This is a genomic window from Rhizobium sp. R634, from assembly GCF_002211305.1.
Classification (GTDB): domain Bacteria; phylum Pseudomonadota; class Alphaproteobacteria; order Rhizobiales; family Rhizobiaceae; genus Rhizobium.
This window is the reverse complement of the sequence record NZ_LOKW01000024.1, coordinates 224734-339686: the sequence shown is the minus strand read 5'-3', so window position 1 is coordinate 339686 and position 114953 is coordinate 224734. Positions and strand designations below refer to the sequence as shown.

General features: G+C 60.3%; 103 protein-coding genes and 1 tRNA gene (1 of these 104 running past the window's edge). 64 read left to right on the top strand and 40 right to left on the bottom strand.

Translation table 11 applies throughout. From position 1 onward, the window contains the following. On the bottom strand, positions 1–178 hold the start of the coding sequence (locus ATY77_RS22115; protein ID WP_088688855.1) for a glycosyl transferase. It extends 1739 nt beyond the left edge of the window; 178 of the gene's 1917 nt are visible here — the first part of the coding sequence; it begins with the start codon at positions 176–178; its stop codon lies off the left edge, out of view. 489 nt (positions 179–667) lie between these two features. On the opposite strand from ATY77_RS22115, the gene ATY77_RS22110 reads away from it, so the two are divergent. The 26 genes from ATY77_RS22110 to folD all read left to right on the top strand — a co-directional run bounded on the left by ATY77_RS22110 (position 668) and on the right by folD (position 26076). Next, on the top strand, positions 668–1573 hold the full coding sequence (locus ATY77_RS22110; RefSeq protein WP_088688854.1) for a flagellin: 906 nt from the start codon (positions 668–670) through the stop codon (positions 1571–1573). Between the two features lie 282 nt (positions 1574–1855). After that, complete coding sequence (locus ATY77_RS22105; RefSeq protein WP_088688853.1) at positions 1856–2764, top strand: flagellin; 909 nt, start codon at positions 1856–1858, stop codon at positions 2762–2764. A 246-nt stretch (positions 2765–3010) separates the two neighbouring features. Continuing rightward, entirely contained in the window at positions 3011–3922 is a 912-nt protein-coding gene (locus tag ATY77_RS22100) for a flagellin (protein WP_088688852.1), read from the top strand. A gap of 299 nt (positions 3923–4221) precedes the next feature. Continuing rightward, positions 4222–5184 (top strand): flagellin, encoded by a 963-nt coding sequence (locus tag ATY77_RS22095; protein WP_088688851.1) that lies wholly within the window; start codon positions 4222–4224, stop codon positions 5182–5184. 202 nt (positions 5185–5386) lie between these two features. Continuing rightward, positions 5387–6016, top strand: coding sequence for a hypothetical protein (locus ATY77_RS22090; RefSeq protein ID WP_088688850.1), 630 nt, complete (start codon positions 5387–5389; stop codon positions 6014–6016). After that, a complete protein-coding gene (locus ATY77_RS22085) occupies positions 6013–7329 on the top strand; it encodes a MotB family protein (protein WP_088688849.1) in 1317 nt (438 codons plus the stop codon). The genes ATY77_RS22090 and ATY77_RS22085 overlap by 4 nt, the downstream gene beginning before the upstream one ends. A gap of 10 nt (positions 7330–7339) precedes the next feature. Beyond that, the gene (gene motC, locus ATY77_RS22080) at positions 7340–8629 is read left to right on the top strand and encodes a chemotaxis protein MotC (RefSeq protein WP_088688848.1); all 1290 of its coding nucleotides are present in this window, start codon (positions 7340–7342) and stop codon (positions 8627–8629) included. A 1-nt stretch (position 8630) separates the two neighbouring features. Beyond that, a complete protein-coding gene (locus ATY77_RS22075) occupies positions 8631–10091 on the top strand; it encodes a flagellar hook-length control protein FliK (protein ID WP_088688847.1) in 1461 nt (486 codons plus the stop codon). Further along, positions 10012–10596 carry a lytic transglycosylase domain-containing protein gene (locus ATY77_RS22070; protein ID WP_088688846.1) on the top strand — a complete coding sequence of 195 codons (585 nt, stop codon included), beginning with the start codon at positions 10012–10014 and terminating at the stop codon, positions 10594–10596. Before ATY77_RS22075 ends, ATY77_RS22070 begins: the two co-directional genes overlap by 80 nt. Positions 10597–10876: 280 nt before the next feature. Then, positions 10877–11548 carry a winged helix-turn-helix domain-containing protein gene (locus tag ATY77_RS22065; protein WP_088688845.1) on the top strand — a complete coding sequence of 224 codons (672 nt, stop codon included), beginning with the start codon at positions 10877–10879 and terminating at the stop codon, positions 11546–11548. A gap of 125 nt (positions 11549–11673) precedes the next feature. Continuing rightward, the gene (locus ATY77_RS22060) at positions 11674–12984 is read left to right on the top strand and encodes a flagellar hook protein FlgE (RefSeq protein ID WP_088688844.1); all 1311 of its coding nucleotides are present in this window, start codon (positions 11674–11676) and stop codon (positions 12982–12984) included. Positions 12985–13002: 18 nt separating this feature from the next. Continuing rightward, on the top strand, positions 13003–14490 hold the full coding sequence (gene flgK, locus ATY77_RS22055) for a flagellar hook-associated protein FlgK (protein ID WP_088688843.1): 1488 nt from the start codon (positions 13003–13005) through the stop codon (positions 14488–14490). A gap of 3 nt (positions 14491–14493) precedes the next feature. Beyond that, positions 14494–15540, top strand: a complete 1047-nt coding sequence (locus tag ATY77_RS22050) for a flagellar hook-associated family protein (RefSeq protein ID WP_088688842.1) — start codon at positions 14494–14496, stop codon at positions 15538–15540. A 36-nt stretch (positions 15541–15576) separates the two neighbouring features. After that, a complete protein-coding gene (flaF, locus tag ATY77_RS22045) occupies positions 15577–15924 on the top strand; it encodes a flagellar biosynthesis regulator FlaF (protein WP_088676866.1) in 348 nt (115 codons plus the stop codon). Beyond that, positions 15921–16370, top strand: a complete 450-nt coding sequence (flbT, locus tag ATY77_RS22040) for a flagellar biosynthesis repressor FlbT (RefSeq protein ID WP_012482697.1) — start codon at positions 15921–15923, stop codon at positions 16368–16370. The genes flaF and flbT overlap by 4 nt, the downstream gene beginning before the upstream one ends. Next, the gene (flgD, locus tag ATY77_RS22035) at positions 16361–16792 is read left to right on the top strand and encodes a flagellar hook assembly protein FlgD (protein WP_088688841.1); all 432 of its coding nucleotides are present in this window, start codon (positions 16361–16363) and stop codon (positions 16790–16792) included. Before flbT ends, flgD begins: the two co-directional genes overlap by 10 nt. 79 nt (positions 16793–16871) lie before the next feature. Then, positions 16872–17138, top strand: coding sequence for a flagellar biosynthesis protein FliQ (gene fliQ, locus ATY77_RS22030; protein ID WP_009992823.1), 267 nt, complete (start codon positions 16872–16874; stop codon positions 17136–17138). Between the two features lie 90 nt (positions 17139–17228). After that, positions 17229–19316, top strand: a complete 2088-nt coding sequence (gene flhA / locus ATY77_RS22025) for a flagellar biosynthesis protein FlhA (RefSeq protein ID WP_088676868.1) — start codon at positions 17229–17231, stop codon at positions 19314–19316. Next, positions 19313–20065, top strand: coding sequence for a flagellar biosynthetic protein FliR (gene fliR / locus ATY77_RS22020; protein WP_088676869.1), 753 nt, complete (start codon positions 19313–19315; stop codon positions 20063–20065). The genes flhA and fliR overlap by 4 nt, the downstream gene beginning before the upstream one ends. A gap of 7 nt (positions 20066–20072) precedes the next feature. Next, on the top strand, positions 20073–20486 hold the full coding sequence (locus ATY77_RS22015; protein WP_088688840.1) for a hypothetical protein: 414 nt from the start codon (positions 20073–20075) through the stop codon (positions 20484–20486). A gap of 31 nt (positions 20487–20517) precedes the next feature. Then, entirely contained in the window at positions 20518–21081 is a 564-nt protein-coding gene (locus ATY77_RS22010; protein WP_088688839.1) for a rod-binding protein, read from the top strand. A gap of 11 nt (positions 21082–21092) precedes the next feature. After that, positions 21093–21458 carry a hypothetical protein gene (locus ATY77_RS22005; protein WP_003570277.1) on the top strand — a complete coding sequence of 122 codons (366 nt, stop codon included), beginning with the start codon at positions 21093–21095 and terminating at the stop codon, positions 21456–21458. Continuing rightward, positions 21458–21997 (top strand): hypothetical protein, encoded by a 540-nt coding sequence (locus ATY77_RS22000; protein WP_088688838.1) that lies wholly within the window; start codon positions 21458–21460, stop codon positions 21995–21997. The genes ATY77_RS22005 and ATY77_RS22000 overlap by 1 nt, the downstream gene beginning before the upstream one ends. Positions 21998–22290: 293 nt before the next feature. Continuing rightward, positions 22291–23136: a WecB/TagA/CpsF family glycosyltransferase gene (locus tag ATY77_RS21995; protein ID WP_088688837.1), complete on the top strand. Its 846-nt coding sequence runs from the start codon at positions 22291–22293 to the stop codon at positions 23134–23136. Between the two features lie 171 nt (positions 23137–23307). Further along, on the top strand, positions 23308–25056 hold the full coding sequence (locus ATY77_RS21990) for a succinoglycan biosynthesis protein exop (RefSeq protein WP_088688836.1): 1749 nt from the start codon (positions 23308–23310) through the stop codon (positions 25054–25056). 120 nt (positions 25057–25176) lie between these two features. After that, positions 25177–26076 carry a bifunctional methylenetetrahydrofolate dehydrogenase/methenyltetrahydrofolate cyclohydrolase FolD gene (gene folD, locus ATY77_RS21985; protein WP_088688835.1) on the top strand — a complete coding sequence of 300 codons (900 nt, stop codon included), beginning with the start codon at positions 25177–25179 and terminating at the stop codon, positions 26074–26076. Positions 26077–26206: 130 nt separating this feature from the next. On the opposite strand, the gene ATY77_RS21980 is transcribed toward folD, so the two are convergent. Then, positions 26207–27235 (bottom strand): substrate-binding domain-containing protein, encoded by a 1029-nt coding sequence (locus ATY77_RS21980; protein ID WP_088688834.1) that lies wholly within the window; start codon positions 27233–27235, stop codon positions 26207–26209. Between the two features lie 295 nt (positions 27236–27530). On the opposite strand from ATY77_RS21980, the gene ATY77_RS21975 reads away from it, so the two are divergent. The 6 genes from ATY77_RS21975 (at position 27531) to ATY77_RS21950 (ending at position 34580) form a co-directional block, all read left to right on the top strand. Further along, entirely contained in the window at positions 27531–28892 is a 1362-nt protein-coding gene (locus ATY77_RS21975; RefSeq protein ID WP_088688833.1) for an ABC transporter substrate-binding protein, read from the top strand. A gap of 182 nt (positions 28893–29074) precedes the next feature. Beyond that, positions 29075–30088 (top strand): sugar ABC transporter permease, encoded by a 1014-nt coding sequence (locus ATY77_RS21970; RefSeq protein ID WP_088688832.1) that lies wholly within the window; start codon positions 29075–29077, stop codon positions 30086–30088. 1 nt (position 30089) lies between these two features. Further along, complete coding sequence (locus tag ATY77_RS21965) at positions 30090–31253, top strand: carbohydrate ABC transporter permease (RefSeq protein WP_088688831.1); 1164 nt, start codon at positions 30090–30092, stop codon at positions 31251–31253. Positions 31254–31287: 34 nt separating this feature from the next. Then, positions 31288–32940 carry an alpha-glucosidase gene (locus tag ATY77_RS21960; protein WP_088688830.1) on the top strand — a complete coding sequence of 551 codons (1653 nt, stop codon included), beginning with the start codon at positions 31288–31290 and terminating at the stop codon, positions 32938–32940. A gap of 21 nt (positions 32941–32961) precedes the next feature. Then, on the top strand, positions 32962–34050 hold the full coding sequence (gene ugpC, locus ATY77_RS21955; protein ID WP_088688829.1) for a sn-glycerol-3-phosphate ABC transporter ATP-binding protein UgpC: 1089 nt from the start codon (positions 32962–32964) through the stop codon (positions 34048–34050). 176 nt (positions 34051–34226) lie between these two features. After that, a complete protein-coding gene (locus ATY77_RS21950) occupies positions 34227–34580 on the top strand; it encodes a hypothetical protein (protein WP_020920408.1) in 354 nt (117 codons plus the stop codon). An 81-nt stretch (positions 34581–34661) separates the two neighbouring features. On the opposite strand, the gene edd is transcribed toward ATY77_RS21950, so the two are convergent. The 5 genes from edd to ATY77_RS21925 all read right to left on the bottom strand — a co-directional run bounded on the left by edd (position 34662) and on the right by ATY77_RS21925 (position 41612). Beyond that, positions 34662–36482, bottom strand: coding sequence for a phosphogluconate dehydratase (gene edd, locus ATY77_RS21945; protein WP_088688828.1), 1821 nt, complete (start codon positions 36480–36482; stop codon positions 34662–34664). A 68-nt stretch (positions 36483–36550) separates the two neighbouring features. Beyond that, positions 36551–37249, bottom strand: a complete 699-nt coding sequence (pgl, locus tag ATY77_RS21940; protein ID WP_088688827.1) for a 6-phosphogluconolactonase — start codon at positions 37247–37249, stop codon at positions 36551–36553. A 10-nt stretch (positions 37250–37259) separates the two neighbouring features. Next, positions 37260–38735, bottom strand: a complete 1476-nt coding sequence (gene zwf / locus ATY77_RS21935) for a glucose-6-phosphate dehydrogenase (protein ID WP_088688826.1) — start codon at positions 38733–38735, stop codon at positions 37260–37262. Positions 38736–38869: 134 nt separating this feature from the next. Then, positions 38870–40165 (bottom strand): FAD-binding oxidoreductase, encoded by a 1296-nt coding sequence (locus ATY77_RS21930; RefSeq protein WP_088688825.1) that lies wholly within the window; start codon positions 40163–40165, stop codon positions 38870–38872. 10 nt (positions 40166–40175) lie between these two features. After that, positions 40176–41612 carry a glutamine synthetase family protein gene (locus ATY77_RS21925; protein ID WP_088688824.1) on the bottom strand — a complete coding sequence of 479 codons (1437 nt, stop codon included), beginning with the start codon at positions 41610–41612 and terminating at the stop codon, positions 40176–40178. Between the two features lie 109 nt (positions 41613–41721). Between ATY77_RS21925 and ATY77_RS21920 the strand changes: the two genes are divergently transcribed. The 4 genes from ATY77_RS21920 (at position 41722) to ATY77_RS21910 (ending at position 48058) form a co-directional block, all read left to right on the top strand. Then, complete coding sequence (locus ATY77_RS21920; RefSeq protein ID WP_088688823.1) at positions 41722–42921, top strand: NAD(P)/FAD-dependent oxidoreductase; 1200 nt, start codon at positions 41722–41724, stop codon at positions 42919–42921. Between the two features lie 177 nt (positions 42922–43098). Then, entirely contained in the window at positions 43099–43230 is a 132-nt protein-coding gene (locus tag ATY77_RS33400) for a hypothetical protein (RefSeq protein ID WP_280950758.1), read from the top strand. Between the two features lie 309 nt (positions 43231–43539). Then, complete coding sequence (locus ATY77_RS21915) at positions 43540–46071, top strand: methyl-accepting chemotaxis protein (RefSeq protein WP_088688822.1); 2532 nt, start codon at positions 43540–43542, stop codon at positions 46069–46071. Positions 46072–46210: 139 nt separating this feature from the next. Then, positions 46211–48058, top strand: coding sequence for a methyl-accepting chemotaxis protein (locus ATY77_RS21910; RefSeq protein WP_088688984.1), 1848 nt, complete (start codon positions 46211–46213; stop codon positions 48056–48058). Here the strand turns inward: ATY77_RS21910 and ATY77_RS21905 are convergent. Next, positions 48031–48258 carry a hypothetical protein gene (locus tag ATY77_RS21905; RefSeq protein WP_088688821.1) on the bottom strand — a complete coding sequence of 76 codons (228 nt, stop codon included), beginning with the start codon at positions 48256–48258 and terminating at the stop codon, positions 48031–48033. The two genes, ATY77_RS21910 and ATY77_RS21905, sit on opposite strands and share 28 nt — an antisense overlap. A gap of 89 nt (positions 48259–48347) precedes the next feature. Here ATY77_RS21905 and ATY77_RS21900 point away from each other — a divergent pair, with 89 nt between their 5' ends. Next, a complete protein-coding gene (locus ATY77_RS21900) occupies positions 48348–49217 on the top strand; it encodes a LysR family transcriptional regulator (RefSeq protein ID WP_088688820.1) in 870 nt (289 codons plus the stop codon). 81 nt (positions 49218–49298) lie between these two features. On the opposite strand, the gene ATY77_RS21895 is transcribed toward ATY77_RS21900, so the two are convergent. Both ATY77_RS21895 and aceA read right to left on the bottom strand, forming a co-directional pair. Then, positions 49299–49535, bottom strand: coding sequence for a hypothetical protein (locus ATY77_RS21895; protein WP_088688819.1), 237 nt, complete (start codon positions 49533–49535; stop codon positions 49299–49301). Positions 49536–49556: 21 nt separating this feature from the next. Next, positions 49557–50846, bottom strand: coding sequence for an isocitrate lyase (gene aceA, locus ATY77_RS21890; protein WP_088688818.1), 1290 nt, complete (start codon positions 50844–50846; stop codon positions 49557–49559). A gap of 189 nt (positions 50847–51035) precedes the next feature. Here aceA and ATY77_RS21885 point away from each other — a divergent pair, with 189 nt between their 5' ends. The 5 genes from ATY77_RS21885 (at position 51036) to ATY77_RS21865 (ending at position 56637) form a co-directional block, all read left to right on the top strand. Beyond that, positions 51036–52445, top strand: a complete 1410-nt coding sequence (locus tag ATY77_RS21885) for an XRE family transcriptional regulator (RefSeq protein WP_088688817.1) — start codon at positions 51036–51038, stop codon at positions 52443–52445. A gap of 126 nt (positions 52446–52571) precedes the next feature. Next, positions 52572–53669 (top strand): polyamine ABC transporter substrate-binding protein, encoded by a 1098-nt coding sequence (locus ATY77_RS21880; protein WP_088688816.1) that lies wholly within the window; start codon positions 52572–52574, stop codon positions 53667–53669. Between the two features lie 87 nt (positions 53670–53756). Beyond that, a complete protein-coding gene (locus ATY77_RS21875) occupies positions 53757–54899 on the top strand; it encodes an ABC transporter ATP-binding protein (RefSeq protein ID WP_088688983.1) in 1143 nt (380 codons plus the stop codon). A gap of 4 nt (positions 54900–54903) precedes the next feature. Continuing rightward, positions 54904–55815 (top strand): ABC transporter permease subunit, encoded by a 912-nt coding sequence (locus ATY77_RS21870; RefSeq protein ID WP_088688815.1) that lies wholly within the window; start codon positions 54904–54906, stop codon positions 55813–55815. A gap of 3 nt (positions 55816–55818) precedes the next feature. Beyond that, positions 55819–56637, top strand: coding sequence for an ABC transporter permease (locus ATY77_RS21865; RefSeq protein WP_088688814.1), 819 nt, complete (start codon positions 55819–55821; stop codon positions 56635–56637). A 27-nt stretch (positions 56638–56664) separates the two neighbouring features. On the opposite strand, the gene ATY77_RS21860 is transcribed toward ATY77_RS21865, so the two are convergent. Next, complete coding sequence (locus tag ATY77_RS21860) at positions 56665–58557, bottom strand: AsmA-like C-terminal region-containing protein (protein ID WP_088688813.1); 1893 nt, start codon at positions 58555–58557, stop codon at positions 56665–56667. A gap of 218 nt (positions 58558–58775) precedes the next feature. Here ATY77_RS21860 and ATY77_RS21855 point away from each other — a divergent pair, with 218 nt between their 5' ends. Further along, positions 58776–60728, top strand: coding sequence for an acetoacetate--CoA ligase (locus ATY77_RS21855; protein WP_088688812.1), 1953 nt, complete (start codon positions 58776–58778; stop codon positions 60726–60728). 313 nt (positions 60729–61041) lie between these two features. On the opposite strand, the gene ATY77_RS21850 is transcribed toward ATY77_RS21855, so the two are convergent. Further along, positions 61042–64842, bottom strand: coding sequence for a PAS domain-containing sensor histidine kinase (locus ATY77_RS21850; RefSeq protein ID WP_088688811.1), 3801 nt, complete (start codon positions 64840–64842; stop codon positions 61042–61044). A 210-nt stretch (positions 64843–65052) separates the two neighbouring features. Between ATY77_RS21850 and ATY77_RS21845 the strand changes: the two genes are divergently transcribed. From ATY77_RS21845 to ATY77_RS32955, 5 genes are all read left to right on the top strand, one after another. After that, positions 65053–65502, top strand: coding sequence for a phasin family protein (locus tag ATY77_RS21845; protein WP_088688810.1), 450 nt, complete (start codon positions 65053–65055; stop codon positions 65500–65502). 130 nt (positions 65503–65632) lie between these two features. Continuing rightward, positions 65633–65709, top strand: a tRNA-His gene (locus ATY77_RS21840). A gap of 696 nt (positions 65710–66405) precedes the next feature. Continuing rightward, positions 66406–72501, top strand: a complete 6096-nt coding sequence (locus ATY77_RS33395; RefSeq protein WP_088688809.1) for a M10 family metallopeptidase C-terminal domain-containing protein — start codon at positions 66406–66408, stop codon at positions 72499–72501. A 213-nt stretch (positions 72502–72714) separates the two neighbouring features. Then, positions 72715–73152: a DUF4174 domain-containing protein gene (locus tag ATY77_RS21830; protein ID WP_088688808.1), complete on the top strand. Its 438-nt coding sequence runs from the start codon at positions 72715–72717 to the stop codon at positions 73150–73152. Positions 73153–73200: 48 nt separating this feature from the next. Continuing rightward, complete coding sequence (locus ATY77_RS32955) at positions 73201–73368, top strand: hypothetical protein (RefSeq protein WP_088676904.1); 168 nt, start codon at positions 73201–73203, stop codon at positions 73366–73368. Here the strand turns inward: ATY77_RS32955 and ATY77_RS21820 are convergent. Both ATY77_RS21820 and ATY77_RS21815 read right to left on the bottom strand, forming a co-directional pair. Then, positions 73365–74246, bottom strand: a complete 882-nt coding sequence (locus ATY77_RS21820; protein WP_088676905.1) for a LysR family transcriptional regulator — start codon at positions 74244–74246, stop codon at positions 73365–73367. The genes ATY77_RS32955 and ATY77_RS21820 overlap by 4 nt on opposite strands. Further along, on the bottom strand, positions 74243–74557 hold the full coding sequence (locus ATY77_RS21815) for a putative quinol monooxygenase (protein ID WP_088688807.1): 315 nt from the start codon (positions 74555–74557) through the stop codon (positions 74243–74245). The genes ATY77_RS21820 and ATY77_RS21815 overlap by 4 nt, the downstream gene beginning before the upstream one ends. Positions 74558–74724: 167 nt before the next feature. Between ATY77_RS21815 and ATY77_RS21810 the strand changes: the two genes are divergently transcribed. The 8 genes from ATY77_RS21810 to ATY77_RS21775 all read left to right on the top strand — a co-directional run bounded on the left by ATY77_RS21810 (position 74725) and on the right by ATY77_RS21775 (position 83436). Next, positions 74725–76221 carry a CoA-acylating methylmalonate-semialdehyde dehydrogenase gene (locus ATY77_RS21810; RefSeq protein ID WP_088688806.1) on the top strand — a complete coding sequence of 499 codons (1497 nt, stop codon included), beginning with the start codon at positions 74725–74727 and terminating at the stop codon, positions 76219–76221. Between the two features lie 273 nt (positions 76222–76494). Beyond that, positions 76495–76977 (top strand): iron-responsive transcriptional regulator RirA, encoded by a 483-nt coding sequence (gene rirA / locus ATY77_RS21805; protein WP_088676908.1) that lies wholly within the window; start codon positions 76495–76497, stop codon positions 76975–76977. A gap of 338 nt (positions 76978–77315) precedes the next feature. Next, a complete protein-coding gene (locus ATY77_RS21800; RefSeq protein ID WP_088688805.1) occupies positions 77316–78911 on the top strand; it encodes an ABC transporter substrate-binding protein in 1596 nt (531 codons plus the stop codon). 87 nt (positions 78912–78998) lie between these two features. Continuing rightward, positions 78999–80003: an ABC transporter permease subunit gene (locus tag ATY77_RS21795; RefSeq protein ID WP_088676910.1), complete on the top strand. Its 1005-nt coding sequence runs from the start codon at positions 78999–79001 to the stop codon at positions 80001–80003. A 9-nt stretch (positions 80004–80012) separates the two neighbouring features. Further along, positions 80013–80903, top strand: a complete 891-nt coding sequence (locus ATY77_RS21790) for an ABC transporter permease subunit (RefSeq protein WP_088688804.1) — start codon at positions 80013–80015, stop codon at positions 80901–80903. Then, entirely contained in the window at positions 80903–81919 is a 1017-nt protein-coding gene (locus ATY77_RS21785) for an ABC transporter ATP-binding protein (RefSeq protein ID WP_088676912.1), read from the top strand. Before ATY77_RS21790 ends, ATY77_RS21785 begins: the two co-directional genes overlap by 1 nt. Then, positions 81916–82869: a peptide ABC transporter ATP-binding protein gene (locus ATY77_RS21780; protein WP_088688803.1), complete on the top strand. Its 954-nt coding sequence runs from the start codon at positions 81916–81918 to the stop codon at positions 82867–82869. The genes ATY77_RS21785 and ATY77_RS21780 overlap by 4 nt, the downstream gene beginning before the upstream one ends. Before the next feature lie 27 nt (positions 82870–82896). Further along, positions 82897–83436: a gluconokinase gene (locus tag ATY77_RS21775; RefSeq protein WP_088688802.1), complete on the top strand. Its 540-nt coding sequence runs from the start codon at positions 82897–82899 to the stop codon at positions 83434–83436. Here ATY77_RS21775 and ATY77_RS21770 read toward each other — a convergent pair. From ATY77_RS21770 to ATY77_RS21760, 3 genes are all read right to left on the bottom strand, one after another. Continuing rightward, on the bottom strand, positions 83426–84673 hold the full coding sequence (locus ATY77_RS21770; protein ID WP_088688801.1) for an FAD-binding oxidoreductase: 1248 nt from the start codon (positions 84671–84673) through the stop codon (positions 83426–83428). The genes ATY77_RS21775 and ATY77_RS21770 overlap by 11 nt on opposite strands. A 73-nt stretch (positions 84674–84746) precedes the next feature. Then, positions 84747–85250 (bottom strand): isoprenylcysteine carboxylmethyltransferase family protein, encoded by a 504-nt coding sequence (locus ATY77_RS21765; RefSeq protein WP_088688800.1) that lies wholly within the window; start codon positions 85248–85250, stop codon positions 84747–84749. Further along, entirely contained in the window at positions 85247–86299 is a 1053-nt protein-coding gene (locus tag ATY77_RS21760; protein WP_088688799.1) for a 3-oxoacyl-[acyl-carrier-protein] synthase III C-terminal domain-containing protein, read from the bottom strand. The genes ATY77_RS21765 and ATY77_RS21760 overlap by 4 nt, the downstream gene beginning before the upstream one ends. A 173-nt stretch (positions 86300–86472) precedes the next feature. On the opposite strand from ATY77_RS21760, the gene ATY77_RS21755 reads away from it, so the two are divergent. The 3 genes from ATY77_RS21755 to ATY77_RS21745 are packed head-to-tail and all read left to right on the top strand — an operon-like array spanning position 86473 to position 88458. Further along, positions 86473–87009, top strand: a complete 537-nt coding sequence (locus tag ATY77_RS21755; protein ID WP_088688798.1) for a tetratricopeptide repeat protein — start codon at positions 86473–86475, stop codon at positions 87007–87009. A gap of 43 nt (positions 87010–87052) precedes the next feature. Beyond that, on the top strand, positions 87053–87658 hold the full coding sequence (locus tag ATY77_RS21750) for an RNA polymerase sigma factor (RefSeq protein ID WP_088688797.1): 606 nt from the start codon (positions 87053–87055) through the stop codon (positions 87656–87658). Then, complete coding sequence (locus tag ATY77_RS21745; protein WP_088688796.1) at positions 87655–88458, top strand: Fis family transcriptional regulator; 804 nt, start codon at positions 87655–87657, stop codon at positions 88456–88458. The genes ATY77_RS21750 and ATY77_RS21745 overlap by 4 nt, the downstream gene beginning before the upstream one ends. A 42-nt stretch (positions 88459–88500) precedes the next feature. Here ATY77_RS21745 and ATY77_RS21740 read toward each other — a convergent pair whose 3' ends face one another. The 21 genes from ATY77_RS21740 to ATY77_RS21640 all read right to left on the bottom strand — a co-directional run bounded on the left by ATY77_RS21740 (position 88501) and on the right by ATY77_RS21640 (position 107993). After that, positions 88501–89289: a glycosyltransferase family 2 protein gene (locus ATY77_RS21740; protein ID WP_088688795.1), complete on the bottom strand. Its 789-nt coding sequence runs from the start codon at positions 89287–89289 to the stop codon at positions 88501–88503. 258 nt (positions 89290–89547) lie between these two features. Beyond that, positions 89548–90573, bottom strand: a complete 1026-nt coding sequence (locus tag ATY77_RS21735; protein WP_088688794.1) for a class I SAM-dependent methyltransferase — start codon at positions 90571–90573, stop codon at positions 89548–89550. After that, complete coding sequence (locus ATY77_RS21730; RefSeq protein ID WP_088688793.1) at positions 90570–91427, bottom strand: glycosyltransferase family 2 protein; 858 nt, start codon at positions 91425–91427, stop codon at positions 90570–90572. Before ATY77_RS21730 ends, ATY77_RS21735 begins: the two co-directional genes overlap by 4 nt. A 121-nt stretch (positions 91428–91548) precedes the next feature. Continuing rightward, positions 91549–92415, bottom strand: coding sequence for a hypothetical protein (locus ATY77_RS21725; RefSeq protein WP_088688792.1), 867 nt, complete (start codon positions 92413–92415; stop codon positions 91549–91551). Further along, on the bottom strand, positions 92400–93032 hold the full coding sequence (locus tag ATY77_RS21720; protein WP_037143502.1) for a PIG-L deacetylase family protein: 633 nt from the start codon (positions 93030–93032) through the stop codon (positions 92400–92402). The genes ATY77_RS21725 and ATY77_RS21720 overlap by 16 nt, the downstream gene beginning before the upstream one ends. Beyond that, on the bottom strand, positions 93029–93730 hold the full coding sequence (locus ATY77_RS21715; protein WP_088688791.1) for a WbqC family protein: 702 nt from the start codon (positions 93728–93730) through the stop codon (positions 93029–93031). Before ATY77_RS21715 ends, ATY77_RS21720 begins: the two co-directional genes overlap by 4 nt. Next, positions 93727–94692: a glycosyl transferase gene (locus tag ATY77_RS21710; RefSeq protein ID WP_088688790.1), complete on the bottom strand. Its 966-nt coding sequence runs from the start codon at positions 94690–94692 to the stop codon at positions 93727–93729. Before ATY77_RS21710 ends, ATY77_RS21715 begins: the two co-directional genes overlap by 4 nt. Next, on the bottom strand, positions 94674–95351 hold the full coding sequence (locus ATY77_RS21705; protein ID WP_088688789.1) for a glycosyltransferase family protein: 678 nt from the start codon (positions 95349–95351) through the stop codon (positions 94674–94676). Before ATY77_RS21705 ends, ATY77_RS21710 begins: the two co-directional genes overlap by 19 nt. Then, the gene (locus ATY77_RS21700) at positions 95348–96364 is read right to left on the bottom strand and encodes an N-acetylneuraminate synthase family protein (protein WP_088688788.1); all 1017 of its coding nucleotides are present in this window, start codon (positions 96362–96364) and stop codon (positions 95348–95350) included. Before ATY77_RS21700 ends, ATY77_RS21705 begins: the two co-directional genes overlap by 4 nt. A 74-nt stretch (positions 96365–96438) precedes the next feature. Beyond that, positions 96439–97509, bottom strand: coding sequence for a radical SAM protein (locus ATY77_RS21695; protein WP_088688787.1), 1071 nt, complete (start codon positions 97507–97509; stop codon positions 96439–96441). A 1-nt stretch (position 97510) separates the two neighbouring features. Beyond that, on the bottom strand, positions 97511–98356 hold the full coding sequence (locus ATY77_RS21690) for an NAD(P)-dependent oxidoreductase (RefSeq protein WP_088688786.1): 846 nt from the start codon (positions 98354–98356) through the stop codon (positions 97511–97513). Next, complete coding sequence (locus tag ATY77_RS21685; RefSeq protein WP_088688785.1) at positions 98349–99062, bottom strand: nucleotidyltransferase family protein; 714 nt, start codon at positions 99060–99062, stop codon at positions 98349–98351. Before ATY77_RS21685 ends, ATY77_RS21690 begins: the two co-directional genes overlap by 8 nt. After that, on the bottom strand, positions 99055–100035 hold the full coding sequence (locus ATY77_RS21680; protein WP_088688784.1) for an NAD-dependent 4,6-dehydratase LegB: 981 nt from the start codon (positions 100033–100035) through the stop codon (positions 99055–99057). The genes ATY77_RS21685 and ATY77_RS21680 overlap by 8 nt, the downstream gene beginning before the upstream one ends. Then, positions 100032–101351, bottom strand: coding sequence for an ABC transporter ATP-binding protein (locus ATY77_RS21675; protein ID WP_088688783.1), 1320 nt, complete (start codon positions 101349–101351; stop codon positions 100032–100034). Before ATY77_RS21675 ends, ATY77_RS21680 begins: the two co-directional genes overlap by 4 nt. Next, positions 101351–102229: an ABC transporter permease gene (locus ATY77_RS21670; protein ID WP_088688782.1), complete on the bottom strand. Its 879-nt coding sequence runs from the start codon at positions 102227–102229 to the stop codon at positions 101351–101353. The genes ATY77_RS21675 and ATY77_RS21670 overlap by 1 nt, the downstream gene beginning before the upstream one ends. A 78-nt stretch (positions 102230–102307) precedes the next feature. Continuing rightward, positions 102308–103519: a glycosyltransferase family 1 protein gene (locus ATY77_RS21665; protein WP_245314385.1), complete on the bottom strand. Its 1212-nt coding sequence runs from the start codon at positions 103517–103519 to the stop codon at positions 102308–102310. Between the two features lie 3 nt (positions 103520–103522). Next, complete coding sequence (locus ATY77_RS21660; protein ID WP_088688780.1) at positions 103523–104293, bottom strand: class I SAM-dependent methyltransferase; 771 nt, start codon at positions 104291–104293, stop codon at positions 103523–103525. After that, positions 104290–105399 carry a DegT/DnrJ/EryC1/StrS family aminotransferase gene (locus ATY77_RS21655; protein WP_088688779.1) on the bottom strand — a complete coding sequence of 370 codons (1110 nt, stop codon included), beginning with the start codon at positions 105397–105399 and terminating at the stop codon, positions 104290–104292. Before ATY77_RS21655 ends, ATY77_RS21660 begins: the two co-directional genes overlap by 4 nt. After that, the gene (locus tag ATY77_RS21650; RefSeq protein WP_088688778.1) at positions 105396–105830 is read right to left on the bottom strand and encodes a hypothetical protein; all 435 of its coding nucleotides are present in this window, start codon (positions 105828–105830) and stop codon (positions 105396–105398) included. The genes ATY77_RS21655 and ATY77_RS21650 overlap by 4 nt, the downstream gene beginning before the upstream one ends. A 28-nt stretch (positions 105831–105858) precedes the next feature. After that, positions 105859–106794 carry a glycosyltransferase gene (locus ATY77_RS21645; protein ID WP_088688777.1) on the bottom strand — a complete coding sequence of 312 codons (936 nt, stop codon included), beginning with the start codon at positions 106792–106794 and terminating at the stop codon, positions 105859–105861. 2 nt (positions 106795–106796) lie between these two features. Beyond that, entirely contained in the window at positions 106797–107993 is a 1197-nt protein-coding gene (locus ATY77_RS21640) for a glycosyltransferase (RefSeq protein ID WP_088688776.1), read from the bottom strand. A 494-nt stretch (positions 107994–108487) separates the two neighbouring features. On the opposite strand from ATY77_RS21640, the gene gmd reads away from it, so the two are divergent. Together gmd and ATY77_RS21630 are read left to right on the top strand one after the other, a co-directional pair. Continuing rightward, positions 108488–109549 (top strand): GDP-mannose 4,6-dehydratase, encoded by a 1062-nt coding sequence (gene gmd / locus ATY77_RS21635; protein ID WP_088688775.1) that lies wholly within the window; start codon positions 108488–108490, stop codon positions 109547–109549. After that, positions 109550–110503: a GDP-L-fucose synthase gene (locus tag ATY77_RS21630; RefSeq protein ID WP_088688774.1), complete on the top strand. Its 954-nt coding sequence runs from the start codon at positions 109550–109552 to the stop codon at positions 110501–110503. Between the two features lie 66 nt (positions 110504–110569). On the opposite strand, the gene ATY77_RS21625 is transcribed toward ATY77_RS21630, so the two are convergent. After that, positions 110570–110866, bottom strand: a complete 297-nt coding sequence (locus ATY77_RS21625) for a hypothetical protein (RefSeq protein ID WP_088688773.1) — start codon at positions 110864–110866, stop codon at positions 110570–110572. Between the two features lie 178 nt (positions 110867–111044). Next, positions 111045–111935 carry a GntR family transcriptional regulator gene (locus ATY77_RS21620; RefSeq protein ID WP_245314384.1) on the bottom strand — a complete coding sequence of 297 codons (891 nt, stop codon included), beginning with the start codon at positions 111933–111935 and terminating at the stop codon, positions 111045–111047. Between the two features lie 239 nt (positions 111936–112174). On the opposite strand from ATY77_RS21620, the gene ATY77_RS21615 reads away from it, so the two are divergent. The 3 genes from ATY77_RS21615 (at position 112175) to ATY77_RS21605 (ending at position 114897) form a co-directional block, all read left to right on the top strand. Further along, on the top strand, positions 112175–113266 hold the full coding sequence (locus tag ATY77_RS21615) for an isocitrate/isopropylmalate dehydrogenase family protein (protein WP_088688771.1): 1092 nt from the start codon (positions 112175–112177) through the stop codon (positions 113264–113266). A 119-nt stretch (positions 113267–113385) separates the two neighbouring features. After that, positions 113386–114369, top strand: coding sequence for a tripartite tricarboxylate transporter substrate-binding protein (locus ATY77_RS21610; protein WP_088688770.1), 984 nt, complete (start codon positions 113386–113388; stop codon positions 114367–114369). 30 nt (positions 114370–114399) lie between these two features. Further along, on the top strand, positions 114400–114897 hold the full coding sequence (locus ATY77_RS21605) for a tripartite tricarboxylate transporter TctB family protein (RefSeq protein ID WP_088688769.1): 498 nt from the start codon (positions 114400–114402) through the stop codon (positions 114895–114897). Positions 114898–114953 lie beyond the last annotated feature (56 nt).

Here is a 114953-nt window from a genome sequence, read left to right as displayed (position 1 = left end):
CATAGGCTTTCGCGGCATCGGCCTTGAAGCCGAGCTGCACGAGGTTCTTCGCCAGCAGCGCATAGGTCTTGGCGTCCTGCTGAGTATCGATGAGCTGGTTGAGCGCCGCCAAGGACTTTGTGTAGCGGCCTGCCTGGTAATCTTTGGATGCCGCAGAGAACGAAACTTTGCTGTTCAAAACCCAACTCCGTGAAGGAAATATTCTGGCGTGGCTGCCGATTGCGGACGCGCACGCGGGCCGTCCTCCCCGGTAAACGAGGGATCGGTCCGATGATGCTATCCCGGCATCTCACACACTGACATTCGAAGCTTGCTTGAAACCGGTGGCGCGATGGACCTGCGTCGTCCGCAAATCCTCACCTGTCTCAGAAAGAGCCCATTTTTGCCGGTAAAATTCGCTTTTGCTGCTCGAAATTCGAATGCCAAAACTATCTTCAGCAGCCATTAACTAAGCGTTGTGAGGAGGCATTAACTATGCGGTGTGAGGGGCCAAGCGGGACCCGGTATTTTTAAGAAGTTGGCAAGCATTGGCTGCGAGATTGCCCTGGACATGACGGGTTTGGGCCATAACAAGCAGGCGCCGAGTAGCATGAAGCTGGTCCGTCATCGCCGGTATTACAGTCCGGTATGTCCTCCTTTTTGTATCTAGTTTCCAGGGGACAGATTTATGACAAGCATTAACACGAATTCTTCCGCAATGGCCGCTCTCCAGACGCTGCGCAGCGTCAACCAGAGCCTCAACAGCACGCAGAACCACGTTTCTTCGGGTTACCGCGTTGAAAAGGCTTCCGACAACGCTGCCTATTGGTCGATCGCAACGACCATGCGTTCGGACAACAAGGCGCTTTCGGCTGTTTCCGACGCTCTCGGCGTAGGTGCAGCGAAGGTCGATACCGCTTACACCGCCATGGACAGCGCCATCGACGTCGTCGGTGAGATCAAGGCCAAGCTCGTTGCCGCGACTGAAAACGGCGTCGACAAGGCCAAGGTCCAGGAAGAAATCGGTCAGCTGCAGCAGCAGCTGCTGAGCATCGCTCAGTCGGCTTCCTTCAACGGTGAAAACTGGGTTGCCGGCGCTGCTGGCACCAAGAGCGTCGTTTCCTCCTTCGTCCGCGACGGCTCCAACGCCGTATCGATCACCACGACCGACTACGTTCTCGACAGCGGCTCCGCCGGCAACGTTCTGTTCGGCATGAGCGGCGGCTCGGTTGAAACCTCCACGGGTATTCTCGGCACATCGACGGGCGCGACGGGTTCGATCTACTCGATGGACATCACCAACTTCACCGCCGGTCAGATCCAGTCGGCTCTGACGAACGTTGAATCGGCTCTGAAGGCCATGACCAGCGCCGGCGCTGCTCTTGGCTCGCTCTCCAGCCGCATCGACAGCCAGGACGACTTCGTCTCGGCTCTCAGCGACTCGATCGACTCCGGTATCGGCCGCCTCGTCGACGCCGACATGGAAGAAGAATCGTCGAGGCTCAGCGCTCTTCAGACCCAGCAGCAGCTGGCGATCCAGTCGCTGTCGATCGCGAACTCCTCTTCGCAGAACATCCTGTCGCTCTTCCGCTAAGAGCGGTCGGCACAAGGCTTCCAAGTTTCGCGGCCGGGTCATCCCCGGCCGCGAAATGTTTTAACATAAGGTTAATGAAAATTCTTCTAAGTGTCAGATATTTTTACGCTATTTCCATTTTGAATTTAGCTTTCTTTAACCATCTTGCTGTTTTCTAGGCCCATCGAAACGGCGAGTTAACCCTAACAGAGATGGTTAACAGGCATGATGCTGATCGCTGTGGGCCGGCCGAAAATCCGGAATGTCCCTTTCTAAAATCTGCCAACAAGGGGCAAGCAAACTATGACGAGCATCAACACCAATAACGCTGCAATGGCAGCCCTCCAGACTCTCCGCGGCATCAACCAGGGTCTCCAGGAAACCCAGGCTCACGTTTCCTCCGGCTATCGCGTCGGCAAGGCTTCCGACAACGCTGCCTACTGGTCGATCGCGACGACCATGCGTTCGGACAACAAGGCTCTTTCGGCCGTTTCCGACGCTCTCGGTCTCGGCGCCGCTAAGGTCGACACCGCTTACTCCGCCATGGACAGCGCCATCGATGTTGTCGGTGAGATCAAGGCCAAGCTCGTTGCCGCCACGGAAAGCGGCGTCGACAAGGCCAAAGTCCAGGAAGAAATCAGCCAGCTGCAGCAGCAACTCCTGAGCATCGCTCAGTCGGCTTCCTTCTCGGGTGAAAACTGGGTTGCAGGCGCTGACGGCACCAAGAATGTCGTTGCCTCCTTCGTCCGCGACGGCTCCAACGCCGTATCGGTCGTAATGACCGACTACGTTCTCGACGACGGCTCTGCCGGTAACGTTCTGTTCGGCATGAGCGCCGGCGCGGTCGAAACCTCCACGGGTATCCTCGGCACGTCGAATGGTGCGACCGGTTCCGTCTACGCGATGGACATCACCAACTTCACCCTCGGCGAGATCCAGACCGCTCTGACGAACGTCGAATCTGCTCTGAAGGCCATGACCAGCGCCGGCGCTGCTCTTGGCTCGATCTCCAAGCGTATCGAACTTCAGGAAAACTTCGTCAACGCGCTCAGCGACTCGATCGACTCCGGTATCGGCCGCCTCGTCGATGCCGACATGGAAGAAGAGTCCTCCAAACTCAGCGCCCTGCAGACCCAGCAGCAGCTGGCCGTCCAGTCGCTGTCGATCGCGAACTCCTCTTCGCAGACCATCCTGTCGCTCTTCCGCGGCTAATAACCCGCAGAAAACATCGGTCCGCCGGCCTCGGCGGACCCCAGAGATTCGAGCCGCGCTTCGATGGAGCGCGGCTTTTTAATTTCTGTTAACGGTTGATTAACCATAATGCTGTTTTCTCAGGTCAACGAGACGGCGGGTTAACCGATACTAACAACCGGTTAACAGGCATGATGCTGATCCCCGCTCCCGGTAACATTCCGGAATGTCCCTTTTTTCCACCTGCCGACAAGGGGCAATCATTTCATGACCAGCATTTTGACGAATGTCGCGGCGATGGCCGCCCTTCAGACCCTCCGCGGTATCAACGACAACCTCGAAGATACGCAGAACCGCGTCTCGTCGGGTTATCGTGTCGAAAAGGCGTCCGACAACGCTGCCTATTGGTCGATCGCGACGACCATGCGTTCGGACAACAAGGCACTTTCGGCCGTTTCCGACGCTCTCGGTCTCGGCGCCGCTAAGGTCGATACCGCTTATTCCGCCATGGACAGTGCAATCGACGTCATCAGTGAGATCAAGGCCAAGATCGTCGCCGCGACCGAAAAGGGCGTCGACAAGACCAAGGTCCAGGAAGAAATCGGCCAGTTGCAGCAGCAACTGCTCAGCATCGCGCAGTCGGCTTCCTTCTCCGGTGAAAACTGGGTTGCCGGCGCTGACGGCACCAAGAGCGTCGTATCGACCTTCGTCCGTGACGGCAACGGCAACGTCTCGGTCAAGACGACGGACTACGTTCTGGACACGAGCTCCACAGGCAACGTTCTCTTCGGCATGACTGCGACCGGCACGATTGAGACGACCTCGGGCATTATCGGCACCTCATACGGCACGATCGGTTCGATCTATTCGATGGACATCAGCACCTTCGGTTCGGCTGAGATCTCCATGGCCCTGACCTCGATCGAGGCCGGCTTGGAAGCGATGACCAAGGCTGCATCGCAGCTCGGTTCGATTTCCACCCGTATCGAACTCCAGGAAAATTTCGTAGGAGCGCTGAGCGATTCGATCGACTCAGGCGTCGGACGCCTCGTTGACGCCGACATGGAAGAGGAATCGAGCAAGCTGACGGCCTTGCAAACCCAGCAGCAGCTGGCGATCCAGTCGCTGTCGATCGCCAATTCCAGCGCTCAGAACATCCTCACCCTGTTCCGCAGCTAACGCTCGGCTGAAGCTGGACCGAATCTTGCGCCGCCGTCCGTCGGCAAGCAGAAAACCTCACGAACCGCGCCCGAAACGGCGCGGTTTTTTATTTTATATCAATAGGTTGATTGGTGCGAAGTTCCGCTGTTTGCGCGCGTGGGCCGCGCCCTTGCCCAACAGCTTGGTATCGAGTTAACCTCGCCTTGAGTTGATTTGTTTTTGCGAGACGCCGACGGAACCCCCGTCGGAGGCATGACGCCACGTCAGTCGCCGCCGGCAATCCGGCCTGCCCTTTCACTTTATCCGAGACCCTGTCGATGACCGTTAAGATTACCAGCGCGGCCGCGGTGAATGCGCTTGCGGTGCTGCGCAGCATCAATAAAGAAGCCAGCCAGACCCAGCAGCAAGTTTCCTCGGGATATCGTATCGAGACGGCCGCCGATGATGCGTCCTATTGGTCCATCGCGACCGTCATGCGCTCTGACAGCACCAATCTCGGTACGATCGGAGATGCGCTCGGCCTTGGTGCCGCGAAAGTGGATGCGACCTATACGGCGATGAATTCGGCGATCGATCTCATCACTCAGATCCGTACCAAGCTGGTTGCGGCAAGAGAGCCGGGCACAGACAAGGACAAGATCAACGCCGAGATCAGCGAATATAAGCAGCAGCTGCAGACGGTCGTCGAATCGACGTCGTTCGCAGGCGAGAACTGGCTGCTGAACGGCGATTCTGCTGCCCCCCCGACATGGTCGGTCATCTCGGGCTTCGTGCGCGCCTCGACCGGCGAGTATCAGGCCCAGAGCATCGATTTTCCATCGTCGCAGACCATTCTCATCGATAAGAACAATGCCAGCGGCGGCCTGTTGACCAAATCGGTCGATGCGCAGGCAATCAACAACAGCGGGACCGGCCCCCGCAACTACTACCTGCTGAACGCGAGCTCGACGACGCCGGCGACCGGCACGGAAATCGCGATCGGCAAGAACACGACCGACGCGCAGCTCGTCGATATGCTCGATGTCACCGATTCCTTGCTCTCCACGTTGACGACAACGGCCGCTTCGATCGGCGTGATGAAAGCGCGCATCGACGATCAGATCGATTACACCGCCAACCTGTCCGATTCGATCGACAAGAGTGTGGGCGCGCTGGTCGATACCGACATGGACGAGGCGTCGATCCGTCAGAAGGCGATCGAGACGCAGAAGCAGATGGCCGTCGAAGCGATCTCGATCCTCAACACGGCGGCAAGCAAGATCCTCATTCTGCTGGAGTAAAGGTAGGCGCGAACACGGACGTTGGGAGTGCCATTCATCCTCGCGCAAGTTTGACTTCCTAGTTTCCGGCATGAAGGCATCGTCCGAATTCGTGCCGACGCAAGGCCAAGCCCTTGCCCGTTTCGAAACGGCATGCCGGCGCACAAGGTCATTTTGAGCGGGGTGGGCATGCGGCATGCCTCGCCAATGCTGGATGGGTTTTATGAGCATTTCGCTTTCCCGGTATTTGAAGGATTTCGGTGAACCGGAATCGCCAGCGCCGATCATCGACGTAGATGATTTCGCCGGCGCCGGTTTTCCTGAGATGCCGAGCGAGCCTGTCATCGACGTCGAGGCGGAGCGCCGCGAGGCCTATGCTGAAGGCCATGCCGCAGCGACCGCGGAATTGACGGAAAAGTACGAGCTCGAGGCGCGGGCGCTGGCCGAGGCCCACGCCCGCGAACTCGAGGAACTGAAGCTCCGCTACGAAGTCGAGGCGGCGGCGGTGATTGCATCCCGTATCCGCGATATCGCCGAGGAAGTCGCCGAACTGGTGAGCGCCGGTGCCGCGGCGGCAATCGCGCCCGTGATGACCGACGCGCTCGCCGTCAAGGCTGCGGAGAACCTCGCCGCACTGCTGCGCGATGCGATCCTGGAAGGCGCGGCCGGACCGATCGTCGTCAGAGGGCCGACACCGCTTTTCGATTGGTTGAAGGCCGAGCTCGGCGAACACGCCACGGCGGTTCGCCACGTTGAGACCGACGATATCGATCTTGCCGTGGAAATCGGCGAATCCGTCATCGTCACCCGTATGTCCGCCTGGGCGGCCAGCTTGAAGAAAGTTCTCGAATGAGTGAAGGCGAAAACCACCACCACGGCAAGAACGAGATCATCATCGTCAAGAGACATGGCGGCGGCGATCACGATGGCGCCCATGGCGGTGCGTGGAAAATTGCCTATGCCGATTTCATGACGGCGATGATGGCGTTCTTCCTGGTCATGTGGCTGGTCAATGCCGCCAACGAGGAGACCAAGGCTGCGGTCGCGACCTATTTCAACCCGATCAAGCTTGCCGACGAAAAGCCGACCGAGAAGGGCCTGAAGAAGCCCGTCAAAAATGACGAGGGCGAGGAGAAGCAGGAAAAGTCGAAGCAGAAGGAAGAAAATCCGACCGAGGGCAAGTCAGCCGCGGACGGTGACGACCAGACATCGACCTCAGGCGACCACACCAATTATTCGGAAGCCGACTTCTTCGAAAACCCCTATTCGGTTCTCGCCGAGATCGCGCAGGAAGTCGGCCAGCAGGCCAATGTCAGCGCCAAGGGCGATGGCGGCGCGGCTGATTCCGGCCCGGCGACCGGCGCTGATGGCGGCGAGGCCTATCGCGATCCCTTCGATCCGGATTTCTGGACGAAGCAGGTCGAGGTTACGACGGCAGGCAAGTCGCAGCCTCCCGGCAAGAGTGAGGAACAGGCGAGCGAAAGCGAACCGACCGAAATTGCCAAGGCCGAGAATGTGACGCCCCAGGATCTGAAGCCGGTGCCGGTGCCGGAACAGAAACCGTCCCAGGACGCGAAGGGCGAGGTGCAGGCCCAGGATGGCAAGGGGGACGGCAAAACGCCCGACGAAAAGAAGACCGACGCGCAAAAGGACGCCGACCACCAGAAGGAGGCGGACAAGAGCGCGGCCGAAACCGAAGAGCAGCAAAAGGAAGAGGCAAGGCAGCTCCAGGAGCAGATCGCCCAGCAGATCGGCGGAGTTGCCGGCAAACTCGCAGAAGGCTTGACGGTGACGGCAGCCGAAGGCGGGCTTCTGGTGAGTATCTCCGACCAGACCGACGACTCGATGTTCAATATCGGCTCCGCGGTTCCGCGCCAGGAGATGGTGCTCGCCATGAGCAAGATCGGCGAGATCCTGAAGGAGAGGGGTGGCGCGGTGGCTATCCGCGGCCACACGGACGGGCGACAATATAAAGGTACCCAGAACGAGAACTGGCGGCTTTCAATGGACCGTGCCCAGAGCGCCTATTACATGTTGGTGCGCGGCGGGCTCGACGAAAAGCGCATATCTCAGGTCTCCGGTTTCGCCGACCGCCGGCTGAAGGTGCCGGCTGACCCGTTCGATGCGGCCAACCGCCGGATCGAGATTCTGGTGCAGGCGGATTAAGGAAAACAGGATGGCGCGCCGTCAGCATCGCACCTTCGGATTTGTGGCCCTCGGCCTGGCGATACTCTCGCCAGCCGTAAGCAATGCCGAGGATCCGGACGATCTTGCGCCGTACAAGATGCTGCGGTCGCTGCAGTTCGTGCAGGATTCCGTCGCTGCCGGCGATCATTCGGCCGGCGAAATGCAGCGTTTCATGCTGGGTACGATCGATCAGCGGCTGCGCACTGTCGATCCCTCGATCTTCGACGACGACCGCAATGTAGACGCCGCATTGATCTACGCGATGAGCGGCGGCAATCCGCAGACGCTCGAATATCTGATCGCCCACGACGTCAATGGCTATTTCGACAATCGTGTCACCGATGTTCTGCGCAAATATCTGAGCGGCAAGGGGCTCCTCGTTGCGAAGACGCTGGAGGAGACGTCCAGGGAATATCGCGACAAGAAGATCGGCCCTTATCTTGCGCTGATCGGCGGCAATGTGCTGATCGCGACAAAGCCGACGGAAGCGCTGGATCTTTACGATCAGGCGCGTCTCGCGGCGCCGGGCACGATCGTCGAGGAGGCAGCGTTGCGCCGCTCCGTCGCCATCTGCCTCGATAAGGGAATGGTCGACAGGGGAATGGCCTATTCGCAGCGTTATATCAGGCGCTTCCTGCATTCGCCCTATGCCGGTCAGTTCGCCGATCTCTTCGTCAAGCTCGTCGTCGGTCATGATCACGATGTGAAGCCGCAGGATGTTATCGACATTCTGTCGTTCATGGATGCTCCGCGCCAGCGCGAGGTTTATCTGCGCATTGCCCGCGCCGCGGCAATATCGGGCAAGCCGGAGTTGGCGCGTATGGCGGTGGAACGCGTGCAATCGCTTGGTGCGGGAACCGACAATGCTTTCGGCCCGCTCGCCGATTTCTATGGCGGCATGGCCGGCTTGCCGACGGACGATATCGACCGGGCGGCGAAAAATGTCAGCGGCATCGATGGCAATGCGCTCTCGCCCCGGGATCAGGCGCTGCAGGAGGCGGCGAGATCCGTCGCGGAGCAGATCCTGCGCGCGCCAGATCCGGCAAGCCTGACGCAAGCATCCGCCTCTAACGATGAGCATCAAGAAATCACTTCTGAAAAGGCTGCGGCTCTAGCTACGCAACCGGGGGCGCCAAGCGCGCATCCCGAGCCTATTCCAGGAGGTGTGGCATCGACTGGCCAAAGCCAGGATACCGACCCCTCATTCAACGCATTTGTGACGACCAGTCGATCCAGGCTCGACGAGATCGACAGTCTTCTGGCGCAGGAAGGCAATTAACATGATGGATATGAGCGTTTCGGGCGGAGCCCCTGGTACGGAGACGGCCGCGGCCGCGAAATCCGCGCGCCAGGGCGGAAAGGCTGATGCCGCCGACCAGAAAAACGGGTTCTTCGATGCGCTTGCCAAGGCGAGCGGCGGCGCGGCCAACAGCGAGTCTGATGAGGCGCAGTCGGACGAGGGCGCGGTTGCCGAAGGTGCGGCGGAAAAGACGGCGCGGGCTATCCGCAGCCGCGGCGCAAAGCCGTTGATCGATCTCAGCGATGCCGCGCTGAAGGCGCAGGCGGAAGTGGAGCCGGGGAAAATCACCGATCTCGCCAATGCTGGAAAGGTCGCGGCAAAGCCTGCAAAGAACCAGGCAAAAATGTCGGCCGATCTCGCTTTCGGCACGCTCGATCCGAAAGACGCCGCTGCAGCCGATGTCGCCCAGGCAGCCAAAGGCGCCAAGCACGTGAAGGCCGAAGCATCGGAAACGGATGCGGATAAGGAGAGCAGCGGTGACGACGACGGCGGTATTTCCGATGTCCTAGGCCTGTTGAAGCAGGAGCCTTCCGAAGGTGCTGCGGCTTTGCCGGCGGCAGTCGTTGCGCATCAGGCGTCGGCCAAGGCTGATGAGGCGGCTGCATCAGACAGGAAAATCGACGGTATCAACGCCAAGGCCGACGGCCACGCGACCGATGCACTGGCGGCCGTCAGCAGCGTCGAGAGCGGCAAGGCGGACGACGCCATGCTTCCGGGAACGGAGAATGCCGACGCGGCCGATGGCAGGACGTTCAGGATCAGCCGCGCCGATGGCCGCGGCGTATCGATGGATATGCATATCGGCGCGGACCAAGCAGGACCGAAGGACGGGTCCAAAAAGGCCGATCTCGAAAATGTTTCGGTCCTCGAATCACGCCGCTATATCGGCCTGGCGCAGAATTCGAATTCTGCCGCCGTCACGGCCGCTCTCTCCGGCGACTCCGAATGGGCGCGAGCCATGCAGCCGAGCTCGGCCCTGTCCAACGCGGCGGAGTGGACGAGCACCGGCAAGGTGGTTAATACGCTGAAGATCCAGATGAACCCGATCGATCTCGGCCTGGTGACGGCGACCATGCGCCTGTCCGGCGACGCGCTGAACGTCGATCTCAAGGTCGAGACGGGCGCGGCTTACCGCCAACTGAAGGAAGATCACGGCAAGATTCTCGAAGCGTTGCGCAGCCAGGGTTACACGATCGAGAACGTGACGGTCAGCATGGCGCCCGTCGAGCGTGCCGATGCGGGCAACCAGGCAGGCAGCCAGGGCCAGGCCTCCCAGCAGCAGTCGCTTGCCCAGCAGGGGCAGGGCGGCGCGGCGCGAGAGCGCCAGAATCAGACGGCGCAGCGGACGGATGGAGGCTTCAATGGCGCAGGCGAGACCGGTATCGAAGACGTTTATGCTGGCCGGCCTGGCAGCAGCGGCGCTGGTGGCGTTTACCTCTGAGGTATCAGCCTCCACCGGCGCCTGCGAACGCGAAATCCAGTCGGCGGCTGCCAAATACGGCATCCCGGAAGGCATTCTCTATTCGGTCGGCCTGACGGAAACCGGCCGCAAGGGGTCGCTCTATCCCTACGCCATGAATGTCGAGGGCAAGGCAATCTTTCCGCCCTCCGAGCAGGATGCGATGAAGCAGTTCGATGTCGCCCGAAGGAGCGGCGCAAAGCTCATCGACATCGGCTGCATGCAGATCAACCACTACTATCATGGTGAGAATTTCGGCTCCGCCGAGGATATGTTCGACCCGCATCGCAACGTGGAGTATGCGGCGAAATTCCTCCGCAACCTCCATGATCGGCACGAAACCTGGACGATGGCGGTAGCCAGATACCATGCCGGCCCCAACAACGACCCCGCCCAGAAGCGATATGTCTGTCGCGTCATCACCAATCTGGTCGCCACGGGGTATGGCAAGTGGACTCCCAATGCGAGTAGCTTCTGCCGAAACTAATTCAATCAAAAATTGAAGCGGCCCATTGTGACGAAACTGTGTCATAATACGGCAGGAATCCGGCAGGAATCCTGTGCGCAAGTCATAATTAAGGGAGCGTTAACTTTTCCACGAAATTTTTGTGTGCATAAACAGGCGCTCCTACTAGATATAGATCAAATCGCCACCGAGATCTTAATCAATTATTAATTTCTGCCATTAACTTTAACGAGTTGTCGCCGATTCGTGCGATTCGTACCCATAGATCATCGAAGTGCCACACTGATTCGGAGGCGGACGAATGATCGTAGTGGTTGATGAGCGTGAGCTCGTAAAAGATGGATACACATCTCTGTTTGGCCGTGAGGGCATTCCCTCGACCGGCTTTGATCCAGCGGAATTCGGCGAGTGGGTACAGACCGCTGCGGATTCCGACATTGCGGCCGTCGAGGCTTTCCTCATAGGCCAGGGCCAGCGCAGTCTGGAGCTGCCCCGGGCAATCCGGGATCGGTCGATGGCGCCGGTGATCGCGGTCAGCGATCAGCCGTCGCTCGAAAATACCCTTGCGCTTTTCGATTGCGGCGTCGACGACGTGGTGCGCAAGCCGGTTCACCCCCGTGAGATCCTCGCGAGGGCGGCGGCCATCCGGCGCCGGCTGAAGGCGATTGCCAACCATACCGATATCGGCGCGATCCGCGTCTTTTCGGATGGCCGTGATCCCGAGATCAACGGCGAGGTCTTCGCGCTTCCCCGGCGCGAGCGGCGCATCCTCGAATATTTGATCGCCAACCGAGGTCGCCGGGTCACCAAGACCCAGATCTTCAACGCCATCTACGGCATCTTCGACGAAGAGGTCGAGGAGAATGTCGTCGAAAGCCACATCTCGAAGCTGCGCAAGAAGCTGCGCAAGAAGCTCGGCGTCGATCCGGTCGATTCCAAGCGCTTCCTTGGTTACTGCATTGATTGGGCTTGATTTTTCAGCCGGACGGAAACGCCCGGCTGAAGTTGAATATTTGGCCTCGCTGTCCGCATAACAGACAGCTTCACGCAAGGCCCGCCAAATACTCTTGAGCTTAACAGGTAAAACGAGGTTTTCAGATGAGCATTTTCGGCAGCATGAAGACGGCAGTATCGGGGATGAACGCGCAGGCGAACCGCCTCAGCACCGTCGCCGACAACATCGCCAACGTAAACACCACCGGCTACAAGGCCGTGTCGACGAGCTTCTCGACGCTGGTTTTGCCCTCCTCGGGCGGCAACTACAATTCCGGCGGTGTTCAGACGTCCGTCCGCCAGGCCGTCTCCGACCAGGGCGATATCTCGTACACCACCTCCACCACTGACCTCGCGATCTCAGGTGATGGCTTCTTCATCGTTCAGGGTGCCGACGGCACGCCCGTTCTGACCCGCGCCGGCGACTTCCAGAAGGATGATGAAGGCAACCTCGTCAATGCCGCCGGCTTCCAGCTGATGGGTTACTCCTACGATGCCGGCTCTCCTGCTGTCGTCGTCAACGGTTTCGACGGCCTCGTACCTGTCAATGTCAACCAAGAGGGGCTGACGGCCATCGCCTCGACATCAGGGATCTTCAAGGGCAACCTCGATTCCGGCGCTAATATTGCTCCGGTCGCTCCTGCGACGCTTCCGAGCGACAACGGCGCTACTGGTACTACGACAACCGACACCAAGAAGTTCTCGATGGTCGCCTACGACTCTCTCGGCAACAAGGTGATGTACGACTTCTACTTCACGAAGACCTCGGTCGCGGCGACGCCACCGCCGGCACCTCCCGCCGTTAACAGCAGCTGGGAGGTTGCGATCTTCCGCAACGCTGATGCGGCCGCCGGCGGAACGACCTCCTTCCCCTACACCAGCGCCGCAGTCGCTACGACCCAGCTCGACTTCGATTCCACCGGCAAGATTACCAACTCTACGGGTTCCGCAACTATCGTCGATCCGGTGACCGGCCTATCGATCGACATGGATCTTTCGGGCTTCACCCAGCTTGGCGCGGCCTTTTCGGGCACCGGCACGCCGAACGGCCAGGCCGCGAGCCCGGTCAAGGACGTCACCATCGATGGCGACGGCATTGTCTATGCCAAGTATGAGGACGGCAGCACAAAGCCGCTCTATCGCATCCCGCTCGCCAACGTCGCCAGCCCCGACAAGCTGACGCTGATGAGCGGCAACGTTTACAGCGCCAACGGCCAGTCGGGCGTCACCGTCACCGGCTTCCCGCAGACCAACGGTCTCGGCACGATCAAATCGGGCGCCCTCGAAGGTTCGAACGTCGACCTCGCCGGCGAACTGACCGAAATGATCGAATCGCAGCGCAGCTATACCGCCAATTCCAAGGTGTTCCAGACGGGTTCCGACATCATGGACGTACTCGTCAACCTCAAGAGATAAGTAGGGTACTGGTAAGCCATGTCGCTCACGTCAGCACTTAACACCGCGCAGAGCATATTCAACAATACTGGCACTCAGAGCAGTGTCGTATCGAACAATATCTCGAATGCCGGCAACAAAGATTACGTGCGCCGGCAGGCGATGCTTACCACGTCCTTGAATGGCGCGCAGGTCGTCCAGATCAACCGTGCACAGGAAGATGCCCTGCTGCGCCAATATCTGAAGACCTCTTCTCAGGACAGCGCCCAGCAGACCCTGCTGGGTGGTCTCGAGGACTTGAAATCGATCATGGGCGGCAACGACTACGAAACGTCGCCGTCCACCTATCTCGGTGTTTTCCAGCAGAAGCTTCAGGCTTTCAGGACCTCGCCGGGCAGCACCGTCGCGGCTCAGGGCGCCATCACCGCTGCCCAGGACGTCGCCAACTCGCTGAACAACGCGTCGAAAGCCGTGCAGGACGTTCGCGCCACGGCCGATAAGCAGATCGGCACTGCGGTCGATACGCTGAACACGCTTCTCAGCCAGTTCGAGAAGGCCAACAATGCGGTGAAGACCGCCACGGCTTCCGGTGCGGATGCATCCGGCGCGCTTGACGAGCGCGAGAAGGTCCTCAAGCAGATTTCGCAGATCGTCGGCGTCAGCGCGACGACGCGCGACAATAACGACATGGTGCTGAGCACCCCTGACGGGACGATCCTCTTCGAGACCATCCCGCGCAAGGTGACGTTCAAATCCCAGGATGTCTATACCGCCACGACCGTCGGCAACTCCATCTATATCGACGGCGTCGCGCTGCCGCTCGGCAAGGGCTCGACGACGACGGGGCAGGGGAGCCTGCAGTCGCTCCTGCAGATCCGCGACGAGATCGCTCCCAATTTCCAGAAGCAGCTCGACGAAGTCGCCCGCGGCCTTGTTTCGCTCTTCAAGGAGCAGAACACGGCAGCGCCCCCGGCCTATGTGCCAGGACTTTTCACCTGGAGCGGCGGCACGGTTGATACCGGCGGCACGGCCGTCGCCGGCATGGCGGCGACCATCACAGTCAGCGCCCGTGTGATTACCTCGCAGGGCGGCGATCCGATGCGCCTGCGCGACGGCGGCGTCAACGCCACGGGCCTGGTCACGAACCCCACCCACGTCAGCGGCTACACAACTGAACTTGATCGCCTATATACCGCGATGAGCTCCGACATCGATTTCGATCCAGCAGCGGGAACGCCGGTCGGCTTCGATGCCACGACGGGCATCGATTCGAACGTCAGCATCATGGAATACGCCACGAATTCGCTGGGCTGGCTCGAGCAGTACCGCAGCAACGCCACGACGGCGGCGGAGAATACCTCGGCGGCGTTGTCGCGCTCTGATGAAGCTTATTCCAACGAGACCGGCGTCAATCTCGACGAAGAACTGACGCTGCTTCTCGACATCGAGCAGTCCTACAAGGCGGCGACGAAGATCCTGAACGCCGTCGACGAGATGTTGAAGTCATTGCTGGATATTGCGAGTTAAGCCATGAAGAGCTCATTTATTTCAAGTTCGGCCATTCAGAATGCGATGCGGTTGACGATCCGTCAGGCGCAGAATCAGATGACCAAGGCGACGATGGAAGCAACGACGGGAGTCTATGCGGATATCGGTGTCTCGCTCGGCGGCAATGCCGCCAGGAGCGTGGACTTCAGCCGCGAGGTCGACAGGATAGACTCGATCAAATCAAGCAATTCGCTTGTCACGGCGCGTATGGAATCCTCGCAGCTCGGTCTGTCGAAGATGAAGGACGTCGGCGATGGCCTCGTTTCCAAGCTGACGGCGCTCCAGGGCAGCCGCGATCCCGGCAGCATCACCGTCGCCATCCAGTCGGCGACCAGCGCTCTCTCGACCATGATGGATACGTCCAACACCATGGTGAACGGCGAATATCTGTTCTCCGGCATCAATACGGATGTGCAGCCGCTGACCGACAAGACGACGGCGACGAGCGCGGAAATCGTTACGAGGTTGAACGCCTATGCGGCAAGCCTGACGAAACCGGTCAACGAGCTGACCGGCGCCGAGATGGAAACCTTCATCACGACTCAGGTCGAGACGATGTTCACGGAGACCGCTTGGACCGATCCGACGACGGGCTGGTCGCAGGCGTCGAGCCAAAACATGACGAGCCGCATCAGCAACTCGGAAGTGATCGAATCCTCGACCAACGCCAATTCCGAAGGCATGCGCTACTTCGCGCTCGCCTCGGTCATGACTTCGGCGCTGCTTAGCCAGAACCTCAGCACCGATGCGATGAGCACGGTTTCAAAGCAGGCGATCAGCTACACGACGAAGGCGACCACAGGCCTCGTGACCCAGGCAAGTCAGCTCGGCCTTTCCCAGGAGCGCGTCAAGAAGTCCAACGATGCGCTCGATGCACAGTCGAACATCATCAAGAACAAGCTCGTGGATCTGCAGGGCGTTGATCCCTACGAAGCCTCGACCCTGGTCAAGACTTTGGAAACCCAGCTTGAAACCGCCTACACGATCGTCTCGAAGATACAGCAGTTGAGTCTAGTAAACTACCTTTGATGAGCAAAGGCGCGCAATATAAAGAAGGATGCATGAATGTATCAGTTCTCATATGCCGAAGTCATGCAAGACTCGGTGGCCGACGCGAAAGAGCGGGAATGGCAGGTTCTTGACCGGTCCATAGAACTGCTGTCGTTGGCGCGCGACAAGGAAAAATACGGGCGGGAAGCCATTGAAGCCCTGTTTTATACGCGACGCGTATGGATCAGCTTCATCGAGGATCTGAAACATCCCGACAACCAGCTGGAGATCGAGCTCAGGGCCAACCTCATCTCGATTGCGATCTGGATCTTGAAGGAATGCGACAGGATCAGAAAACGTCTGACTAATAACTACCAGGGCATCATCGACGTTACCACCATCATCAGGGATGGACTTAAATGAAAAGCACACTTCGCATTTCTCTGAAAGCCGGAGAAAGAATCTTCATCAACGGCGCCGTCCTGCGTGTCGACCGCAAGGTCGCGCTGGAATTCCTGAATGATGTGACGTTCCTTCTCGAAAACCACGTCCTGCAGCCGGAAGGCGCAACGACGCCGCTGCGCCAGCTCTACTTCATCGCGCAGATGATCCTCATCAATCCCGAGGGCAAGGACCACTCGACGGCGATGTTCCGCAAGTCGATCACCATGCTGCTCACCTGCTTCAAGAACGAGGAAATCCTCGCCGAATTGAAGCGCATCGACGCACTCGTCTCGACTGGCCGCGCTTTCGACGCGTTGAAGGCGATCCGCGGTCTCTACGCCATCGAAGACAATATCCTCAACAACCACGAACTGCCGCCGACGATGGTCGAGCAGATCCGCAGGGAGATCGCACCATGGCGGTAGATGCAACATCGAACGTGAACAACACGAGTTCGACGACGAATACCACGAGTTCGGCTCAGAAAAAGGCGACGCTGAACTACGACAACTTCCTTCAGCTGCTTATCGCGCAGATGAAGAACCAGGATCCGACCGATCCGATGGATGCCAGCGAGCAGATGTCACAGCTTGCAAGCTTCTCGCAGGTCGAGCAGACGATCCAGACCAACAGCAAGCTGGACACGCTTCTGGCGAGCTCGAGCCTCACCCAGGCGAGCAGCTATGTCGGCAAGTACATGGAAAGCGCCGATGGCACCGTCAAGGGCGTCATCGATTCCGTGAAGGTTTATTCCGACGGCATCATTGCGACGACCACCAATGGCGGTAAGATACTCGTGCAGGCGGGAATCACCATTGCCGACGAGGCGCCGAGCAGCAGCTCGTGATGCGACGCGCCTGTTGATGCCAACCAACGCGGCCCGGCAATGGCGGGGCCGTTTCAAGGCGATATGAGGTTGCCTTCCGATGAATGAAGCTGATGCATTGGATCTGTTTCAGGCCGCGATCTGGACCGTCCTGATCGCCGCTGGTCCCGCGGTCATCGCTGCGATGGTGGTGGGTCTCGTCATTGCGTTGATCCAGGCGCTGACCCAGGTGCAGGAAGCGACGCTGACCTTCGTGCCGAAGATCGTCGCCGTGCTCATCACCGTCGGCGTTACCGCCCCTTTCGTCGGCTCGCAGATCTCGATTTTCACCAATCTCGTCTTCTCGCGCATTCAATCGGGTTTCTGAGCCACTTTCGCGCAAGCTTCGCCATTTAATTCTCGATCCGAATTGGGCGAACTTCATGTTCGCCTCCTCTCATGAAGAGACGGAATCGTCATGGCGCAACCACCCGCACTCCCCCTTCCGAAAGTCGCCCCGAGCCTGCGCGATGTCGGTTTTGCCCTCGGCATCATCGTCATCATCTGCATTCTCTTCCTGCCGATCCCGCCGTTCCTGATCGATATGGGACTGGCCTTCTCGATCGCCTTTTCGGTGCTGATCCTGATGGTGGCGCTGTGGATCCAGAAGCCGCTCGATTTCTCGTCCTTTCCGACCATTCTGCTGATCGCGACGATGACCCGGCTGGCGCTGAACATCGCCACGACACGCGTCATCCTGTCCCACGGCAACGAGGGCCACGATGCGGCGGGTGGCGTCATCGCCGGTTTTGCAAGCCTTGTCATGTCCGGCGACTTCGTCATCGGTCTGATCGTCTTCCTGATTCTCATCACCATCAACTTCATCGTCATCACCAAGGGCGCCACGCGTATCGCCGAAGTCGGCGCGCGCTTCACTCTCGATGCCATTCCTGGCAAGCAGATGTCGATCGACGCCGATCTCTCGGCCGGCATCATCGACGAGAAGGAAGCCCAGCGCCGGCGCAGGGAGCTCGAAGAGGAAAGCTCCTTCTTCGGTGCGATGGACGGTGCGTCGAAGTTCGTACGCGGCGATGCCGTCGCAGGTCTCATCATCACCGCCATCAACGTTTTCGGCGGCATCATCATCGGCTATTTCCGCCACGGCATGCCGATCGGCGAAGCTGCCGACGTTTTCGTCAAGCTCTCCGTCGGCGACGGCCTCGTCTCGCAGATGCCGGCCCTCATCGTCTCGCTCGCAGCCGGCCTTCTCGTTTCCCGCGGCGGCACCACCGGCTCCACCGACCAGGCGGTCGTCAACCAGTTGAGCGGCTATCCGCGCGCGCTCTCGGTTTCGGCCGTGCTGATGTTCGTTCTGGCCCTGATGCCGGGCCTGCCGTTCGTCCCCTTCGTCGTTCTCGGCAGTCTCCTCGCCTTCGGCGCCTGGTTCATCCCGCGCCAGGTCGAGGCTGAAAACAAGCTGCGCCGCGAACAGGAGGAGAAAAAGGTCGTACAGAGCAAGGAGCTGGAAAAGGACTCGGTCAAATCGGTGCTGCGCACCTCCGAGATCGAACTCGCGCTCGGCAAGATGGTCTCGACCCGCCTGCTCGGCGCCCATCAGGAACTCGCCTTCCGTGTCGGCAAGATGCGCAAGAAGTTCGCCACGCAATACGGCTTCGTCGTGCCCGAGATCAAGGTCACCGACGACATCGGCATCGCCGAGAAGTCCTACCAGATCCGCATTCACGGCACGACGGTGGCCTCGAACCTGCTGCGCGTCGGCGAAGTTCTCGTTGTCACAGGCGCGGGCCGCCGGCCGAGCATTCCGGGCGACGAAATTCGCGAACCCGCTTTCGGCATGCCTGCCGTCTCGATCCTCGAAAACTTCGCCGACGATCTGAAACGCGAAGGCTTCCAGCCGATCGACAACGTTTCTGTCGTGCTGACGCATATGAGCGAGGTCATCCGCAACAACCTGCCGCAGCTCCTGTCCTATAAGGACGTCAAGGTGCTGATCGATCGCCTCGATCCCGAATACAAGAAGCTCGCCGACGAAATCTGCTCGTCGCACATGTCTTATTCCGGCCTGCAGGCGGTGCTGAAGCTGCTGCTTGCCGAACGGGTCTCGATCCGCAACCTGCATCTCATTCTCGAAGCGGTGGCCGAGCTCGCCCCGCATGTCAGGAAGACCGAGCAGATCGTCGAGCACGTCCGTATCCGCATGGCCCAGCAGCTTTGCGGCGATCTCGCCGACAACGGCGTGTTGCGCGTGCTGAGGCTCGGCAGCAAGTGGGATCTCGCTTTCCATCAGGCGCTGAAGCGCGACGCCAAGGGCGAGGTGATCGAATTCGACATCGATCCCCGCAGCCTGGAAGAGTTCAGCGAGCAGGCCACCAAAGTTATCCGTGAGTTCATGGATCGAGGCCTGCCATTCGCACTTGTCACGTCGCCCGAAACACGCTCCTATGTGCGCATGATCATCGAACGGCTGTTCGCTACGCTGCCGGTCCTGTCGCATGTCGAGCTGGCCAAGGGCATCGAGATAAAGATTTTGGGCTCTATTTCATGATAACAGACCCGCAAGGGACCGTTCTCGCGCTGTTTCTGGTTTTCTGCCGGATCGGCGGCTGTGTCCTGGCTCTTCCGGGTTTTTCCTCGGCGCGCGTGCCCGAACAGCTGCGCGTCTTCATTGCGGGCGCTCTCTCGATCGCCGTCATGCCGTTGCTCTGGGACACGGTCTACCCGGCAATCCACACGGGGGCGGGGACCTATATCGGCCTGATCTTCAGCGAGACGCTGATCGGCGTGATGTACGGCATGCTGGCGAGGATCTACACGCTCGGCATGCAGTTTGCCGCCTCCATCATCGCCATGATGGTCGGCTATACCCAGCCGGGTTCCGCCGACATCATCGAAGACACGCCGGAGACCAGCCTTTCGGCCTTCATCACCTTTGCCGGCATCATGATTCTCTTCATCATGGATTTTCATCACATCGTCTTCCGCGCGTTGATCGATTCCTACACGACCATGCCGTTCGGCGGCCTGATGCAGATGCGCGCGACGTTGATCTCCTTCACCGACACGTTGGAACAGACGACCTACATCATGCTGCGGCTGTCGAGCCCCTTCCTGATCTACGGCCTGATCTTCAACGTCTCGATCGGCTTCATCAACAAGCTGGCGCCGCAGATCCCGGTCTATTTCATTTCCACGCCCTATTTGTTGATGGGCGGGCTCTTCCTGTTTTATGTCTCGGTCGCGGCGCTGGTCAGCCAGTTCGGCCAGGCCTTTGATTCGATCTATATCGGGCGATGAGGCTGATATGATCGAGAAGAGCCGCTCCCAAAAACTCAAGCGTCTGTTGTCGGTACAGCGGCATATCGAGAGGATGGCGGAGAACGACCTGGCCGAAACCAGCCGCCAGCGCGTCGAGGTCAATGCCGCGATGGACGATGTCATCGTCGCTCTCGGTTCGATGGACCCGGTCCACCACGCCTTCTCGCAGAATTATGCCGACCGATTCGGCAGGCTCACCATCAAGGATCAGCAGCTGACCGGCATGCAGCAGGTCCATGAGATGCGGCTGACCCGCGAGCGCGCCAAGGGCGATCGTCTGGAAGAAGGCATGAAAGAGGCGCTGGAGGTCGAGCGCCGCGAGGCCGACGACAATGCCGTCTATGATGTGATCGATCAGCAATTCGCAACGCCAGCCTCCAGCAAGCTTCAAAAACCATAGTCGTTACGATCTTAATTTAGAGGATTGTAACGTGGCTATTTCGCCCCCCAGTGATCTGGTCCTGGACGTTGTCAAAGCTGCCGACCCCATGGAGGTTCAGGTGGCCCAGGAAAAATTGAAGGCAAACCGCGCGGCCTTTGCCGCCACGAGCCTGGCCGAGAATGGCAAGGGCTTCTCCAATACGGTCGACGTTCTCGACCATATCGGCCAGAAGAGCGGTCTCTCCAACATCCAGAATCGCATCAAGACCGAGGAGGTTCCGGAAAGCTACCGGAAGTTCGAGGCCATGGTTCTGCAGAATTTCGTCAAGTCCATGCTGCCGAGCGAAAGCGAAGACGTCTATGGCAAGGGCGCGACCGGCGACATCTGGAAGGGCATGATGGCCGAACAGCTCGGCAACACCATGGCCAAGGGTGACGGCATCGGCATCGCCAAGCAGATGTACGGCGAGCTCTTGCGCCGGCAGGAGGGCAAGATCGTCAATGCCTCGACCGATAATGACGACCGCAACACCGCGCTCGGCATGATCGACGACTTCCAGCGCAAGACCTTTGGCACGCCGACCGCCGAAGCCAAGAACGCAAGCGACGCATAACCGAGGGTACAATGGAAATAGTTTCGAACGAATACAGGATCAAATCCGTTCTCGGACGCCTCGAAATGATCATCGACAATGAGAACACTCGGATCGGCAGCGACCCGCAGTTCGATCTCAAGGTCTCCAACGCGCACAAGAGCCGCTGCCTCTATGAGCTGTCGATGCTTTTCCGCGACACCGATCCGGCCGAGCTCGCCGCCGCCCATCTCGATCAGCTGCACGGCCTGAAGAAGAAGCTGGTTCTCAATGCCCGCCGTGTCGAGGCGCATCTCGAAGCGGTTCGCGCCGTGGCCGACCTTCTGAAGAATGCGGTTCAGGATGCCGATGCTGACGGCACCTATTCCCAGGAACAATTCGCCGCGCGTGGAAACTGATGATCAAGCTCGTCCTCACCGGTGTCTGGGTCTGCGCCATTACCTTGGCTTCCGTTTATTTTTCGGTGTACCTGGCGACCGCGCCGGCGCCTGTGGCAACGGATTCCAAGCAGAGCGCGCTCGAGCTGGTCAAGGGTGAAACGATCACGGTTCCGATCATCGGCGACGGTGCTGTCACCGGTTACTTCCTCGGCCGCGTTTCCTTCATGATGAACAAGGAAATGCTGAAAGGCGTGACGCTGCCTTTGACCGAGATGACGACGGACGAGCTTTTCAGCCTGCTCGTCGGCAACAAGATGGTCGATATCGCCCACGTCAAATCCTTCGACCCGCAGGCCTTCCGCGAGGCGGTCAAGAAGGGCATGAACGAGCGCCTCGGTGGCGAATATGTCGCCGAAGTGATGCTTGAGCAGCTCGACTACCTCTCCAAGGAGGACGTCAAGCAGGGTGCCGCCGGCAAGCCGTCGAAGGTCGGCAGTCCCGTCAAGATCGTCGAGGCCGCGCCGGCCGCGGAAGCGCCGGCAGCAGCCGCGCATTGAGACCTCATCGATCATCGATGAAAAGGCGGCGCCGAAGGGCGCCGTTTTGCGTTGGCGCGCGTGGTTAACAAACCACTTATGCGAGCATGGAAATCCGAAGAATTTTCCTAAGGGTTGTTTGAAACCGTCCTGTTATACCAAGCATCACAGCTTGGTCTGCGCTGCCTTCCCGTGATCGGGGGCGACGCCCTCCCGGCGTAACGCGACCGGTCCTTTCGAGACCTCCGGTGCGGAAGTATGGGCTTGTTTTCCGGGATATCGGGCGCATGACGCACCCTCGGCAGGAGGTTGGAATGAATCTGATTGCAAACTTCGCGGTGCTCGCATCGCGGCGGACGATTTTCGATCTGCCGGTATGCGATCTCGGCTGGGATGATGCCCTCGTTTTCATCAACGAGTTGGCTTCCATTCCGGTCGGCCAGACCGTGGTTTGCTTCGTCAACGCCCACAATATGCTGACGGCGCTGCGCGACGACGAATATTATCGGATCATGTCGCACAATCTGGTCCTGCCTGACGGCATCGGCCTCAACATCGCGTCGCAGATCGCCCATGGCGGGCCGTTTCCCGCCAATCTGAACGGCACCGATTTCGTGCCGGCCTTCCTCACCTTCATGGAGGCTCCGCGCCGTATCGGTCTCATCGGCGGCACGCGTTCGGTCGTCGAGGCGGCAGCAGAAAACTTCCGCAAGCACACGCCCTGGCACGAGTTCGTCGTCGTTTCCGACGGCTATTTCGACAAGGTCAATTCCGGCCCGGTCATCGAGGAGATCGAGCGCCAGAAGCTCGATATCCTGATCGTCGGCATGGGAACGCCGCTGCAGGAGAAATGGGTTCACGACAATATCCGCGCCGATCATGCGCGCCTGGTGCTGACGGTGGGCGCGCTCTTCGACTTCGTCTCCGGCGCTGTTCCGCGCGCCCCGAAGACGGTGCGGATGATGCGCATGGAATGGGCCTATCGCCTGATACAGGAACCGGCGCGCCTCTGGCGCCGCTACATCATCGGCATCCCGGTCTTCCTCTTCCACGTGCTGCGATACCGCTTCCGCCGGCGCGAGAGAATTCTCAGCTATCCGGAAGAGCAGACCAGCGCACCGCAGCAGCAGCCGCGGCTGGATCACAAGAAGGCGAGCTGATTGTCATCAATTGCCGCGGTTTCCTTCCGTGCCTCGAAAAGATGCGCGGCGCTATCGTTTCTTGCCGCTGCGGTTAACCATTTCTTTGCCATGAATATTTAGAGTAGCTTAATCATCTGCATGTCGTGCGGATGAGCGAACTCGGCCATCATGTGCATGAGATGTGGCGCAATGTACGATATCAGGGCGAGAAGCAGCTTCCACGATCGCGCCGCCGCGGGCCGGCGCGCCGCCGACGATCTTTATCGATCGCCCGGATCGAACGGGCCGGCTGTCGCGCCGCCTGAGGCGGAATTGCTGCGCGCCATCGGCCGCGCCCTCGAGGAGCAACGCGCAAGGGCAGCGCGCACGGCGCCGCTGGTCGACCGCATCGAAACCATTCTCGGCAATCGCCTGCGTGCCGCCAACGATGTCGGCCATCATCTTCCGTCGGGGCCTGCGCGCCATGACGCGCTGGCCGGCGAGCCGATGATCTCAATCGAACCGCCTGCTGAAATTTATCAAGAACCGGCCGAACTGCGCGCCACAGCGCCGCAACGCCGCGGGGGACGCTTTGGTCTGGCGGTGATGCTCGCCGCCGCAACGGCTCTCGGTGCAGGCCTGCCGGCGCTGATGCCGGCTCCCCCGGCGCTCTACCGTGCCGAGACGACGCTTGCGATAAAGACGGATGCCGCAAGCCGCGCCGCCTTCACCGAGGCTGCCGCAAAGGGGCTGCTGTCGGCACGGACGGTTTCTTCGACGGTCGCCGCCCTGAAGCTCGATCACGATCCCGAGTTTGCCGGCTCCAGCGCCAATGCGCTCGGCGTCGCACTCGATCTCCTGTCGGCCACGGGCGCTGCCGCCGATCCTGCCTCCCGGGCCGAGGCCGCGCTGAAGCACGCGGTCGAGATCCTGCCCGATGCGGCGGCCGGCACGATCCTCGTGAGGGTGACGACCGGCGACGGCGGCAAATCCACGCGCATCGCCGCAAGGCTTGCCGAAGCCGCCGGCGGCGACGGGCGAAGCGGCAACGCGGAGACCGATGCCGCCTTGCGCAAGGCCTATGACGATGCCAAGGCCGAGCTTGCCACCTTCACGGCAAAAAGCGGCGAAGGCAATGTCAAGGTGGCGATCGACCTCCGCCGTCAGATCGACGGGCTCGATGCCGATCTGAAAGAGGCTGAGCAGAACATCCTGACAGCGAAGGCGCAGGCCGATCGGCTGAAGGCCGCAAAGCTTGCCGAAGTGCTCGCCGGTTCGTTGCCCTCCGATATGCTTTCGCCGGCGCTGCAGGACTTGCGCGACAAATATGCCGTGGCCAAGACGACGCTGGCGCAGCTTTCCGCCGAGCTTGGCCCGCGCCATCCGCGCCTGCTGCAGCAGCAGACCGAAGCCGATGGTCTGAAGGAGAATATGAGCAAGGAGCTCACCCGTCTTGCCCAGGCCGCCAACACGGCCGCCAAGGCCGCTGTCGATGCCCGCAAGGCCCTGAATGACCGCCGCAACACGCTGATCGCCCAGAGCCGGGATACGGGCGTCGATTTGCCACGCCTGACCGAGCTGCGAGAAAAGGCGAATGCCGCGCGCTCGCGTCTGGAGGAGGCAACGTCCGCAGCGACGGGAACGGCCGCCGATGGTCGCATCGTTCTCCTGAAGCCGGCGTTCGCGACCGCAGTGTCGCGAACCGATGGTCTGACCTTCCGCTTGCTGGTCGGTGCCGCGGCGGGCCTTGCGATAGGCCTTGGCGCGGCATTCCTGCTGTGGCGCCGTAGGCCAGCCGTCGATCCCGCACGGGAGGATCAGCCGGTGTCCCGGCCGCACGCCGCGCCGTCGGTGCCCGTGCAGTCCTCTGCGCCGGTCGATGAAATGGACGTACTGCGCTCCGAGATCTCCGGCCTGCGCGACCGGCTTCGTATTCATGCGCGCGAAGCGCAGCACTGAACGAACATTTCCTTGCAAGTTTGATATTGCCTTGCCTCTTTCGGACAGGATAGGGCGTTAGCGGGCAATTGGCGCCCGCCGAACATCCATAGATTGGCGCGAAACAAGGCGGAGAGACGCGTGACGACAGTAATCGATGGCAAGAACGTAGCTGCATCCGTGATTCAGACGGTCAAGAGTGCAACGTCGGCGCTGGAAAAAAGCAGCGGCGTGACCACCGGTCTTGCGGTCATCATCGTCGGCGACGATCCGGCAAGCCATGCTTATGTCGGCTCCAAGAGCCGCATGGCCAAGGAATGCGGCTTCAAATCCGTCCAGCACACGCTGCCGGCCGAGACCAGCCAGGAGGAGCTCGCAGCCCTCGTCGCCACGCTCAACACCGATCCGTCGATCCATGGCATTCTGGTGCAACTGCCGCTGCCGAAGCCACTCGACAGCGAGCCGATCATCCAGTCGATCCTGCCGGAAAAGGACGTCGACGGCCTGAGCGTCGTCAATGCCGGCAAGCTCGCCACGGGCGATCTGAAGACCGGATTGGTTTCCTGCACGCCGGCCGGCGCCATGGTCTTCGTCCGCCGCACCCATGGCGAGGACCTCTCCGGCCTCAACGCCGTGGTCATCGGCCGCTCCAATCTGTTCGGCAAGCCGATGGCGCAATTGCTGCTCAACGCCAATGCGACGGTGACGATCGCTCACTCCAGGACCAAGAACCTCGCCGAGGTCTGCCGCAACGCCGATATTCTGGTTGCCGCCGTCGGCCGGCCGGAGATGGTCAAAGCGGATTGGGTCAAGCCGGGCGCGACGGTCATCGACGTAGGCATCAACCGCGTGGCCGCTCCCGACAAGGGCGAGGGCAAGACCCGGCTCGTCGGCGACGTTGCCTTCCTCGAAGTCTCCGAAGTCGCGAGCACCATTACCCCGGTTCCCGGCGGCGTCGGCCCGATGACCATCGCCATGCTGATGGCCAATACGGTCATCGCCGCCCATCGCGCCGCGGGGCAGACGCCGCCGCAGTTCTGATTAAAGCATGTCGCGCAAAAGTGTGCGGCGGTTTTGCCAGGCAAAGCGCTAAGCGCTTTTGCCGCAAACGACATGCGTAAAAGCAAAGGGCTAAAGCGCGAGGAGCGAATCTGAAAGATCGCGACGCGCTTTAGAGCTGCTGCGGGGCAGGGCCGGTCGAAGCCCTGACGATCAGCTCGGTCTTCCAGAGCTCCTGGTCGGGGAAGGGCCCGGCCTGCTTCACGGTGCCGATCAGCCGCTGGGCGATGCGCGCGCCCGCCGCCCGCAACGAAGAGCGTGTCGTCGTCAGCGGCACCGAGAAGCTCTCGGGCTTTAAGAGCGGCAGCACGTCGTCGTGGGCGATCAGAGAGATATCCTCGCCGAGGCGCAGTCCCGCTTGGTTGACCGCGCGGATCGCACCGAGCGCCAGCACCGTGCTGGAGCAGAGGATGGCGGTTGGCCGGTTCGGCAGTTGCAGGAACCGCTCCATCGCCAAGAGGCCCTGTTCGTCGGTCATCAAAGCATGGCTCATGCAGTCCTCGTCGAGGGTGAGGCCGCGTTCGGCAAGGGCTGATATGACGCCGTTCTTCCTGCGAATGGCGAAATCCAGATGCATCGGCCCGTTCATCAGCGCAAAGCGCGTATGGCCAAGCTGCAGCAACAGCCGCGTTGCATCGTAAAACGCTCCCTCATTGTCGATGTCGAGGAAGGGATAGTCCGGCTCGGATCCGAAAGAGCGGCCGTGCACGACATAGGGCATGGAGAGCGATTTCAGCATGGGAATGCGCGGATCGTGGCCGCGCATATAGGCGACGAACAACGCATCGACATTGCCGCTGATCGCAAGGCGCCGCAGCGCCGCCACCTCGTCATCGGGGTCGGACGGCATGATGACGAAATGGAAGTCGTGGCGGACGGACTCCTCGCCGAGGCCGGCCAGGAATTCGCCGAAATGCACGTCGGATTGATGGCCGGGCGCCGTCGGCATGACGAGACCGATCGAACCTGCCTTGCCGGTCGCAAGCCGCTGCGCCGCCTTGTTCGGCCGGTATCCGGTTTCCTTGACAGCTTGGAGCACGCGCTCCCGGGTCGCTTCGTTGACCTCGGGATAGCCGTTGAGCGCTCTGCTCACCGTCGTCTGCGACAGCCCCAGCAATTGCGATAGCTGTTTGAGATTCACCTGCTATGCTTCCTCCCGGCCCGCTCTGGCGCCGTCTGAAAAGGCGGGCCACCTCCCCGCGGCATCCAAAGCGCTTTCAATTATGTAGCATTTAGTGTGCTTGACTCAAGAAAAATCGCTCCATATTCCCCAATTGACGCAGCGTGGCTGCGCAATCCGCATGCCTATGGCGAGTTTTCGCAAAATGACTTGACTCCGTTCCACCGAAAATGGAATGAGTTGGTTGTCAAAGCGCTTTGAAATTTCCCTTTGAAGGAATTTGGCGCGGTTGGGATTGTGATGGGAGGTTGATCACATGAAGAAGACGTTTTTGATGGGCGTTGCCGTGGCGGCGCTTTTTGCTGGTGCTGCGTCCGCGGCCGATCTGAAATTTGCGCCCGGGCAGGATGCCAAGTTCAACTGGAAGAGCTATGACGAATTCAAGGCTGCCCATGCCGATCTGAAGGGCCAGCCGCTGACGATCTTCGGGCCGTGGCGCGGCGAGGACGAGGCGTTCTTCATGAGCGTTCTCGCCTATTTCACCGAAGCGACCGGCATCGAAGCCAAATACTCCTCGTCCGAAAACTACGAACAGCAGATCGTCATCGACACCCAGGCAGGCTCGCCGCCGAACATCGCCATTCTGCCGCAGCCGGGCCTTCTTGCCGATCTCGCCGGCAAGGGTTTCCTGACGCCGCTCGGCGACGACAATTCCAAGTGGATCAAGGATAATTACGGCGCCGGCGACAGCTGGGTCGGTTACGGCACCTACAAGGGCAAGGACGGCAAGGAATCCTTCTATGCCTTCCCCTACAAGGCCGATGTGAAGTCGCTCGTCTGGTATGTACCGGAGAATTTCGAGGAAGCCGGCTACAAGATTCCGACGACCATGGAAGAGCTGCACGCCCTGACCGATCAGATCGTCAAGGACGGCGGGGTTCCCTGGTGCATCGGCCTCGGTTCCGGCGGCGCCACCGGCTGGCCGGCGACCGACTGGGTCGAAGACATCATGCTGCGCATGCAGCCGCCGGAAGCCTACGACAAGTGGACGACGAACGAGCTGAAATTCACCGATCCGGCCGTCGTTGCCGCGATCGACGAATTCGGCAAGTTTGCCAAGAATGAGAAATACGTCGATGGCGGTGTCGCGGCTGTGGCCTCGACCGACTTCCGCGACAGCCCGAAGGGCCTCTTCGCCGTTCCGCCGAAGTGCTACATGCACCACCAGGCCTCGTTCATCCCGTCCTTCTTCCCGGAGGGCACGAAGCTCGGCCAGGATGCCGACTTCTTCTACATGCCGACCTATGCGTCGCATCCCGAACTCGGCAAGCCGGTTCTGGGCGCCGGCACGCTCGTCTCGATCGCCAAGGACTCGAAGGCCGCCCGCGCCTTCATCGACTTCCTCAAGACGCCGATCGCGCATGAGGTCTGGATGGCGCAGTCGAGCTTCCTGACGCCTTACAAGGGTGTCAGCACCGAGGCTTACGCCAATCCGCAGATGAAGAAGGAAGGAGAGATTCTGACCTCCGCCACCACCTTCCGCTTCGACGGTTCCGACCTGATGCCGGGCAAGATCGGCGCCGGCGCCTTCTGGACGGGCATGGTCGATTTCGTCGGCGGCAAGTCCGCAGAAGAGGCCGCTGGCGAAATCCAGAGCGCCTGGGACGGCATCAAGTAATCTTCCGGAATTATGCCGCCGGCTTGCCGGCGGCATGGTCTGCATGAGTGGCCGGATTCAAAAGAGTCCGGCCATCCGAGGATACTGTGGTCAAGTGGGGCAGGCTTATTGACGATGACCGGCGCTGACCCGTCAGAATAAACCGGTCGGAATAAGATCAGGGGAAGCAGGGGAGGGACGTAATGCTGTCGCAGATAGTGTCCGCTTTGGGCGTCGTGGTCGTCGCCGTTTTCGCGTGCTCGGCCTATTTCTATTTTTCGAACAAGATCCTGGACCTGGCGCTGCCGGTAAAGGACGGTGACATTCGCACCGCATCGCGCAATCTCAATCGCCGTGCAGTCATCCGGCCGTGGCTGTTTCTCGGCCCGGCGCTCTTCTTGCTCTTCGTTTATCTCGTCTATCCCGTCGTCGCGACCTTCATCCTGTCCTTCTACGATCGCGCCGGCCTGCAGTTCGTCGGCCTCGCCAATTACAAATGGGCGATCGGCGACCGCGAATTCCGTCAGTCGATCTTCAACAACATCCTCTGGCTCGCCGTCGTGCCGGCCGCCTGCACCTTCTTCGGCCTCGTCATCGCCGTGATGACCGACCGCATCTGGTGGGGCAATATCGCCAAGAGCATCGTCTTCATGCCGATGGCGATCTCCTTCGTCGGCGCCTCGGTCATCTGGAAATTCATTTATGAATATCGCGGCGGCAACGATGTCCAGATCGGCCTGCTGAATGCCATCGTCCAGCTGTTCGGCGGCACGCCTGAAGTGTGGATCTCGGTTCCCTTCTGGAACAATTTCTTCCTGATGGTCATCCTGATCTGGATTCAGACCGGGTTCGCCATGGTCATCCTGTCGGCCGCTCTGCGCGGCATTCCCGAGGAGACGATCGAGGCCGCCGTCATCGACGGCGCCAATGGCTGGCAGATCTTCTGGCGCATTATGGTGCCGCAGGTCTGGGGCACCATCGCCGTCGTCTGGACGACGATCACCATCCTCGTCCTCAAGGTCTTCGACATCGTGCTGACCATGACCAACGGCCAATGGCAGACGATGGTGCTGGCGAACCTGATGTTCGACTGGATGTTCCGCGGCGGCGGCGATTCCGGCCGAAGCGCCGTCATCGCCATCATCATCATGCTCGCCGTCACGCCGATCATGATCTGGAACGTGCGCCGTGCCAACCGCGAACTGAAGGGCCATTGAGATGACCGCTGTCGGAAGCTACTTCAAGATCGGCCCCGCCCGGCTCTTCGTTCACCTTGCGGTTCTCTTGATCGTCATCGTCTGGCTCATCCCGACGCTCGGCATCTTCGTCAGCGCGCTGCGCGACAAGGACCAGATCGTCGTGTCCGGCTGGTGGACGTCCTTCGTCGGCTCGACGCAGACCGTTGCAGTGCGCCTGGGCACGCCTGACCAGCAACAGCAGGAAGGCGCCAACTACGTCATTTCGGGCAATGTGCTGGAAGGACAGACCGGCCGTTCCGTGAAAGCCTTCGGCAACCGCGTGCAGCAGCCGGCCGCCTACGATGCCGGCACGACCGCCGATCTCGGCGACGGCGAAACGCTGCAGATCAACAGCGACGGCAGCTATCGCTACATGAAGAACGCCGCCTTTTCGCCTGACGAGCGGCCGCGGCGCATCTACGTTTCCGTCTCGGCGCCGCCCGAATTCACGACGCAGAACTACAATACGGTTCTGAGAGGCGAAGGCATCGGCCAATCCTTCATCAATTCGCTGACGGTGACGATCCCGGCGACGATCATCCCGATCCTGATTGCCGCCTTCGCCGCCTATGCCTTGAGCTGGATGGAGTTTCCCGGCCGGGCGCTGCTGATTGCGCTCGTCGTCGGCCTCATCGTCGTGCCGCTGCAGATGTCGCTGATCCCGCTGCTGCGTCTCTATAACGAAGTCGGCAACATGCTCGGCCAGCCGTCGAAGACCTATCCCGGCATCTGGCTTGCCCATACCGCCTTCGGCATGCCGCTCGCCATCTTTCTCCTGCGGGCCTATATCGCCGGCCTGCCGAAGGAGATCATCGAATCCGCCCGCGTCGACGGCGCGAGCGATTTCGAGATCTTCACCCGCATCGTTTTGCCTTTGTCCTTCCCGGCGCTCGCCTCCTTCGCCATCTTCCAGTTCCTGTGGGTGTGGAACGACCTGCTCGTCGCCATGGTCTTCCTCGGCACCGACAAGGACCACATCGTGCTGACCGGCAGCCTGAACGCGCTGCTCGGCTCGCGCGGCGGCAACTGGGAGATTTTGACGGCGTCAGCCTTCGTCACCATCGTCGTGCCGCTGCTCGTCTTCTTCGGGCTGCAGCGTTATCTGGTGCGCGGTCTGCTGGCGGGCTCGGTCAAGGGAGGCTGATCATTCCCGAACGTGACTTCAGACAGGATATTCCATGAACGTGGCTCCCCAATCGATCTTGACCGCCGATAAGGACTGGTGGCGCGGCGCGGTGATCTATCAGATCTACCCGCGTTCCTACCAGGATTCGAACGGCGACGGCATCGGCGACCTGAAGGGCATCACCGCCCGCCTGCCGCATGTGGCAAGCCTCGGCGCCGATGCGATCTGGATCTCGCCCTTCTTCACCTCGCCGATGCGGGATTTCGGCTACGACGTTTCCGATTATGAGAACGTCGATTCGATTTTCGGCACGCTGGTGGATTTCGACACGCTGATATCGGAAGCCCATCGCCTCGGCATCCGGGTGATGATCGACCTCGTCATCTCCCACAGCTCGGATCAGCACCCCTGGTTCGTCCAGAGCCGCTCCAGCAAGACCAACGCCAAGGCCGACTGGTATGTCTGGGCCGATGCCAAGCCGGACGGCACGCCGCCGAACAATTGGCTCTCGATCTTCGGTGGCTCGGCATGGGCGTGGGATCCGACGCGCATGCAATATTACCTGCATAATTTCCTGACCTCGCAGCCGGACATGAACCTGCATAATCCCGAGGTGCAGGACCGTCTGCTCGACGTCGTACGCTTCTGGCTCAACCGAGGCGTCGACGGCTTCCGCCTCGACACCATCAATTTCTATTTCCACGACCCGCTCCTGCGCGACAACCCGGCGCTTGCCCCCGAAAGGCGCAACGCCTCGACCGCGCCGGCGGTCAATCCCTATAATTTCCAGGAGCATATCTACGACAAGAACCGCCCGGAGAATCTTGCCTTCCTCAAGCGCTTCCGCGCCGTTCTCGAGGAATACCCGGCGATTGCCGCCGTCGGCGAGGTGGGCGATAGCCAGCGCGGGCTGGAAATCGTCGGCGAATACACGTCCGGCAACGACAAGATGCACATGTGCTACGCCTTCGAATTCCTGGCGCCCGATCCGCTGACGCCGGAGCGCGTCGAGGAGGTGATGCGGGATTTCGAAGCCGCCGCACCCGATGGCTGGGCCTGCTGGGCCTTCTCCAACCACGACGTCGTGCGCCATGTCAGCCGCTGGGGCGGACTGGTTGCCGATCACGACGCTTTCGCCAAGCTCTATGCCTCGCTGCTTTTGACGCTGCGCGGCTCGGTCTGCCTCTATCAGGGCGAGGAACTGGCGCTGACGGAGGCCGATCTCGCCTATCAGGATCTGCAGGATCCCTACGGCATCCAGTTCTGGCCGGAATTCAAGGGCCGCGACGGCTGCCGCACGCCGATGGTCTGGGACAGCCACGTCGCCCAGGGCGGCTTCTCAACCGTCAAGCCCTGGCTGCCGGTGCCGGTCGAACACATCCTGCGCGCCGTCAACGTCCAGCAGGGCGACGAGACTTCCGTGCTCGAGCACTACCGCCGCTTCATCGCCTTCCGCAAGCTTCACCCGGCCTTTGCCAAGGGCGAGATCGAATTCGAGGAGGTGCAGGGCGAGACTCTGGTCTTCACCCGCGAATATGGCGATGAGAAGCTGCTCTGCATCTTCAACATGAGCCCGGCCGAAACGGGCGTCACGCTGCCTGCCGGTGAATGGCAGGCATTGACGGGCCATGGCTTTACCAGCAACAACTATGGCGACAAGATCGATATTCCGGCCTGGGGGGCGTATTTCGCCCGTCTCGCCTAAGGATCAGGAGGGGAGAGAGAAATGACTGGACTGACGCTGAAGGATATTCGCAAATCCTACGGTTCCGTGGACGTTCTCCACGGCATCGACCTCGATATCAAGCAAGGCGAATTCATCGTCTTCGTCGGTCCGTCCGGCTGCGGCAAATCCACGCTTCTGCGCATGATCGCCGGTCTCGAGGCGATCACCGGCGGCGAGATGTATATCGACGGCCAGCTCGTCAACGACGTGCCGCCCTCCAAGCGCGGCATCGCCATGGTCTTCCAGTCCTACGCGCTCTACCCGCACATGACCGTCTACGACAACATGGCCTTCGGCATGAAGATCGCCGGCGAAAGCAAGCAGGAGATCGACCGCCGCGTCCGTGCGGCGGCCGAGAGCCTACAGCTGACCAAATATCTCGACCGCCTGCCGAAGGCGCTTTCCGGCGGCCAGCGCCAGCGCGTGGCGATTGGCCGCGCCATCTGCCGCGATCCGAAGGTCTTCCTGTTCGACGAGCCGCTGTCGAACCTCGATGCCGCGCTGCGCGTCGCGACCCGCATCGAGATCGCCCGCCTCAACGAGCAGATGGCCGATACGACGATGATCTACGTCACCCACGATCAGGTCGAGGCGATGACACTCGCCGACCGCATCGTCGTCCTCTCCGCCGGCAATATCGAGCAGGTCGGCGCGCCGCTGGAGCTTTACGAGCGCCCCGCCAACCTCTTCGTCGCGAAATTCATCGGTTCGCCGGCCATGAACATCATCCCCGCGACGATCACTGCAACCGGCAATGAGACGACCGTGACGCTGACCGGCGGCATGTCGGTGACGCTCGATATCGCGACCGACACCTCCGAGAAGGGCAAGCAGGCGAGCTTCGGCGTCCGTCCCGAGGATCTGAGGATCGCCGACGGCGCCGACTATGTTTTCGAGGGCGAGGTCTCGATCGTCGAGGCGCTCGGCGAAGTGACGCTGCTTTACATCGAAGGTCTTGTCCCCGGCGAGCCGATCGTCGTCAAGCTGCCCGGCATCTACGATGTCCACAAGGGCCAGAAGATGCGGTTTGCCGCCGACCGGCAGAAACTGCATCTCTTCGACGCGAGCGGCCACACTTACAGGAAATGAGCGAGCCATTTTTGGGGTAATAATCCCGGGAATTATACTTGGCGGAGCGAATTATCACTTTCTGTTAAAGATCGGCTGCTACCTTTTCCCAGTCAATTTATGAGGGGGATAAGCACGTGGCCGCTTCCAATCCGTCACAGCCAAAGTCTCATTTCCTGAGCAAGGAAGAATCCTTCATGTATGACCGCGAAGCGCGGTTCAAAATGGAGGACACAATGAATGCCGCGCGCATCGAATATACGGAAAAGGGCGTCATGCACGCGGCGTCGCGCCGCTGCGACATCGTCCGTATTTCGATGAGTAGCGCGACGCTCGCCATTCTGACCCAGTTCAGCCTGCCGAAGCAGTTCTATCTGGATATTCCGGATGCGCGCATCACCAAGGTCGGCTGCCTGCTGATGAAGGTGAATGCCAACAACACGATCGAAGTCCGTTTCCTGCGCCTGTTGACGCAGAAGGAGCTGAACAAGATCTTCGTCTACAGCACGCACCCGGCGCACAAGGATTACGTCCTCGATATCCGCGCCTGACGGACAGCCGGACTGACAATAAAGAAAACCCGCGGGACGCTTCGCGCCTCGCGGGTTTTTGCTTGTTTGCGTTGGTCGCGTTCAGTGGAAGAGAACGCTGGCCCCCTGATCCGAGGCGCCGACGGCGCGGCGGAACGGCGCGAAGAGCTCGCGGCCCATGCCGAATTCATTGTCGGAGAGATCGACGGTCACCGGTTCGCGCTCGGCCATGTCGGCCGCATCGACCAGCACTTCCAGCGTTCCCTTGATCGCGTCCAGGCGAATGATGTCGCCGTTCTTGATGCGGGCGATCGGGCCGCCATCGACCGCTTCCGGGGTGACGTGGATCGCCGCCGGCACCTTGCCGGATGCGCCGGACATGCGCCCGTCGGTCAGAAGCGCCACGCGGAAGCCGCGGTCCTGCAGCACGCCGAGCGGCGGCGTCAGCTTGTGCAGTTCCGGCATGCCGTTCGCCTTCGGTCCCTGGAAGCGCACGACCGCGACGAAATCGCGGTTGAGCTTGCCTTCCTTGAAGGCGTCCTGCAGTTCCTGCTGGCTGTGGAAGACGATCGCCGGCGCCTCGATGACATGGCGCTCCGGCTTGACGGCGGAGATCTTGATGACCGCCTTGCCGAGATTGCCGCGCAGCATCTTCAATCCGCCATTCGCCTGGAAAGGCGTCTCGATGCTGGAGAGCACCTTCGGATCATGGCTCTTTTCCGGCGACGGCTCGCGGAGCACGGTGCTGTTTTCGCCGAGACGGGCATCGACCGTATAGGCTTCTAGACCCTGGCCAAAGACCGTGCGCACGTCGTCATGCACCAGGCCTTGCTTCAGGAGCTCCTTGATGAGGAAGCCCATGCCGCCGGCCGCCTGGAAATGGTTCACGTCGGCAAGTCCGTTCGGATAGACGCGCGCAAGCAGCGGCACGACTTCCGAAAGCTCGGCGATGTCCTGCCAGGTGAGCTGGATGCCGGCTGCCCGCGCCATGGCGACGAGGTGCAGCGTGTGGTTGGTCGAACCGCCGGTCGCATGCAGGCCGACGACGCCGTTGACGATCGAGCGCTCGTCGATCATCTCGCCCGCCGGCGTGAACTCGTTGCCGAGCGCGGTGATCGCCAGCGCCCGCTTGGCGGCTTCGCGCGTCAGCGCTTCGCGCAGCGGCGTGCCGGGATTGATGAAGGAGGAGCCCGGCATGTGGAAGCCCATGATCTCCATCAGCATCTGGTTGGAATTGGCCGTGCCGTAAAAGGTGCAGGTGCCGGGGCCGTGATAGGATTTCGATTCCGCCTCCAGGAGCTCGGCGCGGCCGACCTTGCCCTCGGCAAAAAGCTGGCGCACGCGCGACTTCTCGTCGTTGGGCAGGCCCGTCGTCATCGGACCGGCCGGAACGAAGATCGACGGCAGATGCCCGAAGGAGAGGGCGGCGATGACGAGGCCCGGCACGATCTTGTCGCAGACGCCGAGAAAGAGGGCGGCATCGAACATGTTGTGCGAGAGGCCGACGCCGGCGGCCATGGCGATCAGGTCGCGCGAGAAGAGCGAGAGCTCCATGCCCGGCTGCCCCTGGGTGACGCCGTCGCACATGGCGGGCACGCCGCCGGCCACCTGGGCGACGCCGCCGGCCTCGGCGGCCGCCTCGCGGATGATCGCGGGGTAGGTCTCGAACGGCTGATGGGCCGAGAGCATATCGTTATAGGCGGTGATGATGCCGAGATTGGGAATGCGGTCGCCGGCGAGCGCGTCCTTCTCGGCGGGGGAACAGACTGCGAAGCCATGGGCGAGATTGGCGCAGCCGAGTACCGAGCGCTGGACACCTTGGGACGCTGCGGCGCGCAGGCGTTCCAGATAGCGCTCGCGGGTCGGCTTCGAGCGTTCGACAATACGGTTCGTGATCGCAGCAATGCGTGCGTGAGCGGACATGGAAAATCCCTGCCTTGTTCTGGTTCGTCTCTGTCTGTTCGCTGGTTCCGGCGGCCTGTCGGGCCGTGTCAGGGAGCCCAGTAGATCTCGACCGGGGAAGTGGCCCGGCGCAGAACGGCGCGGATCGGCATTTCTGCCTCGTCACCGCTGCCTTCCGCCTTGGCGAGAACGTCTTTTTTGCCTTCGCCCTCAATATGGAGAATGAGAAGTTTGGCATCTTCGAGAGCGGAGAAGGTGAATGTCAGGCGTGGCTCGCCGGCTCCTTCCGCTTCCATGGTGATGATGCCGCGCGGCGTCTGCGCATCGAGCGCGAGGCGCAGATTGCTGCCGCCGGGGAAGAACGACGCCGTATGGCCGTCTCCGCCCATGCCGAGGATGACGACATCGAAAGGGATGCCGATCTCGGCGCTTTTCGCCGTTGCAAGCCTTGCTGCCTCCTCGACGGAAGCCGCCGGCTGGTAGAGCGGCACGAAACGGGCCGCTTTGGCCTTGTTCTGAAGAAGATTGGCATCGACCAGCAGGTGGTTCGAGCGCGCATTGTCGGCCGGCACGAAGCGTTCGTCGACGAGGGTGATCGTCACCTTGTCCCAGGCGATGTCGCGCGTCGACAGCACCTGGAAGAAGACTTTCGGCGTCGAGCCGCCGGAAACGGCGATGGAGGCCGCTCCGCGGGCGGCGATCGCCGCCGAAAGTGTGTTAGCGACCTTATCGGCGAGACTGTCGGCGAGGTCTGCGGCACTGGCGAAGGAATGCAGGGTCGATGCCATCGATGTCTTCCTAGATGTTGTCGTGCCAGGTGCGGCCGTCACGCTCGATCAGTGCGATGGCCTGGCTCGGGCCCCAGGTGCCGGCCGTATAGCCCTGCACCTGCTGGCCGGTCGTTTCCCAACCCTTGAGGATCGGATCGACCCATTTCCATGCGGCTTCGACTTCGTCGCGGCGCATGAACAGGGTCTGGTTGGAGCGGATCACGTCCATCAGCAGACGCTCGTAGGCGTCGGGATTGCGGACATTGAAAGCCTGGGCGAAGCTCATGTCGAGCGAAACATTGCGCAGCCGCATGCCGCCCGGGCCCGGATCCTTGATCATCAGCGACTGCTTGACGCCTTCATCCGGCTGCAGGCGGATGATCAGCTGGTTCTGGCTGATGCGGCCGGCGGCCTGGTCGAAGATCGCATGCGGGATCGATTTGAAGGTGATGACGATTTCCGAAACGCGGCCGGCAAGGCGCTTGCCGGTTCTGATGTAGAAGGGAACGCCCGCCCAACGCCAGTTGTTGATCTCGGCCTTGATGGCGACGAAGGTCTCGGTGTTGGAGACGCCGCCTTCGAGCTCTTCGAGATAGCCTTTGACCGGGCCGCTGCCCGATGCGCCGGCGCGATACTGGCCGCGCACCGTCGCCTGCTCGACATTGGAGGCGTCGAGCGGCTTCAGCGCCCGCAGCACCTTCAGCTTTTCGTCGCGGACGGCTTCCGAATCCATCGAGGAGGGCACTTCCATCGCCGTTAGGCAGAGGAGCTGCAGGATGTGGTTCTGCACCATGTCGCGCAGGGCGCCGGCAGTATCGTAATAGCCGGCGCGCCCTTCGAGGCCGACGGCTTCGGCAACGGTGATCTGCACATGGTCGATATAGTTGGCGTTCCACAGCGGCTCATAAAGCGCGTTGGCAAAGCGCAGCGCCATCAGGTTCTGCACCGTTTCCTTGCCGAGATAGTGATCGATGCGGAAAATCTGCTCTTCCTTGAAAGCGCGGCCGATATTGTCGTTGAGCTGCAAGGCAGACGCCAGATCGCGGCCGATCGGCTTTTCGACGACGATGCGGGTCGACTTGGTGATGAGCTTGTGGTCGTGAATCTTCTGGGCGATGTCGCCGAAAATGCCTGGCGCGACCGCGAGGTAAAAGGCGCGCACGCGATCCTTGCTCTCATCGAGCAGCTTCTTCAGCTGATCCCAGCCGGTATCTGTACGCGCATCGACGGAGACGTAGTAGAGACGGGCGCAGAATTTTTCCACTTCAGCGTCGTCATACTCGCCCTTCTTCAGGTGTTCCTTGAGCGCGTCGCGGGCGAACTTGCGGTATTCCTCATGCGTCAGCGGGCTGCGCGAGGCGCCGATCACGCGGGTCGGTTCGCCGAACTGGCCTTCGATCTGACGGTGATAGAGGGCCGGCAGCAACTTGCGCTCGGCAAGGTCGCCGCTGCCGCCGAAGACGACGTAATCAAAAGGCTCAACGGGAATGATCTGGCTGCTCATGAGCTTGTCTCTCAATCAGGCTGGTTGACGGCCCTTTTAATCTAATCGATTTAAAAAAGCCAGTGTGCAGTGCAATGAATCTGTCAGGCACCGGTTTTAGAGCGAATTTCCCTGAGAGGAAATCCGCAAGCGGACTAAAACTTGTCGCGAAGCGCAAACCACGACAAGGCAAGGAAAAGTAGAGGCGCCCGCATGCGGGCCCCGCCCGGAAAGGCTGGAATATCGAGCGATTTGAACAGGTCGAGATCGCCGGATTTGCCAAGTACCGCTTCCGCGTAAAGCTTGCCACAATAGTTTGACAGCATGACGCCATGGCCGGAATAACCGCCGATCGAGGTGACGCCGGGCATGACCTCGCGCACGAAGAGTTCGCGCGGCATGGTGATGCCGACCGAACCGCCCCAGGCATGGGTGATTTCGATGTCTTTCAGGGCAGGATAGATCTCGCTGATCTGCCTGCGGATATGCTGCGAAATGTCTCGCGGATTGTCTGCCGTATAGGCCTCGCGCCCGCCGAACAGCAGGCGGCCTTCGAATTTGCGGAAGTAGCGCACGACGAAGCGCGAATCGGCAACGGCCTCGCCTCCCGGCAGCACATCGGGATGCCGGTCGAGCGGGATGGTCGCGCCGATGAAGGAGCGGATCGGCATGACATGGCTTGCCGTCACCGGCTCCAGATTGCCGATATGGCCGTTGCAGGCGATCAGCGCGCGGTCGGCGGTGATCGTCCCTCTCTCGGTTTCGATCGTCACCTTGCCGCCGCCCTGACGAATCGCTGTTGCCTTGGTCATCTCGAAGATGGCAGCACCCGCATTGGCGGCGACCCGCGCGAGGCCGATTAGCAGCTTCAGCGGGTGGATATGTCCGGTGCCGACATCGCGCACGCCGCAGTGGAAGCGCTTCGAGCCGAGCCTTTCCTGCGTCTCGTTCTTGTCCATGAAGCTGATGTGCGGATAGTCGTAGCGCTGCGCGGCGATCTCGGCATTCTGACGATAGTCGCGTTCGTAGCTCGCCTTGTGCGCGACGTTGAGCTGGCCGGGCACGAAGTCGATCTCGATCTGATGCTCTCTTGCGAAATCGAGGAGATGGCGCTTGGCCGTCTCGGCGACATCGAACAGCGCCTTCGAGCGTTGGTAGCCGATCTTTTCCTCGAGTTCTTCCGGCCACCATCGCTGGCCGGTGCCGAGCTGGCCGCCATTGCGCCCCGACGCCCCGTCGCCGAAGCGGTAGGCCTCGATCAGGATGACCGAAACGCCTGACCTGGCGAGATTATAGGCGGCCTGCAATCCGGTATAGCCGCCCCCGACGATGGCGACGTCGCATGTCCTCGAGCCGTCGAGCGCGGGATAGGTGGGCCGCTCGCCGACCGTTGCCTGATACCAGGATAGTCCCGGGGAGATCGGGCTCTGCCACATCTCTTGTGGTGCCATGACGATCCCCTCACACGTTGAGCAGAAGGAATTCCCGCTCCCAGGGGCTGATCACCTGCATGAAGGTTTCGAACTCGCCGCGTTTGACGCCGGCATAAAGGCCGATGAACTGCGAACCGAACACCTCTTCGAAGGCGGGCTCGTCCTCCATCAGCGCCACGGCTTCCAAGAGGCCGCGCGGCAGGTCGATCGAACCCTCATTGGCCGAATCCTCCGTCGGCGCCGTCGGCTCGATCTGCTTCATGATGCCGAGCAGGCCGGACGCGAGGGAGGCAGCGAGCGCCAGATAGGGATTGGCGTCCGAACTCGGCAGCCGGTTTTCGACGCGCCTGGCCTGCGGATCGGAAACCGGAACGCGGAAAGCCGTCGTCCTGTTGTCGTAGCCCCAGGCATTGTTGACCGGGCAGGACATGTCAGGCTGCAGGCGCCGGTAGGAATTCACATAGGGCGCGAGCATCGCCATCGCGCTCGGCACGAATTTCTGCATGCCGCCGATGAAATGGAAGAATTCCTTCGAGGCCGATCCGTCCGGATTGGAGAAGACGTTCTTGCCCGTCTCGATATTGGCCACCGACTGGTGGATATGCATCGCCGAACCCGGTTGGCCCTGCATCGGCTTGGCCATGAAGGTCGCGTAGATGTCGTGCTTCAGCGCCGCCTCGCGGATCGTGCGCTTGAACAGGAACACCTGGTCGGCGAGCTCGATCGGATTGCCGTGGCGCAGGTTGATTTCGAGCTGGGCCGGTCCCTCTTCATGGATCAGCGTGTCGATCTCCAGGCCCTGTTTTTCCGAGAAATGATAGATGTCGTCGATCAACTCGTCGAACTCGTTGATGCCGGCGATCGAATAGCCCTGGCCGCCGAGGATCGAGCGGCCGGACCGGCCTTTCGGCGGGTGTAGCGGATAGTCGGGATCGTCATTCTTGGCGACGAGATAGAATTCGATCTCGGGCGCGACGATCGGCTTCCAGCCGCGGTCGTGATAGAGGCTCATGATCCGCTTCAGCACGTTGCGCGGCGTATAGGGCACTTCCCCGCCGTCCGAATCGACGATGTCGCAGATCACCTGCGCCGTCGGATCAGTCTCCCAGGGCACGACAGAAAGCGTCGACAGGTCGGGCATCAGCTTCAGGTCGCTGTCGCGCGGCTCGTAGCGGAAGCTCTCGGTCTCCTCGGGATATTCGCCTGATATCGTATGCCGGTAGATCGCCGAAGGCAGCGCCAGCGAGGTGTTCGAGGTGAATTTCGAGCTCGGCATCATCTTGCCGCGCGGCACGCCGGCAAGGTCCGGCGTGATGCATTCGATGTCTTCGATGCCCCTGGCCCTCAGCCACTGCGCTGCTTCCTTCCAGTTCGCAACGCCGCGCAGGGATCCGGGGTCCGGAGGTGTCTTGGTCGAGGCGGATACGTTTCTGGCAGGCTTCAGCGTCGTCTTTTTTGGGGACATGACACACCGGTTTGGTTGATCGTGGCGCCATCATAACCGGACTTTGCCAATTGGCGAGGGGTTGAGAACGTTGACTTTCGCCCTTTGATGGAAAAAGAAGACGCGACTTTTGATCGGGGAAACGGGTTTGCAGCGCAAGAGCGACGTCATCGTCATCGGCGCCGGGGCGGCGGGCATGATGGCGGCCATCCGCGCGGGAAAGCGCGGCCGTTCCGTCGTGGTCCTCGACCATGCGAGGGCGCCCGGCGAGAAGATCCGCATTTCCGGCGGCGGTCGCTGCAATTTCACCAATATTCATGCCGGGCCGAAGAACTTCCTCTCGACCAATCCGCATTTCTGCAAGTCGGCGCTTGCCCGTTTTACGCCGGCCGATTTCATCGCGATGGTCGAGCGCCACGGCATCACCTGGCACGAAAAGACGCTCGGCCAGCTCTTTTGTGACGAGAGCGCCAAGGACATCATCCGTATGCTGCTCGAAGAGATGCGCGCGGCCGGCGCGGCGCTCAATCTCGGCACCGAGATCACAGGTGTCGAAAGGGCAGGGGACGGCTTCCGCATTTCGACCGGTGAGGGCGTCTATGAAGCATCGTCGCTGATCGTTGCGACGGGCGGCAAATCGATCCCGAAGATGGGCGCCACCGGCTTTGCCTATCGCCTTGCCGAACAGTTCGGCCTGCCGGTGCTGGAAACCCGTCCCGGCCTCGTGCCGCTGACCCTTGATCCCGGCCTGCTCGAGGCCATCGCGCCGCTTGCCGGCATTTCCGCGCCTGCCGAAATACGCCATGGCAAGACTGCCTTCCGCGAAGCGCTGCTGTTTACCCATCGAGGCCTCAGCGGACCAGCGATCCTGCAGATCTCTTCCTATTGGCGCGAAGGCGACGAGATCGTCGTTTCAATCGAACCGGACATCGACATTGCGGCGCAGTTGAAGGCGGCAAAGCAGCGCAATGGCCGCCAGTCGGCGCAGACGGCGCTCGGCGATATCCTGCCGAAGCGGCTGGCGCAGTTTCTCGTCGAGCGCGAAAAGATCTCCGGCAACATGGCCGACATGCCCGACAAGACGCTCATGCGCCTTGCAGCCAGCGCCCAGAACTGGCCGGTCAAACCTTCCGGTTCGGAAGGCTACCGTACCGCCGAGGTGACGCTCGGCGGCATCGATACGGCTGCGCTCGATTCCCGCAGCATGGAGGCCAAGGCCGTTCCCGGCCTTTATTTCATCGGCGAATGTGTCGACGTCACCGGCTGGCTCGGCGGCTATAATTTCCAATGGGCCTGGGCCTCCGGTTTTGCGGCCGGCGAATACGCCTGAAGCGTTGTTTTTCTACACGTCGCTCCGGCATATATTAGCAATGTCGATTCAAGACTTCTTAATAGAGGTGCGCCATCCTGTCTCAATTGGCGGTTTGCAGAGTTCTCCCTAAATTAAGCTTTACGGACTGGCCGATTTGTTGGATTGTTGTGTCACATGAGAAGTGAGGTTTCGAGCATGACCAGAAACGCACGACGCGCCCGCGCCATCGCAATTGCCAAGGCAAAGCCGAACGCCCTGCATTATCTCATGCTCGCCGCCGGTGCCACCGCCGCCAGCCTCGCACTGCTGCTCTCGCACTTCCTCTGATCTTGCCGGCAGGCACGGAACGAACCGTGTGATGTCGTCATCGCGGCCCGCTGGCCGCGGCCCATAATTACAACTATTTCACTACCTTGGCTTAAGTCTGCCTTACCGCTTATCCGAAAATTAATATCTAATCTGACACAATTGCCCGCGAATGTTTTGGGCGTCTCCAAGTTGTTTGGAAATGAACTGGCAATGACTGCCGCCTGGCCTCCGGGTTCCCCAGTGTAAACAAGAACAGCTCGATGCGTACCCGGCTGGCGCCATGTGGCCGCCTGCGGGAGGAGTGATGTATGAAAGGCCCGGAACGCCATGTTGATTGATAAGATTCTTTCCCGTTTCAGGATCAAGACGAAGGTTCTGATCTTCGTTCTGCCCTTCGTGGTCACCATTTCGGCCGTGGGCCTGACCGGCCTCTACGCGTCGGGCCTTCTGCAGGGTCGCATGGAGATCTCCAACAGCGTCCTGCAGTCGCTGAGTGGCTTCAAGGATCTCTATGGTTCCATGGACGACTTCCTGCGCATCACAAGCCCTGAGGCGCGCGACAAGCTGCTTGCGGACCTGAAGACCCAGCAGGGCGTGCTCGACGCGACGCTGAACCAGGTCGGCGAACAGGCTGCCGGCCGCGATAGCCTTGCCGAAGCGTCGCGCCGCACCAAGGACGTTTCAGGCGTCGTCGACAAGCTTTGGGCGCTGCATGAGCAGGAAGTGGCGCTGCATCAGTCGATCGACGCGGCGCAGAAGAGCCTGATCAGCACCCGCTTCACGGTCTCCTACCAGGCCGACGAACTGCAGACCGCGCTCCAGCGCGACGAAGGCGATGCCACCATCACCCTTCGCACGGCCGACCGCCTGCTGAAGGGCGGCGATTTCCTCGGCAGCGTTGCCAGCGGCTACAGCAAGCCGCAGACGCCGCAGGACAAGATCGCCTACATCAAAGAACAGCTGCCTCAGGTTACGAAATCCCAGCGCCTGATCGCCATCTCGGTTCCCACCAACCAGAAAAACGTCATCGACTCGCTGGCCGCCACCATCGACAGCATCAAGACGATCGCCGAGATGCCCGCGCCGACAGACGAGAACATCGCCGAACTCGGCCGTCTCGTTTCGCGCTTCCGCCAGACATCCACCTATACGCAGCTGACCGCGACGCAGAAGATGCGCGAGGCGACGCAGCGCTTCGCCGATCTCGAAGGCCGCATCGCCCAGACCAACTCTGTCCTCCAGGATACGCGGCGCCTCGAAAATTCCGTCTATTCGTTGCAAATCGTTCTTTCCGATTTCCTCGCCAACTCGAGCAAGGAGAACCTGGTGCGTCTGCAGCAGCAGGCCGGCACGCTTGGCAAGGACATGCAGGTGCTGACCACCAGCGCCAAGGGCATGGGCTTTGCCGAAGGCATTTCCGGCGCCATCCAGCCGGCGCTCGATGTCATCTCCGGCGGCGGCTCGAAGATCGTCGATACGATCGCTCAACGTGTCACGGCCTATGCTGCGGCCCGCCAGGAACTCGACGATATCTGGAGGAAGCTCACCGATTTCGCCGAGCTGCAGAAGCAGACGGCCGGAACCGAGCGCACCCAGGCAAACAGCATCTCCGTCATGACCACCGGCCTCGGCATCCTGCTCTCGATCCTCGGCGGCATTGCCCTGGTGCTGACGCTGCAGCGTCCGATCAGCCAGATCACCGCCGCCATGCGCCGCATCGCCGAAGGGGCGCTGGATACCAGCATCTCCGGCGAGAAGCGTTACGACGAAATCGGCGACATGGCCCGCGCGCTCGGTATCTTCAAGGAAAACGCCATCTCGAAGATCCGCATCGAGGAGCAGAGCGACGAGGAACGCGCCGCCGCCGAACACGAACGTCAGCGCAACGACGCCGAAAAGCGCGAGATGGATCGCCAGATCGAGTTCGCGGTCAATCAGCTCGCCGCCGGCCTCGAACGCATGTCGCAGGGCGATATTTCGACGACGATCGAAACGCCCTTCATCGGCCGTCTCGAACAACTGCGCCAGGATTTCAACGGGTCGATGATGCGCCTGCAGGCGACGATGAGCCAGATCCGCGACAATGTCGAACTGATCCAGGGCAACGGCAACCAGATGGCCCAGTCAGCCGAAGATCTCTCCAAGCGCACCGAACAGCAGGCTGCCTCGCTCGAGGAGACCGCGGCTGCCGTCGATCAGATCACCGTCACGGTCCGCTCTTCGGCCGAGCGTGCGAAGGATGCCGACCAGATCGTCCGCCAGGCCAAGCGCAGCGCCGATGACTCCGCCGTCGTCGTCAGCAACGCGATCGATGCGATGGGCCGCATCGAGGATGCCTCGCGCCAGATCGAGCAGATCATCGGCGTCATCGACGAGATCGCCTTCCAGACCAACCTGCTGGCGCTCAACGCCGGCATCGAGGCGGCGCGCGCCGGTGAAGCCGGCAAGGGCTTTGCGGTCGTCGCCATGGAAGTGCGCGAACTCGCCCAGCGTTCCGCAGCCGCGGCCCAGGAAATCAAGGGCCTCATCAACAAGTCGACCAACGAGGTCAGCTCCGGCTCGCAATTCGTGCAGGAGACCGGCACGGTGCTCGCCAAGATCAGCGCCCAGATCGTCACGATCAGCCAGCATGTCGAGATGATCGCCCGCGCCAGCCACGATCAGTCCAACGCTCTGCAGAGCGTCAATGCGACGGTCAACCAGATGGACCAGATGACGCAGCAGAATGCCGCGATGGTGGAAGAGACGACCGCTGCCAGCCGCGAACTCGCCGACGAGGCGGACTCGCTGCGCCGCCTCATTCAGCAGTTCAAGATCGACGGCGAGGCGGCCGTGGCGCCTGTCTACCGCGCCGCCTGATCGTCGATCGCACTCTTCCAGAAAGGCGGAGACGTGCCGAAACGAGGCGGCTCATTATCTCCGGCAGCCCTGATTCACGGAAAATTTTCCTTAACGCTTTTCGGCTAATTTAGCAGTGGTTATCCTGCCGGGGGTTTTGATGCTGCGCCTTTTCTCTACGTCGATCGTACGCCAGATCGTTGCGATCACGCTGTTTCTGCTGGCTGTCAGCACCGCCGCCATCGTCGGCGCGACCTATTACAATCTGAGCTACCATGTCATGGACGGGGCCGTTGCCGACGCCAGGGACGCCACCCGCGCGATGGCCGTCCTCTACGGCGCGGCCGATCAGGCTGCCAAGATCGACGTGAAGGACAATCAGCTCGCCGCCGTCACCGAAGACGCCATTCCGGCCCTTGCCGATCATTCGCTGGTCGACCGCACGGCGCAGTCGATCGCAGGTGTTGCGACCATCTTCCAAAAAGAGGGCAGCGATTACGTCCGCATATCGACGAACGTCAAGAAGGAAAACGGCGACCGCGCCGTCGGCACCAAGCTCGTCGCCAATCATCCCGCCCAGCCGGTTCTCGCCAAGGGCGAAGCCTATTACGGTCCGGCGGATCTTTTCGGCCGCAAGTTCATGACCGGTTATTTCCCGATCAAGAACGCGTCGAACGCCAATGTCGGCCTTCTCTTCATCGGCATTCCGATGGAAGTCTATTACGAGCGCCTCAATGAGCTGCAGATGCTGGTTCTCGGCGTCGGCCTCATCGTCATGCTGCTCGTCGGCGTGCTTGCCTATTACACGATCCGCCTGTCGGTGAAGCCTTTGCTGGCGTTGACCGCGAGCGTCCATTCGATCTCCTCGGGCAATCTCGAAGGAGAGGTTCCCTGCATCGCGAAGAAAAACGAGTTCGGCGAGATCGGCCGGGCCTTGGCGCTCTTCCGCGACAGCGCCCGCGCCAAGCGCGATCTGGAAACGCAGGCCGCCGAACAGCGTGCGTTGAGCGATGCCGAACGCGCCAGGAACGATGCCGACAAGCGCTCGCTCGACAGCCAGATCGATTTTGCCGTCAACCAGCTGGCGGCCGGCCTCGGACGCCTGTCGCAGGGCGATGTCTCGCAGACGATCGGCACGCCTTTCGTCGGCCGTCTCGAGCAGCTGCGCATCGATTTCAACGCGTCCCTGCTGCGGCTCCAGGATACACTGTCGGGTATCCGTGACAGCGCCGCGACGATCCAGCGCAACAGCGGTGCCGTCTCCGCCTCCGCCGACGAGCTTTCCAAGCGCACTGAGGCACAGGCGGCCAGCCTGGAAGAGACCGCAGCCGCAGTGGAGGAGATCACCGTGACGGTTCGTTCTTCCGCCGAGCGTGCCCGGGAAGCGAACAGTGTGGTCGCTGCCACCAAGAAAACGGCCGACAACTCCGGCGCCGTCGTTGGCGACGCCGTCGCCGCCATGGAGCGTATCGAGGAGGCTTCACAGCGCATCGAGCAGATCATCGAGGTGATCGACGACATCGCCTTCCAGACCAATCTCCTGGCGCTGAACGCCGGCATCGAGGCGGCGCGCGCCGGTGAGGCAGGCAAGGGTTTTGCCGTCGTCGCCCAGGAGGTGCGCGAACTCGCCCAGCGTTCGGCCGATGCGGCGCGCGAGATCAAGTCTCTGATCGAGACATCGAGCCGGGAAGTGACCGCGGGCTCCGAGCTAGTCCAGAAGACCGGCAGCGTGCTTGCCTCTATCAGCCACGAGATCATCGCGATCAGCGGCCACGTCGAGACCATCGCGACCGCGAGCCGGGATCAGTCGGCCGCGCTGCAGGAGGTCAACGGTTCGGTCAACGCCATGGACCAGATGACCCAGAAGAATGCCTCGATGGTGGCCGAGACGACGCAGGCAAGCCGCCTGCTGGCGGGCGAGGCCAATATGCTGATGACGCTGATCGAGCGCTTCCGTATCGGCGCGGAGTCCGCATCTGCTCACCTGACGGCCAGGAAAGTCGCCTGAACCCCGCAGCCGCCGTCGGTTTGGGCCGGCGGCGTGCGGCCTTTTCGCCATCTGAGGTCGATCGACGTCAGCCAGGTGGCGAAACGAATAAGCGGGCTGTCTCCGAATTCGGTATAGAATTCGTCCTCGCTCGGTCTCGAACGGCATCGCCAGGAATATTGAGTATCGCGGATAGCTGCGATTGCGACCATGTCGATCATGGGAATGTCCTTTCGTTGCAAGACATCACCTGATTTAAGCGTCAAATTTCTCTTCATAAATAGAAGAAATCCCGCTATGTTTTTCACCGATGAAAAACGCCAACTGGGATTCCTATCAGCTTTTCCTGCAAGTCGCCCGGCTCGGCGGTCTCACGGGGGCAAGCACCGCAAGCGGGCTCAGCCCCGCCACCGTCGGCCGGCGCATGCTCGACCTCGAGCAGGAGATCGGCCGCGCCCTGTTTTCGCGCAGCCAGACCGGCTACCGCCTGACGCAGGATGGCCAGGCGCTGCTCGATCATCTGCAGGAAATGGAAGCCGCGGCCCGCAAGGTGGAAGCATGGCGCCAATCCGGTGATGGCGGCACGACCGTCAGGGTTGCCGCCGGCACCTGGGTCGCCTGGCTGCTGACGGAGAATTTTGCGGCAATCCGCATGCCGCGCGACGCCTTCGCCATCGCGCTGACCATCGGCGAGGCGCGGGCGAGCCTTGCCTATCGTGAGAGCGATATCGGCATTCGTGCCTTCGAGCCGGCGGAGGCCAATCTTGCCGCGCGTCTGCTCGGCGAGGTGGCCTATGCCGTCTATGTCAGGCGCAATGCCGCCGAAACCGACGAGCGCTGGATCGCGGTCGCCGAGGAGGAGGCGATATCGACCTATCTGCGCTGGCCGCATGCCAATGCCGCTGGCGGCATCGTCGCCACCGTCAACCGTCCGCGTTCGCTGCCCGATCTGGTGCGCGCCGGCGCCGGCAAGGCGGTGCTGCCCTGTTTCGTCGGCGATCTTCATCCGGAACTGCAGCGCCAGGGCGCCGAGCTGCCGGAACTGCGCCACCGGCAATGGATCGTCATGAATGCCGAGGACCGTCATCGCCCGGAGATCCGCACCGTTGCCGACCGCATGACGAAGCTCATCAGAAGTTATGCCGATCTTTTCGCCGGAAAGCGGCCAAGCCGCGGCTGATGTTGCGACGGAGCGCCGGCGCATCTCGGGGGGCGCTCCGATTTTAAAGTTGGGGCCGAATCCGGCGGGCCGCCGTCTTCGTCACTGCCGGTTGGTGACGACGACGGGGATCAGCAGGTCGCCCCAGTTGCCGTCGCCGCCGTGATGGCGAGCCGAGCGCACCAGCTCGACCGAGACGCCGGCCTCGACGGCTTTCATGACGGATTGGTTCAGCCGGTGCAGGTCGTTGGCGAGCATGCGGATCGTCGTCTGCTGATCGTCGCTCATGCTGCTTGCCTGCTCTTCGGCCCGTTCTCGTACGCGTGCGATGGATGCCATGGTCTTCTCCTCCTCTTCAGGTTATTCCGCAGCCGGTTTGAACTGCGCGTGCTCGGTTGAATCATGCATCGCCGTGGTCGAGGACCGGCCGCCGGTGATGGCGAGCGAGACGGCGTCGAAATAGCCGGTGCCGACCTCGCGCTGATGTTTGGTGGCGGTGTAGCCGTTGACCTCGGCGGCGAACTCCGCCTCCTGCAGCTCGGAATAGGCCGACATCTGCCGCTGCCGGTAGCCGCGGGCCAGCTCGTACATCCCGTAGTTCAGCTGGTGGAAGCCGGCGAGCGTGATGAACTGGAACTTGTAGCCCATCGCGCCGAGCTCGCGCTGGAACCTGGCAATCGTCGCCTCGTCGAGGTTCTTCTTCCAGTTGAAGGAAGGCGAGCAGTTATAGGCGAGCAGCTTGCCGGGATAGACCTTGTGCACGCCTTCGGCAAAGCGCCGCGCCTGGTCGAGGTCCGGCTTCGAGGTCTCGCACCAGATGAGGTCGCAATGCGGCGCATAGGCGACGGCCCGGGCGATGCAGGACTCGATGCCGTTCCTGACCTGGTAGAAACCTTCGACCGTGCGGCCGGCATCGTAGTCGACGAAGGGCTGGTCGCGCTCGTCGATATCAGATGTCAGGAGCTTTGCCGCTTCCGCATCGGTGCGGGCAATGACGAGTGTGGCAACGCCCATGACGTCGGCGGCAAGGCGGGCGGCGTCGAGATTGCGGATATGGGCGGCCGTCGGGATCAGCACCTTGCCGCCGAGATGACCGCATTTCTTCTCCGAGGCCAGCTGATCCTCGAAATGAACGCCGGCCGCACCCGCTTCGATATAGGCTTTCATGATTTCGAAGGCGTTGAGCGGCCCGCCGAACCCAGCCTCCGCATCGGCGACGATCGGCGCAAACCAGGTGTCGACGGAAAGGCCCTGACCTTCCGAAGTCTCGATCTGATCGGCGCGCTGCAGCGTGCGGTTGATGCGTTTGGCAAGCTCGGGGCCGGCATTGGCCGGATAGAGCGATTGATCGGGGTACATGGCAGACGCCGTATTGGCGTCGGCCGCCACCTGCCAGCCGGAGAGATAGATCGCCTTCAGCCCAGCGCGCACCATCTGCATGGCCTGGTTGCCGGAAAGCGCGCCGAGCGCGTTGACGAAGTCCTCCTGATGCAGAAGCCGCCACAACCGGTCCGCCCCCATTTCGGCCAGCGTATGGGTGAGCGTCACCGAGCCCCTGAGCCGCCGAACGTCATCGGCGGAGTAGGGCCTCTCGATGCCGTCGAAACGGGTTGCCGACGTGTTTGGGACGAGTTTGTAAAAATCGGTCATGCTGCTCTCCTCGCTGAATCCAATGCAAAGTGGATGCGTGACAAGATTGACAATAACGGTCCTTATGGCCAGAAAAAGCTTTGATTTCCGGGCCGGAAAGAGGTTAAGATGAGGAGGATTGACAGCGGGGCGCTGTGAATTTGTAAATTCTTGTAAATACGGCTCGCCCCGCTTGTCAAAGGGTGTGACATGGCGGAACGAAAGATATTTGCCGGCGCGAAAGTAAGGCGCATCCGCAATGCGCTGGCGCTGACGCAGACGGCCATGGCCGAGGCGCTGGAGATCTCGCCCTCCTATCTGAATCTGATCGAGCGCAACCAGCGGCCTCTGACGGTGCAGCTTCTTCTGAAGCTCGCGTCGGTCTACAGGGTCGACCTGGAGGAGCTGCGGGGCCAGACCGGCGGCAGTCTCGGCCAGCTCAAAGAAGTTTTTGCCGATCCACTGCTGTCAGGCGAGCTGCCCGGCGACCAGGAACTGGTGGAGGTGGCTGAAGCCGCGCCCAATGCCGCGAGCGGTATGATCAAGCTCTATCGCGCCTATCGCGAGCAGGCCGCAAGACTTTCCGACCTGACGGCGCTGATGGCCGCCGAAGGCCATGCGCCGATCGCCGCCGGCCGATTGCCGCTCGATGAGGTGCGCGAGACGCTGGAGCGCCGGTCCGGCTATTTCGCCCGGATCGAGACGGCGGCGGAAGCCTTTGCCGCCACGCTTCCCGGCGGAACCGATCTCGGCGCCGGGCTGAAGGATTGGCTGCGCGCCGAGCGCGGCATCGCGGTGCGAGTCCTGCCGGTGCATGTCATGCCGGATCTGCGCCGCCGTTTCGATCGCCACTCGATGCGGCTCTTCATCTCCGAACGCCTGTCGCAGGCCGATCGCGCCCATGAAATCGCCGTCGAGGCCGTAACGCTCGCGCTGCTGCCGGCCATCAATGCCGAGCTCGACGATCTCTCGCTCTCTTCGGCCGAGGCGCGCCGCATCGCCCGTTTCGAGCTTGCCCGCATCGCCGCGCTGGCGCTCGCAATGCCCTACGAGGGCTTTTTTTCGGCGGCGAAATCGACACGCTACGACATCGATATATTGCGGGCCCGCTTCGGCGTTTCCTTCGGCCATGCCGCGGCACGCCTAACGATGCTGCAGCGCCCTGCCGCCTCCGCCATCCCCTTCTTCCTGATCGAGATCGATGCCGCGGGCCACCGGCTGCGCAGAGCCGGCGCGCAGGGTTTTCCGCAGGCCGGTTTCGGCGGCGGCTGCCCGAAGCTCAACATCCATGCCGCTTTCTTGCAGCCGGGCCAGATCCTCGCCGAAACGGTCATCATGCCGGATGGAGCCTCCTTCCTGACGGTCGCCCGCACGCTGGAGGGGCCGAGCGTCGAATTCGGCGAAAGGGTGAGGCGTACCGCGATCCTGATCGGCTGTGACGCGACCCTCGCAGACAGCCTGGTCTACGGGCAGGCGACGGCGCTCGAGCCGGTCGCGGTCGGTCCGGCCTGCCGCCTCTGCGAGCGGCGCGGCTGCCTTTCCCGCGCGGAGCCGCCTGTGACGAGACCGCTCGGGCTCGATGAGATGGTGGCGGGGCTCAGCGCCTTCGATTTCCAGTGATTGTGAAATCGTTGAAGACGCAGGATTTTGCGCTTGTGGGCTGCGGAATTCCTTCTTAGTCTGCGGGCAAAACCAGAGGGAAAAGACGTCCGGGGGTGCGGGCTCTTTGAACAAACAGGAGAAGTCATGAGCTCAATTATCCCAAGCGTGACGGCCGCCGCCGTTGCTGCGCTTCTTGCCGCCGCTCCGGCCTTTGCGCAGGAGCGCGTCGTCAACGTCTACAACTGGTCGGATTATATCGACGACAGCATCCTGACCGACTTCACCAAGGAGACGGGCATCAAGGTCGTCTACGACACCTTCGATTCGAACGAGACCGTGGAAACCAAGCTGCTCGCCGGCGGCACGGGTTATGACGTCGTCGTTCCCACTGCCGACTTTCTGCAGCGCCAGATCCAGGCCGGCGTCTTCCAGAAGCTCGACAAGTCCAAGCTGCCCAACCTTTCCAACATGTGGGACCTGATCCTGCAGCGCACCGCGGCATACGATCCGGGCAATGAATATGCGGTCGATTACATGTGGGGCACCGACGGCATCGGCTACAACGTCAAGAAGGTCGCCAAAATCCTCGGTCCCGATGCCAAGCCCGGTCTGGAAGTGATCTTCGATCCGAAGGTCGCCGAAAAGTTCAAGGACTGCGGCATCTACGTGCTCGACACCCCGAAGGACGTCATGACGACGGCCCTGCGTTATCTCGGCCTCGATCCGAACTCCACCAAGGCCGAGGATTTCCAGAAGGTCGAGGAACTGCTGACCGCCGTGCGCCCCTATATCCGCAAGTTCCATTCGTCCGAATATATCAACGCCCTTGCCAATGGTGATATCTGCATCGCCTTCGGCTATTCCGGCGACATGCTGCAGGCCCGCGACCGTGCGGCCGAAGCCAAGAACGGCGTCGAGGTCAATTACTCGATCCCCATGCAGGGCGCCCAGATGTGGTTCGACATGATGGCGATCCCGGCCGATGCGCCGCATGTGGCCGAAGCGCATGAGTTCCTGAATTACATGATGAAGCCGGAGGTCATCGCCAAGGCGAGCGACCACACCTTCTATGCGAACGGCAACAAGGCTTCGCAGCAGTTCGTCAGCAAGGAAGTGCTGGAAGATCCGGCTGTCTATCCGACGGAGGAGGTGATGAAGAACCTCTTCACCGTCAAGCCGTGGGATCCGAAGACGCAGCGCACCGCGACGCGAATCTGGACGAAGGTCGTCACCGGCCAGTAATGTGATGCCAGGCCCGGACGGCAACGTCCGGGCCTTTCAATTCCCGGCCCGGGTGGAAGCCGGCTGCATATTTTTCGGGGAATAATGATGAAATCTTTGGGCAATATCCGCCGCGCTTTCGCACCCTGGACCGATCCGTCCGCAAAACCTTTCATCGCTTTCAAGAATGTCACCAAGCGCTTCGGCAGTTTCACCGCCGTCGATGATCTGTCGCTTGATATCTATCACCGCGAGTTCTTCGCGCTGCTCGGTGCGTCCGGCTGCGGAAAGTCGACGCTGCTGCGCATGCTTGCCGGCTTCGAACAGCCGACCTCGGGCGAGATCGTCCTCGACGGCACCGATCTTGCCGGCACGCCGCCTTACAAGCGGCCGGTCAACATGATGTTCCAGTCCTACGCGCTTTTCCCGCACATGACGGTCGAGAAGAACATCGCCTTCGGCCTGAAACAGGATGGCATGCCGAAGGACGAAATGACCGAACGCGTCGCGCAGATGTTGAAGCTGGTCAAACTCGAGCAATTCGCCTCCCGCAAGCCGAACCAGCTCTCTGGCGGCCAGCGCCAGCGCGTGGCGCTCGCCCGGTCGCTCGCCAAGCGCCCGAAAGTGCTGCTGCTCGACGAGCCGCTCGGCGCGCTCGACAAGAAGCTGCGCGAGGAAACCCAGTTCGAGCTGATGGACCTGCAGCAGAGCCTCGGCCTCACCTTCGTCGTCGTCACCCACGATCAGGAAGAGGCGATGACCATGGCCGACCGCATCGCCGTCATGAGCCACGGCAAGGTGGTGCAGGTCGCAACGCCTGCCGAAATCTACGAGGCGCCGAATTCCCGCTTCGTCGCCGACTTCATCGGTGACGTCAACATCTTCGACGGCAAGGTGGCGACCTCAGGAAACGGCGCGGTCGAGATCTCGGTCGAAAGCGGCTTCACAATCCGCAGCGCCGCCGCTGAAACACCCGCCATCGGCAATACGGTCGGTTTTGCCATCCGGCCGGAAAAGATCCGTGTGACGCGTGCAGCACCCGCGAATGCCTCGGTCAATTCAGTCAAAGGCGAGATCTGGGATATCGCCTATCTCGGCGACATGACCGTCTTCCATATCAAGCTGCCGAGCGGCAAAGTCGTCAGAGCCTCTTCTCTCAACGCGCAGCGTTCCGTCGACGACCCTTTCGGCTACGATCAGGACGTCTGGGTCTCCTTCGATGAGAATGCCGGCGTGCTGCTGAAGGATTGAGCCTATGGGAACATTTGCCTCGCGCTTCTACAGCCGCCTCGTTATCATCATTCCCTATGCCTGGCTGCTGCTCTTCTTTCTGGCGCCGTTCTTCATCGTCTTCCGCATTTCGCTGTCGACGACGGCGATCGCCATACCGCCTTATGAGCCGGTTTTCTCGCTTGCCGATGGCTGGGCTGGTTTCTGGAGCAAGGTCGCGACCTTCTCCTTCGACAATTACGGCTACCTCACGGACGACCCGCTCTACTTCAACGCCTATCTGTCGAGCGTCATCATTGCCGGTATTTCGACCTTCCTGATGCTGCTGATCGCCTATCCGATCGCCTATGGCATGGCGCAGGCGCCGCGCAGCATTCGCCCGACGCTGCTGATGCTTGTGATCCTGCCATTCTGGACGAGCTTCCTCATCCGCGTCTATGCCTGGATTGCCATCCTGAAGCCGGAAGGATTGCTGAACCAGCTTCTGCTGTCGCTGCATGTTATCGACAGCCCGTTGATCATCCTCAACACCACGACGGCCGTCTATATCGGCATCGTCTATTCCTACCTGCCCTTCATGGTGCTGCCGCTTTATTCGGCGCTCGAAAAGATGGACGGCACGTTGATCGAGGCCGCCCAGGATCTCGGCTGCACGCCGATTCAGGCCTTCTGGCGCGTCACCTTTCCGCTGTCGATCCCCGGCGTGATCGCCGGCTGCATGCTGGTCTTCATTCCTGCCGTCGGTGAATTCGTCATCCCCGATCTTCTCGGCGGCTCGCAGACGCTGATGATCGGCAAGACGCTCTGGAACGAATTCAATGCCAACAGAGACTGGCCGGTCTCCTCGGCGGTCGCGACGATCCTGCTCATGATCCTGGTGATCCCCATCGTCTTCTTCCAGAATGCGCAGGCAAAGGCCGAAGAGCGGGGGAAGTAAGCTATGCTGAGATGGACCCGTTTCAACATCATCTCCGTCGCCCTCGGCTTTGCCTTCCTCTATCTGCCGATCGTGCTTCTTGTGGTCTTTTCCTTCAACGAGTCGAAGCTCGTTACCGTCTGGGGCGGCTTCTCCACCAAGTGGTATGTCTCGCTGCTCTCGAACCAGGCGCTGCTCGACGCCGCCTGGGTGACGATCCGTGTCGGCCTGCTGTCGGCCACCTTCGCGACCGTGCTCGGCACAATGGCAGCGCTGACGCTGGTGCGTTACACCCGCTTCCGCGGCCGCATGCTCTTTTCGGGCATGGTCTACGCGCCGCTCGTCATGCCTGAAGTCATCACCGGCCTGTCGCTGCTGCTGCTCTTCGTGGCGATCGGCTTCGACCGCGGCTTCTGGACCATCACGCTGGCGCATACGACGCTGACCATGTGCTTCGTCGCCGTCGTGGTGCAATCGCGGCTCTTGAGCTTCGATCAGTCGATCGAGGAAGCCGCGCAGGATCTCGGGGCTCCGCCGGTGCGCACCTTTTTCGAAATCACTCTGCCGATCATTTCGCCTGCGGTGTTTTCCGGCTGGATCCTGGCTTTTACCCTGTCGCTGGATGATCTCGTGATCGCAAGCTTCACCTCCGGTCCGGGTGCGACCACGCTGCCGATGAAGATCTACAGCCAGGTGCGTCTCGGCGTGACGCCGGAGATCAATGCGGTCTGCACCATCCTCATCGCCATCGTGGCCGTCGGCGTCATCTGCGCCTCGGTCATCACCAAGCGCCGAGAAGTGCAGCGCGAGCGTGACGAGCGCGCGGCCGCGGCCGGCGCGTGAGCGTTAGGCCCTGCCCGGTGTCGGGCTCTACTGCGCCTGGGGCGTGCTGTTGAGAAGCGGGACGGGCGAAATGACCGGGTTTGGCCATGAGCCGCCGACGAAGAACGGCAGAAGCGGCAGCTCCGCCGCCTTGGCCGGATCGGTCGCCTCCAGCGATCCGGAAAGCGCCAGCCCGTTCGTCTGATAGGTGATGACGCCGGAAAGCGTCAGCGTCTGCGCCGGCCCGGCGACGCGAGCGTCATGGATTTCGGCGGAGCCGTTGGCGAAATCGGCCTGAAGGTCCAGCTGGTCGAAGGCGAAAGCGCCGCTCGCCGCAGCACTGAGCGGAAAGAACGGCTTTTGGGCCGCCTGGGTCCGGAGCGCTCCGGCGTCGATACCGGGGATCGTGCCTTCCCGCGTCCAGAAGTGCAGCTTGCCGGTGACGTCGCCGAGACCGGCCGTCCAGATCGCCTTCGCCGACTGCAGGTCGAGATCGAGCGATCCTGTCGCAAGCGGCAGCGGCCCCTTGAGCTGCAGCCGTTCGGCAAGGGCAGCGAAGTCGGCGTTGCGGATCAACAGCTGCAATTTCCCGCCGCCGTCGAAATCGCGTTGTGTCGCCTCCAGATGCGCCGTCATTTCGCCGCCTTCGAACTGGCTGTCGCCAATGTCGAATTTCGCCTCGCCGCCGGTCACGATCATGCTGGCGCCGAGATCGGAAAGCTCGAAGAGCCCCATCTGCGCGCGGCGGGCCGAAAGCCTCACGTCGACATCGAGCATCTTCAGCGGCTCTCTCATGTCGGCGGAGATTTCCTCCGCCTCGCCGGCGGCGAGCCTCAGCGCGAAGGCGTCGAGGAATGGCTTGAGGTTCATCTGGTCGAAGGCAAGCGTGCCGCCGATCTTCGGCCGCTTGCCCGGCGCGGTCGAGAGGTCCATCACGCCGGTGGCGCTCGCTTCGTTCAGCGACAGGCTGAGATTGTTGAAGCGCAGCCCGGTGCCGGATGACATGATGTCGGCGTCGAACGAAGCGCTCCTCAGTGTGCCGATGCCGGGGATCGATTTGCCCGACCATGTAAGGAGCCCCGGCATGTCGGGAATGGTGACGGCGATGTTTCCGGAAAGTGACGAAAGGCTGGCGATGCTGGCGACGCCTTGGAAGTGCGCGGTCATCAGATTTGATGTCAGCGACGTCTTGGCCTCGGCGTTCCTGCCGGCAAAGGCGAGCAGCGGCTGGCGCGAGGCGTAGTCGATTTTCAGGTCCTCGCCGTTGATGCGGGCGATGACGACCGCCGAGATGGCGCCTGAAAGCCTCGGCCAAGCGATGTCGGCCGTGACGCTGTCGAAGTGATAGACGTTATTGCTCCTGACGTCGGTAACGACAAGCGTGCCGTCCTCGACGGTCACCGCGCCGATCTCTGCGTCAAGATCGGGATCGAGCACTTCCGCGCCGTTTTCGTAGCGGACGCCTCTGATGGCGCGGGCGAGCAGCCCCGCATAGCTCCAGTCGATCAGCCCTTTCTCGTCGCGCGTCAGCGCAAGGTTCGGGCGCAGCAGGTGGAATTCGTGGAAGCTCGTCCGTCCTCTCAGCGCATCGATCAGGCTGAAATCGGCCGACAGGCTTTCAATGCTGCCGAGCAGCTTGTCGCCGCTCTCACGTGGCTGGCGGATGGTGACCTGGTTCAATGTGATGCGCGGCGTCGGCCAGAATTCCAGAACCGGACTGCCCTTGATCTCGGCATGATAGCCCGTCCATTTCGACAGCGCGTCCTCGATGCCGGAGCGCACGAAACCGGTCGAGATGAGATAGGGCGCGGCGACCCTGAGGGCGACGAAAAGCCCCAGCGCGATCAGGAGGAAGAGCGTCGAAAGGCGCGCGAATGCCGGGAGCCAGCGCGAAACGGGCCCGATCTTCCTGCGCCACCTGCGATGTCTTGACGTACTCATGATCTCCGCCGGTTAACCCGTTATGCGCTGATTTCGCCGGATATAGGAAATGCCTCTCAGATGCAAATCCCTCCGGCGCCCTGCGTCCGCCGATATTGTGAATCGACGCTGAAGGGGATCGCGATTTCCGGGTTCGCCGAGCGTCGAATCCGGTCGGGTTCCGGCCTTTATAATGCAATGCAGCATGATATAAAGACCATATTGGGGAGGAGGATTGAATGCAGGACAACAGACCACTTTGGGTGCCATCGGACGAAGCCGTCGCAAAAAGCCCGATCCATGCCTTCATGGAGCGCTGCAATGCAGACTTCGGGCTTTCGCTTTCAGGCTTTGAGGACCTGCATGCATGGTCTGTCGCCGAGCGGGAGAAATTCTGGTCAACCGTCTGGGATTTCTGCGGCGTGAAGGGAGAGCGCGGCGCAAGGATACTCATCGACGGCGACAGCATGCTTGGCGCCCGCTTCTTTCCCGACGCAACGCTGAATTTCGCCGAAAACCTGCTGTCCGGTCGCGGCGGGGGCGATGCCATCATATTCCGCGGCGAGGATAAGGCCGAGGATCGCTGGTCGTGGGACAGGCTGCGCGCGCTGATCTCGAAGCTGCAGCAGGCCTTCAAGGCGCAAGGTGTGCGCGAAGGCGACCGTATTGCCGCCATGATGCCGAACATGCCGGAGACTGTCGCTGCCATGCTGGCGGCCGCCTCGATCGGCGCCATCTGGTCGTCCTGCTCCCCCGATTTCGGCGAGCAGGGCGTGCTCGACCGCTTCGGCCAGATCGGCCCCAGGCTTTTCATCGCCTGCGACGCCTACTGGTATTCCGGTAAACTGCAGGATGTCGGCGCCAAGGTCGCCGCGGTCGCAAAGAGCTTGGGCGTGCCGACGATCGTCGTCCATTATGCCGGCGACGCGCAGGCAGTGGCGGCCCACACGCCCGATGCTTCGACGCTCGAAGCCTTCATTGCGCCCTATGAGGCAGGGGAGGTCGAGTTCGCGCCGCTGGCCTTCGCCCATCCGCTCTACATTCTCTTTTCCTCAGGCACGACAGGCGTGCCGAAATGCATCGTCCATTCGGCCGGCGGCACGCTCTTGCAGCACCTCAAGGAGCAGCGGCTGCATTGCGGCCTCGAGGCCGGCGAGAAGCTCTTCTACTTCACCACCTGCGGCTGGATGATGTGGAACTGGCTGGTCAGCGGCCTCGCCAGCGGCGCCACGCTCTGCCTGTTCGATGGTTCGCCCTTTGCCCCGGACGGCAATGTGCTGTTCGACTATGCGGCGGCCGAGAACTTCGCGATCCTCGGCACATCGGCAAAATATATCGATGCGGTGCGCAAAAGCGGCCTGACGCCGCGCCAAAGCCATGATCTCTCCAGCCTGCGGCTGATGACGTCGACCGGATCGCCGCTGTCGCCCGAGGGGTTTAGCTTCGTCTATGAGGGTATCAAGGAGGACGTGCAGCTCGCCTCGATATCGGGCGGCACCGATATCGTGTCCTGCTTCGTGCTCGGCAATCCGCTGCAGCCGGTCTGGCGCGGTGAGATCCAGGGGCCGGGCCTCGGCCTTGCGGTCGACGTCTGGAACGATGACGGCAAGCCGGTGCGCGGCGAAAAGGGCGAACTCGTCTGCACCAAGGCCTTCCCCTCCATGCCGGTGATGTTCTGGAACGACCCCGATGGTGCCAAATATCGCGCCGCCTATTTCGACCGCTTCGACAATGTCTGGTGCCACGGCGATTTCGCCGAGTGGACGGAGCATGGCGGCGTCGTCATCCACGGCCGCTCGGATGCGACGCTCAATCCCGGCGGCGTGCGCATCGGTACGGCCGAGATCTACAATCAGGTGGAGCAGATGGAGGAGGTGGCCGAAGCGCTGTGCATCGGCCAGGAGTGGGACGATGACGTGCGCGTCATCCTCTTCGTCCGCCTCGCCGTGGGTGTGACGCTGACCGAGGATCTCGTCAAGGCGATCAAGACACGTATCCGCGCCGGCGCCTCGCCGCGGCATGTGCCGGCGAAGATCATCGCCGTCGCCGATATTCCCCGCACCAAGTCAGGCAAGATCGTGGAGCTTGCCGTGCGCGAAGTCGTCCACAACCGACCGGTGAAAAACCAGGAAGCGCTCGCCAATCCCGAGGCGCTGCAGCTCTTTGCGGGCTTGGAGGAATTGCGGACCTGATAAGGGATCGTAAACCACAAGCTTTCACCATTCATCAATTCGCTGTCATGGAAACCTTTCGTTAAGAAAGGTTGGTCAAAGGTGAAGCAACTTGGGGGCCGCACATGAACGAGGCGGCCTGGAGCCTCCGGGCTTACGAAACATGACGTTGATCGACTGAGCTCTTGTTGAACAGCACAAATTCAAGGCAGCCACTGGCTGCCTTTTTTTCTGAGAGCGATTCCAGCAAGAGTGCGCAACAACTTTGCCAAGAGTTAAGGGAAAACAAAGAGATAGGGCATTTCCGCGATCGAGAAAACGGAAACGCTCCGGATCAGCCGGCCAGCACGCGCTGCGACGGGAAGGTGATCTCGACGAGGGTGCCCTCGTTCGGCGCCGAATTGATCGAGAAGGTCGCCCGGTTGGCATCGACCATCGCCTTGGTCAGCGGCAGGCCAAGCCCGGTGCCGTCGCCGCGATGGCGTGATTGGGTCGAGGAAACCTGCCGGAACGGCTTCATCGCCTGGTCGAGTTCGCTGCGCGTCATGCCGACGCCGGTATCGCGGACCCGCAACACGACGCTGCCATTGGCTTCATAAGAGGTGGAGACGACGATCTGCCCGCCCGACGGAGTGAAGCGGATGGCGTTCGACAGGATGTTCAGCGCAATCTGCTTGATCGAGCGCAGATCCGCCACGACATCAGGCACCGCATGCGACAACGCCGTGCGGATGATGACGCGCTGGCCGTTCGCCTGCGGCTGCACCAGCGCCACGGCCTCCGAGACCGCCTCGTTGAGGCCGACGGCGGCAAAATCGAGATCCATCTCGCCCGCCTCGATCTTCGAAATGTCGAGCAGGTCGTTGACGATATCCAGCACGTGGCGGCCGGAGCGGCCGATGTCGTTGGCATATTCGATGTAGCGCGGATGGCCGATTGGCCCGAAGCGCTCGCCCGCCATCATGTCGGAAAAGCCGATGATGGCGTTGAGCGGCGTGCGGATTTCGTGGCTGACGCGGGCGAGGAAATCCGTCTTGTGGGCATTGGCGGTTTCGGCCGCGCCCTTGGCGTTGCGCAGCTCGTCCTCGGTGCGCTTCCACTGGGTGATGTCACGGATGACGGCGCAATAGCCGTTGGAGGAGGTGAGCTGGCCCATCGTCATGAACAGCGGTACGAAGCCGCCGGCAGCCTCGCGGCCGATCACTTCGCGCCCGTCGTTCAAGACGCTCGCCACACCATGGCCCGAAAGGCCGTTCAGATAGTCGAGCACCGCCTTCTGGCTCTCATGGGCAAAGAGCATCACGAAGGGTTTGCCGCGCGTCTCCTGCTCATCGTAATTGAAAAGCGCGCTCGCCGAGCGGTTCATCGAGCGGATGTCGCCCTCCGTGCCGATCACGACGACGCCGTCGGTCGCCGTTTCCAGGATCGAGCGCAATTCCTCGACCTCGATCTGCAGCTTGGCGACTTTCTCGACCATCCGCTCAGGACGCGCTTCGGACCGGCTGGCGTCACCTCGGCTGTCATCCTTGCCTTCGACCGGCATCAGCGCCAGCATCAGGGCATTGGCGTCCTCCCAGCGCACCGATTGCAGCCGCGCCGTCACCGGGACCAGCCTGTCGTCGGCTTTGACGAGCATCATGGTGCCGGAGCCCGCCGCCTTTTCCTCGAGGTCGCGGCGCTGCAGCAGCGCTTCGATGCCGCCGACCTCGCGCAGCGCTTCGAGCGACGCGTAGCCGGTCAGCCGCATGAATTCCGGATTGGCATGAAGCAGCGCATCGCCGACATGGATGAGCACGGCGACGGGCAACTGGTCGACCGTTCCGGCCGAAAGCCCATCCGTCATCTTCACGCGCGGCGGGATGAAGCTCGTCAGCACCTCGATCTGGCTGACCGTCTCCTCGAGACCTTCCGTCGCCTCGTCATCGGCGATGATTGCCGTTTCGTCGTCTTCACCCTCGGCTGCATTTTCGAAGATCGCTTCCTGCGGCGCCGCTTCATCGAGGAGGGGAACTTCGGCCTCGACCTTCTCGATTGCGGGCGCTTCCTGAAGATCGGCCGTCTCCGTGGGAGCGGCTTCCGCCGCTTCCGGGACGGCGGGGTCTTCCTTGCGCGCGCCGAAGGCTTCGAGACGTTTGGCGATTTCGCGGAAATTCGCCTGTTCGGCGGCCGTCAATCCGGCGCCGCCACTGTGAAGCTGAACGATCTTGTCGGTGAAACGGCGATTGGGCGTTTCCGAAATGCGCAGTGCCGGCGGCTCTTCCGCAGGGCTGGCGGCCTGTTCGGCGGCTGAGGCTTGCCCGGCGTCAGCGCTGCCCTCGGCCTCCTCTGTAGCGCTTTCAAAGATAGGCGTCTCAACGGCCGGCGCGCCGGCGGCAACTCCTTCGGGCGCCGACTCCTGGCTCTCCGGCTCGGCTGCTGCAGCCGCCTGGTCTTCCGCCACGGCCGTTTCGGCCGAGATAAAATGGGGCGCAGCTTCCTCGTCGGCAACGGGCTCGGGCACTGGGCCGAGGCTCGCCGCATCATGGCCGATTCCGTCGGGGCCGAGCGTCAAGCCAAGCGCCAGCGGGTCTTCCTGCGCATCGGACAGCCGGACGACGCCGAAACCGCGGAAGCCGTCGAAATCGCGATTGCGGGTATAAGTCGGCAATGCGGCGAGATCGACCGGAACGACGAGGCTGGTGCCTTCGACCGGCCAGAGGATCGTTTTGCCCGACCATGTATCGCGGCGGGCGAGCGCTTCGGAAAGCTTGCCGTCGGGATCGAGATTGAAGAGCGCGGCGATATCGCTGAAGGCGGAGCCGATGATGTCGGACGCATGCGGACCGACGGCCTCGGCGAATTCATGGCTGACCTCGTTGAACCGGCCCTCGGCATCGATCTTCCAGACGAAGCGTGTGGCGCGGCTGTTCGGCTTGAAGACGAAACCGGGCTCGGCCGCGAGCTTGGGGGCAGGAGGCACGTCGGCAACTTCAGCCGTCGCGAGTTCGGGTTCTTCATGGACGGCTGCCGCCGCCTCTTCATTTGGCGTATCGCTGGCCTCCGCCGGCGTTTCCGCCATGGCGACATCTTCCGTCGTCTCGCCGCCAGAGATTACGTCGTCTTCGACGGTTGCGGCAGGCTCCTCGACCTCCGCTGCGCTGCCGTCAATCTGGCTGCCATCGCTTTCCGGCATCTCGTGTTCGGCAGACTGCGTCTCAGCAACCGCGTCGTCCTCTTCTGTCCCGGCCGCCTGTTCACTATCGCCGGTGATGTCTTCAAGCGTCTCCTCGACCTCTTCGATGTCAGAGACCGCATCGATGATCTCGGTGAAGCCGGTGGCGGCGGGTTCATCCTGAAGCGCCTCGGCCGGTGCCGGGCTGTCTTCCCCCGCAGGCGCGTCGGTCGCCTGCAGCGCGGGGACGTCGGCTGTCTGCGGCAGGCGCGTATCGATGGTTTCCTGCGCGGGCGGATCGATGGGGTCGAGGTGGCCGAGCACGGTCTCGACCGCAAAGAGCAGGTTGAGCGCCGGCTCGTCGCTGAGCTTGCCGACGGCGGCAGGCAGATAACCCTTGCCGGTTGCAACAGGGCGCTTCACCAGCCGGTCGGGATGGGCGCCTGCAAGATTGATCAGCGTCTTTGCCGTCTCGCCTGATATGGTGAGCGAGGCAAAACCCGGCGAGGCGGCGATAACCTCGCCATTGGCGCCGATGACGGCCATATGCGTGTCGGGATCATCGAGCCCCTGCAGCATCTGGGCGGCCGCAGCGCTCGATGTCATCGGTCTTGCCGAGACCGGCACCGAAAACAGGATTGCCCTTTCGCCTGACGAAAGCCGGATCAGTTCGGCCGCGGCCTGCGCCTGCACGCGCTGGAAGCCCTTGGCGACGCGGATCATCAGATTTCTGCTGTCGCCGATATCGGCAAGCTGGCGCGCGGCCGTTTCCAGCTGGCGGAAGGTGATGTCGCCGCGGTCGAGGCCCTGATCGAGAAGGTCATAGACCGCCGAGTGGCCGAAAAGCTCCGCACCTGCACCGTTCGCCCAGAGCAGACGGGCAAGATCGGCCGAAAACAGCACCATCGCCTCGCCGCGTGAAAAGCGCTCCCGCACCCGCGCATGCACGGCAATGTCGATGAACGGGTATTGGACTGCGGGCATGATCGAACCTTGTCGCTGTCGGCGTCTAAATTAACGGCTTATTAATAACTGCAGGTCGCAAGCCGGTCCAGAACAGCCGGGTCCTTTCGGCCGGAAAGGTTAACGACTTGTGCGTCGCACAAAAAATGTTGCAATGCACAATAAACTATCCTATATAGACGTCATTCGATGATCACAGGCAGCGACTGCCTCAACCCAAAGGAATGCGACATGGCTACCATAAAGACCGATGACGTTTTTTCAATCGCTTCTTTCGACCCGTCCAAGCTCGCGGAATCCTTCCGTGAATTCGCCGAAAAGGGCGCCCAGCAGTCGAAGGACGCCTATGCCAAGCTGAAGACCGCTGGCGAGGAAGCCGGCAAGACCCTCGAGGCCACCGTCCAGACGGCACAGGCCGGCAGCGTCGAACTCGGCCTGAAGGCGATCGACATCCTACGCGTCAATTCCGAGAACTCGCTGTCGCACTTCGAAGCGCTGCTCGGCGTAAAGTCTGCCGCCGAATTCTTCGAGCTGCAGACCGCCTTTATCCGCAAGCAGGCCGAAATCGCCGTCGAACAGGCGAAGTCGATCCAGGAAACCACCAAGCAGGTTGCCGAAAAGCTCGCAAAGCCCTCCAAGGACGCCGCGGAAAAGGCCATGGCCTCCTTCAAGGTTGCCTGATCGGTCTTGACCGAGCAAAGACAAAAGGCTGGACCTCACGTCCAGCCTTTTTGTATATTGACGAGGAATGGGGCTTGAATTCATCGCCAAGTCCTCGTATGTGACCCCCATCGCGCCGAGCGCGGTTTATGCGGTTGTAGCTCAGTTGGTTAGAGCGCAGGTTTGTGGCACCTGAGGTCGGAGGTTCGAGACCCCCCAACCGTACCATTTCCCCACGTCAGTTCCTTATCAGGCAGATCGTTTCAGCGAATGTCATTTCGCACGCTAATCCTCTCTCTAGGTATTTAGCTGTCGGTAGCGATCCTGTCCGGAGGTTGGATTGTTTTGCCAAAGGGGATGACCGTTTACCTGGGGCGCCTCTGAAAAGGAACGCCATCTCAACGGCAAATTTGCTGCTTATTTGCCACATCAACTCGAACATTTGCGAAGTGCAACCCGCGCGTATGGTGCCATGCCGCGCTGTGGGCTAAATGTCCGCAAGCAGTAGCAGTGAGGTCGACGATTGCGGCAATCCACCCAAGCAAAATCGCAGAAGATGCGAACAGCGAGGCCAATCCCGCGGCATGAGAGCGGGGGTAGCCGCGGCGCCGAAACAATGCGGGACCTGCCTTTCCCGATATCACCGAGTTTGCGGCTTATTAAATTTCAGCAGATGACTGTAACGGCAATTTAAGTGCCGTCGTGGCAGCAATTGCGGAGGTTCGGACGCGCGAGTACAGGATCTTGAACTATGTCTTCTGGCCTTCGGTAAAGGTTGCGGAGGAAGCGTTTGATGAGCGCCGATTGCGAAGGTCAAAGACTTCATGAAGATAAATAAAGCTTTTAGTTGAATTCTCCTCTGATTTGAAGCAGAGGGAAATGGGCATTAGACGCAGCGGAATGGAATAGGCAAACGGGGATTTTATGACAGGCATTAGCACCGCCACGAAGAACGTGTTCTTGACCGGGGATAAGAAAATTGACGGACTCTTCAGCGGCGTTGCCTGGGATGGAACGATAACCTATGCGTTTCCCACGACCTCGACATGGTACAACTATAGTGGGGAGAAAGATTACAGTTTCTCTGCGATTTCCTCGGAGCAGCAGTCCGCGGCCTTGTTTTACATGGAGCAATCCTACGGGAATGCGGCAAATGATGGTTTTTCGGTAGAGGGGTTTACGAACGCCAACTTTATGGCCGGGGGCGTCGAGAGTGCAGCTATCCGGTTCGCTCAATCGTCGGATCCCGAACTTTCGACAGCATGGGCCTATTATCCGGATTCTGGATTGCGCGGCGGCGATGTCTGGTTCGGGACAGGATATGCGGGCACGGAATCCGACTATCGCTATCCGGAGTTCGGCAACTATGCGGGACATACGTTGGCACATGAGTTGGGTCACGCTCTGGGGCTGAAACACGCTCACGAACCGGATTTTTTTTACAATCCGACGGTCGTTCCGAGCGCCTACGATTCAGTCGAATATACGATCATGACCTACCGCACATACGTCGGCGATAATACGAGCGGCGGGTACACGTATGAAGCTGACGGCGCGCCACAAACCTTTATGATGCTCGACATCGCCGCCTTGCAGAAAATGTATGGAGCGGATTACACCACGAACAGTGGCGATACCGTCTATAAGTGGAATCCGGACGAGGGCATCACCTATGTCGATGGGGTTGCGGCGATCACGCCCGATGCCAACCGGATCTTCGCGACAATCTGGGACGGCGGCGGCATCGACACCTATGATTTGAGCGCTTATACCACCGCCCTCAAAATTGACCTGCGAGCAGGCGGGTATTCGGTCTTTTCCCAGAGTCAGCTGGCTGATCTGTGGGGCGGTCCGAACAACGGCTATGCCCGCGGCAATATTTTCAACGCACTCCTTTTCAATGGCAATGTTGCGTCTTTGATCGAGAATGTTCAGGCGGGCTCGGGCAACGACAACATTGTCGGCAACGAGGCGAACAATACGCTTTGGGGCAATGCGGGAGATGATTCGCTTTATGGTGGCATTGGCAACGACACGCTGATCGGGGGTGTTGGTTCCGACTGGATGGTGGGCGGAGCGGGCAACGACCTCTATGTCGTCGACGACAGCTTCGATTTTGTGATCGAGAGTTGGAATGAGGGGACGGACACCGTCGAGACGGCGCTTTCAGGCTATACGCTTCGCAGCAATGTCGAGACCCTGACCTATACGGGATCTGCCAGCTTCACCGGCACCGGCAATGCGCTCGCCAATACGATCACCGGCGGCGCCGGCGATGACACGCTGGATGGTGGAACTGGCGCGGACAGCTTGATCGGCGGCGAGGGCAACGACACCTATGTCGTCGATAATGCCGGCGATATCGTTACAGAAGCTGCGGGCGTCGACACGGTTCGCACGACACTGGCGAACTATACGCTTGGCAGCGACCTCGAGAACCTTACCTTTACCGGCACGGGAACTTTTATCGGAACAGGCAATAGCCTCGCTAACACGATCAGGGGCGGGGCAGGTGCCGACACCCTGGACGGGAAGGCCGGAGCAGACATACTGATCGGCGGTGCGGGCAATGACACCTATGTCATTGACAATGCCGGCGACATTGTCACCGAAGGGCTGAACGAAGGAAGCGATCTGATCAAGACGGCGCTGTCTTCCTATGCCTTGACCAATATTGCCAATGTCGAAAACCTGACCTTCACCGGCACCGGCGATTTTGTCGGAACTGGAAATAGCCTCGCCAACAAGATCACCGGCGCCGCCGGCAACGATACGCTTGACGGCGGCGCCGGCAACGACACGCTGGTCGGGGGTGCTGGCAACGACATCTACGTGATCGACAGTGCGAGCGACGTGGTCACTGAGGTGGTCAGCGCCGGCACCGACGAAATCCGCACGGCGCTTGCAGCCTACTCGATCGCCTCATTGGTCAATGTCGAGAACCTGACCTATACGGGATCCGCCAACTTCACCGGCACCGGCAATGCGCTGGCCAACATTATCACCAGCGGCGCCGGCAATGACACGCTGGATGGTGGAACTAACGCGGACAGCTTGATCGGTGGTGATGGCGACGACACCTATGTCGTCGACAATGCCGGCGACCTCATCACCGAAGCCGCCGACGAGGGGACCGACACGGTTCGCACGACAGTGACGAACTATACGCTTGGCAGCGACCTCGAGAACCTCGCCTTTATTGGCATTGCGGCCTTTACTGGGACAGGCAATAGCCTTGCCAACACGATCAAGGGCGGGGCAGGTGCCGATACCTTGGACGGGAAGGCCGGAGCAGACATGCTGATCGGCGGTGCGGGCAACGACACCTATATTGTCGATGACGTTGCCGACGTAGTCACCGAAGGGCTGAATGCGGGAGGCGATCTGATCAGGACGACGCTTTCTTCCTATGCCTTGGCGAATATTGCCAATGTTGAAAACCTGACCTTCATCGGCACCGGCGATTTTAGCGGAACTGGAAACAGCCTCGTCAATGCGATCGCTGGCGGCAGCGGCAACGATCTTCTGGACGGCGGCGCCGGCAACGACACACTGATCGGCGGTGCAGGCAATGACACGCTTGACGGCGGCGTCGGCAACGACACTCTGGATGGCGGTGCCGGCGACGACATCTATGTGGTCGACAGCGCGAGCGACGTGATCAAGGAGGCGGTCAGCGCCGGCACCGACGAAATCCGCACGGCGCTTGCAGCCTACTCGATCGCCACATTGGCCAATGTCGAGAACCTGACCTATACGGGATCCGCCAACTTCACCGGCACCGGCAATGCGCTGGCCAACATCATCACCGGCGGCGCCGGCAATGATGTGCTGAACGGTGGGGCCGGTGCGGACAGCTTGATCGGCGGTGATGGCAACGACACTTATATCGTCGACCATGCCGGTGACGTTGTCACCGAAGCCGCCGACGAGGGGACCGACACGGTTCGCACGACGCTGGCAAGCTATACGCTTGGCAGCGACCTCGAGAACCTCACCTATATCGGCACGGTGGCTTTTGTCGGGACAGGCAATGATCTCGACAACACGATCACCGGTGGCGCTGCCATCGATACGCTTTCGGGAGGCGCAGGCAATGATGTGCTGAATGGCGGGGGCGGGGCCGATCGTATGTTCGGTGAGGTGGGCGACGACATCTATGTTGTCGATCATGCCGGCGACATCGTCACCGAAGCGGTCAACGCGGGGATCGACACGGTTCGCACGACACTGTCCGCCCACACACTGGCGGCCAATGCCGAAAACCTCACCTACATCGGGACGGCGGCCTTTGTCGGAACAGGGAACCTGCTCGACAACGTGATCACGGGTGGTGTTGGCGCCGACAGCCTCGCCGGGGCTGCGGGCAACGACACATTGATCGGCGGGGCTGGTGCCGACAAGATGTCGGGTGGGATAGGCGACGACATCTATGTGGTCGACATAGCAACAGACGTCGTGATCGAGAATGTGAACGAAGGGACGGACACGGTCCAGACAGCGCTTTCAGGCTATACGCTCGGCAACAATGTCGAGAACCTGATCTATATAGGGTCAGCCAACTTCAGCGGCGCCGGCAATGCGCTTGATAATACGATCACCGGCGGCATCGGCAATGACACGCTGAATGGCGCGGCCGGTGCAGATATCTTGATCGGCAGAGGGGGCAACGACACCTACATCGTCGACAATGCCGGCGATACCGTCACCGAAGCCGCCAATGAGGGAACCGACACGGTTCGCACGAACCTCGCGAGCTATATGCTGGCCGACAATGTCGAAAACCTGACCTTTGCCGGCACAGGCACATTCGCTGGTACCGGTAATAGTCTCGACAACACGATCACGGGTGGGGCTGCCACCGATACGCTTTCCGGCGACGCCGGCAATGATGTGTTGGATGGCGGGGTCGGTGCGGACAGCTTGATCGGCGGTGATGGCAACGACATCTACATCGTCGACAATGCCGGCGATATCGTCACCGAAGCGGCCGATAAGGGGACCGACACGGTTCGCACGGCATTGGTGAACTATACGCTTGCCGACAATGTCGAGAACCTTACCTTTACCGGCACGGCAACCTTTACCGGGACGGGCAATAGCCTTGCCAACACGATCAGGGGCGGGGCAGGTGCCGATACCTTGGACGGGAAGGCCGGCGCAGACATACTGATCGGCGCAGCCGGCAACGACACCTATATTGTCGATAACGTTGGCGACATGGTCACCGAAGGCCTGAATGAAGGGGTCGATTGGATCAAGACGACGCTTTCAAGCTATACGCTCGGCAACAATGTCGAGAACCTAATGTATACGGGATCTGTCAGCTTCACTGGTACCGGCAATGCGCTGATCAACACGATCAGCGGCGGCGCGGGCAACGACACGCTGGACGGCGGCGCCGGCAACGACACACTGATCGGCGGTGCAGGCAATGACACGCTTGACGGCGGCGTCGGCAACGACACGCTGGATGGCGGCGCCGGCGACGATATCTATGTGGTCGACAGTGCGAGCGACGTGATCAAGGAGGCGGTCAGCGCCGGCACGGACGAAATCCGCACGGCGCTTGCAGCCTACTCGATCGCCACATTGGCCAATGTCGAGAACCTGACCTATACGGGATCCGCCAACTTCACCGGCACCGGCAATGCGCTGGCCAACATCATCACCGGCGGCGCCGGCAATGATGTGCTGAACGGTGGGGCCGGTGCGGACAGCTTGATCGGCGGTGATGGCAACGACACTTATATCGTCGACCATGCCGGTGACGTCGTCACCGAAGCCGCCGACGAGGGGACCGACACGGTTCGCACGACACTGGCAAGCTATACGCTTGGCAGCGATCTCGAGAGCCTCGCCTATATCGGCACGGTAGCCTTTACCGGAACAGGCAATGATCTCGACAATGCGATCACGGGAGGTGCTGCCGCTGATACGCTTTCCGGCGGCGCAGGCAATGATGTGCTGAATGGTGGGGCCGGGGCCGATCGTATGTTCGGTGAGGTGGGCGACGACATCTATGTTGTCGATCATGTCGGCGACATCGTCACCGAAGCGGTCAACGCGGGGATCGACACGGTTCGCACGACACTGGCAAGCTATACGCTTGGCAGCGATGTCGAACATCTCACCTACATCGGCACGACAGTCTTTGTCGGGATAGGCAATAGCCTCGACAATACGATCACGGGTGGCGCTGCCGCCGATACGCTTTCCGGCGGTGTCGGCAACGATACGCTGAATGGCGGAGTGGGTGCCGATCGTTTGATCGGCGGGACGGGCGATGACACCTATATCGTCGACAATGCCGGCGACGTTGTCACCGAAGCGGCCGACGCGGGGACCGATTCGGTTCGCACGACATTGGCAGGCTACACGCTCGGCAACAATGTCGAGAGCCTGACCTATACCGGGTCCGCGAACTTCAGCGGCGCCGGCAATGCGCTGGCCAATACGATCACCGGCGGTGCCGGCAACGATATGCTGAACGGCGGGGCAGGTGCGGACACCTTGATCGGCAAAGCGGGCAACGACACCTATATCGTCGACAATGCCGGCGATACCGTCAGCGAAGCCGCCAATGAAGGAACCGACACGGTTCGCACGAACCTGGCGAGCTATATGCTTGCCGACAATGTCGAGAACCTGACCTTTGCCGGCATAGGGACATTTGCTGGTACCGGGAACGAGTTGAACAATATTATCGTCGGCGGCAGTAGCTCTAATACGCTAACGGGCGGCGCCGGCAATGATATCCTCACTGGCGGAGCGGCGGCTGACGTCTTCGTTTACTTGGCGAATTGGGGCCATGATACGATCACAAACTTTATAGCAACCGGCTCCGCACATGACGCGATCTCGATCGATAACAGCATTTTCGCTGACTGGGAGTCGCTTTTTGCGGCAACCGAGCAGGTCGGGAAGGATACAATCATTACTGCCGATGCCGACAACACCATAACGCTAAGGGATGTCGCTCTTTCAAGCCTTCAGTCGTGGGACTTCTTGTTTGCGTGATCGATGCTCGGACGACATCGCGGCACATTTTTGCCGGAAGGGTTAAACCCGTAACAGCGTGAATCAAATTCCGGCGGATATTGACGCACGTTGTTGCGGGCGGAGCTCTTTAAATCACGGTAGGCGCTGTGCAGGAACGAAAAACCAGGATTCCGTCGATCAGATGGAACCCGCGCCATCCCGAGCCGTTCTCCAAGATGATGGAGAACCTGCATGTCGAAAACCCTACTCTACGGGGCGGCCAAGATCGACGAGACGAACAGCGCCTATTCGCCGGTGGAAAGTCTTGCGGCCTTCCAGTGGAAGAACCGGGTCTTCATCCTTTTCTCCGACAGGGACAATGCCCGCGCCGCCCGCCAGGAAAATCAGTTGCTTGCCGATCGAAGCGCACTCGATGAGCGCGATATGGTGGTGCTGAAGGTGTCGGGCGACACCGTGCGGTCGCTTTTCGGTGCGGCCGAGGCTTTAGACGGGCAAGCGCTGCGCCGCGACCTGGAGGCGTCCGAACCGGGCGAATTTGCCGCCTTCCTTGTCGGCAAGGACGGTACGGTCAAGCTCAAGGTCAGCGAGCCGATTACCAGTGGCGAACTTTTCGCCGTCATCGACAGCATGCCGATGCGCGCCGCAGAAGCGCTGAAGCCGGACAAATAATCCGACCGAACATCGTTTACGACGAACATCATGAAAGGAAGGGCGGCCATGTCCCTGCCGAACGAACCGATTCCCGATCAGCCGCCGATGCCGGCACCCGGCTGGAAGCCGGTACCTCCGATCAAGGAACCGGAGCCGGACCGGCTGCCCGACGAGGCGCCCGTCCCAAATCCCGACGAGAACGACGAGCCGGCAAAACATACGTTCCGGCGCTAAAGGAAGATGTGCCGCTCGGCGCTGACGAGTTCCTGGAGGAAGTCGGCGACGCTCCTGACGCGCAAGAGATCGCGCGCCGTTTCGTGATAGGTCGTCCAGTAGGCGCGACGAATCGAAATATCAGGCAGGATGCGCTGGAGTTCGGGATATTGCCGGGCGATGTAGTCATGCAGGATGCCGATGCCGGCCCCCGTGCGGACCGCCTCCGTCTGACCGATCGCAGTCGAGATTTCGAAGCCTGCATCCCAGCTGCGCATGACTTCGCCGGAAAAATTCAGCGACGCGGTGAAGATCAGGTCTTCGACATAGCCGATGCGCCGATGCGCCTTGAGCGCGTCGATATCCGCTGGTGCTCCCTGCGAAACCAGGTACTCCCGCGAGGCATAGAGGCCGAGCGTATAATCGGTCAGCTTCGAGGAAACGAGCCGGCCCTGCTCCGGCCGTTCCAGCGTGATGGCGATATCGGCCTCGCGCTGCGACAGCGAGAAGGAGCGCGGCACCGGCACGAGCTGGATTTTCAGTTCCGGATGGCGCTCGATCAGCCTGCCCATTCGCGGCGCGAGAAATGAGACGCCGAAACCGTCGGGCGCGCCGACGCGCACCGTGCCGGCGATTGCCGTGTCGGTGTGGCCGAGATTGGCCTGCACTGCCAGCATTTCGGTTTCCATGCGCTCGGCAGCGTGCAGGAAGACCCCGCCTTCGGCCGTCAGCTCGCAGCCATTCGTGCGGCGGATGAAAAGCCGCGTCTTCAGCGCCTCTTCGAGCGACGTCAGTCGCCGTGAAAGCGTGGCGTGATTGAGCCCCAATCGCTTCGAAGCGGCAAGAATTTGCCCGGTGCGGGCGACGGCGAGGAAAATGCGGACATCGTCCCAGTTCATGGCTTGGCACGCATGGCAATCGGATCGACGTCCATCAGCGTCAGCGATGTCACCATGCCTGCCGTCTCACGCTTATATTTGAGGAAATGCGGCGTCTGCAGATGGGCCTCGTAGGCTTCCTGATCGGCGTAGACCTCGAGGATACGGATCTGGTTTGGATTGTCCCGGATGGAAACGGCGTCGAGTGAGAGAACGCCGTCTTCCAGCGCAAGCGAAGCCTCGATTTCTTCCGTGAGCAAGGCGCGATAGGCTTCGAGCGTCTCCGGATCAATCTCCAACTCCGCCATTCTGACAACAGGTTTCCGGCTCATCGGCTCGACCTTCCCTGGGTTTGACTTGTCCTTACGCCGTACCAAGTTTGAGGCAGCAATATGTGTCACCGGACTACAATATGCGCACAACGGTTCCTTATATCAGCGCATTGATTTGTGCAAATTGAAGTGCGATTGTAGGGCATCCCAAAACAGGAGGAACACCCATGCGTGAGATCGGTCATTTCATCGGCGGCAAGCATGTTGCCGGCACCAGCGGCCGCGTCAGCAATGTCTATAATCCGGCGACCGGCGAAGTGCAGGCGACCGTGGCGCTCGCTAGCGTCGAGGAACTGCGCGCCGCCGTCGAGAACGCCAAGGCCGCGCAGCCGAAATGGGCTGCCACCAATCCGCAGCGCCGCGCCCGCGTCTTCTTTAAGTTCGTCGAACTCCTGAACCTGCACATGGACGAACTGGCCGAAATGCTCTCCAAGGAGCACGGCAAGACGATCGAGGACGCCAAGGGCGACGTTATTCGCGGCCTTGAGGTCTGCGAATTCGTCTGCGGCATCCCGCATCTCGCCAAGGGCGAATTCACCGAGGGTGCGGGTCCGGCGATCGACATGTATTCGATCCGCCAGCCGGTCGGCATCGGCGCCGGCATCACCCCCTTCAACTTCCCTGGCATGATCCCGATGTGGATGTTCGCGCCGGCGATCGCCTGCGGCAACGCCTTCATCCTGAAGCCGTCCGAGCGGGATCCGTCCCTGCCGATCCGTCTTGCCGAACTGATGATCGAGGCTGGCCTGCCCGCCGGCATTCTGAACGTCGTCAACGGCGACAAGGGTGCGGTCGACGCCATCCTCACCGATCCCGATATCGGCGCCGTTTCCTTCGTCGGCTCGACGCCGATCGCCCGCTACGTCTATGGCACGGCGGCGATGAACGGCAAGCGCGCCCAGTGCTTCGGCGGCGCCAAGAACCACATGATCATCATGCCTGACGCCGACATGGACCAGGCTGTCAACGCGCTGATGGGCGCAGGCTACGGTTCGGCCGGCGAGCGCTGCATGGCGATCTCGGTTGCCGTTCCGGTCGGTGAAGAGACAGCCAACCGCCTCGTCGAAAAGCTGACGCCGAAGATCGAATCCCTGCGCATCGGCCCTTACACCGACGACAAGGCCGACATGGGTCCGCTCGTCACCAAGGAAGCCTATACCCGCGTTCGCGGCCTCATCGACCGTGGTGTCGAAGAAGGCGCCAAGCTCGTCGTCGACGGCCGCGATTTCAAGCTCCAGGGCTATGAAGACGGCTATTTCGTCGGTGGCTGCTTGTTCGATCATGTCACGCCCGAGATGGATATCTACAAGACCGAGATCTTTGGACCTGTCCTCTCTGTCGTTCGGGCCCAGAATTACGAAGAAGCGCTGTCGCTGCCGATGAAGCACGAATACGGCAATGGCGTTGCGATCTACACCCGTGACGGCGATGCCGCCCGCGATTTCGCCTCGCGCATCAATATCGGCATGATCGGCATCAACGTTCCGATCCCGGTTCCGCTCGCCTACCACTCCTTCGGTGGCTGGAAGGCATCGAGCTTCGGCGACCTCAATCAGCACGGCACCGATTCGATCAAGTTCTGGACGAAGACCAAGACCGTCACCGCCCGCTGGCCGTCCGGCATCAAGAGCGGCGCAGAATTCGTCATGCCGACGATGAAGTGATCTGCACGATCGATAGACTTGCAATTCGGGGGCCTCGTGGCCCCCGTTTTATTTGCTGTCTTGGAAACCGCCGCACCGCAGCGATATGCTCCTCCGTCCCGGCACGCGCGGGGCGCAGGCATGGCGTTCTGGATTGCAACCAGAAGATTTCGGCGCAGGATTGACGACGCGGCAATTGGCCTCATAAGCTGAATGCGAATTTCATATTTTGGAATTGTTCAAAACTAGCAAACCGCCTATATAGGTCTAAATAGCACGAGTCGGGAGATCGGCATGCGGTTGACGAAGCAGACCAACTATGCGGTTCGCATGTTGATGTATTGTGCTGCCAATGAAGGGCACTTGAGCCGGATTCCGGAAATTGCCAAGGCTTACGGGGTTTCCGAACTCTTTCTTTTCAAGATCCTCCAGCCGCTGAACAAGGCGGGTCTGGTCGAGACCGTGCGCGGCCGCAACGGCGGCGTGCGCCTGGGCAAGCCGGCGGCTGAAATCACGCTCTTTGATGTCGTACGGGTGACGGAAGACAGTTTCGCCATGGCCGAATGCTTCGAGGACGACGGCATGGTCGAATGCCCGCTGGTCGACAGCTGCGGCCTGAATTCGGCTTTGCGCAAGGCGCTCAATGCCTTCTTTGGCGTGCTTTCGGAATATACGATCGACGACCTGGTCAAGGCGCGTCCGCAGATCAATTTCCTTCTCGGTCTGACCGGCGAACAGGAATACCGCAAACCCGCGATCGTGGCCCCGGCCGCCTGAATTTTAAAGAGCAGCGCAGACTTCTGAAACCGCGGTTGCCTGGGCAGCCGCGGTTTTGTTTTGGCGCGTCGAACCCGCTTCGAAAGCTGGGAAATGTCGGTCACATGTCGCCTCTGGCGGCGTTTTTATACCAAATGCGACAAAATTTCGGTCGTTTTTGTGCGAATATTTCCAATTGAGGCTGATTTTTGACTGAAAATTTCTAAAATTGTCCAACTGGAAAAATTTTCTCCTTAGCCCGTTGCTTTCAGTAGATAAATGTCGTTCCATCGACCGTCGATCGGGATGCCTATCTGCGGTCTCCAGACATCAAAAAAGAACAACCGGGAAACAATACTATGAAAAAGATCTCTGTCATGCTGGCAGCGACGGCCCTGATTTCGGTCATGGCGACGTCGGCCTGGTCCAAGACCCTTGTTTATTGCTCCGAGGGCTCGCCGGAAGGCTTCGATCCGAGCCTCTACACGGCAGGCACGACCTTCGACGCGTCGTCGCGCACCGTCTACAGCCGCCTCGTCGAATTCAAGCACGGCGGCACCGAGATCGAACCCGGCCTGGCCGACAGCTGGAGCGTTTCGGACGATGGCAAGGAATACACCTTCAAGCTTCATCCCGGTGTGAAGTTCCAGACCACCGACTTCTTCACGCCGACGCGCGATTTCAACGCCGACGACGTCGTGTTCTCCTTTGAGCGCCAGCTGAAGTCCGACAATCCGTGGAACAAGTATGTCGAAGGCGGCTCTTACGAATACGCCGCCGGCATGGGCTTCCCTGAGCTCATCAAGTCGGTCGAGAAGGTCGATGACCTCACGGTCAAGTTCACGCTCAACCACCCGGAAGCGCCGTTCCTTGCCGACCTCGCCATGGATTTCGCTTCGATCGTTTCCAAGGAATATGCCGACAAGCTTGCCGCCGACGGCAAGATGGCGCAGCTGAACCAGCAGCCGCTCGGCACCGGCCCCTTCACCTTCGTTGCCTACCAGCCGGATGCCGTCATCCGCTACAAGGCGAACGAAACCTATTTCAAGGGCAAGGAAAAGATCGACGATCTCGTTTTCGCCATCACCTCTGATGCGGCTGTCCGCGCTCAGAAGCTGAAGGCCGGCGAATGCCACCTGATCCCCTATCCGAATGCCGCCGACGTTCCGGAACTGAAGAAGGATGGAAATCTGGTCGTTCAGGAGCAGGCAGGCCTCAACGTCAGCTACCTCGCCTACAACACGCAGATGGCACCCTTCGACAAGCCGGAGGTTCGCCGCGCGCTCAACATGGCGATCAACAAGCAGGCGATCGTCGATGCCGTCTTCCAGGGTGCGGCCACCGTTGCCAAGAACCCGATCCCGCCAACCATGTGGTCCTATAACGACGCCGTTCAGGACGAAAAGTACGATCCGGACGCTGCCAAGAAGGCTCTCGCCGATGCCGGCGTGAAAGATCTCAGCATGAAGGTCTGGGCGATGCCCGTGTCGCGTCCCTACATGCTGAACGCGCGCCGCGCCGCCGAACTGATCCAGGCCGATTTCGCCAAGGTCGGCGTCAAGGTCGAGATCGTCACCCATGAATGGGCCGAATATCTGAAGCTCTCCTCCGACGTGAAGCGCGACGGCGCCGTCATCCTCGGCTGGACCGGCGACAACGGCGACCCGGACAACTTCATGGATACGCTGCTCGGCTGCGATGCCGTCGGCGGCAACAACCGCGCCCAGTGGTGCAACAAGGAATATGACGACCTGATGACCAAGGCCAAGATGACCGCCGATGTCGGCGAGCGCACCAAGGCCTATGAGCAGGCCCAGCTGATCTTCAAGAAGGAAGCCCCCTGGGCGACCCTCGATCACTCGCTCGTCTTCGTTCCGATGAGCAAGAAGGTCTCCGGCTTCCAGATGGACCCGCTCGGCATTCACCGTTTCGACGGCGTCGACGTATCCGAATAACAAGAATAATGTAAGAATGCCCGGCAGAGCTGGGCGCAGCCGGCGGTCAGGCACCCCCTGACCGCCGGAAACTATTGGACATCTGCCATGTTGCGTTTTTTCCTCGGCCGCTTCGCGGTACTGATACCGACATTCCTCGGCGTTTCCCTGATAGCCTTTTCGTTCATCCGCCTGCTTCCCGGCGATCCCGTCATGCTGCTGTCGGGTGAACGTGTCATGGCGCCGGAACGGCACGCCCAGATCATGCACGATCTCGGTTTCGACCGGCCCATGTATGTGCAGTATTTCGATTATCTCGGAAAAGTGCTGCAAGGCGATCTCGGCACCTCGATCGTCACCAAGCGGCCGGTGCTCGGCGAGTTCCTGACGCTGTTTCCAGCAACGCTGGAACTTTCCTTTTGCGCCATCATCCTCGCGGTCTGTCTTGGCGTGCCCGCCGGCGTCTTTGCGGCCGTCAAGCGAGGCACGTGGTTCGATCAAAGCGTGATGGGCATTGCCCTCGTCGGTTATTCCATGCCGATTTTCTGGTGGGGCCTGCTGCTCATCATCTTCTTCTCCGGTTATCTCGGCTGGACTCCGGTGTCCGGGCGCATCTCGCTGATGTATTTCTTCAAGCCGGTGACTGGCTTCATGCTGATCGACAGTCTGCTGTCGGGCCAGAAGGGCGCCTTCGCCTCGGCCGTCAGCTATCTCATCCTGCCGACCATCGTGCTGGCGACGATCCCGCTTGCCGTCATCGCGCGCCAGACGCGCTCGGCGATGCTCGAGGTTCTGGGCGAGGACTATGTCCGCACAGCGCGCTCGAAGGGCCTGAAGCCGTTGCGTGTCGTCGGCGTGCATGCGCTGCGCAATGCGATGATCCCGGTCATCACCACGATCGGCCTGCAGATCGGCGTTCTCCTTGCAGGCGCTATCCTCACCGAGACTATCTTTTCCTGGCCAGGCATCGGCAAGTGGATGGTGGATTCGGTGTTCAAGCGCGACTACGCCGTGGTCCAGGGCGGTCTTCTGCTGATCGCCGGCGTCATCATGCTGGTCAATCTGATTGTTGACGTTCTCTACGGCTTCATCAATCCGCGTATTCGTCACTAGGAGCGGTCCATGAGCATGGTCACCGTCAAAACCGGCCAGCCATCCGCTCTTGCGGAGTTCTGGCATTACTTCTCCCGCAACAAGGGCGCCGTCATCGGCCTCGTTGTTTTCGTCATCATTCTCGTTGTCGCGATCTTCGCGCCGGTCTTTGCGCCGCATGCGCCGAACGAGCAGAACCGTGAGGTACTGCTCGCCGTACCCGCCTGGATGGAGGGTGGCCGCGCCTCCTTTCCGCTCGGAACGGATGCCGTCGGCCGCGACATCCTCTCGCGGCTGATTTATGGCGCGCGGTTCTCGCTGTTCATCGGCGTCGTGGTCGTGACGCTTTCGGTCGTTTGCGGCGTTCTGATCGGCCTCGTCGCCGGCTATTTCCGCGGCAAGATCGATACGGCGATCATGCGCCTGATGGATATCATCCTGGCCTTCCCGTCGCTGCTGCTGGCCCTCGTGCTGGTCGCCGTGCTCGGGCCGGGCCTGACCAATGCGATGATTGCGATTTCGCTGGTCAACCAGCCGCATTTCGTGCGGTTGACGCGCGCCTCGGTCATCACGGAGCGTGAGAAGGAATATGTGATCGCCTCGCGCGTCGCCGGCGCCGGCACCCTGCGCCTGATGTTCAAGACGATCCTGCCGAACTGTCTTGGGCCGCTGATCGTCCAGGCGACGCTCGCCTTTTCGGCGGCGATCCTCGATGCCGCCGCCCTCGGCTTCCTCGGCATGGGCGCCCAGCCGCCGACACCCGAATGGGGAACCATGCTCGCCGAATCCCGCGAGTTCATCTCGCGGGCCTGGTGGGTTGTGACATTTCCGGGTCTGGCCATCCTCATCACCGTTCTCGCCATCAATCTGATGGGCGACGGTCTGCGCGATGCGCTCGACCCCAAGCTGAAGAGGTCGTGATGCCACTTCTCGAAATCGAAAATCTGACCGTCGAGTTCCAAACTTCATCCGGTCTCTTCCGCGCCGTCGACGGCGTCTCGCTCACCTGTGACAAAGGAGAAATTCTTTCCGTCGTCGGTGAATCCGGCTCGGGCAAATCCGTCGCCATGCTGGCCCTGATGGGGCTTCTGCCCTGGACGGCGAAAATCACCGCCGACCGCCTGCAGTTCGACGGCCAGGATCTGCGCGGCATTTCCGCCCGTCAGCGCCGCAGGATCGTCGGCAAGGACATGGCGATGATCTTCCAGGAGCCGATGTCGAGCCTCAATCCGTGCTTCACGGTCGGCTTCCAGCTTGGCGAGACCCTGCGCGTCCATATGGGCCTCAACCGGAAGGAGCGCCGCGAACGCTCGATCGAACTCCTGAACCTTGTCGGCATTCCGGCGCCGGAAGACCGCCTGTCGAACTTCCCGCATCAGATGTCGGGCGGCATGAGCCAGCGCGTCATGATCGCCATGGCGCTCGCCTGCAATCCGAAGCTTTTGATCGCCGATGAGCCGACGACCGCGCTCGACGTGACGATCCAGGCGCAGATCCTCGATCTGCTCGTGCGCTTGCAGAAGGAGCAGGGCATGGCGCTGGTGCTGATCACCCATGACATGGGAGTCGTCGCCGAAACCGCCGAGCGCGTGCAGGTGCAATATGCCGGCCAGAAGGTCGAGGAGCAGCCGGTCAAGGCGCTGTTCCGTGATCCGCATCATCCCTATACGGCAGCTCTGCTCGCCGCCCTGCCGGAACGCGCCGAAGTCGGCCAGCGGCTTCCTTCCATCGCCGGCGTCGTTCCCGGTCAGCACGGCCGCCCGACGGGCTGTCTTTTCGCGCCACGCTGCGGCTATGCCACCGTCGAGTGCGAACGCGGCGTCGTCCGCCAGGGGCCGGAGCTAGGTCTGGCGCTCTGCAATTACCCTTTGAAGGACGGCAAGCCGCTCGGACATCCCGGTGTCATGGCCACTGAAACTGCAGGAGACCTGGTATGACGGGCGCTGTTCTCGAGGGCAGGGATCTCGCCCGCTTCTACACCGTCAGCCGCGGCCTCTTCAAAGCCGATGCGACCGTCAAGGCGCTGAACGGCGTCAGCTTCAGTCTCCACTCCGGCAAGACGCTCGCCGTCGTCGGCGAATCCGGCTGCGGCAAGTCGACGCTCGCGCGCCTTGTCACGATGATCGAGGATCCGACGGCCGGGCAATTGCTGATCGACGGCAAGCCCGCCCAGGTCGGCGACCGCAGCCTGCGCAGCCAGGTGCAGATCGTCTTCCAGAATCCCTACGGCTCGCTGAACCCGCGCCAGAAGGTCGGCGCCATCCTCGAGGAGCCGCTGAAGATCAACACCGACCTCGATGCCGCCGCCCGCCGCCGCAAGGTGGAGGAGATGATGGCCCGCGTCGGCCTGCGTCCGGAGCATCACGGCCGCTACCCCCATATGTTCTCCGGCGGCCAGCGCCAGCGTATTGCCATTGCCCGCGCCCTGATGCTGCGGCCGAAGGTGCTGGTGCTTGACGAACCCGTTTCGGCTCTGGATCTTTCGATCCAGGCACAGGTCCTGAACCTCTTGATGGATCTGCAGAAGGAAATGGGCCTTGCCTATCTCTTCATCTCGCACGGCCTCTCCGTCGTCCATCACATCGCCGATGAGGTAATGGTGATGTATCTCGGCCGTCCGGTCGAGACCGGTCCCGCCGCCGAGGTCTTTGCGCGGCCGCGCCATCCCTACACGGCAGCCTTGCTGTCGGCGACACCGATCGCCGATCCGGAGCGCGCCAAGAACCGAATCCGCCTGCAGGGAGAGCTGCCGTCGCCGCTAAAGCCGCCGTCGGGCTGTCACTTCAATCCGCGCTGCTGGAAGGCGCAGGACTATTGCCGTCAGGTTTCTCCCCAACTAAGTGGGGAAGGTGCGCAAAAATATGCCTGTCACTTCCCGCTCGACTGAGCGGGAAGCCGGAGTCTCGGAGGGATCATGCCGGAAGAGCGGTTGAACAAGCCCCATGCGATCATCGTCATGGGGGTCAGCGGCTGCGGCAAGTCCTCCGTCGGCGAGAGGCTGGCGGGAGCCCTGCATCTGCCTTTCGTCGAAGGCGATGCGCTCCATCCTGCCGCCAATGTCGAGAAAATGTCGAAGGGCATTCCGCTGACCGATGAGGACCGCATGCCCTGGCTCGACCTTATCGGCGAAAGAATGAAGGCTTCGCTGGAGAAGGGCGAGGGCATCATCGTCTCCTGCTCGGCGCTGAAGCGCATCTATCGAGATAGGTTGCGGACCGCTGCCGGCGGCAATCTGTTCTTCGTCTATCTCGAAGGCTCCAAGGCGCTGTTGACGAAGCGTATGGGCGAGCGCAAGGGGCATTTCATGCCGGTCTCGCTGCTCGAAAGCCAGCTGGCGACGCTTGAGACGCCCAGAGGTGAACAAGGCGTCGTCACCGTCGATATCGGCGGTACGATCGAAGGCATTGCTGCAACGGCTCTGAAGGGCCTCGCGACCCTCGGCGTCACGGCTTGAAACGCTGCGGCGAGTAGGCTGCTATATCGATCAGCGGCGTCTCGCCGGTAATGACCTCGGCAAGCACCCGGCCGGTCACCGGCCCAAGGGTCAGCCCGTGATGGGCATGGCCGAAGGCAAACCACAGGCCCTGATGGCGCGGCGCCTTGCCAATGATAGGCATCATATCTGGCGTGCAGGGGCGCGCACCCACCCAGGGCTCCGGATCGAGCCTTTCGCCGAGCGGGAAGATCGTGCGGGCCACGGCTTCGGCCCTGTCGAGCTGGATCGGTGTCTTCGGCGCATCGAGCGTTGCGAACTCCGCTCCCGTCGTCAAACGGATGCCGCGGCTCATCGGCGCCAGGAGATAGCCGCGCTCGGCATCGAGCGTCCAGTTGTTGAGAACGGCATCGCCCTCAACGCCATAATGCATGTGATAGCCGCGCTTGACGCCGAGCGGAAAGCGATAGCCGAGCCGGCGGGTTGCGACGGCCGCCCAGGGGCCGAGCGCAATCACCGCATCATCCGCCTCGAGCGGGCCTTCCCCCGTCATGATCTTCCAGCCGGAGCCGAACTGGCCGAGCGAAGCGGCGTCGCCTGTCATGAACCTTCCGCCGAGGCTCTCGAAATAGCGGCGATAGGCCGATGTCAGCGCATGCGGGTCGAGCACCGACCAGGGATCGCGCCAGCGCAGGCCGCCGACGAAATGGCCGCTGATATCCGGCTCCATGCGGGCCATATCTTCCGCGCTCAGGCGGTCATACTCGACTCCGAATTCGTTCCGCCAGAGTGCCGCTTCCGAAAAGGCCTCGTCGCGCCTGGCCTCGGTCCGGAAAATCTTTATCCAGCCATCCTTACGGATCAGTGCCTGCGACTGCGAGGCCTCGATCAGGTCCTTATGTTCCGCAATCGAGTTCTCGATCAGCGGCGCATAGGCGCGGGTGATGGCTACGTGGCGCCGGGCATTGGAATTCCACCAGTAGCGGGCAAGGAAGGCGACCTGGCTCGGCAGCGTGCGCAGGTGATAATGCGCGTCGATGCGATTGTTGAGAGCATAGCGCAGCAGGAGGCCGAGCTGCTGGGGAAAACCGTAGGGCACGACGCCTTCGCGCTGGATCAGCCCGGCATTGCCGAAGGAGGTTTCCCGGCCCGGATCCTTGCGGTCGATCAGCGTCACCTGCCGGCCGCGCCGCTGGAGATGGATGGCCGTGGAAACCCCGACGATGCCGGCGCCGAGCACGATTGCGTTCTTCGTCATTTCCCCTGAATTCCGCTTCGTTATCAGCTGAAAATGCCCCTGCCGTCACTGCCGCGCAAACATAAAATCGCATTCATTTCAAAATCATTGCGCTTTCCAGTGCGGCATTTTCCGCTCTCATACGGATGAGCAGGATGAAGGCGTTGAGAAACGAAAAGACGAGTGCATAAAGCGGCAGGCCGAAGGCGAGCGGAAGCGCGGCGATCTCGCCGACGACGATCGCGTAATTCGGATGCCGCAGGAAGAGATAGGGGCCTGAACTGACGAGCGGCGCGCCCGGCAGGATGATGATGCGCGTCGTCCAGCGCTCCTTCAGCGTTGCCAGCACCCAGAGCCGCAGCGCCTGCAGCCCCATGAAGACCAGAAACCAGAAGAGCCCGATCGGCCTGCCTGGCGCGAGCAGCCAAAGGCCGATGATCCAGCCGGCATGCAGCGCCACCATGGCCGGATAGTGTTCCGGTGCCACCTCCCTGGCGCCCCTGGCGAGAAGGGCTGCGGTGTTGCGCCGGGCAAGCACGAGCTCCCCCAGCCGCTGCAGCGTCACGAATGTAAGAAGCGCGACCGACGGCCACATCACGCGGCCCTCCTCAGCGTCACGCAGCTGGCCGAAAATCCTGGCCCCATGGCGATCATCGCCGCGCGCTCCGGCAATCCGGCTCGGATCGCCCGCTCCAGCACGAAGAGCACGGTCGGCGAGGACATGTTGCCATATTCGGCAAGCACGGCGCGTTCGTGATCGAGCGTGCCCGGCGCCATCGAGAAGGCGCTCTCCATCGCGGCCAGCACCTTGGTGCCGCCGGGATGGCAGATGAAGCGGCCGATATCCTTCCGCTTCAGCCCGTTGCGCGCCAAAATGGCCGTCACCGCCGGGCCGAGTTCCTTTTCGGCAAAAGGCGGCAGCGATTGCGCCAGCACGATGCCGAAGCCGCCGTCGTCGATCCTCCAGCCCATGATATCGAGCGTGTCGGGAAAGAGATGCTCGCCGGTCGATTCCACCTCCGCCAGCCCGCCTTCGCCCGATCGCAGCACGCAGGCCGCCGCCCCGTCGCCAAAAAGCGCCGTCGCGATGATGTTCGGCCGCGTCAGCTCGTCCAGGCGGAAGGCAAGCGTGCAGAGCTCGACCGAGACGAAGAGCACGACAGCACCCGGCCGGCTGCGCGCCAGCCGCGAGGCGACTGCAAAACCGGAGACGCCGGCCGCACAGCCGAGCCCGAAGACAGGCACGCGCTCGATATCGGCCCTGAAGCCCATGCGGCGGGCAAGCTGCGCATCGAGGCTCGGCGTCGTAAAGCCGGTGGATGAAACCGTGACGACACAATCGACATCGCCGGCATCAAGCCCCGCCTGACGCAGTGCCGAGGTGGCAGTCTCGACGAAGAGCCCGCCCGCGATCTCCGAATAGGCCTGCATCCGGTCCTGCCAGCCATGCGGTTCGTCGAACCAAGAAAGCGGCCGCGCCGCATGGCGCTTGTTGATGCCGGCGCTTTCGAAGACACGAGCAAGGTGGCGGAAATCCTCGAAACGATCTGCAAACAGCCGGGCCGAGGCTTCGGCCGCCTGTGCTTGGGAAATGACGTGTTCGGGTGCGGCGACGGCGAGGCTTATGAGCTTTACAGTAGGGGTCACGGAATTCTCCTTGTCGCTCCCGGCGCAACGATGGAGAAAACACGCGGTCCCGATGATTTATTCGGCCACAGGCTCTTCACGAAGCAGTGATGACGAAAAATGGAAAGGCCGCCGAATAAAGCCTGATGCAGCGGTGTTCTCTCCTCGCAACGTCACTCTCGAGGAGTTTTCCCATGACGAACATGACAACGCGCGCCGCTTCCATCCTTCTCGGCGGCTGCCTCGCCGCTTCCTTCTTCTGCGGCCCGGTCTTTGCGATCGGCGATGACAGCAGCACGATGCCGACCTGCAAGAAGGGCGAGATCTACGACCAAAAGACCAAGAAATGCGTCAAGCAGCAGAGCGCCAACGTCTCGGACGATAACCGCACCGATTATGCCTATTCGCTCGCCAAGGCCGGTCGCTACGAAGAGGCGCTTGCCATGCTCGATACGGTCAAGGATCAGAACACGGCCGAAGTGCTGAATTATCGCGGTTATGCCACCCGCAAGCTCGGCCGCACCGACGAAGGCATCTCCTATTACTTGAGATCGGTGAAGCTCGATCCGCAATATGCCAAGGTCCGCGAATATCTCGGCGAAGCCTATGTCGTCAAAGGCCGGCTCGATCTTGCCAGGGAACAATTGAGCACCATCAAGGCGATCTGCGGCACCGCTTGCGAGGAATATCAGGATCTGAACGCCGCAATCCTCGATCCCTCGAAGATCTGATCGGCCGGCAAGGGCAGGATAGGGAACGGGAAGGGATATCCGAATGTCGGTCGCGCGCACCCCATTTCCTGCCTATAGTCGCGCAAGAGCGGAATCGCCGTTTCACCCGGCGATTCCCACGGACACAGGACTGACGGAGGCGGCCATCGCGAGCGAAGCGGATATCAGGAGCGGCCTGACGGAAAACCTGGCGCGGCTCTGGCGCTATGGCCTCGTTCTCTCGCATCAGCGCGACGTTGCCGACGATCTGGTGCAGGCGACCTGCCTTCGCGCGCTGGAGCGTGCCGGCCAGTTCGTTCCCGGCACCCGGCTTGACCGCTGGCTGTTTTCGATCCTGCATTCGATCTGGCTGAACGAGATCCGTTCGCGCCAGGTGCGCCAGGGCCAGGGGTTCGTCGATGCCGGTGAGACGCTGACTTTCGACGGCGCCCGCGACACCGAAACGCATGTGATGGCGGGCCAGGTGCTGAAGCAGGTCAGCGCGCTGCCCGAGGCGCAAAGGACGGTGGTTTTCCTCGCCTATGTGGAAGGACTTTCCTATCGCGAGGTCGCAGGCATACTGGATATTCCGATCGGAACCGTGATGAGCCGGCTGGCGGCTGCCCGCGCCAAGCTCTCCGGCGCCGGAGCGGAAGGGGGACGGCAATGAACGAGAAACACACCATTCCCTCCGACGAGGACCTGACCGCCTTCATCGACGGCGAATTGACGGCCGAAGAGGCCGCGCGCATCGAAACCATGGTGAACGAAGACAAGAGCGTCGCCGAAAGGCTGGAATTCCTGTCGCGCGCCAGCCTGCCCTTCGAACAGGCCTTCGCCCCGCTGCTCGCCGAAGCGCCACGCCAAAAGCTGGAGGCGATGCTCGCCGCCATTCCGCCTCGCGACAGCCTAAAACCTGCTTCCGCGCCCTCGATCCTCACGCGCCGCCGCTTCATTGGCGCGCTCGCCGCCTCGCTCGTCGCCGGCATCGCCATCGACCGCGCCGTCATCGGCATCGGCCGGAGCTTTTCGGCAAAGGACGAAAACAGCGAATGGCGCGCTGTGGTTGCCGAATATATCTCGCTCTACACCCCGGAAACGCTGGCCGGCCCCGTGCCCGCGACAGAGGACCAGGCCGCCCAGCTTGCCCCGCTTGACGAGAAACTTGGCCTGTCGCTCTCCCCCGAAGCCGTCGCGCTTCCCGGCATCGATTTCAAGCGCGCTCTGATGCTGCAATATGACGGCAAACCGCTCGCCCAGATCGCCTATCTCGACCCCGAAACCGGCCCGATGGCGCTCTGCATCGTCAGGTCCGACGCGGGGTCGAAAGCCCCGGATCTCGAAAGCCGCAAGGGCATGAACGTCGTCTACTGGTCGAACGCAACGCACGCCTTCATGCTGATCGGCCATGCGGCGGCCGATCGGATGGCGGCGATTGCGGATGGGGTGCGGGGGAGGGTGGCTGTGTGACCGGCTACTGGCCCTGCATGAAATCTGGCGTGATGCGCCCTGCTATCGATTTCGTGTGAGGAACTGGCCGAGGCGGTTCGCAAGCTTCGATGCCCAGAATACCGGGATCGAGACCTTGAAGCCGTGGTCGGCAAGCGCGCGCAGCACTTCCTTGTTTTGACGCGATATGTTCTGGACGTTTTTGTTTGTGGCGCCCCCCAAGCGCATCCTGACCAAGACGCGGGGGATATAAATCGTTCTGATGCGCGCGACTTCCAGAAATCGCATCATGAGTTCGACGTCGGCTGCCAGTCGATAACGCAGATCAAACGTCCCAAACCGGTCATAGACGCGACGCCGGATATAGAATGTCGGATGCGGCGGGCACCAGCCGCGTCCAAAAGAACCGGGTTCGAACGCGCGGGATTTCCAATAGCGGACTTTGCGGTCGGTATTCTGGTTGGAAACATAGATGAGATCGCCATAGCAACCGTCATATGCCTCATCTTCCAGCGCGGCGGCGACGGTTTCGAGAGCGTCGCTACTCTCGAAGGTGTCATCCGCATTCAAGAATCCGATAATGTCGCCGCTCGCAAGACCAATCCCCTTGTTCATAGCATCATAAATGCCCCCGTCCCGTCCCGAAAGTACGCGGCGGTTCTGCGCCGGCGCCGAAGCAATGATCGCGAGGGTGGAATCGCTCGAGCCGCCGTCGATAATAATGTGCTCGAAATTGCTGTAGGTTTGCGTGTCGATGGACCGCAACGTATCGGCGATGGTCTGCTCGGCGTTCCAGCAAACAGTAATAAGACTTATCCGGGGAGTACGTGGATCGGCGGTGTCTGCGGCCATTTTGACGGGTGTCTTGCTCACATTCTAAGAGGCGAAATCTGGCCAACTCGTAGCAGACGGAAAGGCGGCGTCGCAATCCAGCACTGTAGATTATCCTTGATCAATGCAGGAAGTCTCTTGCCGTCGAGCAAAAAGCTATACCTCGCTGCGTGAGCTCAAGCTGCACTCGTGCCTGCATATCCGCTCCTATCAGTCCAAGCGTTCCGTTGAACTCTGTTGCGTGCGATCGCCTGGCCTTGGGGAGAGCGGGTGGAATTTCTAGACCGGCCTCAGCACGAAGAGAAGGCTGTCGCCCTTGCCTGCGGCATCCAGAATTCGATTGCCAAATCCCATCGCCATCCCGGCCCCACGTGCGCCACGTGATAGGACTACGTTTTTCAGCCGAGTGAAGAACGGCGGCCGGACTTGGATTGCATCAGCATCGTGCGTCCAGGTGGATGATGACTTGCCCTCCTGCTTGCGCTCACGTGCGGTGCGCAATTGCAGGACCGACCAAAGATTCGGCGTGACCGTTCTGACATTTTCCACCTTATAACCAAACTTGCCGGCGAGTTTGGTGAAAGAGGTGCGGTTGAAATGATTTTGATGATAGGGAATGTGCCAATTGATCCAGCGGTCTTTCCAGATCTTGCGATGGAACGAACCGGTATTGGGGAACGCCATGATCACCCGGCCCTGTGGCGTGAGACGTTCTCTCACCGCCTGCAGCATAGCCGAGGGATCCGGCACATGTTCCAGCACCTGGTTCAATACAATGAGGTCGAATTTCATCTCGGGGAAAGGCAGATCGTAAATATTGCCGATATGAACCTGCAAACCGAAGTGATCGGCAATCGTCCGCACATTCGGATCGGCCTCAATCCCCCAGCTTTGGATACCCTTGTTCTTCATTTCGAGCAGCGAAATGCATGAGCCGCAACCGACATCCAGCACCTTCTCGCCAGGCTTTGCCAGATAGTGACCCTGGTGATCGGTGCCGTTTATCCAGCGCTTGAAAGCGGCGAAAGGCTTGTTTACCAACGCAGCTTCTTGCTCTATGGCCGAGAAATCAACGGCCCGGCGCGGGTAATACGTGCTGTAGAGCCCAGGTAGATCTTCTTCCGTCAGCGGCGGCGTCGTCGTCATATGACCGCAAGACACGCACCTCTTGATCGAATATACACCAGGGCAACCGTATCGGTCGTCGGAGATGCTCTCGATGAATGTTTCCATATTCGAGCCGCAGGCCATACACTGCATCTGATGATCGTTGTTCATCGCGTCGTTGCTGTCCGTTATTTTCATTTGTTTGCCCGCAAAACGGATATCGTCCGGATAACCATGAAAGCCGCCATGCGCAATGGCGCTGTGAGCCGTTGCAGAGGCGTGCCGACCAAAGAGTAGAACGCGATCCGCTGAAACACATTGTGGGGCGAGCGCCGGCCAAAATGCTTCTTCCACGGCGATGTATTCGATACATGAGCGCCATAGACTGGTGGTGAATAAACGATAGCTTCGCTGGAAACAAGGAGCGGCGCACCTGCACGTGCAAAGCGCATGGAGACTTCGTAATCGGCCATATAATGGGGCAGGAGGTGCGGACGCATCGTCCCGTGCCGCTTGAAGAGTTCCGCGGGGAACAATGTTCCACGGCCGCTCAGGGCGTCGGCTTTATAGAGCGGCTTGGGATTCCGGCGTTCCTCTTCGCTCAATTCGGCGAGAATGTCCCACACCGCAATGCGATTTATGTTCAAGCGTGGCCCGACGCCGGTCAGAGGAGGATTGCTCTCCTCCTCGTGGACGACGCTGCCTATAATCGCATCTCCATTTTCGCGCGAGCACCGTATCAGAGTTTCGACGTAAGTCGGGCCGAACCACGTGTCGTTGTTGACGAAAAGGATGTAGTCGTCGGTGCCGCAGTCGGGCAGGACCCGCCTCAGGCCGACATCCATCGCTCCGCCCCACCATAGATTTCCGTCGGCCCTTATGCTTGTCACATCTGGCTGCGCCGCGAGGAAGTCAGCCGTGCCGTCGGTGGAACCGTCATCAATGATGACAATTCGAATATTATCGGCAACGGTTTGGGCCCTCAAGGCCGCGATAACTTTGCGGGTGTGCTCAAGTCGGTTGAAGACCGGAATTAGGACGTTTACGCGCATCAAATATTGTCGTCTTTCCATACGAACCAACCGAAATCTGGCCGTGGCACAAAAGACAGATCGGCGACAGCGAACCGCGCATCCGTTCTCTCAACCGGTATTGACGCAGGATGAAAGCGCTTCATTCTTCGAACCAAGCCTGGAAAGGCTGCCTCTCGAATTCGTCAAGTGCTCCGCCGGGTGTGGAATTGACGATACGGATACCGTTTGCTTTGGCAATATTCGAGATGGCCCGATACTGCCGCCACAGCCGCGCCAGCTGTTGGAACTCATCGTGACGGCCTCTTGTCAAAATGCCGTCTGCATTCACGGTGAAATCTTTTCCCTTTTGCACCTTGAGATCGAACGCGTACTGGTAGGTTGACGACAGGAAACGATCGTGGTCGACGCCGAGCAGGACGATCTCTTTGAAACCAAGATACATCGCTATCATCAACGCCATTACCGGCACCGATTCGACACGAGGGACCGGCTGAGAGATATCGACGATTTCCTCTGACGTTCTTTCGTCGAAGCTTTCACCGAGCACGAGATAGCGAACCGTCCGTCCAGCAAACAGGTTGAGTTTTCGAACGAGCTCAGCTTCCGTGGAGCTGAGAAACAGTTCCTGTCCGCCCAGGTGCGAATGCATCTCATTAAACCAGCGGATCACGTCCTCTGGAGTCATCATTCCGTAGGTAATTTGCGGAACACAATGATAACGAGACTGGAACTTGTCAAAATCCGAGTGCAGGTAGCCGTTGGAAACGGTTATGACGTTTTCGCCTTGAAGTCGCGACAGATCCAAGCCCTTGACGCTTGGTCCATTGCCCAAAATAAAGCAGCGCTGCCCCGCATGCAGGCCAGCAAGCTGTTTATTTTCTACCAGCGACCTTGCAACATCAGCGGAGAATTTATGGCGATTGTTTAGCCTGCGCTTCAACTCATGCACACCATAGGGAAGCAGCATGGAGCCAAAGGTCAGAATCTTCCTCAAGGCTGAAGCCACTTCACCACCTCGAAGACTTCGGCGTATTTGACTCCAATGCGCTGGCCGGCGTTCTCGGCTTCATTGCGGAAGAAGCTCACCCATTTCCGCCCTGTGCGCTCCATTTCGGATTCATGGGCGAGGATCGCTTTTTCCTTCTGGTCCCAATGGGCGGTGATGTCGACGTAGAAATTCCCCCGGAAATCGACCGTCGAGTGATACCAGTTACTGCGATACATCAGAAGGCGCGGCACATGGCGGCAGCTGTGCAGCGATGCGCGCGACAAAGCCAGGTGGTCGTGATGAATGTCTCCGACCCAGTGGGTGTAGACCATGTCGATCTTCAGATCCTGCACGAGCTTGAGGATCTCGATATTCAGCGGATCGACGAATTCGATTTGGAGCGTCTTGAACTCGCCGCAAAACATCTTGTGGACGCCGAGAATTTCCATCGCAGCATCCGCTTCGGCTCTGGCGACTTGGCTGCTGCGCACGGACTGGTCATACTGATTGGAAAAGCCGGATACGGTTGCAACATAGACGTAAACCGTGTCGCCGTTTGCCGCGTGGCGTGCCAGAGCACCGCCACAGCCGAGCTCCACGTCGTCAAAATGGGCACCGATCGCGAGAATATTCATTTGCAACTCCAGAGCAGATCACGCGTGCCTGCAATACCACAATTCAGCAGTGTGTCGAGGATGCTGAGATACGGCATGAATTCGCCGAACGGCTGTGGATAAACTGGATGGACGAAATGTTGCCATTCGATTTCGATCCCGGCTGCCTCGAATAGTTCCGGCTGCATATAGCCGCGCGCGCCGAGACCGGAGAGATAACGTGTTGCTCCCACCTTGCGCAGCAACTCGATCAGCAGTTCGTTCTTATGCCCCTCTGGGCTTAAGGTGCTCGACCGCACTGTCGGCATCGTGATCTGAAGCATATCCAGGATGCCGTCGAGGAAATGCATGTTGAAATCGGCCAGCAGATCGAACCGCGTGCCGTAGAGAGCCTCGATGCGCGGAAACACCTCACTCCAACCGGCGGACTTCCGATAGTTTTCACGAAGCAGGGAAAGGTTCTGGTCGATCCATCCGTTGCCCGGCGCCAATTCCACCTCGTTGATCGGCGTGCCGAATGTCGGCTTCCTGATTCCGACGGTGAGCCACCGATCGCCTTGCGCCGTCTTTATCTTATCGCGGTGCGTCCAGCTTTTGCTCGTGCCGTGGACAAACTGAACGTGATCCAGAACGATGTAGAGGTCGGCGTTGAGGAAACGCTGAAAAAAACCGAGATAGGATGCGAAGTCCGGCTGATGAATAACGGCTGTAATGGTCATGCAGCCAATCTTTCCAGCAAAGCGGCGACGCGGCCGACCCCACCGAGGTCGACCTTGGTCATGGCAGTCTCGCTCAAGCGTCTGATGGGAATCGGCTTTTCCAGGATTCCGAGATCGAATACCGAGTGATGTCCGGCAAAGAACGCTACGCCCAATTGTTCAAGAGCCCGGCCGACCGGGATTTCAAAAGGTTCATTGGCGATCACCACGCAGGGCAGGCCGGCCGCACAGGCTTCGAAGGGCGTAACGCCGCCACCGGTAATGGCCAGATCATGCCGATACATCTCTGCCGCAAGCGACGGCACCTGGCTCAGCAGTTTGAACCGGTCCGGCGCGGCTGTCGACACGACCTCTTCAAGCTCCGCCATGTGCTGGAAGCTTGGGCCTGTGACGATGGTGACTGGAAAAGGCTTGCTGCTCAGCCATTTGGCGACGCGGACCGTCACCCCATAGGTATCGGCGCCTCCGAGCGTGACGAGGATCGATGCAAGACCTTGCCTCACTCTGCGATATCTGTCGATTTCAGGATTGAGTATCATGTACTCCACCCCCAGCCTGACATCCTGGCCCCTCAGATCCTCCGTCTTTTCGAAAACGAGCGCGCAGATGTTGACGTCGGCGAGTTCCGCGCCATCGCCGCGATCATCAAAAGTGACGAGCTTGGCGCCCAAACCTTTGATCGTTTCGCCGTGAGATCTTTGCGTATTCAGACGGTCGTTGATCCAGATCGGCGACGGGCCGGCGGGATCGACGAAAGCCCCCTCCCATCCCGTGACGGCGGCAAGATCGTAAAGCGCGACATCAAAGCCGCGCTCTCGGATGATTCTCAGCGAATTCGGATGATCATTCGCCAGGAAACGGACCGAATGACCGCGCGAACGCAGTTCGGCGGCGAGCGTCAACGACCGGAACAGATGCCCCATGCCGCGGGCATGCGAACTCTCTATGCAGAAGACGAACATAGTCTGATCGCTTCCTCCGTCCCAAGCCAGGTCGCACCCGCCTGCGCGGCGAGCGCACAGGCACGTCGCCAGTCTTCCTCGGTATCCACCGTCAGGCGCAGGTTCGGAGCGACTTTGGCCGAGGGAATATCGAGCTGGCCGATCTTGAACAGCTCGGGCCGATCGGTGAAGTATTCGTTCACATGTTCGCGATGGTGCGGCAGCTTCCCCTCGCGATGACTGCGCGCCAGGGCTTCGAACGTAAATATCTCGGCGCCGACGCCAATGGGTAATTGGCCGAACGCGTGCGTGTAATCAAATCCCTGCTTTTGGTGCAGGTCGATCAGCCTCTCCAACTCCTCGACATCAGTGAACGGATTATCGGCGGTCAAGCGCACGATATCCGACATCCCAAGCGACTTTGCACATTCGAAATAACGATCGAGAACATCGGCTTCGTCACCGCGAAAGCAGCTTACGCGGTGCTCGAGGCACCAAGCTTCGATAATATCGTTCTCGCCGGCCATCGATGTCGCGACGACAATCTTGGCCGGCCGCGTCAACATCTGAAGCCTGCCAAGGACATGCCCGAGCAGGGGCTTGCCGGAAATGTCGCGAAGGACTTTTCCCGGTAGCCGCGTCGATCCCATCCGCGCCTGGATGATGATCCCAAGCGTCACGCCAGATCGCTCCACTGCAGGACGGCGTCGCTGTCGAGATCCCTGATCACTCGCCGTCCGGCGAGAGTCTCGAGATGTTTGGGCTCGATCCCTGTTCCCGGCCGCTTAACCGAGATGTCGCCGGCGGAGATGATATCACCGGCTTTGAGCGGGCGATTGAGAACGACGCTCTTGCGGTTGTTCAGCCTGGTGGTCGCCTCGCTTGCAGCCGGCTCTTTGCGGCCACTGCCCTTCATGATCTCGAACGCGCGTATCGCATCCACAAGCCATTTCATCTCCGCTGGATCAGCCGAAAGCATATGATCGGGACCGTCAGCGGCCTTGTCGTAGGTGAAATGCCGCTCGATGACGCGGGCTCCCATCGCGACCGCACAAAGGCTCGCGACCGGGTCCAATGTATGGTCGGAATAGCCAACGTCGAAATCCGGAAACGCCTCCATCATCGTTTGCATTGCGCCCAGATTCACATTTTCCGGATGCGTGGGATAGCTTGTGATCGCATGCAGCAGAATGAGCTTGTCGTTGCCGGCTTCCTTGATTGCTGCGACGGATTCCTGAACTTCTTCGAGCGTCGACATCCCGGTCGACAGGATGATCGGCTTGCCCGTTTTTGCCAGATAGCGCAGAAAGGGGATGTTGACCGCATCGTCTGAACCGACTTTGTGAGCGCCAACTCCGCACTTCTCGAGCAGGTCGACGTCGGTTTCGTGGGACGGCGACGAAAACCAGTCCAGCCCATGCTCCTCGGCATAGCGGAAAACCGCTTCATGAAGCTCGTGTCCGATTTCATATTTGCGGAAGAGTTCGAATTGCGAGGTAACGCCGGTGTTTTCCATATCGAACATGGCATTGCGGCTCGACAGCGTCTCCGCCCGATAGGTCTGGAGCTTGACGGCATCCACGCCCGCTGCCTTTGCCTCGTCAATCAGACGCTTCGCCTGATCAAACGTCGTAAAGTTGCCGCCGATCTCGGCTATGATATAGCAGCGATCCGGCCGGTAGTTGCGGAACATTCGTCACTCCCTGTAATGCACGAGCGGCAAAATTTGCCGGGCGCCCTGGTGGATGCCGCGGCCCAATCTGCCGCCTATCGCCCGATTTCCTGGTTCCGGTCGACATAATTCCGGACGGTGACCTGCCTGCCGCAAATCTGTGCGGTTTCGTCATTGGTCTCTCTCGGCAGGTAGCACCTGCGGCAGACCTCGCTCTTCAGAAAGCCCTGCGGTTCCTTGTGCAGGGCACGGACGGCGTTCATTTTTTCCCCGTGCCAGATCTGGTGCACGGTTTCGGTGTTGGCATTGCCGATAACCTCGCGGTTCTCTTCGTCATTCGAGCACTTCATGACCAAGCCGTCGGCACCGATCACCAAACGCTGGTACTGCTGCGGGCAGGTGAAGTTGTCGAGATAAGCGATGTCTGAATCGTTGCCGAGGTAGTCGATCAGCGGATTGAAGGCGACGAGATCCACGTGGGGCGCGAAGGTGTCGTAATAGAGATCGGGGTTTTCCCGGATTGCCGGCCAGATGCCCTGCACCTTGATGACAGGACGGTGGAGGCCGCGCTCATCCTTGTACTTCTTTATGTCTTTGATCTTGTCGAGCAGCGCCTGAAATTTGATCGGCTTGCGGATCTTCTCATAGGTCTCGCCGGTGCCGTCGATCGAAACGGTGATCCAGTCGATGCCTGCATCGACGAGCTGCGCGAAATAGTCTCTGTTGAGCTTGAAGCCATGCGTGAGGGTGGAGACTTCCTTGATGCCATGATCCTTGGCATAGCGCACGCAGTCGGCGAAGCGCTTGTGCAGCGTAGCTTCGCCGCGCAGCGACAGACGGATCGCCGGAACCTTGCCGCCGATCTCATCGATGATGCGGCAGTAGAGGTCCCAGTCCATCCGGGTAGTGTTGACGCTCTTCTTGAATTCGTCGCTGATCGTATAGCACATCGGGCAGCGCAGATTGCAGATCGAGGCCAGCTCGAGATCGACCAGCAGCGGATAATCGGAAACCTGCTGGTTCAGGGCATATTCCGACCACTTGCGACGGTAATCCGCATATTCGGCTTCCCAACCCTCGCCACGGTATCTGTCGAACGCGGCTTCGCGCTCGTCCGTGTCCATCGAGTAGTTGCCCTTGTTGATCGGAACGTAACGCTCGTTCAATTTACGACTCCTTCATCAGTTCGCGGATTCCGGCCGGCAGATCCCATTCCGGCCGCCATCCAAGAACAGCGCGAGCCCTTGTAATATCGGCCCGCACGTCAGGTATTTCATTCCGCCGAACGGCGCAAGATGACACTACAGGTAGAGCAGTGCCAGCGGCTTCTTGCAAGATATCGATTAATTCCTGCACCGAATACGACCTGCCGGAGCCGATATTGATGCAGTGGTAACCTTCCGGAACGTCCATGGCCTTGGCGAAGGCGCTCAGGACATCGTCAACAAAGACGTAGTCCCGCCGCGGACGGAGGTCCATGACCTGTATGTCCTGCTTTGCCCGTATCCGGTTCAGAAGCGTCGGTATCAGGAACTCCGGGCGCTGCCCAGCCCCATATATATTGAAAAGCCGCAATACCACGACCGGTATTTGCTCGTGTGTGGCAGCGAACGCACAGAGTTGCTCGGCAAGATGCTTGGAAAGCGCGTAGGGGTTATTCGGCCTGACCGGATCGCTTTCCTGAATCGGCAGTCGCTCTGGCACTCCGTACACATAGGCGCTTGCGAACACGAGCTTGGCCTTGTGCCGCTTGCACCAGTTCAGAGCATGCTGCGTGCCGAGAACATTGGAGGCCATGAAGCTCGGGCCTTGCGTCCAACTGTCGGGAACGAATGTCCTGCCGGCCAGATGAAACAGCGTACGCGCCGCAGGGAGCGCTTGCCACGTCCCTTCCTCGCTTATGTCGCCATGCGTCCGATCAAGTGCAAGCACATCCAAGCCGTCACGCCCGAGCCTTTCGGCCAGACGCTTCCCGAGAAAACCGCCAGCTCCGGTGACGATCGCATCAACCATTCAAGAACCTGGACTGCATGGATTCGAACTGCTCGATCGCCAAGGCGTAATCGTCAGGGCGTCCGATATCGAGCCAATAGCCCGCGAAATCCCGAACAGTGGCAGGCTTTCCTGCCGCCAGAAGATCGAGCATCAGCTGGTCAAAGCCGTAGGCGCCCCGCTGCGGTATGTGTTCGACGGCCCCCGACGACACCATATAGACGCCCATGCTGACCTTGTATTCGGCCGTCGGCTTCTCGCGAAAGCCGGTCAGCAGCCCGCTCTCGCTGGTGTCGAGCACGCCGTAATCGATGCGATGCTGGCGTGTCTTGGACGAAATCGTGAATATATTGCCGTCGCGGACATGCGCGTCATGAAACTCGGCATAGTTCAGATCTGTCAGAATATCCCCGTTCATCACCAGGAAATTTTCCGGCAGATCCTTGATCAGCCGCAGCGGTCCCATGGTGCCGAGGGGTTCGTCCTCGAGCGAATAATCGATGCGCACGCCCCATTTGTCGCCATCCTGGAAAAACGCCTTGATCAGCTCGGCCTGGTGATTAACGGCAAGCGTTATGTGCTGAAAACCACCCGCTATCAGCTGACGGATGATAACCTCGAGAATGGGATAATCGCCGATCGGCATTAGCGGCTTTGGAAGCACGACGGTGTAAGGCCGCAGCCGCGTTCCCATTCCGCCTGCCAGAATGACCGCGCGTCTAGACATTGAAGATATCCGCCTTGTATCTTGCCAGATTCTGCGGCTGACGCAGCCATTCGACAGTCGCCTTCAGACCTTCTTCCAAGCTATAGCGGGGCGAAAATCCCGTCAGAGACTTGATCAGGCTGTTGTCGCAGCACAGGCGTTCCACTTCGCTGTTTGCAGGACGCAAACGCTGTTCGTCACATTCGATCTCGACGCTGACGCCGATGATGTCGGCGATCAGCCGAACGGTATCGCCGATCGAGATCTCCCCGCCGGAGCCGATATTGACCGTCTGACCGACGGATTCGTCGCAAGCGGCGAGCGCCAGAAAACCGTCGCACGTATCCTGCACGAAATTGAAGTCCCGTGTGGGTGAAAGCGCACCAAGCTTCAGCGTCGTCCGTCCGTTCAGAAGCTGTGAGATCACCGTTGGAATGACCGCCCTGGCCGATTGTCTCGGACCGTAGGTGTTGAAAGGCCGTGCAATCGTCACCGGCAGGTCAAAGCTCGAATGATAGCTGTAGGCAATCGCATCAGCACCGATTTTGGAAGCGGAGTAAGGTGATTGCGCCTGCAGGGGATGGCTTTCGCTGATGGGCACAAACCGCGCCGTGCCATAGACTTCGCTCGTCGAGGTCTGGATGACGCGGCCGACTCCCGCATCGAGAGCGCCCTGAAGCACGTTCAGCGTGCCATGAACGTTGGTGTCTATGTAGCTTGACGGCGCTTGATAGGAATAGGGAATCGCAATCAGGGCGGCGAGATGGAAGACCGTATCCACGCCTTTAGCGACGGCGCGCATTTGCGAGGGATCGCGAACGTCTCCAAGGACCGCTTCGAATTGGCCGCGATATTCGGATTGATCCAGCCAACCCCAGCTGGAAAACGAGTTGTACTGGCAGAGTGCGCGGACTTCGACGCCCGATCTGACCAGCGTCTCGACGAGATGGGAGCCGATGAACCCATCTGCTCCGGTGACAAGCGCCTTTTTCATTTCAAAACACCTTCAGAATCGCGCTGGAAGACCTTCTCAACCTCCCAAGGCAACTGTATCGCCGAAATCGACGGCTTCCGCTGCTGACCGAGCATCTGGATGATTCCCACATTGTCCTCTACGTCAAACCGAATACCTTCGGCGACGGAATATATCGAGAATCGACTCGATATGCCCAATCGCACGTAAAAGGTGCCGGTGTTGAGAAGATATCCGGGAAATTTCACCCGGGCTCGATAATAACCGGCAGGCCGGGCGTCCAGCCGGCTGACGTCGAGCTCGGGATCGGAAAGACTGACGAGGGGGGTATAGCCATCCTCCATCATGATCTGCATCCCGACCGAGAGGCCGGAAAGAGGCTCCCTCAACTCATATTCCACCTCGACAGAGAAGCCTTCAGACAGTTCCAGCGTTCCCGAAACCTCATCCTTCTCGTTCAACACCGCCACACGGCAAATGACGGCCTTTCCATCGACCTCCTCCGGATTGACCGAGTAACTTGCCGTGCCGCCGAATTCCGGGCGATCGAGATAAGCCTTTATCACATCCGCGGTATCGCCCATTGCAGCGACCTTGCCGTCAGCCATAAGAATCGACTTCGGGCAAATGCTGCTGATCGCCGTCATGTTGTGGCTGACGAAGATGATCGTTCGGCCTGTCTTCGTAACTTCTTGCATGCGCCCCATGCATTTGTTCTGGAAGTTGACGTCGCCGACGGCCAGCACCTCATCAACCAAGAGGATCTCCGGCTCCAGATGCGCCGCAACGGAGAAGGCCAGGCGCACATACATGCCGGACGAATACCGCTTCACTGGCGTGTCGATGAATTCGCCAATCTCCGCAAACTCGACGATTTCATCGAATTTCGATCTGACCTCGGCGCGGCTCATGCCGAGGATGGCGCCATTGAGATAGACGTTCTCCCGACCGGTGAGCTCCGGATGAAATCCGGTACCGACCTCGAGCAGGCTGGCAATTCTGCCCCGTATCCCTATGAAACCCGAATTGGGCATGGTGATCCGCGACATCACCTTCAGCAGCGTGGATTTTCCGGCCCCGTTCCTGCCGATAATCCCGACGATCTCGCCTTGCCCGACCTCGAACGAGACATCGTCGAGCGCATGGAAGATATCTCCCTTCAGCCGCGACTGCCTGCCACGGTCGGACGCATAATCCGAGACCGAAACATTCGGATCCGGAAGATTGCGCCACTTCGCCCACCAGCTCTGCAGGTCGCGATAGAGGGTGCCGTGATTGATCACGCCAAGGCGGTACAGCTTGCTGACATGCTCCGCTCGAATAACGATATCGTTCATCAGACGGTATCCATCGCGGTTGCCTCGGCTCGCGCGAAAAGCATCAGACCGCCGATCAAAACAATCAGAGTGACAGCGACATTCGCCAGGCAAACGCTAAGTGGGAGTGGCGATGAATCGAACAGTGCCCAACGGAACAGCTGAACCGGCGTCGTCATCGGATTGAGGTGGTAAAACCATTGATATCGTTCGGGAACCTGGCTGAAGGAGTAGACGACCGGTGTGGCATACATCCAAAGCTGAGCCACGAAGCCAACGGCATAAACCAGATCACGATATCGGACCGTCAGCGCAGAAATCGCGAGTCCCGCGCCCACGCCAAGTGTTGCAACATATGCCAAAATCAGCGGCGTCGCGAACACAAAACGCAGGCTGATCACCATGCCATTCTGGCTGAGCCACAAAGCAAAGGAGATTATCAGCAGAAGCATAAATTGGATAACAAATGCTACCAGGCTGCTCATCGCGACCGCGAGCGGCACAACCAGTCTGGGGAAATACACCTTTCCGAACAAATTGGAATTCTTTGAAAATGTTTCCGCATTGTTGGTGAGGCAAGCCGAGAAATAATTCCAGATGATGGTTCCGGACATATAAAAGACAAGCGGTGAAATCCCATCAGTAGAGAGGTTGGCAATTTTTCCGAAGACGACATAGTAGGTTATCGCCGTCAGTGTCGGTTGTATGAGATACCAAACCGGTCCGAGCACAGTTTGCTTGTAGAAAGTGGTGAAATCCCTTTTGAAAAACATCCAGACAAGATCGCGATATTTCCATGCGGCCGTCAGTCGGCCGCTTACATTGCCGGACGGCTTGATGATGATATCCCAGTGTTCGGTGCCGCTTTCTCTTCGCGGTTTCGTCACGTGACCTGTCATATTATAGGCTCAAACTCTCCGGTAGCCGCTGCCCGGGCCAATTCGACGGCTCACGGGCTGCGTAGACAACGCCATCTATCATGCGATTTGATCGAGGACACGCCCCAAAATAACTTTCAGACGGCGGTCAAAATCCTCTTGCTTCCATAGCGAAGCTCTTTCAAGTCCCTTTTTGATCAAGGAGGAATGCAGATCTTCGTCTTCCCACAGACGGTTCATTGTACTTTGAATTTCCTCGACGGATTGCGGCGCGAAATAGAGAGCGGCGTCACCGCATTGTTCCCGCATACCATACTTGTCCGAGATCAGAACGGGGCAACCGCATGCCATTGCTTCAAGAGGCGGAATGTTGGTTGGGCCGAAGAAAGTCGGCATGACCAGCCCTCTGGCACGATGATAAAATCCAGCAAGGTCCGCGTCGGGCACATAACCGACGAAATGAATTGCCTGGGAGAGACCGAGCTCGCTCGCCATGGTTTTGACGGTGTCATATTCGCGCGTTGTGCTGCCGGCCAACACCAGTTCCATATCGGGATGGATGGTGCGCGCTGATGCAAGCGCTCGTATGAGCCGCGCGTGGTTCTTGTGAGGCCAGAATTGTGCTGGATAAAAATAGAATTTTTTCGGAAGCCGGTAGCGTTCTGCGAAGTCGGCGGTCTCGGCGGAGCCTGTCAGATAACTCGGAGCAACATAAGGCAGCGGATGGATGTGGTCTTCCCTTGTCCCGTAACTTTCCATGACATGGTGTCGCCCCATGTCCGAATCGACAAGTACGGCCGCGCTTTGGTTTGCCAGGTTGCGGAAGCGGCTTTCTCTCAGTTGAAAGCGCAACCAGCTTCCAGCTTCTGGAAAGCCGCGCTCGTATCGGTGCATTAAATCGTGGATGGTTGCGACCGAGGGCTCGTTGATCTGCCAGGTCAGTGCGTCCTGAGCCGGAAAAAGCCATAAGTCGCATTGCAAGGACGACAATTCGCGAACGAGCGGATTTATCCATCCGGCGAGGGTACGTGCAACGGAGCCGGGCAGAACCATGAAGATCTTGGCGAGCAGTTCACCACGCTTCCAATGACGCAACGGGACGGCCTTGAGGGCGTTGGCGTCGAACCGGGGGCGCCATGCCTGATCACCATAGGCGACGATGACGTCCGCTTCGGTGCCATCGATTGAGGACAAGGCGTGAACAACGCTCTGCGCATATTGAAACATGCCGCCGGCATGGCGACCTACTCCGAGATAGAAACCAATCCTTTTTCGACGCAAAGTATCTCGGCCGCTCAAATATGTCGTCAATGGTCAGGTCGCGTTCTTGCGGGCTACGACACAGACGCCCCAGGTGTCGGTCCCCGGGACCGCGCCGGACATCCATTCCTCGGCAACGACACGGCTCATCCCCGCATTCGCGAGCAGGCGATCGATCTCATTGAGGAAGAGGTAGCGCATGCGGTGGGTTTCGCGGACCATCTCGGTCTTGGCACTCAGCTTCTCCGTCGCGAAGATCGTGTAATTGACGTCGACGACGCTCTCAGCGTCGTGCACGACCGACTCCGCGACACGGACGATTGAAACTTCATCATTTTCCAGGCGTTTGGCTCGCGTGCTAGGGCGTTGCCACAGCACTGCAGGTCCATACCAGAAGTCGAAGATGAAAATCCCGCCATCTTCGAGGTGGTGGGAAACAGTCTCCATCATTGCTTCCAGATCGGCGTCCGATATCTGATAGCTCAGAACATGGAAGAGCGAAATCACCGCCTGAAATCGTCGCTCCGTCCGGAAGGTACGTGCGTCGCCCAGCGAGAAATCAAGTTTACCGTTCGCCTGGGCCGCCTTCGGCATGGCTGCGGCAAGCATGGTTTCCGAAAGCTCAACCCCCAGTACCTCGTATCCAGCGTCCGCGATCATGCCGGCATGGATGCCGGTGCCGGATCCTAGCTCCAAAATTTGGGTAACGGGTCTGGTGGCGTGGCGATCCAGCAGAGCTTTCACATAGGCTGTTTCGCCCTCATAGTCCTTGTCTTTGTAGAGAAGGTCGTAATACTGGGAATATAATCCGAAACTGGTCGTCAACGGATGACCTCCGCGACGATGCTCGCGACTTCGCGAATTTGATCTTCCCTGAGTGCGAGACCGCTTGGAATATAGAAGCCGCGTCGCGCAATCCTCGCCGCAACCGGAAGATCGGCATCCTTGAAGAAGCCCATTTTTTGCAAGACAGGCTGCTCATGCATCGGCCAGAAAAATGGCCGGCAGCCTACGCCCTTCGCAGCCAGTCGCTTCATCGCTTCGGCCGCGTCGAAATCGATCTCGTCCTTCAACACGATGCCGTAAACCCAATAGATATTGCGAGCGTAGGATGTCTCGGCCAACGGCAATTGAATGCCCGGCAGATCCTGGAGCAGTTCGGTATAGAGGCTGCCCATCGCCCGCTTGCGCTCGACGAATTCCGGCAGGCGCTCAAGCTGCGCGCAACCCAGAGCCGCCTGCATATTCGTCATGCGCATATTCCAGCCCAGCTCCTCATGAACAAAGCGGCGGGCAGGAAGAAAGCAGAGATTTCGCAGGCCGCGGCATCGATCGGCAATCGCGTCGGAATCGGTGACGATCATGCCACCTTCGCCTGTGGTTATATGCTTATTGGGATAAAAGCTGAAGATGCTGACGTCACCGAAGCTGCCGCAAGGCTGGCCGTCATATGTCTGGCCATGCATTTCTGCCGCATCCTCGATGATCTTGAGGTTGTAGCGGCGGGCGATCTTGTTGATCGCGGCCATATCGCATGGCAGGCCATAGATATGCACCACCATGATCGCGCGCGTTTTTGGAGTAATCGCAGCTTCAATTTTCGTCGGATCGATATTCCAGGTCAGAGGATCCGAGTCTACCGCGACCGGCACGCAGCCGGCTCGCACGATGGCTGCGGCGCAGGAAATGATCGTGAAGGAAGGCAATATGACCTCGGAGCCTTCTTCCAGACCAAGCGCCATCATGCCGGCGTCGAGAGCCATCGAGCCGTTTGCGACGGCGATTGCGTGTTTACGGCTGACACAGCTGGCAAACTCGCGTTCAAAACGCGTGATGAAGGGACCTTCGGAGGAAATCCAGCCGGTCTCAATGCATTCCAGCAGATACTTGCTCTCGTTGCCATTGAGGAGGGGTTCATTGACGGGAATCATTCGGCACCCTTTATCTTGAGTTCCCGCGGCGACGGCATAAATCGCGTCTTATCGGATTCCCCGGCATACGGCCCCTGTTTAACTTCGATGATTTCAGCTTCTTCGATAATTTCGAAGCCATGTCCGCCAAAGGCCAGGAGTATGACGTCGCCTGCGCGCAGGATCGCGCTTTCGTAATATTCCTGCGCGTCGGAATAGAAGTCCACCCGAACGACGCCCGACTTTATGAGCAGGACCTCCTTCGTGTAGAGAACCTCGCGCGCGACGGCGTTGTGGACGTGCGGCTGGATGACATAGCCCGTCGGCCGCTTCATATAGGCGAGTTGCTGGGAAAATTCGTCCGGCGTGAAAAATTGGATACCATCGAACGTGTAATTCGACCGCAATATTATGGCCTGCAGTTCGCCACCGTTCGTGATCTTTTCTATCATGTTTCTCTTTCCCAAATCGACCGATATGTCAGGACGCCGCAAACCCGGTCACTTTGCGTATCCGCCTAACCCCGGCCGAGAAGACGAGTTTATAAAAATCTTTCATCCGCTGACGGCGCATTTTCTCGAAAAAGCCGACCACCCGCAGCCGCATTTGTTCGTTAACTTCTACGCGGATCTTTTGCAATTTCTTTGGCGCCTGTCCGAGACTGCTCTCGTAATAGTCTACATCGCTGCAATGGACCCCACTGTCATCAAACCCTGAGTTCACCACGAGGCTCTGGCGCGGGTAAAGGGTCAACATGTTGTCGAGATAGGCACTGGCATGCCACCTGATCGCCCACGATTGATTCTTGCCCTCGACTTGATTGCGCAGCATCCTGACGAAGAAGGCGTTCCCGCCGTGGTCGAAACCTTTGGTGAGGCCCTTCTCTTTCAGGGCCGTCAGCAGCTTAGCCCCATCGGGTTCGAAATGTTTCCACGCCCGGGCCCAGGTGGCCCATCCCCAACAGTCCGCCCCACGTAAGAAGTAGCTCTCAGGAGCATCGTCATTCGGAACCGGATAGGCGTAACCGTGAATGCTGGCGACGCGCTCCTCGCTGGCATAAAGGTCGAGCCCTTGGTTCATGTAACGCAGGAAGTCGGACGAGGTTATCAGATCATCTTCGACGACGATGACGCGGCCATATTGCTCGCACAGGCGTCCTACGCCATCGATGATGGAGCCTGCCAGGCCATAATTTCTTTCGCGTTCGACGACGGTGACCGACTTGAAGCCTGTTACCGCCTTTGCCTGTTCACGGACCTGGCGCACGCGCTCGGTTTCTTTTTCACTGCGCGCACCGTCGCAGTAAATGAGCAAGGGCGTTTCTTCGGCCAGCTCGTTTGCCTGCAGAGCTGCCACGGTCCTGGCCATATGCAGGGGCCGGTTGAAGACGAAAAGTATGACGGGTGCACATTCCATGGCTATTCCCAGCACTTCCTGCGTTGTGCAAATTGCTCGAGCCTGCGGACGAAGAGAGCCTCGGCTTCGAGCCGTTCCGTATCGACCACCTTCAGCTGCTTACGCCCTTTTTCGATCAGATCAACTGCCACCGCAGGATCTCGTATGCGCAGCATGGTGTCGGCCCACTGCTCTGCGTCATCAGCGTCGGCGAACAATGCCGCATCGCCGACCTGTTCATTGAGATGCGCCGAATAGATCAACGGCCGGCCGACTGCCCAGGCTTCCAACGGCGGTAGATTGGTCGGGCCAAAATAAGTCGACATCACGACGGCCAGAGCGCCCTCGTAAAGCGCGCGCATGTGATCGACCGGCACAAAGCCAAGAAACGTCACGTTGTCAGAGACTCCCAGCTGCTGCGCTTGCTGTTTGATCCGGGCCAAGTTACCACTGTTCGCACCCGAAAAGACCACGCGTATGTCGGAGTTAATGGCCGTCTTTTGCTTTAACAACGAGACCGCTTCAAGAATGCGTATATGATTCTTATGAGGCCAGAATTGCGCGGGATAGAAATAATAGCCATCCCTCAGCCCGTAATTGCCGAGCACGGCTGCGCGATCGATCGAATGCGCTTCGCTTAAGAACGGAGAGGGCTCGAACGGCATCGCAATCATGCGCTCTTCGTCAATTCCGTAGCGAACGACAATGCTCTTCAGTAGCTGGTGTGATGCCACCAAGACGGCGACGGCGCGCGGCAGACAGGTGGAAAAGTGCCGCTCTCGTTCTTCGAATCTGCCATCGGCGCTAACTTCCGGAAACTCGAGATCGTCGCGATGACAGAGATCAAGGACGGTCGTGACGTAGTTGAGCTTGCGGAAATAGTTCGGAGTTGAGGAATGTGTAACGAAATACGCCAGATCCATGCCTGCTTTCAGCAGCGCATTTTCGATCTTTTTTGCCATCCACGCTTTGCCAATTTCCTTGTGGATTGAGCGGCGTAACACGGCGAGTGCAATTCGAGATAACCTTCCGGCGGCAGGCAGGTATGCTGCGGGAACGCCAATCCGCTTGAGATGCTGCAGACTGGCTTTGATCGTAGTGAAAACCACGACCTCATGCTGCTTTCCGATAATACGCTGGAGTTGTACGATCGCATTGATTGCTTGATTGAAACCGCCACCGACTTGAATCGGGTTTTCTAACAAAATGCCTATTTTCATGCTTTGACTAACCTCAGCGTCCGCGCCGGCAGACACAGCCAACGGATGCTGTCATGAATTGATCGTCGCGGAGATGCGCAAAAGGGCGCTCTCACCAATTGGCGCGAGGGGCATCCGCGTGATCCATTCAGTTGCACCTACTTAATTCTGGGCACCTGCCTTAGCATATCCTGCGATCACGACAACACCCCTCGACGGCCCGGTCACAAGCAAAGCTGGACCTGTTTGGAGCGCCGTTGCAATCTTGAGACAGTGATCGACAATTTCTTCCATGGTGCTTGAATAGCGATTAAAACCTGGGGCCGGAAAGTGAACCGAAGGGCAAAATGACCTTTTGCCCGATGAGGACAGTCAAGGAAGAACCGCCCGAGGAATTCAGGATTGCCCGGGACGATGCGAACGAAGCACATCCTCAACCAGGCCGGGGGGTTGCACTCATCCAGCCGTTTCCATAAACACATCCCGAAGATTGCATCGAAAGACGACGTGAAAAAATGACAAAAACTGCGCTTATCACTGGGGTAACCGGTCAGGATGGTGCCTACTTGGCCGAATTGCTTCTGAGCAAGGGCTACACAGTGCATGGCATCAAGCGGCGATCCTCGTCTTTTAATACCGGCCGCATCGAACATATCTATCAGGATCCGCACGAAGCCCACCCGCGCTTCATCCTCCATTACGGCGATATGATCGACTCGACCAACCTGCTGCGGATCGTGCAGCAGACACAGCCCGATGAAATCTACAACCTCGCTGCACAGAGCCATGTCGGCGTCAGCTTCGAAACGCCTGAATACACGGCGGATGCCGATGGCGTCGGGACGTTGAGGCTGCTCGAAGCGATCCGTATCCTGGGGCTCGAGAAAAAGACCCGGTTCTACCAGGCATCGACCTCGGAACTCTACGGTCTTGTGCAGGAAGTGCCGCAGAGCGAGAAGACGCCCTTTTACCCGCGTTCTCCCTATGCCGCAGCTAAGCTCTATGCCTACTGGATCGTCGTGAATTATCGCGAGGCCTATGGCATGCACGCATCCAACGGCATTCTTTTCAATCACGAAAGCCCGCTTCGCGGCGAAACCTTCGTCACGCGCAAGATCACGATGGCGGTGGCTGCCATCCATCTGGGGCGGCAGGATAAGCTGTTCCTCGGCAATCTCGACGCCAAGCGTGACTGGGGCCACGCGCGTGAATATGTCGAGGGCATGTGGCGCATGCTGCAGCAGGACAAGCCGGATGACTACGTCTTGGCGACCGGTGAGACGACGAGTGTCCGCCAGTTCGTGGAGTGGGCTTTTGCCGACGTCGGCATTGCTTTGGAATGGAAGGGGTCCGGCGTCGACGAAAAGGGTTATGATTCCGCGTCCGGTGCCTGCCTTGTGGAAATCGACCCGCGGTATTTCCGTCCGACGGAAGTAGACCTTTTGCTTGGCGACCCGACCAAGGCACGTCAGAAATTGGGCTGGCACCACAAGACGCCGGTTCGCGAACTCGCCGCCGAAATGGTGCGCGAAGATATCAAGCACTGGAAGGCCCTGGGCAGCAGGAAAGATATCTGAGTGTACGACTTGTCCAACAAGAAAATCTGGGTTGCCGGCCATCGTGGCATGGTAGGCAGCGCTCTTGTGCGCAGGCTTCAGTCCGAAAATTGCAGCGTCATCACTGCAACACGCCAGGATCTTGATCTCAAGCGACAAGACCAAGTCGAAAAATTCGTGCAGGCACACAGGCCGGATGCGATCATCCTTGCTGCAGCAAAGGTTGGCGGCATTCTCGCGAACGACACCTTTCCGGCTGATTTTCTTTACGACAATCTCATCATTGAGGCCAATATCTTCGACGCCGCGCATCGCAACGACGTCGGCAGGCTTCTGTTCCTTGGGTCGAGTTGCATCTATCCGAAATTGGCGCCGCAGCCGATATCGGAAGATGCCCTTCTGACCGGTCCACTCGAGCCGACCAACGAATGGTATGCCATCGCCAAGATTGCCGGAATTAAGCTGGCGGAAGCCTACCGCAAGCAGCACGAGCGCGATTATATTTCGGCTATGCCCACCAATCTCTATGGTCCGGGGGACAATTTCGATCTGCAGTCCAGCCATGTTCTGCCGGCGCTCATTCGCAAAGCCCATCTTGCGAAGCTGAGCGGGGCTTCGGAAATTACCATCTGGGGAACGGGTACACCGCGACGCGAGTTTCTTCACGTCGATGATTGCGCCGACGCGCTCGTTTTCCTGTTGAAGAATTATTCAGATGCACAGCACGTCAATGTCGGTTCGGGAGAGGATATCGAGATCATCGAGCTGACGCGACTGGTGTGCCGCATTGTCGGTTATGAGGGTCGGATTGCCCATGATCTCTCGAAGCCCGACGGCACACCGCGCAAGCTGATGGGCAGTGACAAGCTGCGGAGCATGGGCTGGAAGCCGCGCATCTCCCTGGAGGACGGTATTCGCGCCGTCTACGACTGGTTCCTGCAATTCGAAAGCATCGCCGCCGACGTACGACAGTAGCGCTTGGTTTTCCCCGGTCGAAAACTGGTCGAACGAAATCCGCCGAGACGCTTCTCAGCCTCGCGCTCAATAGATGATGCCAGTCACTGACGCGGCGGTGAAGAGCACCACTCCAACGATTCCGCTTGCGAGGCCCGAATAGGTGCCTCGCGCCTTCTTGCTCTTAAATAGATAGCGGACGGCGAGAGCGATGATAAGGCCGAACAGGAAGAGGGCTAGCGCGATACCGACCGCGGAACCGGTATAATGTCCGACATAGAAGGGGCCGCCATACCGCTCTTCTCCGAGCGATATCTTGAGCGCTTCCAAAAAAATTCCGGAAATTGCCGACAGCAGGATCAGCCAGCCCACTACACGCAGCATTTATGTCTCCAAATCAAAATCGAAATATATGTGGAGCGGGAATAACTCCGCTTTTCAAGCATTAAAGGCACTGCACTAAAGCGCGTCGCGATCTTTCAGATTCGCTCCTTGCGCTTTAGCTCTTTGTTTTTCGCATGTCGTTGCCGCAAAACCGTTGCACACTTTTGCGCGACATGCGTTACCCGCGCACCTCCCGTGCAACCGTTTTCAATCGGCTAAGGTCCTCAAGGTGCTGCGCCATGAAGCGGGATGCTTCCTGGTTCTTTCCTGCAAGAATGAGATCCAGCAGCTGCAGATGCTCGCGGCTTCGCCCGCGGGCACTTTGTCGATCCAGCATCTGGCGATAGTCGATAAGCCTGCGCAGGCGGTCGAGACGTTTCAGCGACTCGATGAAGAAGCTGTTCTGGCAGCATTCGATGATTGCCTCATGCATGCCGCTATTGAGTTCGAACAGTTTCGCATCCGACACCGTCCAGATGCCGCCGTCCACCAGCCATTGCTGTTCCTCGCGGCAGCGAAGCAGGGTCGGGCGGTTCAGTTTGAAGGTCGGTTCCAGCAGGGCTGCGGGTTCGATCAGGAGACGAAAGCGATAGCTGTCCTCATAGGCTTGCAGCGACGTCAGCACCGGCAGGAAGGCCCAGCCGTTGCCGGGGAGGCGTTCGATCCAGCCTTCATTGGCCATGCGAAGCAGGATCTTGGAGAGGCGTCCCTTGGTCAGGTCGTAGCGTCGCAGGAACTCGCTTTCGGTGATTCTCTCCGGCAGCCGGCCATGCAGCCTATCGTCTGCAATCGTGAGATAGATCTTCTCATCCTCTTCTGCGGAGGAAGATTCCAGCGACAGCTTCTGGGCAGCTTCAACGTCGGCGATCATGTAACCCCCGCCATCGCTCTGCTTCAGCACGCCTATGTCATGCAGCAATTTCATCGCGCTTCTGACTGGGGAGCGTGACACACGGAACTGCTCGGCGAGCTTGCGTTCAACAAGCCGATCCCCTTCTGCCAATTTGTCGGTGCGGATATGGGCGACGATCTGGTCTGCCAGGCTGGCGATTAATGGCGTGGTCTGCACGGTTAAACTCCCGATTTCATTCATCTATGCCACAGCGCTGAAAACTCGCCAAGAGAATTTGGTATTTATCACTTGCAAAATACCATTATCTTGGATATTTGGTATTTAAGATGAGAAAAAGACCAGAACTGGTCTTGGAGGACTCAAGCTGGATCGCCGCTTTCCCCACGCCCGCTGTACGGCGGGCGAACGATCTTGCGCGTCCTCCTCCCATGTCTCGGAATCGTGTGAGGAAAGAAATGACACTAAAGCTTCTAGTGCTGCCAGGCGATGGGATCGGACCGGAAATTATGGCCGCGACCTTGAGTGTGTTGAAGGCTGCCGACGCGGCCACCGGGCTGGATTTGGAATTTCAACAGCTCGACATCGGCCTGAAATCCCTGGCAGAGCAGGGCACGACACTGCCCGAAGCCGTTCTGACCGAGGTGCCCGGGGCGGATGGCGTCATTCTCGGCCCAGTCTCTCATTACGAATATCCCGCCCGGGACAAGGGCGGCATCAATCCTTCGGGCGAGCTGAGGACGAAGTTCGAGTTGTTTGCCAATGTCCGTCCGTGCCGCTCCCGCGATGGCCTGACGATCCTGCGCAAACCCATGGATCTCGTCATCGTCCGCGAAAACACCGAAGGCTTCTACTCCGACCGCAACATGTTCGCCGGAGCGGGCGAGTTCATGCCCGATCCCGACATGGCCTTTTCTATTCGCAAGGTGACCGCGAAGGCGTCTTCTCGTGTTGCCAAGGCCGCATTCGAAATCGCGCGGGGCCGCCTCAAGAAGGTGACGGCCGTTCATAAAGCCAATGTTGTCAAGCTCTCGGACGGCTTGTTCCTTCGTGAGGTCCGGAAGGTCGCAGAGTCCTATCCGGACGTCCGGCTCGAGGAGCTCATTGTCGACGCCGCGGCGGCTCATCTGATCCGCTCTCCCGACAGGTTCGACGTGATCGTCACGACCAACATGTTTGGCGACATCCTGTCCGACGAAGCGTCGGAACTTTCGGGCAGCCTGGGGCTGGGGGGCTCGATCAATGCCGGGGAAAACATCTGCGTGGCCCAGGCCCAGCACGGTTCGGCTCCCGACATCGCGGGCAAGAACGTTGCCAACCCGACGTCTCTCATCCTTTCTGCCGCCATGATGTTCCATTGGCTCGGGCAGCGGCGGGATGCCCCCAATCTTCTACGCGCATCTCAGTTGATCGAGAATGCGGTGGAGGCGGTCTTGAGCCGCCCCGTGCTGCGCACCCGCGACGTTGGCGGAACCCTCGACACCGATGCGTTCACGACGAAGGTCGTCGAGGCGATCCGGGCAGAAGCCGCCGCGAGCACCGCGGCCTAGCAGTCGCAAAAGAATTCCCGAAAGGGGCTGGCCGGATTGTGTGCCGGTGATCCTGGAGGAGGGGCTGATCGGCAGCCCCTGGGGTCGAATTGCACAAACCATGGATTGGAGGATCTTCCATGAAAACTGTAACCAGACGCGCCTTCTCGACATTGCTTGCGGCAGCGGCAACAGCAATGTTCGTTCATCAAACGGCGGCGCCCGCCCTTGCAGCCGAACAGCTGGACTCTCTTCACGTCATGGCTCCAAGCAGCCCTGGCAGCGGCTATGACCAACTCGCCCGTACGGTCCAGACCATCCTTCAGGACCAGAAACTGACGGGGCCGGTCGAGGTGCAGAACGTTGCCGGCGGCGGCGGTACTGTCGGGCTGTCCCAGTTCGTGACCTCCAAGCCCCGGCACCCGAGCGCGATGGTGATCGGTTTCGCACTGGTCGGCGGTGTCCTGACCACCAAGTCGCCGGTTACCCTCGACCAGACAGTCCCGGTTGCGCGGCTGATGGGCGAGGCTGACGCCATCGTCGTACCCGCGAACTCGGACATCAAGACGATGGGCGATCTCGTTGCCCGGCTGAAGGCCGATCCCAGCAAGGTTGCCTGGGCCGGCGGCTCCATCGGCGGCATTGACCACGTTGCGGCCGGTCTTATCGCCAAGACCGTCGGAGTAGATCCGAGGAAGATCAACTACGTCGTCCATGCCGGCGGCGGTGAAGTTCTTGCTTCGACGCTCGGCGGGCACGCAACCGTCGGCATCAGCGGCTATGAGGAGTTCCGCGCCCAGGTCGAGGCCGGAGCGCTCCGCGCCCTTGCCGTCACGGGCGACACGCGCATCCCCGGCGTCGATGTTCCTACCCTGAAGGAAGCCGGCGTCGATCTCGCGGTCATGAACTGGCGGGGGATCATGGCGCATCCGAAGCTGTCGGATAAGGACCGCGAGGACCTCGAAAAGGCAATCGCTTCCATGGTGAAGACGGATGACTGGAAGGCCGCCCTAGAGAAGCGTGGTTGGATCGACACCTACCTGCCGGCCAAGGAGTTCGGCGAGTTTCTTGCCGGGGAGCAGAAGCGCGTCGAGAGCGCTCTGAAGGAGGTCGGGCTTCTCTGACGGAAGCCCGTGGCATCGGGAGGTATCATCATGTTGAAATCGGCCAACTTCCGGATCGGTGAAACGGTCCTTGGGCTCGCTACCTTAAGCCTCGGGCTCTTCATTGCGATTGAAACCTGGATGACACCTCCCATCGCCGCTCAAGCGGTGATTGGGCCGGGCCTGTTTCCAGCCTTGATCGCGGGTGGACTCATCCTCGTCGGTGCCCAGTTGCTCTATGAGGCCATCCTGCGCCGGTTCGAAGCGGAGGAGTTCCCGGAACTCGACTGGAAGGCGGTCATCATCGTTGCTGCGGCCTTTGCGTCGCAACTCGTGATCTTGGAACGGCTCGGCTGGATCCTCTCCGGAACCTTCCTCTTTGCCACTTCCGCGATGGCTTTCGGCAGCCGGTCCCACATTCGCAACATCGTGATCGGCATCGCCCTGAGTTCGGTGACCTACCTCGTGTTCGACTACGGCCTCGACCTTGATCTGCCGACGGGCAGCACCATCGAAGACCTCATCATCGCGTTTGGCGGGTCTGTGTGACGCGGGAATCGAAACCCTGAGTTCACGCATATTTCTCATGCCCAAAGGGCGGACTG

What these genes read in the sequence shown, in the direction of transcription:
- ATY77_RS21780 (WP_088688803.1), top strand. Translation starts at nt 81,916, where the DNA reads ATGACGGGCGCTGTTCTCGAGGGCAGGGATCTCGCCCGCTTCTACACC.
- ATY77_RS21720 (WP_037143502.1), bottom strand. Translation starts at nt 93,032, where the DNA reads ATGAATATTCTCGCGATCGGTGCCCATTTTGACGACGTGGAGCTCGGC.
- ATY77_RS21730 (WP_088688793.1), bottom strand. Translation starts at nt 91,427, where the DNA reads ATGCGCGTAAACGTCCTAATTCCGGTCTTCAACCGACTTGAGCACACC.
- ATY77_RS21820 (WP_088676905.1), bottom strand. Translation starts at nt 74,246, where the DNA reads ATGAACTGGGACGATGTCCGCATTTTCCTCGCCGTCGCCCGCACCGGG.
- ATY77_RS21860 (WP_088688813.1), bottom strand. Translation starts at nt 58,557, where the DNA reads ATGAGTACGTCAAGACATCGCAGGTGGCGCAGGAAGATCGGGCCCGTT.
- ATY77_RS22090 (WP_088688850.1), top strand. Translation starts at nt 5,387, where the DNA reads ATGAGCATTTCGCTTTCCCGGTATTTGAAGGATTTCGGTGAACCGGAA.
- ATY77_RS21785 (WP_088676912.1), top strand. Translation starts at nt 80,903, where the DNA reads ATGCCACTTCTCGAAATCGAAAATCTGACCGTCGAGTTCCAAACTTCA.
- ATY77_RS21880 (WP_088688816.1), top strand. Translation starts at nt 52,572, where the DNA reads ATGAGCTCAATTATCCCAAGCGTGACGGCCGCCGCCGTTGCTGCGCTT.
- ATY77_RS21755 (WP_088688798.1), top strand. Translation starts at nt 86,473, where the DNA reads ATGACGAACATGACAACGCGCGCCGCTTCCATCCTTCTCGGCGGCTGC.
- ATY77_RS21625 (WP_088688773.1), bottom strand. Translation starts at nt 110,866, where the DNA reads ATGCTGCGTGTAGTGGGCTGGCTGATCCTGCTGTCGGCAATTTCCGGA.
- zwf (WP_088688826.1), bottom strand. Translation starts at nt 38,735, where the DNA reads ATGAGCAGCCAGATCATTCCCGTTGAGCCTTTTGATTACGTCGTCTTC.
- ATY77_RS21740 (WP_088688795.1), bottom strand. Translation starts at nt 89,289, where the DNA reads ATGGCCGCAGACACCGCCGATCCACGTACTCCCCGGATAAGTCTTATT.
- flbT (WP_012482697.1), top strand. Translation starts at nt 15,921, where the DNA reads ATGAAAAGCACACTTCGCATTTCTCTGAAAGCCGGAGAAAGAATCTTC.
- ATY77_RS21790 (WP_088688804.1), top strand. Translation starts at nt 80,013, where the DNA reads ATGAGCATGGTCACCGTCAAAACCGGCCAGCCATCCGCTCTTGCGGAG.
- ATY77_RS21960 (WP_088688830.1), top strand. Translation starts at nt 31,288, where the DNA reads ATGAACGTGGCTCCCCAATCGATCTTGACCGCCGATAAGGACTGGTGG.
- flaF (WP_088676866.1), top strand. Translation starts at nt 15,577, where the DNA reads ATGTATCAGTTCTCATATGCCGAAGTCATGCAAGACTCGGTGGCCGAC.
- flgK (WP_088688843.1), top strand. Translation starts at nt 13,003, where the DNA reads ATGTCGCTCACGTCAGCACTTAACACCGCGCAGAGCATATTCAACAAT.
- ATY77_RS21795 (WP_088676910.1), top strand. Translation starts at nt 78,999, where the DNA reads ATGTTGCGTTTTTTCCTCGGCCGCTTCGCGGTACTGATACCGACATTC.
- ATY77_RS21815 (WP_088688807.1), bottom strand. Translation starts at nt 74,557, where the DNA reads ATGAGCCGGAAACCTGTTGTCAGAATGGCGGAGTTGGAGATTGATCCG.
- ATY77_RS21965 (WP_088688831.1), top strand. Translation starts at nt 30,090, where the DNA reads ATGACCGCTGTCGGAAGCTACTTCAAGATCGGCCCCGCCCGGCTCTTC.
- ATY77_RS21855 (WP_088688812.1), top strand. Translation starts at nt 58,776, where the DNA reads ATGCAGGACAACAGACCACTTTGGGTGCCATCGGACGAAGCCGTCGCA.
- ATY77_RS22085 (WP_088688849.1), top strand. Translation starts at nt 6,013, where the DNA reads ATGAGTGAAGGCGAAAACCACCACCACGGCAAGAACGAGATCATCATC.
- ATY77_RS21735 (WP_088688794.1), bottom strand. Translation starts at nt 90,573, where the DNA reads ATGAAAATAACGGACAGCAACGACGCGATGAACAACGATCATCAGATG.
- ATY77_RS21950 (WP_020920408.1), top strand. Translation starts at nt 34,227, where the DNA reads ATGTATGACCGCGAAGCGCGGTTCAAAATGGAGGACACAATGAATGCC.
- ATY77_RS21745 (WP_088688796.1), top strand. Translation starts at nt 87,655, where the DNA reads ATGAACGAGAAACACACCATTCCCTCCGACGAGGACCTGACCGCCTTC.
- ATY77_RS21975 (WP_088688833.1), top strand. Translation starts at nt 27,531, where the DNA reads ATGAAGAAGACGTTTTTGATGGGCGTTGCCGTGGCGGCGCTTTTTGCT.
- ATY77_RS21775 (WP_088688802.1), top strand. Translation starts at nt 82,897, where the DNA reads ATGCCGGAAGAGCGGTTGAACAAGCCCCATGCGATCATCGTCATGGGG.
- ATY77_RS21605 (WP_088688769.1), top strand. Translation starts at nt 114,400, where the DNA reads ATGTTGAAATCGGCCAACTTCCGGATCGGTGAAACGGTCCTTGGGCTC.
- ATY77_RS21645 (WP_088688777.1), bottom strand. Translation starts at nt 106,794, where the DNA reads ATGGAATGTGCACCCGTCATACTTTTCGTCTTCAACCGGCCCCTGCAT.
- ATY77_RS22000 (WP_088688838.1), top strand. Translation starts at nt 21,458, where the DNA reads ATGATCAAGCTCGTCCTCACCGGTGTCTGGGTCTGCGCCATTACCTTG.
- ATY77_RS33395 (WP_088688809.1), top strand. Translation starts at nt 66,406, where the DNA reads ATGACAGGCATTAGCACCGCCACGAAGAACGTGTTCTTGACCGGGGAT.
- ATY77_RS33400 (WP_280950758.1), top strand. Translation starts at nt 43,099, where the DNA reads ATGACCAGAAACGCACGACGCGCCCGCGCCATCGCAATTGCCAAGGCA.
- ATY77_RS22075 (WP_088688847.1), top strand. Translation starts at nt 8,631, where the DNA reads ATGATGGATATGAGCGTTTCGGGCGGAGCCCCTGGTACGGAGACGGCC.
- ATY77_RS21930 (WP_088688825.1), bottom strand. Translation starts at nt 40,165, where the DNA reads ATGGCACCACAAGAGATGTGGCAGAGCCCGATCTCCCCGGGACTATCC.
- ATY77_RS21875 (WP_088688983.1), top strand. Translation starts at nt 53,757, where the DNA reads ATGAAATCTTTGGGCAATATCCGCCGCGCTTTCGCACCCTGGACCGAT.
- flgD (WP_088688841.1), top strand. Translation starts at nt 16,361, where the DNA reads ATGGCGGTAGATGCAACATCGAACGTGAACAACACGAGTTCGACGACG.
- ATY77_RS21865 (WP_088688814.1), top strand. Translation starts at nt 55,819, where the DNA reads ATGCTGAGATGGACCCGTTTCAACATCATCTCCGTCGCCCTCGGCTTT.
- ATY77_RS21990 (WP_088688836.1), top strand. Translation starts at nt 23,308, where the DNA reads ATGTACGATATCAGGGCGAGAAGCAGCTTCCACGATCGCGCCGCCGCG.
- ATY77_RS22050 (WP_088688842.1), top strand. Translation starts at nt 14,494, where the DNA reads ATGAAGAGCTCATTTATTTCAAGTTCGGCCATTCAGAATGCGATGCGG.
- fliQ (WP_009992823.1), top strand. Translation starts at nt 16,872, where the DNA reads ATGAATGAAGCTGATGCATTGGATCTGTTTCAGGCCGCGATCTGGACC.
- flhA (WP_088676868.1), top strand. Translation starts at nt 17,229, where the DNA reads ATGGCGCAACCACCCGCACTCCCCCTTCCGAAAGTCGCCCCGAGCCTG.
- ATY77_RS21670 (WP_088688782.1), bottom strand. Translation starts at nt 102,229, where the DNA reads ATGACAGGTCACGTGACGAAACCGCGAAGAGAAAGCGGCACCGAACAC.
- ATY77_RS22070 (WP_088688846.1), top strand. Translation starts at nt 10,012, where the DNA reads ATGGCGCAGGCGAGACCGGTATCGAAGACGTTTATGCTGGCCGGCCTG.
- ATY77_RS21915 (WP_088688822.1), top strand. Translation starts at nt 43,540, where the DNA reads ATGTTGATTGATAAGATTCTTTCCCGTTTCAGGATCAAGACGAAGGTT.
- ATY77_RS21870 (WP_088688815.1), top strand. Translation starts at nt 54,904, where the DNA reads ATGGGAACATTTGCCTCGCGCTTCTACAGCCGCCTCGTTATCATCATT.
- ATY77_RS21900 (WP_088688820.1), top strand. Translation starts at nt 48,348, where the DNA reads ATGAAAAACGCCAACTGGGATTCCTATCAGCTTTTCCTGCAAGTCGCC.
- ATY77_RS21610 (WP_088688770.1), top strand. Translation starts at nt 113,386, where the DNA reads ATGAAAACTGTAACCAGACGCGCCTTCTCGACATTGCTTGCGGCAGCG.
- ATY77_RS21690 (WP_088688786.1), bottom strand. Translation starts at nt 98,356, where the DNA reads ATGGTTGATGCGATCGTCACCGGAGCTGGCGGTTTTCTCGGGAAGCGT.
- ATY77_RS21750 (WP_088688797.1), top strand. Translation starts at nt 87,053, where the DNA reads ATGTCGGTCGCGCGCACCCCATTTCCTGCCTATAGTCGCGCAAGAGCG.
- ATY77_RS21655 (WP_088688779.1), bottom strand. Translation starts at nt 105,399, where the DNA reads ATGATTCCCGTCAATGAACCCCTCCTCAATGGCAACGAGAGCAAGTAT.
- ATY77_RS21905 (WP_088688821.1), bottom strand. Translation starts at nt 48,258, where the DNA reads ATGATCGACATGGTCGCAATCGCAGCTATCCGCGATACTCAATATTCC.
- ATY77_RS21895 (WP_088688819.1), bottom strand. Translation starts at nt 49,535, where the DNA reads ATGGCATCCATCGCACGCGTACGAGAACGGGCCGAAGAGCAGGCAAGC.
- ATY77_RS21685 (WP_088688785.1), bottom strand. Translation starts at nt 99,062, where the DNA reads ATGTCTAGACGCGCGGTCATTCTGGCAGGCGGAATGGGAACGCGGCTG.
- edd (WP_088688828.1), bottom strand. Translation starts at nt 36,482, where the DNA reads ATGTCCGCTCACGCACGCATTGCTGCGATCACGAACCGTATTGTCGAA.
- ATY77_RS21680 (WP_088688784.1), bottom strand. Translation starts at nt 100,035, where the DNA reads ATGAAAAAGGCGCTTGTCACCGGAGCAGATGGGTTCATCGGCTCCCAT.
- ATY77_RS22005 (WP_003570277.1), top strand. Translation starts at nt 21,093, where the DNA reads ATGGAAATAGTTTCGAACGAATACAGGATCAAATCCGTTCTCGGACGC.
- ATY77_RS22110 (WP_088688854.1), top strand. Translation starts at nt 668, where the DNA reads ATGACAAGCATTAACACGAATTCTTCCGCAATGGCCGCTCTCCAGACG.
- motC (WP_088688848.1), top strand. Translation starts at nt 7,340, where the DNA reads ATGGCGCGCCGTCAGCATCGCACCTTCGGATTTGTGGCCCTCGGCCTG.
- ATY77_RS21830 (WP_088688808.1), top strand. Translation starts at nt 72,715, where the DNA reads ATGTCGAAAACCCTACTCTACGGGGCGGCCAAGATCGACGAGACGAAC.
- ATY77_RS21715 (WP_088688791.1), bottom strand. Translation starts at nt 93,730, where the DNA reads ATGACCATTACAGCCGTTATTCATCAGCCGGACTTCGCATCCTATCTC.
- ATY77_RS22065 (WP_088688845.1), top strand. Translation starts at nt 10,877, where the DNA reads ATGATCGTAGTGGTTGATGAGCGTGAGCTCGTAAAAGATGGATACACA.
- ATY77_RS21850 (WP_088688811.1), bottom strand. Translation starts at nt 64,842, where the DNA reads ATGCCCGCAGTCCAATACCCGTTCATCGACATTGCCGTGCATGCGCGG.
- ATY77_RS21845 (WP_088688810.1), top strand. Translation starts at nt 65,053, where the DNA reads ATGGCTACCATAAAGACCGATGACGTTTTTTCAATCGCTTCTTTCGAC.
- ATY77_RS21675 (WP_088688783.1), bottom strand. Translation starts at nt 101,351, where the DNA reads ATGAACGATATCGTTATTCGAGCGGAGCATGTCAGCAAGCTGTACCGC.
- ATY77_RS22015 (WP_088688840.1), top strand. Translation starts at nt 20,073, where the DNA reads ATGATCGAGAAGAGCCGCTCCCAAAAACTCAAGCGTCTGTTGTCGGTA.
- ATY77_RS21710 (WP_088688790.1), bottom strand. Translation starts at nt 94,692, where the DNA reads ATGTTCGTCTTCTGCATAGAGAGTTCGCATGCCCGCGGCATGGGGCAT.
- ATY77_RS22060 (WP_088688844.1), top strand. Translation starts at nt 11,674, where the DNA reads ATGAGCATTTTCGGCAGCATGAAGACGGCAGTATCGGGGATGAACGCG.
- ATY77_RS21700 (WP_088688788.1), bottom strand. Translation starts at nt 96,364, where the DNA reads ATGTTCCGCAACTACCGGCCGGATCGCTGCTATATCATAGCCGAGATC.
- ATY77_RS21995 (WP_088688837.1), top strand. Translation starts at nt 22,291, where the DNA reads ATGAATCTGATTGCAAACTTCGCGGTGCTCGCATCGCGGCGGACGATT.
- ATY77_RS21650 (WP_088688778.1), bottom strand. Translation starts at nt 105,830, where the DNA reads ATGATAGAAAAGATCACGAACGGTGGCGAACTGCAGGCCATAATATTG.
- fliR (WP_088676869.1), top strand. Translation starts at nt 19,313, where the DNA reads ATGATAACAGACCCGCAAGGGACCGTTCTCGCGCTGTTTCTGGTTTTC.
- ATY77_RS32955 (WP_088676904.1), top strand. Translation starts at nt 73,201, where the DNA reads ATGTCCCTGCCGAACGAACCGATTCCCGATCAGCCGCCGATGCCGGCA.
- ATY77_RS21615 (WP_088688771.1), top strand. Translation starts at nt 112,175, where the DNA reads ATGACACTAAAGCTTCTAGTGCTGCCAGGCGATGGGATCGGACCGGAA.
- gmd (WP_088688775.1), top strand. Translation starts at nt 108,488, where the DNA reads ATGACAAAAACTGCGCTTATCACTGGGGTAACCGGTCAGGATGGTGCC.
- ATY77_RS21925 (WP_088688824.1), bottom strand. Translation starts at nt 41,612, where the DNA reads ATGTCCCCAAAAAAGACGACGCTGAAGCCTGCCAGAAACGTATCCGCC.
- ATY77_RS21800 (WP_088688805.1), top strand. Translation starts at nt 77,316, where the DNA reads ATGAAAAAGATCTCTGTCATGCTGGCAGCGACGGCCCTGATTTCGGTC.
- ugpC (WP_088688829.1), top strand. Translation starts at nt 32,962, where the DNA reads ATGACTGGACTGACGCTGAAGGATATTCGCAAATCCTACGGTTCCGTG.
- ATY77_RS21885 (WP_088688817.1), top strand. Translation starts at nt 51,036, where the DNA reads ATGGCGGAACGAAAGATATTTGCCGGCGCGAAAGTAAGGCGCATCCGC.
- ATY77_RS21770 (WP_088688801.1), bottom strand. Translation starts at nt 84,673, where the DNA reads ATGACGAAGAACGCAATCGTGCTCGGCGCCGGCATCGTCGGGGTTTCC.
- ATY77_RS22100 (WP_088688852.1), top strand. Translation starts at nt 3,011, where the DNA reads ATGACCAGCATTTTGACGAATGTCGCGGCGATGGCCGCCCTTCAGACC.
- rirA (WP_088676908.1), top strand. Translation starts at nt 76,495, where the DNA reads ATGCGGTTGACGAAGCAGACCAACTATGCGGTTCGCATGTTGATGTAT.
- aceA (WP_088688818.1), bottom strand. Translation starts at nt 50,846, where the DNA reads ATGACCGATTTTTACAAACTCGTCCCAAACACGTCGGCAACCCGTTTC.
- ATY77_RS21970 (WP_088688832.1), top strand. Translation starts at nt 29,075, where the DNA reads ATGCTGTCGCAGATAGTGTCCGCTTTGGGCGTCGTGGTCGTCGCCGTT.
- ATY77_RS21810 (WP_088688806.1), top strand. Translation starts at nt 74,725, where the DNA reads ATGCGTGAGATCGGTCATTTCATCGGCGGCAAGCATGTTGCCGGCACC.
- ATY77_RS22095 (WP_088688851.1), top strand. Translation starts at nt 4,222, where the DNA reads ATGACCGTTAAGATTACCAGCGCGGCCGCGGTGAATGCGCTTGCGGTG.
- ATY77_RS22105 (WP_088688853.1), top strand. Translation starts at nt 1,856, where the DNA reads ATGACGAGCATCAACACCAATAACGCTGCAATGGCAGCCCTCCAGACT.
- pgl (WP_088688827.1), bottom strand. Translation starts at nt 37,249, where the DNA reads ATGGCATCGACCCTGCATTCCTTCGCCAGTGCCGCAGACCTCGCCGAC.
- ATY77_RS21910 (WP_088688984.1), top strand. Translation starts at nt 46,211, where the DNA reads ATGCTGCGCCTTTTCTCTACGTCGATCGTACGCCAGATCGTTGCGATC.
- ATY77_RS21640 (WP_088688776.1), bottom strand. Translation starts at nt 107,993, where the DNA reads ATGAAAATAGGCATTTTGTTAGAAAACCCGATTCAAGTCGGTGGCGGT.